The following is a 115,343-nucleotide window of genomic DNA, read 5'->3' as shown; positions in this document are numbered from 1 at the left end:
CAGAAGGAGTAGCTACAGAATTAGTTCTGTTAGTTGAGTTATTGGAAAAATCCTCAGATTACTCAGCTGTTTTGCCTAAAATAAATAGTTTTACAGCGAATTATAATGGGTTGACAACAGAGCAAAAGAAAGTAATTGAAGCGTACAATCCAAATGATGATAAGGTTACACCTTTTAAAAAGTATAAGGATGCATTAGCAGGTTTGTCTGCTCTAGAAAAAGTGACTTCTAGTATTGCCGAGCTAAAAGGCAAACAGCCAGCAGATTTCACTTCAGCATCAAGCTTAATTAATGCGGTAGCAGCAATTGATAAAGCCTACAATAATCTGGATGCAGCGTCTAAAAATTTAGTAGAAACAGAATATAAGAGCATCGAACAATATCGTCAGGCGGCCAATATTTCGAAAAGCATTTCTACATTACGTGTATCCAAAGATGACGCTTATCGTATTGCAGTTAATGAGCTAAAAACAAAATACAACGGCCTAACAATTAATAAAGAATTTGTTAAAAATGCGAGTGAATTACAATCATCAATTGACAATATTACTGTGGCTGAAAGTATCGAAGCCCTTATAAAATTGATTGAGCCTAAAGCAGACAGTGAAAAAGTAGCTGCCATTAAAGCAGCACGTGCAGCTTATGATAATCCACCTGCTCCAACTGGAATAACAATCAATCCAAGCAATGTAAAAAAAATCGTCAATAATCTAGCAGATCTCACAGCGTGGGAGAAAAATTTAGGTGCTGCGTTAAAGGTAGATAAGTTAATTGATAGCTTAAATCCAGCTGAAAAAACTTTTGAAAGTAAGACACTCTCTGCCTGGACTGCCTTTAACAAGTTAAATGAAAATGATAAAGCGTTAGTGCAAGGAGCTGCAAAACTAACACTGTTTCAAAAATACGCTGATCTATCAAAAACAATCCATACATTAAAACCTTCAGCAGATTACAGCGCACAGCTTGCCGCAATAAGAAACCAAGTAGATAAATTAGATGCACAAGGTAGTGGCTATGAAGAAGCTCTTAATAATTTAAAAACACAGCTGATTGTAAAAATAGATGCTTTAATTGATGAAGAAAAAGCGGTAAAAGAAGTTATAGTGGAAATTGATCTGCTAGATAAAAATATAGCTATTGAAAAAATATTAACCGCACGAGCAAACTATAATGCGTTATCACCAACAGCTAAAAAGCGCGTAACGAATATTAAAGAGCTAACAGATTTAGAGAAATCCTATAAATCAGTTGTTAATGTCATCTCTCAATTTGAAAAATTGGATCCTTCCTCTAAAAGCTATATTTCTAAAGTAAAATCAGCTTATACGGCTTACTCCAAACTAGATAATGCTAATCAGGAGTTTGTTTTAAATTATAAGGGCTTGAGTAAAAAAGTACCTGTTATAGATGTTATTGTTCAAATTGATGCTTTAAATACTTCAAAAAAGACCTATAAAGATGATGTGCAAAAGGCAACGGGTGCTTATGACGCATTGAATAATATAGAGCCAAAACTTCAAGACGAGGTCATCAATTATGTACACCTAACAAACGCACAAGGCTATATCAATACGGCCAAAGCATTTGATGACCGTATTATAGCCTTAGCAAATGAAGGCCCTGACACATTTGTCAAAAAGGTAGCCGAACTTACATTAGAATATAAAGCAATGGATAAGAACGCACAGAAGCTAGTGGAGCAAGCCAAAATGTTAAGCTCCTATGAAAAGGATAACAAGGCAGTAATCAAGGTGATTCAAATGATTGATGCCTTAAATCCAACAAATAAGGATTATACAAAAAGGGTTCTTGATGCACGTAAAGCCTATAATGCACTTGATCAAGTTTCCCAAAAGCGTGTAACAAACTATGCTAATCTCACTGCTGTAGAGGATGTTGCTTCCTTGATTGGTCTTATTGCGTCGTTAAAACCAACGAGTAAAACTTTCTATCAAGATATGAAAACAGCGCGCGAGCTTTATGATTCCTTGCCAGCAGAGAAGCAGCAAGCGATCGTAAACTATGATGCACTGGTAGCAGCAGAGAATGAACAGGGGTTAGCACAGAGTGTAGTCGAGCTAATTAACTTAACCGAAGTGCAAGATGCAGACTACTTAACGAAGCTGATGAATGCTCGTGTAGCATATGATAAGCTATCATCTAACCAAAAGAAATTAGTGACGAATATTAAAGATTTAACAACTCGTGAAAAAGCAGTTAAACCAATTTTAAGTGTGATGGTTCAAATTAATGAATTAGACCCAGAATCAACAAGCTTTGTTAGTAAGGTAAACTCAGCACGTAAAGCGTATGATAAACTATCGAAGGAGCAAAAAAAATACATCGATAATATTGATATTCTCTTAAAATTTGAGCCTGTCTCTAGTGTGATGGAATTAATTAGTAAACTAAAATCTTCAAGTAACACATTCCTTCAAGATACATCACGAGCACGCTCACTTTACGATGCACTACCTGACGATATGAAGCAATACGTGACCAACTACTACTTATTGCAAGCAGCTGAGTCTAGTATTTTAGGTGCTGGAAATGTTATGCAAATGATTAATGACTTACCGTCCATTGATCCAAAGCAGTATGTGAAACGTATTCAAGAAATCCGTGCTGCATACAATGCTTTACCAAAGGATCAGCAACGGGCTGTTCAAAATTATAAAGTGCTACAAGATCAGGAAAAGCTAATAAAGCCTGTAATGAGTATTGTAGAAGATATCGATCGATTACTAACGGCAAAAGATATGAATAGCCAATACCAAAAGATTTTAAAAGCCTATGATAAGCTTAATGCGGATCAACGTCGCTATGTTTATAACGACCAGCTATTGCTTTCGCTAGATAATGTTATCAAGGTTTATAATAATATTGCTAAATTGAATCCAAAGGATAAATATTACTTTGGCATGGTGGAAGCGGCGCGTAAAGAATATGATAGTTTGAATACGACAGATAAACAACGTATCTCCAATTATTCTCTTTTACTCGAAGCAGAGAAAAGTTTAGCTGATGTGAAGAAGGTTGTGGAGATCATAGCGGGACTGTCTCCAAGCTCGTCGACGTATATTGAAGATGTGGCGAATGCCGTTGCTGCCTATAAGGCATTGGACTCTAAAATTAAAGGACAGGTCATTAATGAGGATGTCTTAAAGCAGGCTGAAAAAGATGTGGCTGCCGTTCTCAAAGTTGTTCAAGCGATCGGCAATATTGATCCAGATAGCTCATCATTCGAGAAAAAAGTGCTAGCAGCTCAAAAAGATTATAGTAATTTGTCCATTGAGCAACAGGGCTTAGTATATAATTACCGCATTCTAGAAGACTATCTTAAAATGATTCAATAGTATGATAAAAAAGGAGTTTTCCCAATGAATATAACGGGAAAACTCCTTTTATAAGTAAGAAAAAATGAATCCTAATATTAATTTCCAAAAAAGTGAAACTATATCATCTGAAATTCGTATCTTATAGTATAAATGGTCGCTTTGATGGGGAGGTACCATTCATACATTTTTATTTTGCCAACGTGAGGAGGTCGCCCTGTTGAAAAAATTATTGAGTATAATGGTACTTTCAATAGCTGCAACCGTAGGAAGTTTAACTAGTTTTAGTCAAGTAGAAGCAGCGTCTGCTAAGGCAGTAGATGTGACAAATTCATACTGGGCAAATGCTTCGATTCAACATATGCTCACAAAACAATATATGACTACATATAACGACAACACTTTTAAGCCAGAGCAAGCTATTACAAGGGCAGAGGCTGCTGCTGCCATTGCTCGATCCCTTCAAACAAACATTGACATTGAGAACCCTGTAAAATTCAAGGACGTTCCTACAACGCATCCATATTACAAGGAAATTTGCCAGCTTGTTAAACTGGGAGTTATTCAAAAAAGTGATGCCTTTCATCCAGAAGAGCCTTTAAAGCGTATGCAGGTGGCAAAAATGCTAGCCCTTGCGTATCAACTTAGGGTAGATAGCAAAAATAACAGTCAATTTGCGGATATTACACGTACGCATTGGGCAAAAGATTATATCGAATCCTTAGCAGATATCGGCATTATTAGTGGGGTAGATGCTAAGCATTTTGCTCCTGACCAATTGGTAACACGTGCGCAGTTTGCTGTATTTGTTGAGCGTAGCATGGCTTTTCAACAAAAAATTAAGGCGTTGGAAGTAGCCTATGACTATCTAGCAAAGGATTATATCCCAACTGTAAACCTTTCTTCTGAGTGGTCAAAAAAGGTGATTGAATTAATAAATGTTGAAAGACAGAAGAATAAGCTAGAACCTGTTGCTTATGATTCGGAACTGACACAAATTGCCATTATCAAAGCACAGGACATGGTAAATCGCCATTATTTTGAACACGTTTCTCCATTTTATGGAGCACCTTGGGATTTAGCGACATTATTTGATTACAACTATACAAGTTTTGGAGAGAATATTGCTAGAAATATTAAAACTCCTGAAATTGCTGTTAAGGCATGGATGGCTTCACCTAGCCATCGAGATAATATTTTAAAAGAGCACTATACGAACACGGGTGTTGCAATAGCACAGGATAGCAAAGGAAATTACTATTGGGTCCAAATGTTCTCTAGTCAATAAGTTGTTGTGTAACAAAGAATCGCTAATATTACAGAAATGTTACGAAAGTTCCAAATTACGATAAAAAAATCCCCTTTTTAACGCTGGAAATACCGCCAAACGTTGGTATTACAGCGTTTTTTTGCTGTCTAAAACCGTTACACAATTGAAAAATAACATTCGCCTCTTTTGTGATAGTCTATGTATAGGCAAAAAAGTTTTGAGAGGGGTATAACAAAAGTATGAATAAGAAATGGTTATTACCGATTTTTGCATCATTTATGTTATTTTCAACTACTAATATTAATACTGCTGAAGCAGCGTCTAAAGCAGATTTAACTGATACAGCTTCTAAATATTTAGGTGTTCCATATAAATATGGCGGTACTACAACTAGCGGTTTTGATTGCTCTGGCTTTACTTCTAAAGTATTTTCAGACTTAGGCATTCAATTAAACCGTACGTCAGGATCTCAATATCAACAAGGTACTGCAGTTGCCAAAAGTGATCTTCAAGTTGGCGATTTAGTATTTTTCAATACAAGTGGTAGTGGTATTTCACATGTGGGGATATACATAGGTGATGGTAAAATGATCCACTCTCAAACTGGTCAAGGTGTAAGCTACTCAAATGTTAATGACCCATATTATTGGGGCGATCGTTATGTAGGTGCTAAACGTGTGGCAACATTTGATGCTCAACAACAAGCTGAAGTAAAACAAGCAGCTATTGACTTTTCCGTATATGCTTCTCGTGCAGAGGTAGCAGTACAAATTGCAAAAGCTTTAAACTTAGATACATCTGATACTACTACTAGTTTCGTAGATGTAAAACCTACATATGCGCATGCAGGTGCTATTGCAGCTGTAGCAAAATTAGGTATCTTTGAAGGCGATGCAAATGGTAAATTCAACCCGTCTTCACCAATTACGCGTGCCCAAATTGCTAAAGTATTAGTGTTAGCGTTTGGTCTTGAAAATAATGGTGGAAGTGTAGCATTTAGTGATGTGCCTCAAAAGAGCTGGGCTAATGAATATGTTTCTACTCTAGCGTCAAATGGCATTACAAATGGTGACGGAGACGGTAGCTTCGGTTCCGATGAATTACTAAAAATCGAACAATTAAAAGTTTTTATTGAAAGAATCCAACAATAAGTTCATAAAGTTAACACTTTAATTGTGTCATAGATTGCAAGAAATGATCTTTTGAATAGCGTATAATGGAAGAAGGGTTTGCAATAGCAGACTCTTCTATTTTTATGATAATTTTGTAGGAAAGGATGTGAATTGGAAAATTAAATTTTAACAGTTCTATTGTATGATGCTTTATTTAGCTAATTTTGTTAAAATGGACACGTTAAGAGAACAAGAAGGGAGGAAATAAGACATTGAACATCAAAAAAATTAGTCTTATCTTGTGCGTCTTATTCATTTCGGCTTCTATGTTTACGATACATAGTGCAAGTGTCAGTGCAGCTAACAATTCGAATATAACATTTGAAGATGTTACTAAAAATCACCCAGCCTATGAAGAAATCAATTATTTAGTAAATTTGGGGGTAATTCAAGGTTACTTTGTGAATGGTAAGAGAGTCTTTGGCCCAAATAATAGTGTAACAAGAGGACAAGCAGCCAAAATGGTTGTTGTTGCCTCTGGTAATAAACCATTAGTGGTAAATAAATCTAGCTTTTCAGATGTGACAGTCGGCACTGAAATGTCAGGTTATATAGAACGTGCTGTACAGCTAGGATTTTTCGACAAAAATATAAAAGGTCAATTCTTACCAAATAAGCCTCTAACTCGTGGAGAAATGAGTTATGTATTAACAAAGGCTTTTAATTTAGATACTAGTGAGTATGAGGGGATCGACTCACCTTTTACTGATGTAGGAATCACACATGAATATGTGAAATACATCAATACAATCTATTATAATGGCATTACCAACGGAACAGGTAATACGTATTTACCGAATGGCACTGTAACACGTTCCCAATTCTCACTATTCGTTGCACGTGCAAACAGTGAAAAATATCGCTTAGAGCTTCCTGTAAAAGGTGTACAAGTTCCAGATACATCACAAGTCATTGGCTTAGTGAAGGTCACTACAGATGGGTTAAACATCCGTAAGACAAAAGATTCTACTTCAAGCACGAACATTGTGGGCAAAGTCAATACAGGCGGTAAATTATCAGTCTACGCTGTTGAAAGTAATTGGCTAAAGGTTACTTATAAAGGCGCATATGCCTATATCTATAAGCAATATGCAGAATTTGTAGATGCAGATGGCAATGCGTTAGGAACAGTCGAAAAAGAAGTAACGACAAAAAATGCTGTCAATTTATATGTGAAGCCTACATCTTCAGCAAAAGTCATTTCATCGATTAAAGCGAACGAAAAGCTTCCTGTTTACAAAACAATTGGTGGCTACTATTTAACACAAGTAAATGGTTTACCAGGTTATATTGTAGCGAATAGCACTACGGATATTGTGGAAGAAGAAAAGCCAAATCCAAATCCAGATCCAACGCCACCAGCTTCTGGTGATGTGCTAGGTAGAGTCACAGTGGCTAATTTAAATGTTCGCAGTCAAAGTAACTCTACATCAGCCGTGTTATTTAAGCTGAATAAAGGGGAGTATGTCCAAGTTAATAACATCAATGGTTACTGGGCAGAAATCACTTATAATGGCCAAACAGGCTATGCTCACAAGTCTTATTTGAAACTATTAAATCAAACAGCTAAACCTTTACAAAATCGTATTATCATCCTAGACCCAGGTCATGGAGGTAAAGATCCAGGTACAGTAAAGGGCTCTGCTTCTGAAAAGAACATTACATTAAAAGTCAGCACACAAGTGAAACAATTACTAGAGAATGCTGGTGCAAAAGTTTATATGACACGTACTGGTGATACGTATCCATCCTTACAAGATCGTGTAGACTTTACTCAAGCAAACTATGGTGAAATTTTTGTAAGTGTTCATGTCAACTCTGCTGCTAATACGTCAGCGTCTGGTACTGAAACATATTATGCAATATCTACAGGAGATATGTATCAGGAAGACATTGATTTAGCGACATATGTTAATAATCAAATTGTCAACAATTTAAATATGAAAAATCGTGGTGTCAAGCAAGAGCAATACTACGTAATTCGTAATATGGTGATCCCGTCTATTCTAGTAGAACTTGGTTTCTTAACGAATACAGAGGATAACAGTAAAATGACAAATGATCAATACGTTAAATTATTTGCAGAATCTATTTATAATGGTATTTTGCAATACTATAAAAAACAATAATTGATTAAAGAGACGATTCCAAAGGTGTACGAGCCTTTGGGATCGTTTTTCTTATTCTCTATATACCCACATAAGAGAAAGACAAACTAATTGATAAAATTAGCTATAAAATTTTTCTAATCATACAAATAATGGGCTAAATTGATCGCTACGGCAAAGATAAGGAAAAGGAAAAGACACATTTGCACATATGATTGGAGTGGAGCCAGCGTCACTAGCGTCACAGATGAGAACCTGGCGGAACGGAAATCAACCTCCTGCCTTATGAAACGGCCTTTTTCCGCTAGTGACTTTATCAAAAAAAGTAAATGACTGCCTCCTTTATAAGAGGCAGCCATTTACGCTATTTCACGGTATTGATGAATTTAATATAATCCTTACTTATATATCCAGGTTCAGTGTTTAGTTTATCGGAAACAACTTGATACCAACCATTTGAGCTTGTATCTGTAACGATGACAGGCATATTACTTTTACTAAATGTGAAAAGTGGACTTTGACTTGTTGATGCATCTGCACGAACATTTAGTCCAGCTGTTGTTGTGAGAGCAATTTTATAAGGATTATTCGCATCTTTAAAGCCTAAAGCTTTTTCTGCACGATAGTAATGTCCTGCAATTTTTGCGCCCCAGAATGGATCTGAAGCGTATTTTACGTTAAAGCCGATAGCCTTAGAACCAACAACTGCACCATTCGTATAGCGTCCACCTGGCGTAATATAATTTGGCTGAAGGAATTTTTCAACTAGCTCATTAATATTGGCTTCCACACTATCAAACTTCTTGTTTAATGGATTTGTATCATAGACATATAATCCAAATAGATTGTTTAGATTTTGAGCGTGATCACTCATACCATAGGCACTCTCATGCTGTGCTAAGGATAAAATAAGCATAGCATTGATATGAGAATTGGCTTCCACTTCTTTTAATACAGAACCTAAACCAAGTAGTTTACTTTTAGTTGTGGCATTTTTATAAATCGTAGCACCTGAGCTTTCAACCTCTGCTAATTTTCCCACAATATATTGATCTAGCTCTTCTACAGTATATTGAGTTGTTGCACGAGCTGGTAAGAATTGATAGTAGTTATAGGCTTCTCCCTTTGAAGAACCATCAGCATTGGTAAAGTTGATGCCATCCCAGCTAAAGTATTTCTCACCCTGCTTCATAAAGCTAGGTGCCTTTCCATACACGTAACTAGCAGAATATTTATTAGTTTTATAATCATACAAGGTATGTTTTATTTCACCGTACTCATTTGTGTAATAAGAACGGCCTTTCACTAAAGCAGAAGGAATTAAGGTAACGTCAGCCTGCTTTAAATAGCCAGTATGACCAGCTAAGCGTACTTTTACTTGTGTGGCATCGCTACCTAGATATTCCATTTCTGTATTACCAGCAACTGCGATTTGATCCTTAATCGTTTCAGAATTTAGAGCAACATAATTATTCGTTACAACATAACCTGAAGTCATTTTAATAATTTTATCATTTTGAGTAATCACTAAGGAACTAGTCGTCATCGCCTTTTCTGCTGCTTCAAAGCTAGTAAAGGTTTGTTTGTCTACCAAGTTACCATTGGAAACTTCTTTGACGATATAGGCGGTAGTATGACCGTTATTACCAGTATTATTGTTGTTCCCATTATTATTGGTATTACCGTTATTTTCGGAGTTACCATTGTTTTCATTTTTACCAGCGTCAACCTGATCAGCAAGAAGAATTAACCGTAGAATAAATGTCGATGCCTCACCAATTGTGGCATTGTCTCTAGGTAAAAACATGCCGTTGGAGCTTCCTTTAATAAGTCCTAATTGCGCACCGATTGCAACATCCTGTCGGAAATCTTTAAAAATAGTTGCATTGTCTTTGAAGGTAATAGAAGAAGTACCTTTTGGTATTTTTAAATAATCAACTGCTCTAATTAGCATAACTGCCATATGCTCTCTTGAAATACGGTCATCTGGTTTAAATGAGCCATCCGTATAGCCAGTAATAATTCCAGCAGTAGCAGCAAGCTTAATTTCATTTGCAAATAAATATGTGTCTGACACATCTGTAAACGTTATCTCGTTCTTTGTGTCCAAATTTAATGCTTTTGCTATGTATGTGGCGAATTCACCGCGTGTAACCGTAGCATTTGGACGATAGCTTCCATTTGCATCCTTCAGTAATGCATTTTTCTGAATTAAATAGCGTAGACCACTTTCATGCATATGTCCTGATAGCTCGTCTGCATAGGCAGATTGAGGCTGCCAAATGACTAGACTAACAAGCATCATGAGTAACATAAAAATTGATAGTTTTTTCATAGTTTTACCCTCCTAAACTGATATCATTTTAACAAAGTTACACAATCAAGATAAGGGTCAAATGTTAGAAATGCCATAAAATATACCAGCGTTTTATAGGCAATAAGTATGCTTTTATAATTTGATGTGACGGTTAGTTTTAAAGAGGGGAAGAAAAGTGAACCGAAATTCACATGAGTTTCTTCTATTATATATGTCGTTTGTGTTACCCCCAAAAAAATAATGCCGTACATTGCTTACTAAGAAACAATGTACGGCATTTTATTGAAATAATTATTAAAGCATTTCTGAAGTTGTTTTTGCTTGCATATGCAGTTGTAGGTAGTCTGGGCCACCTGCTTTTGAATCTGTACCTGACATGTTGAAGCCACCAAATGGTTGGTAACCAACGATTGCACCTGTACAGCCACGGTTGATTGATGATTATATTCATTTTTATAATTACTATCGTTATCAGAAACGATTAAGCGGTTTAAGTCCGTTAGAATTCAGGACTCAAGCCGCTTAATACATTTTTTATTATTTCAACTGTCTACTTGACGGGGTGCAGTTCACTTATAGGAATCTGGTCTCCCTATTATTTTAAAAGTGCGTATATATAAGTATCATGGGACACATTATGTTGATGTATATATTTTTTTAATAAGCCTTCTTGTTCGAAGCCTATTTTTTGCAATAGTAGATTGGAAGCTTCATTTTCTTTAAATACAATGGCTCCAATACGTACTAAATCCATTTCTTCAAAACCATAGGAAATAGCTCGTTTTACAGCTTCCTGAGCATAGCCTTTTCCCCAATTTTCAGGAAAAAGGGCGTAGCTGATTTCCGCTCTTCGATGCTCTATTGACCACTCTTGAAAGCCAATTGTACCAATAATTCCTTCTTGATCCTTTAATGCAATGCCCCATTTAATGCCACGTTTTTCGGCAAAATTGTTGGCGAAATTTTGAATGATTTGCTGCACTTGAACTAAGCTCGTTAAAGGTTGTTGACCATAATGGCGCAAAACTTCAGGATTCGAAAAGCACGCAAGAAGAGCTTGTCCATCAGAACTTGTCAATTCCCTTAACACTAATCGTTCAGTATGTAAAATTGGAAACATCATATACCTCTTTTATTGTAGATTTATTAATCAAATTTTACATTTGTCAACTAGCTATTGCAATCTCTATTTCCATTTGATGCCACTTTGTTAAAAGGACAAGGCTAGTTGCCCTGCCCTTTTTGTGCGTGTTAGTTTGCTTGTGCATCCCGACATAGTAAGTCTACCAGAGCTATCTATACATTCTCTCTACAAATCCCCAATGATTGCACACTACACTAATGTATAAAATTTCCCTATATGTCCACAATAAGTTCAAAATAGTCAATGAGAGGTGAGCAGAATGGAACACTTTCCACTCATACATACAAATTTTTGGGATGCCGTCGTTGCAGTCCCTGTAGTTATGATGATTACCCAACTCATTAAGAAAATGTGTCATATAAAGCCTTTTTGGGTTCCAACCATTGCACTAGTTGTCGGCTTATTCATTTCTATTTTCATCAGCCACCGACATAATCTTCTTGCAGGACTATTCATGGGCTGGTTTTATGGCTATGCAGCAATTGGAAGTTATGCCTCCTTAAAAACTTCTTATCTTACCTATAAGCAAAAGAAGCGAAGAAAACAGAAGTATACTGCTCCTTAATGGTAACTATTGCACCTACATGCACAAAAGTTTATACTAAATTTTAACAAAAATACTTTATAAATTTCATACTTGTTACATTACCTTTTGACAAACAATGAAGAATTGGAGAGGAGGAAAAAATATTTCTGAACGAGATCTTACACCTAAAGAAAACAATGCTATTTGAGCTAGACAGAAAAAATTCAAGCGCCCTGCAAGCCAAGATATACTAAATATGACGGCAGCAATCACTCTTGAACTAGCAAAAGAAACAAAAGCTGAAACACCGAATGAACAAATAATCTAACCGTTAAAACAATTGCTAGAAAATTATGCTACTTACACTGTCTATATTCATGATAATTCAGCCGACAGCATTTTCTATTCTTTTTACCCAAAGATAAAAAGTTTATTTACAAATATCATCGACATTCAATTTCTAATAATTCGCTCATGAATGTACACACTAGAAAACGGAGGAAAATCAACGTGTCTAAACTCATTACGTTTACCTTTAATACGAAATATACCGATCAAATTCAGGAAACATTTTCGTTTGAACAATTAGGGATGAATGAGCAATTACCTAGCGATGAAATAAAAAATCAAATTGATCATCTATTTAAAAATTGGGTATGTGATCGTCTCAACATATCCTATAGCATCGTTGTAGAAGAGAATGAATGACCGTTGTATCACCTTTTACTTTAAAATTTCTTTACTTGTTCTCGCAAAGTGGTAATGAACACTCGGATTTGTTCCATCGTCACAATAATACATAATGCAGGTCCACATTCTCTTGCACCATGATGATTCTTCTCATAAGCATCTAGTACAAATATTAATTTATAACGAGGCTCTGCTTCCTCCCTCTCCTCTTCAGGAATTTGAAAGATACCGTATCCAGGAGAAAAATATTCTCCATAATGAGGGATATGATAGATGCATAGACCAGGATCATGCGGCTCCAGCATACTCAAATAAGCAGGCTCCAATTGTGTTATGTCTTCTAATAATTGAAGGAAATCTCTTTTTAAACAATAAATCTCCGTATTTATTGCTGGGAAAGCTGGCCCAAAGCGAAATTCAATACGAAACTTTACACTCTCCCTGTTCACCATTAAAATATCTAGCTCTACCTCACAGCTCGGATCACTTGAATCATCTTTTAAAATTGCCACTATACCGCCCCTTACACTTGCTAAATCGTCGTTCCCTCTAGAATATACTACGAAACTATAATTTTACCAAATAAATGAAATTATAAATATTTATGTATGTTATAATAGATTTTATTCATTTTTTGGGAGGTGAAGGTGTTGAAAAGATATTTGGTGACAAGCATTGTAGTAGGAGCCATCTTCCTGACAGGCTGTGAAAAGGATGACAAAGCAGCCTCACCACTATCTACATCAGTAGATAAACAAATAATAGCAACGGAATCTGTCATGGCACCTGTTCCATTAGTTTTAACGCTACCACAGAAAGAATACTACTATAAAGAATATTCGACTATTGTCAATAAACTAAATGAAGAGTATGGTACAGGCTTTAAGCTAGATCCCATTACAACATTTTCAGCAAATTATTGGCTTGAATTAAAAGATTTTGAAGACATGTTAAAAGGCAGAATAGACACTTCTTATGTCGTGGTCGATAATAAGGAAGTTTTTTCTCCCGTTAAAGTACCAAAATTCGTTGAATTACATATGGGGGCACATCGAACAATCATTCGTGTGGATGGTTCATTTGACACCCAACTAAGCATGAACATTCCTGGTGGAAGACAGTTATTTTCGGTTATGTATTCCTTGTCTTCTAAAATTGAACAGGGTAAAGGCTACTGGACGCAAACGGGGTATGACCCTTCCATTAAAGATCAAGGCAGTGCTTACAATATTGCAATCGGTGGCTATTATTCATATAATGGTGTATCCTCACCTCATATTATTGAGATCGAGTATTATTGTAATATCCATGGTGGCATTACTTAATAACTAGCAATAGGCTTGCCTGTAATCTTTTTCACAGACAAGCCTTATTCTATTATAGGATAGCCTCTATTCCTTTCATCATATCAAGAGCGCCCTTAGATTTATTGGAACATACGACAACTTTGATGGAAGAAGCAGGATAATAGGCTGAATGGAAGCACACGCCAGGATCATACCCCATCACATGGTATTTCAGTATTGCTTGTTCACTATTCTTCTTAATCCATACACCATAGCCATAACAATCATTTTCATTCAGTTCGACATGAGGCATTAACAGTTGATTCGTTAACTCTTCATTTAAAAGTTCGAAATTCATAAGTGCACTCCAGAACTTTGCCATATCCTTCCCTGTTACGAATGCTCCCCCATCAGAACCCCCTTTTACAGGTAAAGAATAGATATTTGTTTTCCAAGTTCCATCTGGGTTGTCTATGTACCCTAATGCTGTATTAGCTGGCAAAGAATCTAACGAAAAATAGCCTGATTCCGTCATATTCACCCGATCGAAAAGATGTTGTTGAATGTAAGCGGAAAAATCCATACCAGTTGCATGCTCTACAATTAACCCTAATACAATATATCCTGCATTATTATAGTGAAATCGCTCACCAACTTTATACTTCATTGGACGATTCTGAAATAATGGTAAGAAATCTCGCAATGTTCGAAGCTGGTACATCGGATTTTCAACCCATAACACTTCAAAATTCTCCATTTCTTCCTCATCAAAATAATCGGGTATTCCTGACGTATGTGTTAGCAGATGAGCGATGGTTACTTGCTCATCGAAGTGCTTAAATAGTTGAGGCAGACAATCGCATAATTTCGTGTCAAATGCTAGCTTCTCTTTTTCAATAAGCTGACAAATAGCGACTGCAGTAAAAATTTTACAGCCAGAGGCAATGCCAAAACGAGTTTTGGTATGATTGTCGATTTGTTCTGAGCGATTCGCATAGCCAAAACTTTGGCTGACTAAGGCAATCTTTTCCTGATTTTCTACTAGCACCGTTCCTGAAAAATTAACCTTCTCTTGTATGTCGATAAGAATATTTTGTAATTTTGATTGCATAGATATTCTCCTAATTTTCTTAAAATTACTAAATAATAGTTTTTTTATTTTAACAATATCGTTTTGAATATATTTTTACAAGTCTATTTCGTTTCAATCCTGACGATCCGCATAATCATGTAATGGAAGGAAACAATAAGAAAAAAGGAGATGTGTCGCTATGGCATTTTTTCATAGTCAAGAATCACTTACTGCAATTCAATGGATTCTCCGAGCTGTTGTCGCATTTTTCTTTCTATTTTTCGCAACAAAAATTATGGGACAGCGCTCTATTTCTCAGTTAAGAATGCTTGATTTTGCAATGGCTATCACACTTGGGAATATTATCGCACATCCCTTATCTGACGAAGGGTTAGGAATGAAGGGTTCCATGATTACCATGACCGTTTTAGTTGTGCTCTACCTCATTTGTGTTTTTTTGAGCCTAAAATGGATTGCCATTCGTCATTTAATAGACTCTACGCCGATTCCCTTGATTAAAAATGGGCAAATTATTAGTGCCAACTTACAAAAGGCTAGAATATCTGTGGATTTACTTTTATCAGAGTTAAGAAAGGAAAAAATTGAAGAAATTCAAAATGTAGCACTCGCGTTATGGGAACCAGACGGATCGATCTCTAGTTTTTTGCATACACCCTACCAAACACCAACACGAGCAGATATAAATGTACAAGCTAATCCTTTTTTTCTTCCCACCGTTCTTATTAAAGAGGGAAAAATTGATTACCATGAGTTGAATAAAACAACGCTAACCGAGAGTTGGTTAAAAGACCAACTTTCAACTTATAACATTGATGTAAAGGATGTCCTATTAGCAACAATCAACCAGAATAATAAATTGCATATCTTTCCTTATTAACTTTCCCTCAAAAAACTCACAAATTAAAACGCGTAATTAAACTGTATTAAAAAGTATCGTTGCTGAAACACCGTTTGAAAATGCTCCTCCCGTTGTACTTACTTGTACAGAGAGAAGTGTACAACTATTAACTGGGTAATTTGCAATCACTTTTGCACAACAATTGGGTGTTGTAGATGAATTTGGTCCTGATACGCTCGCAATGATACCTGTAGCAACGCTAGTAAATCCGCAATTTGTGCTGATAAATATTTGTGCTGAAGCGGTTTGACCTGCGATGAGAGCATGGTCGCGAATATTCAATGTTAAGCTTCTAATTGTAGCATTTTCAGGAATCACAATTGAACTTCTCACGAATGAAGCTGACGAATTACCAGTACCAAGAAAATCATTATTACCAACTGATTGATCTGTAGAGAGGAAAACTTCCATCAAACCTGAACCACTTGGACCTGTTGTTCCAGTAACACCAGTAGTCCCTCTTGCGCCAGTCGCTCCTGTGCTTCCTGTTACGCCTTGGACTCCTGTCGCCCCTGTTATTCCCTGTGAACCAGTTGCTCCTGTACTTCCTGCTACGCCTTGGGCTCCTGTTGCCCCTGTTATCCCCTGTGAACCAGTTGCTCCTGTGCTTCCCGTTACGCCTTGGGCTCCTGTTGCCCCTGTTATTCCCTGTGAACCAGTTGCTCCTGTACTTCCTGTTACGCCTTGGGCTCCTGTTGCCCCTGTTATTCCCTGTGAACCAGTTGCTCCTGTATTTCCTGCTACGCCTTGGGCTCCTGTTGCCCCTGTGATTCCTGCTAGTCCCCGTTCTCCTGTTGCTCCTGTTATTCCCGCAAGTCCTCGAAGTCCAGTGGCCCCTATTATTCCCTGTGGACCCGTTACTCCTGCTACTCCTTGGGGACCCATTTCTCCCTGTGGACCTGTTGCTCCAGTTACTCCTGCTACTCCTGCTACTCCTTGGAGACCCATTTCTCCCTGTGGACCTGTTGCTCCAGTTACTCCTGCTACTCCTTGGAGACCCATTTCTCCCTGTGGACCCGTTGCTCCCGTTACTCCTGCTACTCCTTGGAGACCCATTTCTCCCTGTGGACATGCCTCTGATGTATTTCAGAATCGAACTAATTAAGGTTTAGATTGCATTCTGAAAGCGCATCAACGGTCATGGCTGCTATGTTGATCATCACTTTTTCGCGTTTTTTATCTTTGCGCAAACGGTGACGGATAAGGCGTCCGTCAGCCAACATGTCATTGATAGTATCGATGGATAGCCCTGTCAGCTCGCTATAACGTTCAATAGTCACATGAGGCGTGGTAAGAGTGATTGAAATGTTATGTTTCATGATGCAACATTCCTCGTTTAATGTTGATTAATCAGGACGAATACGGATCGTTTGTATTTTGTGAACATCATAAACATACGATCGCATAATGAAATCGTCAAGACAAAAGTTCACTTGGAGTGACCATGAATTTGGAGAAAGGCGGACGAGGCGCTATAGAGCGCATGGTAGAAGCATATGGCTTCAAGACTCGACAGGCGTTGTGCGATCACTTAGGAATCTCTAAAAGTACTCTCGCCACACGCTATATGCGTGACTCATTCCCTGCTGAATGGGTAATCCAGTGCGCACTTGAAACGGGCGCCTCGCTTAACTGGCTCACGACCGGACATGGTTCAAAGCAAACTTCAGGTAATACAAATACTATGGAAGTCGTTAAATATGTATTATCTGATGGAACCTTGCAGGAAGATGGTTTTTATATTTTCGATAAAGAATTTCTACCATCTACGCTCAAAAATCCGTTTGTAATCACCGATAACAATTCCGTTTTTATTTGCGATAAAGAGTTTAACGATATTCGTGACGGCAAATGGGTAATAAGTATTGATGCCGAAGTAACAATCCGCGATATCACTCGTTTACCTGGTGGAAGAATCTTAGTTGAAGGTGGAAATAGGGCTTTCGAATGTAAAAAAGAAGAAATCGAAATTATTGGAAAAATTATAACCATAACAGTTAAGTACTTTGAGTAACATAGGAATGTTTTTATGCTTGGTAAAGCATTTGTTGTGGTGTAAAAAATATGTCAACTCAAAAATTAAAATTTAGCCATATCAAAAACGATCTGAAAGCAATAGTTATGCAGAATCGTGGAGGGCAAAAAGTTATTGAGCGTATACTCCTAGCCTATGGCTTCAAGTCACGACAGGCATTATGTAATCATCTAGGTATTTCCCAAAGTACTATGGCCAACAGATATGCACGTAATACCTTTCCTGCAGATTGGGTTGTTATATGTTCCATAGAAACAGGAGCATCAATTGAATGGTTAGTTCTTGGTTCAGATACTGCTCCTTCATCAGAGCAATATTCTGAAAAACATGCCGTTAATGGCCTTTGCAATGAAGTATACATTCCCACTATAAAGTTCGATAATGAAAAACTCATGAATTTTAACCGAGGGGGTAAGGCAACAATAGAACGAATTGTCGAGGCTTACGGTTACAAAACGCGCCAAGCATTAGCTGATCACCTAGGTATTTCAAAAAGCACATTAGCCACACGATACATGCGTGACATTTTTCCTGCAGACTGGGTTTTGCAGTGTGCAATAGAAACGGGCCATTCTATTGAATGGATTTCATTTGGTACAGGAGAAATGAAAAACGCAAAAAATAAAGATACTTTAACATTAGTGAAAAAAGTATTAATCAATGGCAAGTTAATAAATGATGGCTCATATTTATTTGACCCATGTTTTCTACCTTCCAATTTAAAAAATGCATTCGTAGTATCTACCGAAGACTCTGAATTAATATGTGAAATGGGTTTTAAAGATGTACATGATGGTAAGTGGCTAGTAAATATTGATGGAGAGAATTCATTTAGAATGATAACTCGACTACCTAAAGGACGAGTTTATATTTCATCCAAAAATCACTCTTTTGAATGTTCGCTTACAGACATTGAGTTTATTGCAAAAGTTATTATAAGTTGTTTACATTAAGTAAATTTTTCATGGAGACTTCATAGTGAAATGTGGTGATTGTAATTGGAACTGGGATGAAGAAACTACCTTTATATTAGACGACGAAGAGGAAATTCTTTCCAAAGACAAACTTAATCGGAGACACTATGCAGAATATCTATATTTTTATCTTAAGGAAAAGGGGCAAAAGAACAACACGGTAATCAACCTTAATGCAGAATGGGGAGCTGGTAAAAGTTTTTTCATAAAGAGATTTTATAACTCAATAAAAGATGCACACCCATGCGTTTACATTGATGCCTGGAAGCAAGACTTTTCTGATGATGCATTTTTAACCCTTTTTTCTTCTTTGTCACAACAATTGCAAACATATGCAGGAAAACTTGATGCTCGATTGATACAAAGCGGCCATGCTATCGGACGCTTTACAAAAGGTGTTCTACCTGAAATCATATCTGGCCTAATCAAGACTTATGCAGGAGTAGATAACGTAGGTGATATAGCCAAAGAAGCCTCATTAATAATGCTGAAGGAACACCAGGAAAAACTGAAGAGCATTAAGGTATTAAAAAAAGAACTTACGTTATGGTCTAGGTTGGCATATGAAAATAGTTTTTCATGTCCTATATTTATCTTTATAGATGAATTAGACAGATGCAGGCCAGATTATGCAATTTCTCTTTTAGAGATTGTTAAACATATATTCGACATTAAAAATTTTGTCTTTATTATTGCTACTGACACAGATCAATTACAACATTCAATCAAGAATGTTTACGGTAATGATTTTTCCGCAAATGACTATTTAGGCCGTTTTTTTCATAGAAGATTTACTTTAAAACAACCTGAACTTAAAGATTTAATTAATGGTGTTGTTGGTGATTATATTGGTACCGAGTTTGAAAATATCACATCAAAAACATACCCACTAACCGCAACATTAGAAGACTTTTCAATAAATATTTCCAACGTATTTGAAGCATTTGGGTTAAATCTAAGAGACTCAATCCGAAATACTGAAAGGTTAATAGACATTCTTAAATCTGATTTAGTCAAAAAGAAAGTAGATTATATTTTTATAATTTCGCTAATGATTATATATGATAAGGATCGTCAAATTATAGATGGACTAATTGGTCGAAGAAATGCAGCACAACGTTTCACTGATTCGATAAAGCAAAGCTCCAATTTAAAAGGTGTTTCTCAAGCCATCCTTGAATTAAATCTTGATACAAATCAGCAAAGAATAGGTGTCAATTATATCTATACAACGGCGAGCAGTAGATTATTCATCTCACAGATCGAGCCCAAAATAAATTTAACATTAATAAATTACTTAGATGTTGCATTGTATTTTATCAATAATATAAACATACTTAAATCAAGTATAAAAAACAATGGGCAAAATTCACTAATGATTAAATCTCAACAAGGCCCTATTGATGGTGATACAGCTATAAAGTATTTGCAAGGAGCCCTTATAGAGAATGGACTGAATACATCTTTTTATGCCTTACATAATTACATTGAATTAATTGAACTGGCCACATCATTTGATTAAAAGCATTGTTTGAATAAACTAAACCATACATTGACCACTGGTCAAACATACAGTTAAATTTAGCCCTCTGATATGAGGGCTTTATTATGGCAGTACGAAAACTCACCACAGGAAAATGGCTTTGCGAATGTTACCCCGCCGGACGTAGTGGGCGTCGGGTGCGTAAACAATTCGCCACCAAAGGCGAAGCTCTGGCTTTTGAGCGCCACACGATGGAAGAAACCGAAGCAAAGCCCTGGCTGGGTGAATCAGTGGATCGTCGAACACTGAAAGACGTGGTTGAGCTATGGTTCAAACTACATGGTAAATCTCTGACAGCTGGGCAGCATGTCTATGACAAATTGCTGTTGATGGTTGACGCTCTGGGCAATCCTCTTGCAACCGATCTCACCTCTAAAATGTTTGCCCACTATCGAGATAAACGCCTGACAGGCGAGATCTACTTCAGCGAGAAATGGAAGAAAGGAGCAAGCCCGGTCACCATTAACCTGGAGCAAAGCTATCTAAGTAGTGTTTTTAGCGAACTATCCCGTCTGGGCGAATGGTCGTATCCGAACCCACTGGAGAACATGCGAAAATTCACCATCGCAGAAAAAGAGATGGCATGGCTTACCCATGAGCAGATTGTTGAATTGCTGGCTGATTGCAAACGTCAGGACCCAATTCTGGCACTGGTAGTTAAGATATGCTTAAGCACAGGCGCACGCTGGCGTGAAGCCGTAAATCTTACCCGCTCACAGGTGACCAAATACCGAATTACCTTTGTCAGAACGAAGGGGAAGAAAAACAGAAGCATCCCTATAAGTAAAGAGCTTTACGAAGAGATCATGGCGCTTGATGGGTTCAATTTCTTTACAGACTGCTATTTTCAATTTTTATCCGTGATGGAAAAAACGTCTATCGTGCTCCCTCGCGGTCAACTCACACACGTTCTGCGCCATACGTTTGCGGCGCACTTCATGATGTCGGGTGGAAACATTCTAGCCTTACAAAAAATTCTCGGACACCACGATATAAAAATGACTATGCGTTACGCACATCTGGCACCGGATCATCTGGAAACGGCGCTCCGTTTCAACCCTCTGGCAACGCTGCCAAGTGGCGACAAAGTGGCGGCAGCGGTTGGCATTACCCCGTAATAACCACCACTGACCACCAACATAACTTATTGTTTTTAATCTAACTTATTGTTTTCATTAACCCGTTTACATAAATGGGTTTTTTGTTATCTAAAACTTATCTACTACCCTGCAACCCTCTCAACCATCCTCAAAATCTCCTCGCGCGATAGCGGCTTACGGTAGATAGTAGCCCACGGCTACAATAATCACATCCTGCTGAAATTGCTTTCCTTTAAAATGATTCATCGTCATTCCTCCTGCTATCTTTTTCTATTATTCTACCTTATTTGATAGTAGATTTAAAACTTTGCAACAGAACCATATTTAGTATAGTAAAAACTAGAAACAATAAAATTTGTGAATGTTGTATACCCCCAAACAATACACATATTTTGAAGGATTAGGATTAATCTTTTGATCGTCTATTATATATAATCCGTTCCTCGTCGTTTAAAGTATCAACATAGGCGTCCATTGCAAGTTTGACTATTTCATACATAGGAATATCTTTTGCATAACTAAGATCCCGAATGGTTTTTAGTACGGGAGGATCTACTTGAACTGGTTTTCTTTCTTTCGCAGTGTACTTTCGTTCCCCTAACTCGACATTAATATCATCTTTAATTGAAATATCTTCAGCACCAATTTTCTTCTTATCTTTGTTCGTTGGTAATAATGCCATTTAGTTTAATCTCCTTTCCAAGAGGTAGGATATGATTGGCCATTGAGTCAGCATATTTAGGTGTATAATCAAATCCTTCAATATCACCATGTTGTTCATAGTATTCAATTCTTTCTTCTAATTCTGTAAAGATGTCTGCAAAAATAGCCCACCATCTTCGATCTACATAATCATTTAATTGGATACCATTCTCACCATACATTTCTAACCGATCCGAGCCTTTAACAATGCTTTTAAAAATGTTTGATTCACCATACTTATCAATTGTTTTTTGATAGTTTGCGTGTTGAGAGGAACGTCGCACTGAGAAAAGAACAGGCAAAATTCCAATGATTTGAAGATGAGACTCTTCAAAATTCGTGACAATCGGAACTAAAACTTTATTAATAAAATCTTCTGTTCCTTCCATTGCGTACCGTTTTAATTCTTGCATTGCAATAATATAATCTGCAGCAGTTAAGAATGCACGAACCACATTATCTGTTGATGGTGGGCAGTCGATAAAGATATAATCGAAATTTTTTCTCAATTCTTCTAAAGGTTTAATGAAGGCCAATGATCTCTTACGACGATCAGGATATTTTTCGGACAAGTATTCATTAAGTTCTTCAGATCCAGGAGAGCCAGCCATAATATATAAATGTGGACTTACTTGAGTAATACCTGAAACCCAGTCCCCTTTTTTGATTGCTGCAGACATGGATCGATCAAAGCTAGTAATTTGATACGTTGATCCAATGTTGGAAGTAGTATTTCTTTGTTGGTCATAATCAATTAGCAACACGTCTTTTTCAAAAAGTTGACTAGAAACAATCGCTAATAAATCATTGTCTGTAGTCTTACCAATGCCGCCTTTTCTACCTGTAAGCATTACAACTTTTCCTAGTTTATCTGATGTTTTAAATGCAGTCCGTAAGTTTTCCATAGTTCCCTCCAATTTCCTATACTAAATATATTTAGTATACTTCATATACTAAATATATTTAGTATACTTCATATACTTAATATATTCGATATATCTAATATACTCCAAATTGATAAGAATTCAGACTTTATAAGGAATATAGTGGATATACTAAATATATTTGCTATATTCAGTATATCAGATATATTCAAAATGTCAAAATATATTTGTGCGTTTTGCGTTGACAATTTAGAGTGAAAAGAGGTAAACTTAATTCTATAGAAACCACAGATAATTCACTATTTACAAAGTAGCAAAAGCAGTGGTACTCTTTAAACAGAAAAATTACATAAAAAAAAAGAGACGGAAATAATTGATTTTAGCAGAATCAATTATTTCTGAATCACATGGTTAGGACATGTGTTCACGCTCGTCTCAAGAATATGTAAGTAGCTACCAACTACTTATATTAAAAGTTGATCGGATACCTTTTCCGATTGCCTTTATTCTACCAAAAAAAGGCGAGCAACTCAACAGAAGAAAGTTTATTTAGTGTACTTAAATTAAATATTCTTAAACACTGAAGAGAGAACACATACTATGGCTGAGATTAAAGCTAAACTGTGTTCTCTTTTTGTTTGAGAAAGGACGTTACAATCGATGTTGAGCGAAATTTATTCAGCTATTCTTAAAAACGGCTTACGTACATACAAATATCGAAACAGCACCATGAAACCTGCAGGTCATATTGATTCCAGTAGGAGTGGTGCTATCTTTGCGTACCGTAGCAAGCAATTAATGAATGTTGGGCGTGGTATGGTCATTACTTCGGAAGAAGCTATTTTAGAGAACGAAAAGAAACTAACGCATTGGACACCTAATACCTATCGCTTTGGTACTTATGCGGATGATTATCGAACAGTGGTTAAAGGTCATTCTGAGAAAAACTTAAGTCAAATCAACACATTTGTAGTTGATATCGATTCAAAAGAGAACCATCAAGGCGAAATTATTTTAGCCTGTTTAGATCAAGTGGGCTACATGCCAACGCTAATTTTAGAATCAGATCATGGTTATCAAGTTTATTTTGTACTAAAGACACCAGGCTATGTCACAAAGAAAAGCAATTTCAAGGTGATCGATGTAGCAAAAAAAATTTCAAAAACAATTCGTCTACAGTTGGCTGAAAAATTGTCCGGAGTGGATCTAGGATGTAACCACTTCGGAATTGCTCGATTCCCACAAGAAAATAATATTGTTTTTAAAGAAATGAACTATCAGTATTCTTTTGCTGACTGGATTCAATGGTCGATGAAGCTTGAATCAGATCAAAAAACAAAAGAAGATCGAGAACGAAAACTAATTGTCTTTCCTGAGAAAAAAGAAATTCGTCAAGTAGATGAACCGTGGTTCGATATGTTACTTCATAAAGCAAACATCGTCGGCGGAGAAGGACGTCTTGGTCGAAATAATGTGATTTTCACGCTTTCTTTAGCTTATTACTCTTCAGGTTATGCATTGGATACTTGCGAATACAATATGTTCACATTCAACGAACGGTTACAGGAACCGCTATCTGAAGCAGAATTAGTAAAGATTGTACGTAGTGCTTATTCTGGTAATTATCAAGCAGCAAGCAGAGAATTCATTATTGAATTGTGCCAGCAATGGGTTTCACCAACCTTAAAAAATAATGATCTGTTCATTCAACGACGTGGCTGGTGGAAATTTAAAAAGCCACGAGATCAAAGAAAATATAGTCATAAAAATGAATGGAAAGAAGATCTATTGGCTTATCTAAGCGAAAAAAGTCTTGCTAGTGAGCCTTATTTGAACCTGTCAAAAAAAGAATTGGCTTCACAACTAACGATGCCCAAGCGAACACTTGATAAGATCTTAAATGAGTTACGAGAGGAGAATAAAGTCTTCTACAAGGTAACACGAGGAAGAAATGGCGGAATGATCATTGCTTCAGTCAAAACGTTGTTCGCGAGGGTTATTCAACTAAGTAAAGAAAAGAGACTAGATTATTCAACAAGGATCACAGAGGTATTTGGACTCAACGAGAGCTTAGTAGAAGAGACATTTAGACAATTATCAACCCCCTTGAACCCTCTTAAAGAAGTGAATCTTTTTGAAGTAGATACAGGTTGAAAAATAAAAGGTGCAAATTGCCCTATACAATATATCTATGATACTTCTGTAGGTGTTGCTCCCTTTGCCTAGCTACGTGTAGGTGGTATACTTATAACTGCGTATGCAGTCTTATGTATCATGGAGGAAGTTGTATGTCGTTAAAAAATTATGTCTATTCACATCCTGTTAATGTGTTTATCATTGGTCGTTTGGGATTATCTGTGGAAGTGTTCTGTGAGCTTTATGGTTTTAAGCAGGGGACTTTGTCTTCTTGGGTTACCAGGGAAAAAACAGTTGCTTCTTTGCCGATTGAGTTTCTTCATGGGTTGTCCTTAGCTTCTGGGGAGACTATGGATCAGGTATATGATTGTTTGTGTGTGTTAGAGCAGGAGTATATTGAGTATAAAATAGCTAACGAGTTAAGAAAAAGGAAGAAGTATATCCAGTAGTAGTTTTTATTTACTTAAAAAATTGGTTCATTGAGCAACCTATCGCTGCTAAAGTAGCAAAGGAAAACGTTAAAGGAAAGAATTTAGGGAAGAAATCGAAATGAAATCGGACGACTGGATTGAACACACCTGGCTTCCTCTGAAAAGAAATAGCAAACGAAAGAAATTTTGGGTATTGCAATTATGGCCATTAGGAAAACTTTGTAGTTACGGGGCACGACTTATTCTTGATTTAACCGTTTACTCGATTGGAGTATTTGGAACGGCTTATTACTTGATAAATGATCCCAATAGGATTGCAGCATCAGACATTTTTACAGTGCTAATGACGTTGATTTTTGTCATGCTATTGTCTATTTTTACTCAATTAGTCATGCAATTTACCAGGCAAAAATTAACAGCAGGAAAACTTTTCAAAAGCCTATTCGATTTAATTGTTGTAAATGCAATTCTAGCGACTTTAATAAAACAAATTGAACAATCTGGAAGAACAACAAAAGGAGTGAAGGATTTTTTATTGACGTTTATTCACTTTGTAAATGGACACATGTATTTGTTTGAAGTGGGTATTATTCTCTTTTTTGTCGGGTATGTATCCACGAAACTTATTAAACGTTCAATTGAAAAAGAAATTGAAATTGACCTGATTCCGACACTTCTTGGTTATGAGTACAATGTTGATTTTGGAAGATATGACGAATTGATCAATACGGATATCGTTCACACGAGTATCCATGAATCTACTGTTAAGGGCATCAGATCTATTTTAAAAAATGGCCAGGAAATGAAAGCAATAGATCGAAGAAAAGAGATCTACAATTTTTATGAAGTCGAAGCAAGCCTACGATATGGCATCGGAAAATTGTGGTTAGATGGAAGTAATATTCGTCAAAACAAACCATACATTTTTTGGAACAGTAGTGATTTAGAACTTCCAATGAAAGATAAATAATTATGGAGAATCGTTTGAAAATGATTCCTCTATACAGGATTGTGCTTATAGTTGGCATGGAGTTAAAAACCTTAAAGAAGGAGCAGTTATTCAAAGTGAAAGAACGTCATAATCAGTTACTATGTAGTAAAACGGGTACGATGAACATTGAATACCGAACAGAATATTTAGAATTAACGAATCAAACTGATTTTTTGTTGATTCGAAAGCAACAAGAGCAAGAAAAAAATTAATGGCTACTTATAGCCAATTGATTGATGAATGGGAACAATTCAAGGAATCTAAAATTCCAGAACGTCTCTAAAAGCCTTTATTTGTAAAGAGCATAAGGAAACGTGGGAACACTTTTTAAAAAAAGTGTTCCAATAGGCTGTGCCTATTACGTTTCTCAAAAATAAATGTGGGAACAAAATATTTAAAAATAGGATAGTGAAAGGATAGTGAAGGATAGTAAAAGGAGGGTAGTAGGATAGCAAAAAGGATAGGCTCCTTTTCGCTATCCTTTTTAAATTGGAGGAATTAATATGGAAGTAAGAATAAGAAATGTGGATGAGAAAATCGTAAGAGAAATTGATCGAAGATGTGACGAACGGTTCTGTTGCAAAGTTTTAAATCTACTATCAAATAAGGTAGAATAATAGAAAAAGATAGCAGGAGGAATGACGATGAATCATTTTAAAGGAAAGCAATTTCAGCAGGATGTGATTATTGTAGCCGTGGGCTACTATCTTCGTTATAACCTTAGCTATCGTGAAGTTCAAGAAATCTTATATGATCGTGGCATTAACGTTTCTCATACGACGATTTATCGTTGGGTGCAAGAATATGGCAAACTACTCTATCAAATTTGGAAAAAGAAAAATAAAAAATCCTTTTATTCATGGAAAATGGATGAAACGTACATCAAAATTAAAGGAAAATGGCATTATTTGTATCGAGCCATCGATGCAGATGGTTTAACCTTGGATATTTGGTTACGTAAAAAACGGGACACACAAGCAGCCTATGCTTTTCTTAAGCGGTTAGTGAAGCAGTTTGATGAACCGAAGGTTGTAGTCACAGATAAAGCCCCCTCTATTACAAGTGCCTTTAAGAAACTAAAAGAATACGGCTTTTATCAAGGGACAGAACATCGTACCATTAAATACCTGAATAATTTGATTGAACAAGACCATCGTCCAGTAAAGAGACGCAATAAATTCTATCGAAGTTTACGCACTGCCTCTACCACGATTAAAGGCATGGAAGCCATTCGAGGATTATATAAGAAAACCCGAAAAGAAGGCACTCTCTTCGGGTTTTCGGTCTGTACTGAAATCAAGAAAGCTATGCAAGGACTGTATGAAGCAAAATTATTGAGTTATCCAAGAACAGATACACCATTTATTACAGAGAACGAATTTGCTTATTTAAAAGCGAATTTTGGCAAATATAGCGGTTTTTTAGGACTTGATCTTGAAATGGTTCAAACAGAGCCTAGAAAGCGTTATGTGGACGGTAGTAAGGTACAGGAACACCACGCCATTATCCCAACAAAACAAGTACCTACCGAATCTGCATTAGCGAAAATGGACGATTTACAACGAAAAATTTATGCTTTAGTCGTTAAAACGACCGTTGCCATGTTTTTACCTGATTACTTGTATGAAGAAACCAAGATACAAACGAAAGTAGCTGATTTGCTGTTTCAATCGATCGGAAAGACACCAAAGCAAGAAGGGTGGAAAATTCTTTTCAAACAACAAACCAAAGAAGAAAAAGAGGACGTTCAAACGTTACCACTCGTTATCATTGGCGAACGTGCCGAAGTTGGTGTTAAGAGTGTTGAAAAAGAAACGCAACCGCCAAAAGCTTTTACAGAGGGTACATTATTAACTGCTATGAAAACGGCGAATAAAACGGTTGATGATGAAGAAGCAATCAAGATTTTACAAGAAGTTGAGGGGATTGGAACAGAAGCGACAAGAGCAAGTATTATTGAAGCGTTAAAACAAAAAGAATATATCCAAGTGATTAAGAATAAGCTTGTTGTAACTGAAAAAGGAAAATTATTGTGCCAGGCAGTTGAAAGTCAGCACCTTTTAACGAGTGCTGAAATGACGGCTAAATGGGAAACGTATTTAAAAAAAATCGGTAAAAGAGAAGGCAATCAAGAGAACTTTATTACGAATATCAAAAAATTCATTGTTCATTTACTGGAAGCTGTACCTAACGATATAGAAAAACTAAATTTTTCTGATTACCAGGAACAGAAAGAAAAAGAAGCAGAAAAAAGTATTGTAGGAAAATGTCCTAAGTGTGGCAACAATATTGTATTAAAAAAATCGTTTTATGGTTGTTCAAATTATCCTGAATGTAAGTTTACTTTAGCTGAACATTTTAGAAAGAAAAAACTAACCAAAACGAATGTAAAAGAATTACTGGAGGGAAAAGAAACCCTGGTAAAAGGAATCAAAAACAAAGAGAAAAAGCCCTACAATGCCGTTGTAAAAATTGGGGAAAAGGGATATATTGATTTTATCTCTTTTTCAAAATAAACATAAAAGCCCTTTAAAGAGGGCTTTTATATATTAATCACAAATCACTTATCACAAATCACAAGTGATTAATCACAAATCACTTGTGATTTGTGATTCTTAATGATACAATATTACTATACAAAAAAAGAATGGGGCGTAGTTATGGAGAAGGAAAAACTAAAAATACTTGAAGAATTAAGACGTATTTTAAACAATAAAAATGAAGCAATTATTATCTTGAATAATTACTTTAAAGGTGGTGTTGGAAAGTCCAAATTATCGACTATGTTTGCTTACTTGACAGACAAATTGAATTTAAAAGTTTTAATGATCGATAAGGACTTACAGGCAACATTGACAAAAGACTTAGCAAAAACTTTTGAGGTAGAATTGCCACGTGTCAATTTTTATGAAGGCTTGAAAAATGGAAACTTGGCTTCTTCTATTGTTCATTTGACTGATAATTTAGACTTGATCCCTGGCACGTTTGATTTGATGTTACTGCCAAAATTAACTCGCTCATGGACTTTTGAAAATGAAAGTAGATTGCTTGCTACTCTTTTAGCACCTTTAAAAAGTGACTATGATCTCATTATTATTGATACTGTACCAACGCCAAGCGTTTATACAAATAATGCAATCGTGGCGAGTGATTACGTTATGATCCCTTTACAAGCAGAAGAAGAAAGTACAAACAACATTCAAAACTATATTTCCTATTTGATTGATTTACAAGAACAATTTAACCCTGGACTAGATATGATCGGTTTTGTTCCTTATTTAGTTGATACGGACAGCGCAACGATAAAATCAAACCTGGAAGAACTGTACAAGCAACATAAAGAAGATAACTTGGTTTTCCAAAATATTATCAAGCGAAGTAATAAAGTAAGTACCTGGTCTAAAAATGGAATTACAGAACACAAAGGCTATGACAAAAAAGTTTTATCCATGTATGAGAACGTATTTTTTGAAATGCTTGAGCGAATTATTCAATTAGAAAACGAAAAAGAATAGAATCACAAATCACAAGTGATTAATCACAAATCACTTGTGATTTGTGATTGTTGATGATAAAATAAGAATAAGAAGAAATAGAAAGAAGTGAGTGATTGTGGGAAATTTAGGCGCACAAAAAGCAAAACGAAATGATACACCAATCAGTGCAAAAAAAGATATAATGGGAGATAAGACGGTTCGTGTTCGTGCTGACTTACACCATATTATAAAAATTGAAACAGCAAAAAATGGCGGAAACGTAAAAGAAGTTATGGATCAAGCCTTAGAAGAATATATACGGAAATATTTACCTGATAAACTTTAAAAAGGAGTGAAAATGAAATGGCAGTTACGTATGAAAAAACATTTGAAATAGAGATCATTAACGAATTATCGGCAAGCGTTTATAATCGAGTATTAAACTATGTTTTGAACCATGAACTAGATACTAAAAATACTCGTTTACTAGAAGTGAATCTTTTAAATCAATTAGAAGTGGCACAAGAAGTTGATTTATTTCAACAACCATTTGAAGAATTACAAGCTATTCATGAGTATTGGCGGTCAATGAATCAATATTCAAAACAAATTTTGACAAAAGAGAAAGTGGCTTAACATGGCGAATATTACTGACTTCACCGAAAAGCAATTTGAAGATCGTTTAGAAAAGAATGTTGAACGACTAACTAAAAATGGTTCTGTTGCAAAGTCTCAAAAAGGTCATTAGTTTTTCAAGATGATTCTTATTTAAGCAGGGATTCCTAATAGTCCTTTGATTTCTGTACAGACGGAAAAGCCAAAAAGAGACCCTTCTTTTCGGCTTTTTTTATAAATTGGATATCGATAACCTAGTTCCACAAAATAGCCAAATTAACCGTTCTGGTGGTGAATGGTTCAATATGGAGACTGAGTGGGCAAATGCATTGAAAGAAACACCTCCGAAAAAAGTTACTGTACAAATTAATCCGACGTATTCGGGGAATTCAATGCGACCAGATTCATTTATAGTTGAATACGAAATTGAAGGGGACTTTCCAGTAATTCGTGAAATCGCAAATAAAAAAGGTGGATGAAATAGATGAGTTTTGAAATAGAATTGAATAAAATATATAAAGAAATAGCACAGCAGGTTAACGATATCATACCTGTTGAATGGAGTAACTTCTATTTTAATGGTGAAGTTAAGGATAAGGACGGAGGAGTTTTTTTCTTTTTTAGACCTAAAGATAATGAAGAGAACTACTTATTTTCACATTTTATTCCAAGAATATATGGTGTAGATAAAAGGGTTTATAATAAAGAGCTGCATAAGTTATTTGAACTAATTGTTAAACTTCAAGATGTGTTTATTAATAACGACCAAGAACTTTGGTTTTCAGTGACATTATTACTTAATGATAAAGGTAAATTAAATGTCCATTTTGATTATATAAATTGGCAAAAAAGTGAATTTGGCCCAGCAGCAAGAATTAAGTATTTTGAGTATAAATATGTAAGCAATAACAAAGATAAACTAGATATAGATTTAATAGAGAGAATGAAGAGATTTGAAGTTAAAGAGAGTAGTATATAGTTCTCCTTTTCTTTTGATTTTAGATTCGAAGAGTATGAGTACCTTAGAAAGTATATTTATAATAATCCATAATTTTGCAGGAATTCTAGATAAAGAGTAGTATTTAAGTTGATTTGTTAAATTAACGCTTTTATACTCCTAGTTTAGACAAAATAAATATTTAAAGAATTATAAGTTTAATAGCTTCTTTTAAAAAGCTCATACATCCATTTTAATAGTGGATATGAGCTTTTTATTTTTGCATTGTTGTCAACTTCAATAATAGAAGCTCAGAGAATTACCTTCTTGTACGGCGCAGCGATAAAGAGCGGAGGGGCGAAAGGAAAGAGCGCTAAGAAATCCTCTAAAAAGAAAAGCGCCACGAAGAAAAAACAACGGAAGTCCAATAAAAGGAAGAAAAAGAAAAAACGCAAGAAGAAAAAGAAGAAGTGGGGTAAATTCTTTACCAAGGCACGGAAGCTCTATAATAAACTAAGCAAAAGTAAAATAGCGAAGCAATTTAAGAAAGTAGTAAAAAGAGCTGTCCTAGCGGGTAAGAAAACCTATAAACAAGCAGTAAACAAAACGAAAGCCGTTTATAACCAGACAAAGCAAGCGGTAAAGGAAGTAAAACAAACAACGAAGGAACTAGCCATCAAAACGAATTCAGCTGCAAAAGCGGTGATAAAGGACATCAAAAAACCAGTTGTCAAGTCACTTAATAGCTGCAAAGAAATCGGCAAAGATTTCAAAAGTGGTCTGGACAAAAGAGCAGATAAAGCACTCGATTCTCCATATGATTTTGTAAATTATCTAACTCTAGGTGCAGTAGATGGTATTTGGTCTGGAGCCAAAGGTAGAGCAGATAAGATGCTCGATTCACCTTCTGATTTTTTCAATTATGCAACATTTGGTTTCACGGGGATGGTCCAAGGTGCGGTGAATCCGAAAGACCCGTTATCGAAAGAACATTGGTTAGATAGTTTTGGCGTAGCCACGTCAATGTTAGGGGTTAAAGGTGCGTCAAGTACAAAAACAACTAGTGGATTTTCATACAGTCCTTCTATTAGTATCCCTAAGAATAATTTGAAAAATAATACAAATAATATGGATAGATTTCCGACTAAGCAAATCGATCCTGTTATAGACAAACATATTATTGAAAAAGTTGCAACAGCGAGAGGGCAATTATCTAAGAAATATAAAGAACAGGGTAATTTTGCATACGCAGAAGTAGATGTTTCCGGAATTGATAAAAAAGATTTCTATGCCCACAGTGGAATTCATGATGCCTCAAAAAAAATTCCTGGAACAGAAAAATTTTCTTTTAAACCACAAAATCCAATATTTCAGGCTACTGAAGCACCTAATAAAGCAGGACAAAGCTTTTTAAGAGATGGAGATACTGAATATAAAATTTTAAACGATTTAGCAGAGAAAATTGGAAATAATAATGAGGTTAAAGGGACAATAAGGTTATTTACAGAAAAAGATACATGTGATAGTTGTAATCTTATAATTCAACAATTTGATGAGAAGTATCCAAATATTAAAATTGAAGTAATTCATAATAATGATAATAGTATATTACCAAAATAATCAGGAGGGTTCTTATGGTTTATAGTTATGAAGAATATGAAGAATATATTTTAGAAGATTATAATGATTTAGTTGGGGAAAAAATGAGTAAAGGAGAGGCGATTGCAAGAACATTTAATGAATATGACATGTTAGCCAAAAAAAGTGAAACAGATAAAGCAATGTTTTGTATAATATTTTCAGAAATAGCGTTAACTCATGAAAAGATTTCACATTCTTTCATGAATTATATTGAACAATCACTAAAGGAACTTGATTTCAAAGCAATTAAACAAGAAAATAGTTTAACAATTGAACAGTTAAACAGTTTAAAAAATCGAAGAGATTATGTTTTACAAGAGTTGAAAAAAAAGCCATTAAATTATTACCCAATAGTTTGTTGGTATTATAATGAACTAAGCGAAGAAGTTCAGAAATTCATTGACGATTTTATAAAAGAAAGCGAAAGGTTAGAAGCAATTATTTCAAATGTATTACAACGATTTGATAGAGATTGTAAAAATACTAATAGTGAAAAATTTATTATTTACACAACACTAGCGGAAAGTATATATAATCATCAAATAAAGGATGTACTTGGTATTAACGAGCTAAAACTTGAATTGGAATCGTTTAGGATTGCTGATATAACTGATGAACAACTTACAGAAGAAGAACAAGAAAAGTTATCGGAACGAATTAAAAGTGTCTTATCTAAGTTAAATTTCTAAAAGCATTGATTAGTAAAGGTTAGTTCTAGCCCTAAACCCACAAGGGTTTAGGGCTATTCTTATATTAATTGAAAAGGGTATAAGAAAAGTTTAAATTCTTTACCAAGGCACGGAAGCTAAAAAATAGTTTATCCAAGAGTAAATTGGTTAAACGGGCGAAAAAGGCAATTAAAAAAGCTGTTCTGACCACGAAAAAGGTTGTGAAAAAAACAAAGGCCGCTGTTTCGAAGGCCAAGCAACAGGTAAAGGCCGCTGTCCAACAGACGAAGCAGGTCGTCAAAAAACAAGTACTACCAGCGATGAAAAAAGCTGCACAAGCAACGACCAAAGCTGTGTAAAATGCTGTAAAACCTAAAATTCTGTTAAATACGCTCCAAACGGGCTTAGATATAGTCGGGATGGTCCCCGTTGTAGGAGAAGTAGCGGATGGCGTAAATGGTATTATTTATGCGGCAAGAGGTGACAAGGTCAATGCGGCCCTCTCCTTTGGCGCTATGATTCCAGTAGTGGGTAATGCGGCAACAGCTGGTAAATGGGTCAATAAAGGTGCGAAGGCAGCGAAGGGTATCAGTGAAAGTGCTCAAAAGGCGAATAAAGGTCTTTTAGGCAATGTAAAAGAAAAAGTCAACAAGCAAGTCTCAAATGTAAAAACCCAGATCCAAGCCAGAGTAGACGAAGTCAAACAACAGCTGCGTCAGCTAGGAGCCCCGCAGATGGAGTTGGCAGGTGCGAACGTTGGACGGATTTCGGATACAGGATCGGTTGGAAAAAATACGTCCTCCTCGAGTCCGAAGCCATCTAATTCCCAACCACCACAAAATGGCTCGAATAAAAAGCCTGCTGAAGCAACTAAGGGAAAAGTTGGACCGTCTCACGAAAAAGTGGATTATGGTGATCATTTTACGAAGAGTGGTAGAAAAAAAGTTTTAAAACCAAATGTAGAATACAAATCTCCAGATGGTTATACTTACCGTACGGATAACAATGGACGTATTACTGAATGTGAAGGAACGCTTATTCTAGGCACTGCAGAACGAAACGCATACGCACAGAGAACTGTGGGAGGAAAAGATAGATTACCTGATGACGACGGTGGACACTTAATAGGAGCACAGTTTAAAGGGCCAAAGGATATCGATAACCTAGTTCCACAAAATAGCCAAATTAACCGTTCTGGTGGTGAATGGTTCAATATGGAGACTGAGTGGGCAAATGCATTGAAAGAAACACCTCCGAAAAAAGTTACTGTACAAATTAATCCGACGTATTCATCAGCATCAGAATCTAATGTTAAAGCTTCTTCGGCATCTATACTGTCAATTGATACTGTTGTAGTTCCCCCTTGAATATTGCATCCTGTAATCATGAATAAAGCTAATGCGATCAAACCATAGAATAATTTTTTTATTTTCAATTTACCCACCTCTTTTATATAGACACCCACCATCTACTAAAAGTTACATATTCAACTAAATTTCTTCGTTAGTTGAATAACCCCGCTTACTTGAGGTGGGCGTTAAAATTAGCAAACTCTGGCGCTCTTATTATTGCAGATAATGTTGTACGTAATGGTGAGGTAATTAATGAAAATAGTGAGGTTGAACGTGTTACAGGCGTACAAGAATTTATGGATTTAATAAAAGCAAACCCGAGAATTGAAGCAACAGCTATACAAACAGTTGGTGTCAAAGGGTATGACGGCTTTGTACTAGCCATAGTAAATTAGCATAGAAAAACCGCGTAACTAAAAAAACAGTTACGCGGATGTACTATATAAAAGATGCCTTACTGCTCCCCATCTAAGCTAGTAAGACATCTTTATCCCTTAAAATCTCTTAACTTTTATTTATAGACCCCTTTTAAATCAATCGTGCTCATCTCTTTAAACGGGGGAACAGACCCCGTCACGTTATGTTAGTGGAATAGGCTGGATTGTACCCGAGGGCAACCCATTTATAGTTATTGGGAAAGTTTGATATGTTGGATAGTAGACTTATATTTTATGCTAATTTTTCATACCCTGGAAGTGTCAAGAATTCCGCAAATTCATCTTGTTCAATTAAGGATTTAAACAGTTCAGCAGCTTCTTCATAGCGACCACTGTTATAAGCTTGTTCCCCAACAGCCTCTTTAATTTTCACAAGTTCTTCTTCCAATATTTCTAAAACAAATGCTAATGTAATACCACGTCCATCATCTAAGATTCCTTTCGGATGACGGATCCATTGCCATACTTGTGTACGAGAGATTTCTGCTGTTGCAGCATCCTCCATCAAGTTATTAATTGGTGCCGCTCCGTTACCTCGAAGCCATGAAGCAATATATTGTACACCAACACTACAGTTAATGCGTAGTCCTTCAATTGTAATTGTTCCTTCTGGTACAGCTACTAAATCTTCGGCAGATACTTGTACATCCTCACGCTTTTTATGAATTTGGTTAGGCGTTATCATAATAGCATCAAATTGCTCCATCGCTGTTGCAACCATACCAGGATGTGCTACCCATGTACCGTCATGCCCCTCTGTTGCCTCACGACGTTTATCTTCTGCCACCTTTGCAAATGCGACTGCATTCGCCTCATCATCATTTTTAACTGGAATTTGAGCTGCCATTCCGCCCATTGCTGGTGCATTTCGCTTGTGACATGTTTGAATACATAAAGATGTATAGGCTTTCATGAAAGGTACCGTCATCGTTACTTGCCCACGGTCTGGCAAAATAACATCCGCTTGATTGCGTAGACGCTTAATGTAGCTGAAAATATAATCCCAACGGCCACAATTCAAACCAGCTGAATGTTCACGTAGCTCATATAAAATTTCATCCATCTCAAAAGCAGCTAAAATTGTTTCGATTAATACAGTAGCTTTTATTGTCCCCTGTGGAATACCAATATAATCTTGAGCAAACACAAAGACATCATTCCATAGTCGAGCCTCTAAATGACTTTCAAGCTTTGGTAGATAGAAATATGGCCCTGTACCTTGTGCAAGTGCGTTTTTGGCATTGTGGAATAGATATAAACCGAAGTCAAAGAAACTGCCTGAAATCGGCTCTCCATCCACCAGGACATGCTTCTCAAGCAAGTGTAGACCTCGTGGACGAACTAACAGCACTGCTGTCTCATCATTTAATTTATATGTTTTACCATTGGATGCTTGTGTAAATTCAATCGTCTTATTAATAGCATCACGCATATTAATTTGACCGCCAATCATATTTTCCCATGTCGGAGAAGATGCATCCTCAAAGCATGCCATGAACATTTTTGCTCCAGAATTTAACGCATTAATAACCATTTTCCGATCAACTGGCCCTGTAATTTCAACACGGCGATCTTGCAGGTCGTTTGGAAGTGGTGCGATTACCCAATCACCTTCACGAATATGCTTTGTCTCTGGTAGGAAATCCAGCTTCTCTCCCGCATCAAGTCGTTTTTGGCGTTCTTGTCGAGCCTCCAACAGCTCCTTGCGGCGAGCATCAAATTTTTCGTGCAGGGCAAGAACAAATTCAAGAGCTTCAGGTGTCAAAATTTCATTAGTTTGCTCGTTTTGTTCTCCAACAATTTTAAGCTTACCTGTCGTTGCTTGTTCCATTAGCTGTTTACCCACCTTTGCCATTTTAGTTTCGTCATCCTCCGCTTTAGGAGGAGCGGAGGAGACTATTCTATGATTATGAATTTAGGAAAACACGTATTTAAACTACGACTTATACAAACTGTTCTGTTTCAGTAGAACCTGCCATTGCTGTTGTAGAAGAAGTACCACCAGAGATAACTTGAGAGATTTCATCAAAGTATCCAGTACCTACTTCGCGTTGGTGACGTGTAGCTGTATAGCCTTTAGACTCAGAAGCAAATTCTGCTTGCTGTAGCTTAGAATATGCAGCCATACCATTATCTTTATAGTCATGAGCAAGCTCAAACATAGAGTGGTTAAGCGCATGGAAACCTGCTAAAGTAACGAATTGGAATTTATAGCCTAATTTACCAAGTTCGCGTTGATACTCTGCAATTTCTTCTTCTGAAAGATTTGCCTTCCAGTTGAATGAAGGTGAGCAGTTGTATGCAAGCATTTTACCTGGGAACTCAGCATGAATAGCTTCAGCAAATTCTCTAGCTTCTTCAAGTGATGGTTTAGAAGTTTCACACCAAATTAAATCTGCATATGGAGCATAAGCTAAACCACGAGCAATTGCTTGTTTGATTCCAGCTTTTGTACGGAAGAAGCCTTCAGGTGTGCGTTCACCTGTGATGAACTCTGCATCACGTGGATCAATATCTGATGTAACCATATCAGCAGCATCAGCATCTGTACGTGCAATTAAAATTGTATCTACACCCATAACATCTGTTGCTAAACGTGCAGCTACTAAGTTACGAACAGCATTTTGTGTTGGAAGTAATACTTTACCTCCAAGGTGTCCACATTTCTTTTCAGATGCTAATTGATCTTCTAAGTGAACACCCGCTGCTCCTGCTTCAATCATACCTTTTACAAGCTCGAATACGTTTAGAGGCCCACCAAAACCTGCTTCTGCGTCTGCTACGATTGGCGCGAACCAATCAAATTGATCAACACGTCCTTCAGCATGATCAATTTGATCTGCACGTTGAAGCGCTTGATTAATTCGTTTTACTACTGCTGGTACAGAGTTAGCTGGATATAATGATTGGTCAGGATACATTTGACCAGACAGGTTTGCATCAGCAGCTACTTGCCAGCCTGATAGATAGATAGCCTTTAATCCAGCTTTTACTTGTTGTACTGCCTGATTCCCCGTTAATGCCCCCAATGCATTGATAAAAGGTTCCTCATGTAATGAATTCCAAAGTCGAGTAGCACCTTTTTGTGCTAGTGTTTGTTCAATTACTACTGTCCCCTGTAATTTAACAACCTCTTCAGCTGAATATGTGCGTTCAATACCAGCCCAACGTGGGTTTTCAGCCCAATGTTTTTCTAAAGCTTCGATTCTTTCTTGACGAGTTGACATATTGAAATTCCACCTTCCCCTTTGTGTACAATATACTCTGTTAAAAAACTTTTAATTATCTGTTCCATAACAGGTTTATTTGTTGTAAATTAATATATAACAGACTATTTGAATTTTCATTATTTTTCGATAAAAGATCAAATTTTAAGGATAAAACTACCTTTTTTGACGATGAAATTTGGAAGACTGTTTACAAACAAGGGGGATATTCACAATGAATAATGAGTTAAATTCTTTCGTAAAAGATATTTCACAACAATATATTTTTATGTTGAAAGACTGGATACCTGCTGATTCATCCATTGCGATTGCTGTTGAAAATGCTTATATTTATTTTCACTCTGGTCACCACAGTATTCATTTAGAGGTAGGTCAACAAGTATTACCTGGGAGTATTGCGGACCAAGTGTTACAGACTCATAAAAAAACAGATGCTATTTTAGATAATTCCCTATTCGATACGCCTTATTACGGCATTGGTTATCCCATATACATTCAAAATAAGCCTGCTGCTCTTGTCATTGTCCTACCGTCATCATTTACAACAAAAAGAGCAGAACCATTTCAATTTTTAACCGGAAAGCAAGAGGAGGAATGGAATCCTGTAGCAATTAATAAAATATCTCATATTGAAAGCCTACAGAAAAAAACATGGTTTTATGTAGAGGGTGATCAGTATAAAACGAGTATTACACTGAAAGAACTTCAATTACGATTACCATCATATTTTATTCGTATCCATAGATCTTACATTGTAAATATACATTTCATAAAAAAAATGGCACGTGATTTAACGTCAAATTTTATTGTCACTTTAATTGATGGAAGTGAGTTACCAGTGAGTCAATCTTACCTAAATGATCTTCGGAGTGCTCTTGAGTTTTAAGTATATAGGACTGTCCTTTTCGGGGGATAGCCTACTTTAGACTGAGCACAACAAAAAAGACCAGAGAATAAATTCTCTGGTCTTTTTTTGCCTAGCGACGTCCTACTCTCACAGGGGGAAGCCCCCAACTACCATAGGCGCTAAAGAGCTTAACTTCCGTGTTCGGTATGGGAACGGGTGTGACCTCTTTGCCATCATCACTAGACTATGATCGACCTTCCATACACGGATTATTGGTGTATCTAGAAGCTCTCTTTTTAGAAAGATTTGCTCTTTCAAAACTGGATAAACGGCACATTGAATGTTTCAAACGTTTTTGGTTAAGTCCTCGATCGATTAGTATTCGTCAGCTCCATGTGTCACCACACTTCCACCTCGAACCTATCTACCTCATCGTCTTTGAGGGATCTTACTTACTTGCGTAATGGGAAATCTCGCTTTTATTAAATTACCTGTATTACCCAGTATTATGATAGGGTCCTGATGTTTATACTCCTTTGAATCTGTTGGTACTATCCCCCCATCAGCCCCGTTACTGTCATACGTAACCGTTGCAACAGGATCAGGTGTTGATGATCCTCCATCTCCTGGTACATTGTTTTTAGACCACAAAGCATACAAGATCAAATTCCCTTTCCCCATTTGAATCGTTTGCCCAATTTTATAAGTAGCACCTTTTCCATCAGCCTTCGTATTCCATCCGACAAATGTATAGCCTGCTTTTATTAAATTACCTGTATTACCCAGTATTGTGATAGGGTCCTGATGTTTATACTGCTTTGAATCTATTGGTACTATCCCCCCATCAGCCCCGTTACTGTCATACGTAACCGTATATATTTGCAGTGCACTAGTCGTAAAATTCCAGGAAGTATTATTAGTAATACCTTTATACGCATTACCTGCTACATCCGTAAATGCACCTGCGTCAATTTGAATGCTGTAAGTGGTGTTATGGGATAAATCCAATGTAGGATTTACTGTCACAGTTTCATTAGTAACAGAAACATTTGCTTGTGTAACAGCAATTGTTTCGACAATTTGGTTGTCTGTAGCATTTCTTATGACAATATTTTTACTAGTTACAGGTAAGACCCTTTCATCAAATGTTAATACAAGATTATCTGCAGGCTGTACAGCAATTGCCTGATGCGCTGGGAAATAGGTTGTTATTTCAGGAGAAATTTTATCAAATATCACAATTGTCCCTGATGAAATCTCGGTTACCTGTAAGCCCTCATTCCCTGCAATATCTTGAAAATCAATTGTAAAACTGATAGGTCCCTCTAAGTCTATGGACTTTAACGTATAGCTTGCTTGCCATGTTTTAGCATCCCCATCACCTTTATCATTTACATTTGCTGTTTGTCCTAGGATTGATACATTCGGTGATTGAATGTCCTCACTTGTCTCAAAGTCGATTGTGATTACATCGTCTACCTTAGCAACTGTTGGATTAGCATTATTTGAAGCCATTGTCACCTTTTTTACTGTTGGCTTTACGCTATCGACAATGACATAGCTTCCATCAGTTACGTCCGTTACCTCTATTGCCGAATTACCTAACAGATCTTTAAAGTTAATTGTAATAGGTGCTGTTCCCTCTAAATCACCATTGACTATAACATATGTTGCCTGCCAGTTTGTGGATGCTCCTGTTACAATAGCAGCTTTCCCCAAAATGGTAATTATAGGTGCTTGTATATCTTTATTTGTTTTCATTGTTAAGGTGATCGTATCTCCTACTTTAGCCTTTGTAGGATCCAGATTATTCGATTTGATCTTTACCTCTACAGCTTTTGGCAGAGCTTTATCAATCACAAATGAAATGGTTGTGGTATTCCTTGCACTATCTGTTACTACCAAAGTATAATTTCCAGATGTACTTACAGTGGCTCCACTTGAAAAGGTTGCTCCATTCAGGGTAGCAGTTCCTTCACTAAAACTAATCGTTACATCCGTGTTATAAACACCGTTATTTGTAACCCCTATTATGACTGGTGGTGTTGTATCTAGAACAATTGTATCTGAAAATGTATTTGATATATTGCCAGCAGTATCCCTTAGTTGCATATAAACTGTTTTACTACCTTCTCCATAGGATAAAGTCCAACTTTTCGTAGATATTTTTGACTCCCAACTGGACCAAGTAGTACCATCATTCGAAAAGCGCATTTCTATCGCTTCTCCTTCTAAATCAGTTGCCGTCATTGTTAAGTTAACATTAGTAGAATTTGTATATGCTTCCCCATTATTAATCATAATAGAGCCTGTTGGTGCATTATTTTTAGTAATCTGGATTGTAAACTTCTTGTCAAACGTATTGCCAGCCTCATCTGTTACTCTTATCGTAATCTTATAACTATTTTTCGTATCATATTCAAACGACATATTTGTCTTTAATACATTTCCATCAATCGTAAAGAAGCTTGTATCCCCAGACTGTAATGAATACGTGAATGTTTGCGAGCTTCCTGAATCTGTTGCTGTCAATGTCCCAACAGTTGTACCAATAGGCTTCATTTCTTGTACAGTAGTATTACTAAGACCTATTTCGGTAGGTGGTGTACCATCATAAATTATTTGTAATTCATTTGATGCTTTATTCAATGCACCTCCACTATTTGCAACTATCTTTTCAGGAATTTTGATTTTCACAGCTCCATCAGCAATAGGTGATATAAGAGCTGTATATGTGGTACCACTCCCTGACAGAATTGCCACATTTCCATTTGTAACTTCGATATCCCCAATCATAAAGCCTGTCACTGACTCACTGAATACCAAAGTTATAAGAATTGAATTGCTATTTGTTGGACTAGAATCATTTGGTATAATTATCACTGCTGGACGTGCATTGACGACTAGCTCCATTGTATAGTCAGTACTAAAATCGATACCATCACTTACCTTAAATGTAAAAGATGAAGATGTGCCATTTTCCGTAATATATCTTAAATTACCTGCATCTAAATTAGCCTTACTAATTGTCATACCATTTGTAATAGCTTCCCCACCATCAAATTGCTGATTATTGTTGTTATCAAGAAAGAGCTGTCCGCTATTTGGGATAGTAGAGATTTGAATCTGTTGCAAAGTATCTCCAGCATCTTCATCTGAAAAAGCAAAAGAAGTACTAGTAAATGTATACACTTGACCCTCGTTTACATTTTCGGTTCCATTACTGGATGTCGGTGGTTTATTTAATGCAGTGATTGTTACCTCCTGCATCATATAGGCACTCTTATTGCCATCAATATCTTTGACAATGACATTAAAATAATAGGTTGTATTAGCTACAAGACCTGTAACATTAAAGGAGTTACTATCTTTGGTATAACCGCCTAACGGTGTCCCATTCAATTCTATGGTACTAACCGTATCAATATTGTTACTACTAGATTGATAGACTTGATATTCTAAATCCTCTTGAGCTGTTATATCATCAGATGCTTTAGCCCAGTCCAACTGTACGCCTGAGGTAGTAATATTTGAAGAAGTTATAGCACCATTTGTAATTGTTGGTGGACTATTATTTGGGATATCAATCGTAAATTGGGTAAACGTTAAATCCCATAGTCCCGCCTGTACAGTAGGTATAAAATTTACACTCGCAGTAATGACAAATGAGTTGATTCCTTCTATATTAATAGGAATATCATAAATAGGCTCATGATTTGCAATTGTCTTAAAAATTACAGGATTTCCTTTTGGGTTTCCTGCCCCATCATACCCTTGAATTGTTATGGACAATGCATCGTTTTCAGGATGTTTATTAATCGTATTAATTTTTAATGATTTTAAATCGAAGATCCCACCTGCAAAGCTTTCCCCAGCAGAAATTCTAATTGATTTTGGTGGTGAATATTCATCTGCATCAAAATAATAACCAGCTGGAAATTGTGATCCATTGCTATATGTGAATAAATTAATACCATTATCACCAGGAATACCGCTTACTACAAAGCCATTATTTGTGTCATCTTTCCACGAAGCTTGAGTTAAATCCTGTATACAACTTGGAAAATCTGGCGAATCGCAAGCAGCCGCCTCCACTTTTAAAGGTGAAACGAACCCTAATCCCATCAATTGACTATAAGCGACCAACACCAAACACAGGGTTATGGTTAATATCTTTTTTCCCATTCTATATTCTCCTTCTTGGTTTCACACCCTTCATTTAATGAATCGTTAACTCTTAGGAGGCCATTCCCCATATAAACAAATAATAAAGTTCAGTCCTAAATATGGCTGCATATTGTTATGTGGTTGACTTCCTCCAACAGCATTAACCGTCATTAGATTCATTTGTTTATTTACTTGTGACGTATAAACTGGGACAGTTCCTTTCCCTTGCTGATCTGTCCATATTGCACCCGTTGGATCATTATTAGTGGTTTGAAGATTGTTACAATTTGCTAGATGATTATGACTAGGCATCTCATTTTCCAACAGCGTTACAGAGGGGGCACCACCACTACTCCCTATAATTCTAGGCGTTAAACCTACACCTGTTCCTTGATGAATAGCTGCTCTACCATTTAAATTTGGTAATGCAAAGGTTGTTTTACCATCTCCTCCATATCTGTTACCCAAAATAGCATATAATGCACTATTCGAGGCAATGTTTATTATCTGACCATCACACAAAGCCCAGTCTTTTGGTGCAAAATTACCGCCAAATATTCTAATTTCTCCAATATATGCTTCTGACACTTTGCCCACCTCCTTTTTTCTAATTTCTTGATGGATAAATTCCTACTAAAGCTATGCAGTAATTAGCGACACTGTATGGCTGCATATTTTGATGTGACTGCGAATTTCCTGATGTTGACAATGCTTGCATGTTCATAATAGTATTTGGTTGATTGACAGAATAAATATTATTAGCAGATGTACCCCATACATTTCCAGCAGCCACTTTCAACGTAGCACTTTCTGAACTACCATTAACAATATGTGTATGAGTCGGCATCTCATTAGTTGTTAATACATGTGCTTCTTCTCCTGCTTTTTGTCCACGTGTGATGCTACTGCTTACATGAACTGGGACTCTTCCCCTTAAATCAGGTAATGCAAATGTCGTAGAGCCATTTCCACCATAAGTTGCTCCTAAAATTGAATACAGCGCTTGGTTTGTATTAATTTGCAATATTTGCCCATCGCATCTTGCCCATCCGCTTGGAACTGTCCCAAAGCTAAATAATCGTATTTCACCTACATATTGTTCACTCATCCTTCATACCTCCTATTCTGTTGGATACATACCGTAAAGGGCAATAATGTAACTAATTGTTAAAAACGGCATTACATTGTTATGAGGAGCGTTTCCTCCCACACTTGAAACAATGGCGGCATTCATTGTGCCATTTGGTGGTTGTGTCGAATATTGTATATTTTTTGCCCAAACTGCATTTTCTGGACTAGGTGTTGTGCCATCAAGAGAAGAAGCTTTTACCTGATGTGTATGTGCGGGAAGCTGTGAAGAGATTAAAGTGACGGTTTCCGCCCCTCCCATTTGACCATTGACAAAGGTAGTACCAGTAGTTGGATTCTGTCCTTGATGTACTATAACCCTGCCTTGAAAATTTGGTAATGCAAAGGTTGATTGACCATCTCCCCCGTAGGTTGTACCAATCAAAGAAAAAAGTATTTCATTTTCGGAAATAGATAATAGTTGACCATTACAAAGAGCCCAGCCATCTGGGGCATAATCACCAGCAAATAATCGAATTTCTCCGACATATTGTTCCATCCTTAAAACCTCCTTACAAAATATTGCTTTACCTAGCACATTACAATAACAAGGTTAAAATTAGGTTAAAAAATGTATTTTTTCCCAAACAGACTAACTCACCTACCATTTAATCCAATATCAATACAATGTTTTTGCTTATAAGAAAGATTTAAGAAAAGTGGGTAATGGCATTACATCTAGCTATCTACCTCCAAACCAGAATTCGTTTTATTTCCGGGAAAGAAAAATATCAAAAGCTATCGAGAGAAAACTTCTCGATAGCTTTTGTCTACAGTCTAAACATACAAACTTTAATATGTTTTTATTTTATTTTTTCTTTTAGCCACTTTTTTATGCAACCTCTGAATAACTGAACGTGTTTCATCTAAATGATCCACTGTTTGCTCATAGGCACTCGTCACTACCCCCATAAATAAAATATCAACGACAAGTAACTGCGCTAGACGTGAGGAAGTGGCACCACTTCTAAAAGTTGCTTCAACATTTGGAGAGACATATAAACAAATGTCTGCTAGGCTAGACACTAGTGAACTACCGTAGCGCGTTAAACTGATTGTAGTGGCTGGTGTTTGGCTAGCTATTTCAAGGATTTTAGCCACTTCGTGCGTTTCTCCGGAGAAGGAGATACCTACTACTACATCCCCCTTCTGTGTATTAACAACGGCTGTAGCGCCTAAATGCAAATCCACAAATGCCCTACTATTTTTATTGATTCGTAAAAATTTTTGGTCTGCATCCATTGCTGCTATACCTGATGCACCCACTCCAAAAAATATAATTTTATCAGCTTGTGATAAGGCCGTTATGGCACGCTCTAATTCAGCAATATTTATTAAATTAGCTGTTTGTGTCAAAATTTCACTACTTTGCGTCGTTACCTTCTCTACAATCGATGGCAACGCTTCATTCGCCTCAATATCTCGATCTTCAATTTTAGCATGTTGTAAATCACCAGCAATGCGCAATTTCAGCTCTTGAACACCACTAATATTTAACGATTTACATAGACGAATAACTGCGGCACTACTTGTTTGACTTGCCTCTCCTAGTTCAACCGCTGTCATTTTTATAGCCTGTGTTGGGTGTGCTAATATATAGCTTGCCACCTTTTTTTCGGAGAGTGGAAGCTTTTCGCACATTTCAGCAAGCATAATTAAACCCGCATTTATTTTTTCCATTTTTCCAGCTCCATCTCTAGATAAAAGGAAGTTATCCATGTACCTCCTTCATCAATATTTCTTTAGTGCCACCGCTCTCCGCACATGCCCTTCTGATTGAGCAAGTAATTCCGTCGCCTCTTCAATCGTTGTATTCGTCAGTAGCACCACAATCGCGAGCTTTACTTGATAATTGTTTTGCTCCAGAACACTTTCAGCCTGACTATAAGAAACTCCCGTTACCTCACAGACGATTTGTTTGGCTCTCTCTCGCAATTTAAAATTACTAGCATGAACGTCCACCATTAAATTTTTATAGACCTTTCCAAGTTTAATCATGGTTGTCGTTGTAATCATATTTAATATTTGTTTATGAGCTGTTGCAGCCTTTAGTCTTGTAGAACCTGTTAAAATTTCTGGTCCTGTAATCACCTCTATTGCAATATCTGCATGCTTACTAATAATAGAATGAGCGTTGCTCACTAAGCTGATTGTTTTTGCCCCTAGTTGTTGAGCATAGTTTAATGCTCCTTTGACAAAAGGCGTTCGACCGCTTGCTGCAATCCCTATCACTACATCTCGGTTTGTTAGCTGTTGTTTCTGTAGTTCAAGCTCTCCTAATGAAAGATCATCTTCTGCACCTTCTATGGCAATCATTACTGCATCTGCTCCTCCAGCCAATATTGCCTGTACAAGCTTTGGTGATGTACTAAATGTAGGTGGACACTCTACGGCATCTAGCAAACCAATTCGCCCACTTGTCCCTGCACCAACATAAAATAATCTACCGCCATTCTTTAGTGCATCCACAACAGCTGTGACAGCCTGCTCGATTTCAGGTAAAACCTTTGCTATGGCTAATGGTACTTTTTTATCCTCTTCATTCATCAGCTTTACAATTTCAATAGTGGACATTAAATCTAGATTTGTCGTATCTGGATGATAGCCTTCAGTCGTCAGTTTTGTCATTCGTTCCATTGAAATCAAATCCCTCCACACTAGTTTTCATGGATACTCATCCAAGTTCCTTTTACCTTTCGTTGTAAAGCCTCTGTGATTGGAATTCCTTCACTGAGAAGTCCATTAACGAAAGCTCCTATAACAGGTGGCACCTCTGGTTGTATTAGTTGATTAGGTATTTTAGCAAGCTGTAATTTTTCTCGAAAGCATTGAACAAAATAAAAATTTTCGAATAAACCTCCACATAGGACAATAGAGTCACCTTTTAGCTGAGGCTCTTTTTTCAACATTATTTGGATGAAATGAGTTAAATGATGAGCAGCGTGTTCAATAATTTTTTGTGCCCTATCATTATTTTGCTCTGCTAAACGCAACACCACACGAGCTACGGAGGCTATGAGTACACGTGGCTGTGGATGCTCATAAACATGCGTAATAATTTCAGTAGGATTCTTTAATGCTAGCTGCTCCATAATAGTCGCTGTAAACAGATCCTCATTCACGCCAATAGCATCGTAATGTCGCGTAATCAATCGCAATGCCTCTTGCCCTATATAGTAGCCACTGCCCTCATCTCCTAATAAATAACCCCATCCTCCAACACGACTAACTTGATGATTTTTTCCAACTGCATATACGATGGAACCCGTCCCTGCTATCACAACGATCCCTTGCTGTGTAAATGTGCCGCTAGTAAGTGCCGCTACCGCATCATTGGTGATGGTTATCTTACAGGAGCTAGCAGGGAAAAGGAAGCTAATCCATTGCTCCCAGCGTTCTTTATCTAACAGGCGATCGCCCCCTGCCACACATAAGAACACCGCAGCAATATCATTATTTGTTGCATCTATCTTTTGTAGTAACGTGGCAAGGAGCTTGATAATATGTAGCCTTACCTCGTCAGGTGGCGTTGATTTTATATTCGTTCCAGCTCCTTCAACAAAAGCCAGCACTTCCCCTTTTCTTGTCCCAATCACTGCACGAGTTCTCGTCCCACCACCATCGACCCCAATAATGTATTCCCTATTTAATGGCACCAGCCGTCAGCCCCTCCATAAATTGCTTTGAGGCAATAAAGAATAATAGGATCATTGGTAATGAAGCTAATGTTAAACCTGCAAAAAGAGAGCCCCAATCTGCCGAATGCTCCCCAAAAAGTGACATCATTCCAACAGGTATCGTCCGTTTCATTTTTTCTGTAATAAAAATAAGTGGGAAAAAGAAATCATTCCATGAAGCAATAAAATTTATAATCACCACTGTTCCAAGGGCAGGTCTCATTAACGGTAACATTACATGCCAAAGAACTCTTAAGTTCCCCGCCCCATCTATACGGGCTGCTTCCTCTAATTCATAAGGCATTGTTTTAAAAAAGCCAGTTAAGATCAGCATGGATAATGGAATACCTGTCGCCATGTTCATCAAAATTAAAGACCATAAGGAATTGATCAGTCCTAAATCACGCATTAATATAAAGAGCGGGACAATCCCCAATTTTATAGGAATCATCATGCCTAATAAAAAAATAAAGAACAATGCATGATTCCAAGAAAATTTAAAGCGAGCAATATAAAATGCAGCCAGTGAACAAACAACCACTATTAGTATCACAGATACAATACTGACAAATAGACTGTTTAGAAAGTATGTGGTAAATGGAATTTTTGCTAATAATGTACGGTACGTATCTAAGCTAAAGCTAGTCGGTAAACCCAATGGATTTTTATAGATATCCACGCTCTGTTTAAATGAAGATAAAATCATTAACAAAATTGGATATAAACTAATGGTCGCTACCGTAAACACCACGAGATAATAAAATGGTCGAACCCAAATAGCGCCTTGCTTCACTATACTCACCCCTTACATTTGAACATTCTTTTTATTGGCAAAGCGTAAAAATAGCGTCGTACAAACTAATATAAATAAGAATAGTACTGTAGCCAACGCCGAACCCAACCCAATAGCTGTTGTGCCAGAAGCCGTAGAGCTACCAAATGCTAAGCGATAGAAAAACACGGCTAACGTATCTGTAGAATAGTACGGCTCTCCCATGGAGCCCTGCATTGCATATACTAATTCAAATGCTTCAAACGATTGGATAAATGTTAAAATGCCCATGATCATAATTGATGGCACCATTAAAGGCAAGTAAATCGTACGCAATAAAGTAAAGCCCTTAGCGCCATCTAACTTTGCAGCTTCGACTAACTCGCTTGGGATCCCTTGAAAGCCAGCAAGAAAAATTAAGACACCAAAACCTAATCCAAACCAACAATTGACTAAAATAATGGCGATTAACGCCGTTTTGGGATCACCCAGCCAAGCCTTTTGCAAGGTTTCAAGACCTAATTTCTCCAAAATGACATTTAAAGTACCGAAATTTGGATTTAGAATGAGCTTCCATAAGAAACCTACAACAATCACTGATAATAATCGCGGTAGAAAGAAAGCAGCCTTAAAAAACTCTGCACCTTTAATTTTTTGATAAATAATAAAGGCAAGAAAGAAGGCAAATCCATTCATCACAATCATTTGCACAACAAAATAGAGGACATTATGTTTAAAGGCATTCCAAAACATGGAGCCATAGGGTTCTGTCGTAAAAAGCGTCACAAAATTTTGGAAACCGATAAAATCACCACGAGCCATCCCTTTCCATTCAAAAAAACTATAGGATAATGCCGCTAATATCGGATAAAGCACAAACAACCCATAGATTATCAGTGCTGGAATAGGGAAAAGATGGATAGTCCACCTTACTCTCGATTTCCTCCTTCTTACTGATGGAGCTGTATATTCTCTTATCATGAGTAGCCTCCTTTTACTAATCATGAAACAACGAGACCCCTAAACTCCTTATAGCACTTCAGGGGTCTGCTGACTTGATGCTTTCATTATTTTTGAAATGGCGTAAACCAAGTTTTAGCGTTTTCCTGTATTTTTTTGGCAACCTCTTCAGGCGTAACTTGACCTAAATACATGCCTTGTAGCTCACTTTCAAGCAAGCTCTTTGTTGTTGGGTCCCCACCAGTAAAATTAGTTACCCACATATATGGCGTTGCTTCATTTGCAGTCGAATGACTAATAGCATTTAACAATGCATCATCAGAGGTAATACCTGGAATAGCACTGATCATCGAAAACTCTTTTACAAACAACTCACCAAACTCCTTAGTTGTTAAAAATTCTAAAAATACTTTAGCCGCTTCTTTATTTTTCGAATTAGCATTGATCGCAAATGAGCCGTCTACCCAAGTCGTCACCGTTGTATTACCCTCTTTAGATGGAATAGGGAAATAACCTAAATCTAAATCTGGGTTCATTTCTAATACAACAGGAATTTCCCAGCTACCTAACGGGAACATAGCCGCGTCTTCTAGTGCAAACAAAGTACGGATATCATCCATTCCTAAGCCTTCTGAATTGACAGGAAAATACTTTTTCAAGTCATTCATTACTTGAATTGATTCAATAAACTTCGGATCTGTAAAATCCTTTTCTCCTGCGAGCACTGCTGTGTAAAAGTCATTGCCCTCATAAACAGCAGGACCGACAATACCGTGTAGCAACGATAATAGCCAGCCTTCTTTTGTACCCATTGCAATTGGTGTAATACCCTTTTCTAATAATTGGTCATTTAATGCCATGAATTCATCCCATGTAGTAGGAATTTCAAGATTATTATCTTTAAAAATCTTCTTATTATAAAAAAATTGTGTAGAGCTTAAGTTAATTGGTACACCGTACTGATTCCCTTGGTCATCGCGAGAAGCCTTTAATGCTTCTTCAGGAAATACATTCAATCCATTTAAGTCGTTTATTTTCTCAACATAACCTGCCTCCGCAAGCTTCAATCCAGCTGCATAGGGACGTAAGTGGAAAATATCTGGACCCTCTCCAGCCTGTAATGACGTATTGAGGACTGTATTATATTCAGTATTTTTAGTTGGATTAAATGAAACATGTATCTCAGGATGTTGTTCATTGAATAAAGCAATCACTTTTTCATACTTGGCAACATCTTCTGTGCGCCAACTCCCTATTGTTAGGGAGACCTCTTCCGTTTTCGGTTTCTCTTCATTATCAGGTGTTGTTGAGGTCGTTATTTTCTCATTCTTGTTACAGCCTACTAAACCCACAATGAGTAATAAAAGAAGCAGCAATAACCATTTACTCTTTTGTCTCATACCAGCAGATCCACCCTTCATATCAGTAATTTTTCATAAATCATCGTATGAAGCTTCTCTCTAATCCTTCCCATGTTTGTATTTCTCCCATAATGCACAGCATTCGTTAGTAAAATGACAAATGCCTTTTTTACAGGGTCCATCCAAATACTCGTGCCTGTAAATCCTGTATGACCAAATGAGCCCTTGCTCCACCTCCTACCAAAACAAAATGATGCTTCATCTCCTCCCCATACTTCAAAGCCAAGTCCCCTCGTTTTAAAAGTTTTCGTATAGGCAAGCTCTAACCATTCATATGGAATTACACTTTGTTGCTTGATCCCCAACCAAATTTCCGCATACTTTGCTAAATCCTCTACACATGAAAATAAACCTGCGCTACCAGCAATACCATCTAGTAAAAAAGCTTTCTCATCATGGACTATTCCCTGCACAAATTGACCTGCCACCATTTCTGTAGATGCTGCAAGCGTCCTTCTATGCACAGGCAGTTGAAAACATGTATGATGCATGCCCCATGGCTTAAAAATCTCTTGCTCTACAAAACTTTTTAATGAAATGCCAGTAACTTTCTCAATCACCTTTCCTAGAATAATCATACCTAAATCACTATATTGCACTTGTTCATTTGGCTGCCAAACTACATCACTTGTCAGTACCTCCTGCAGGATGTCACGCTTATGCTGCTGTCTCTTGACTACAGGTGTTAAATCTGCTGGCAATCCTGAGCAATGCTGCAATAAATGCTGGATTGTAATAAGAGGATATTTAAAATCAGGCAAATAGGTTTGAACTGGATCTGTTATATAAACTTGATTTCGACTCATCAGGAGTAAAATAGCTGGGATTGTTGCGACAACTTTTGTTAAGGAGGCTAAATCAAACAACGTATTACTTAAAATAACTTGCTCGCTGCCATCCTCAGCTGTATAGGCTCCATAATTGCCTGAAAATAGCCTTCTTTCTTGCTGTTGAACAATTAATACAGCACCTGGAATTTTTCGTTCTTTCACTAAGCCAGTCATATATGCATCTACCAAGCAAGCACCCCACTATTAAATGTCTAAATTTTCTGTAAATTAGTATTATCATATAAAATAAAATGATGAAAAATAACACCAATCCTAAAATTTTTTTTCATATGTCCTCAATAAAAAATCCCTAGCTAGTAACTATTTACTGGCTAGGGATACTCTTGATTATTTAGTTGGTTTTTTTAAATCCATTGACGCTGCTGCGCTTTCAACTTTTACGCGTTTCAAGAAGAAGGCAAGTACCACTGCAATCACTGTTATACCAGCTGCAATTAAGAAGGAATGCGTAATACCATCTAATAAGGCAGTTTGCATAATTTGATCTTGCATTTGTTGCATTTGCTCTGCTGTAGGCGCTGCTCCTGATTGTGCAGCATTTGCTTTCGCTTCTGCAATTAATTCTTCCGCTTTAACTTTTGTACGATTATTCATAAATGTTACAAGGATCGCACTACCGATTGCTCCTGATACCTGCTGTAATGTATTATTAATGGCTGTACCATGTGGATTCATCATTTGTGGTAGTTGATTTAAACCGTTTGTCATAATAGGCATCATGACCATCGACATACCGAACATACGAATTGTATACATCGATACGATATATGTGTAGCTTGAATCAATTTCTAACTTTGTTAAACCGAAAGTTGCGATTGTTGTAATCGTTAATCCAACAATAGCCAACACACGTGGACCAAATTTATCGAAAAGCTTACCAGTGATTGGTGACATAATCCCCATGACAAGAGCTCCTGGAAGCATCATCAAGCCAGCTTCAAATGGTTCGATACCGCGGATAGACTGTACATATGCTGGTGTTAAAATCATCCCTGAGAACATTGCCATAGAGATAATAACTGAGATTACAGACCCTAAAGCAAACATTGGATATTTATAAATACGTAATTCCAGTAATGGCTCATCCATTTTCAGCTGTTTAACAACGAAAATAATTAAAGCAATGAAGCCAATCGTAATTGTGCCATATACCCATGGACTTGACCAACCTTTATCTCCTGCTGTACTAAAGCCGTATAAAATACCACCAAATGCAACTGTTGATAAAAGTACTGAAGGGAAATCTAAGTGAACTTCACGTGTCTCCATCACGTTTCTTAGTTTCCAAACACCAAATAATAAACTAATTAAAGCAAATGGAATAATCATTTGGAAAAGCATACGCCAATCATGATGTTCCACAATATACCCTGATAATGTAGGACCAATTGCTGGCGCCATAATCATAACTAAACCAAAGATCCCCATTGCTGCCCCACGCTTTTCTTTCGGGAAGCTTGTTAGCATAACGTTCATTAAAAGTGGTGACATACTAGAAGCTCCGGCTGCTTGCACCATTCGACCTGCTAGCAGCATGCCAAAATTAGGAGCGAAACCTGCCATAATTGTACCAATTGTAAAGATAGACATCGCTGTAATAAATAAATGTCTGTTTTTAAAGCGTGTCACAAAGAATGCTGAAGCAGGCACTAAAATACCGCTCACAAGCATATACCCTGTTGCTAACCATTGTACTTTTGAATAGGTGATCCCAAAATCTTTCATAATTGTTGGTAATGCCACATTCAACAATGTGTTATTTAGAAAAGCAACAAAAGCACCCACAAATAGAATAGCTATCATGCCATAAGGGGGCTTTTTCATTGTTTGCTCACTATTCATTTATATCCCTCAATTCTTTCTTGTGTTTTACGATAAAACTTATTTTATACTCGTAGTCTACTTTTTTCAACATATAAGTTTATATTTTTTATAAACGTTGATATAAAAGCGTTTCAAGTGTAGAATAAGAGTATAATATTATAAAAAAGGTGAGGTTATGAACAAAAGAAAAAGACAAATTATAACAGCAGCACGTGAACTTTTTATTGAAAAAGGCTTTCTAGATACATCGATTAATGACATCATCAATGCGGCTAAAATCTCTAAAGGTACATTTTATAATCATTTTACTTCGAAAAATGAATGCTTAATCGCCATCTTAGATGAAGGTCGCGAAGAAGCTAGTAATCGTCGCCATGAACTCATTTATGGCAAGGACCCTACAGATTTAGAGGTATTGACGCAGCAAGTCGCTGTTCTCATGTATGTCAATCGTGAACATAATTTAGTACAGATATTCGAATCCATCTTCCAATCAAGAGATAAAGAACTAAAAAAAATTATTATTAATTACCATTTACAAGAATTAGAATGGCTCGCCAATCGTCTAGTACAAGTCTTTGGAGAAGAGATTAGCCCTATTAGCTATGAATGTGCTGTTCAAACACTCGGAATGATTAACCTCACTCTACGCGCTGTCTTTATTGCCGATTATAAATATATCAATCGAGAAGCTATTGTACGTGTAGCATTGCGCAATATTAGCGTAATTATACCCACTATGCTTGAGTCGAAAGAGATTATCGTAAGTGTTGAAATGGTCAATACCATTCAAAATGTCGTGAACTATAAAACCGTTACAAAAGAAATGGTTATTGAACAACTAGAAGGATTTACAAAGGGATTATCGAATAATGAAACAATGGAAGGTTCGGAGTATGCACAATTCTTATTAGAAGAATTGCAGAAAGAAAAACCGAAGCTTTTTATCATCGAATCACTTCTTACACCTTTCCGTAAGGCCTTCGTCGGCACAGAACATATCGCAGAAGCCCGTGACATCGCCAATAACTTATGGCGTTACGTAAAAATTGAACAGCCCGCTGAACGATGTACGAAAAATAAATAAAAAAAGAGGTATCAAATGAACACTTTGATACCTCTTTACTCTGTTGAATGAAATTAAGTTCTATGACAGACCTTTGTACAGTCTTAAGAAAGCTCAGAGATTCACCTTAATGACATTGAAATTTTAGCACAAAGATTGTCCCATCCTGACCTGAACGGACACTAATTGTGCCATTGTGTAAATCAATGAGCTGCTTCGTTATGGCTAGTCCTAGCCCTGTTCCTGTTATATCGTCTGTTGTATTCGTACCTCGATAATAGCGTTCGAATAGATTATCGAGCTCCTCCTGTGGAATACCAGGTCCTTGATCAGCAATGGTAAGCATTACTTCTTTACCAGTATGTTGTGCTTCCACAATTACCTTCGTGCCTTCAGGGGTATATTTTTTCGCATTGGTAATTAAATTATCCATTATTCGCTTGAGTAAAAGCTCATCCGCTTGTAACAACACATCACCATACACCTTCACACACACCTGTTCGTCTGCAAATTGTGGTAGCCATGTTGCTAGCGGCAGTACCACTTTATCTAGCTGTATGGCTTTATTTTTTAATTGATACGTATACGTCAAATCCTGAATAAGTGCATCCATATAGGTTGCCTTTTCCTGCATGGTCTGTGCAAAAATACGCATCTCTTCCTTTGTCCACTCATAATCCTCCGATGCCAGCATCGTTGAATAACCGTAAATTGAGCTTAACGGGGTCTTTAAATCATGCGATAAACCGGTTATCCACTCCTCCCGTAATTGCTCTGCATGCTTAATTTGCCTTTCATTTGAATCAAGTCGCTCCGATAAGTGATTGAGTGACTCTTCTACAGGTTGGAACAGTTTAAATTTTCTTTTCAACTTCCCTGTCTTTTTATGATGAATTTTTTTGTCACTAATCTCACTGTAATCGAATTGGGTAAGTCGCTCAATGCGCGATATCACATAGACAAGTGGTCGCACGAATTGACGTGAAATACTAATAGATAAGAAAATAACGCCCAACAGCAAAATAATATGTCCCCCAAAGAAGATAGAAACAAACAGTACCATTGCCTTATTAAAAGGCTCTTCAAATGGCTTATACGATGGATTAGGCATTCTTACAACAAATGTCCTATCATTGGCTAAGGTTGTACTTTGCTTCAGCTCCGCATGCTCGAAAATATCGTATTTTTCCTCTAGTAATTGTGGCTTATTTAGCTTCTCATAACGTTCGCCTATGACCTCAATTCGATTCCATTGCTCGTCATAAATTTCAACACTAGCTTTATTTTCTTTTAGACGTTGCTGTGTTACAGCTGAAATGTCCCCTGTCGCTGTCCAGTTTTCAAGCGCATCCTCAAAAAGTGGTTGCACAGGAGTAGTTGGAAGAAATAATAAGTAGTAATTCGGCAATTCCCATGTATGCATGCCTGGTTGCTGCAATGCCAATATTTCACTATCTGACTTTCCACATAGACCACATGTATCTCCAGTATAATCAACAATCGTCATGGTTGGATCAAATAAATAAAGCTGTCCAACATTTTCTTCAGCTCTCTTCACTAAATAATCAGCAATTTTAACTGTCTTCCCTTGCTCTACAACTGCATCATCTTCGATTTCAAAGGAGCTCATCACATGAATGTTGTCACCAACACGGTCATTGATAAAAATAGCAAAAAACACCAAACTCATAATAAAACCTGAAATGATCAATAGATAGAATATGATGAAATACGAAACAAAGCGGAGTGTTAATTTTCCAGCAGGCTTCATGAAGAAATGTCCCCAACAAGCTTATAGCCAATGCCTCTGACAGTGATAATGCATGTCGGTTTTCCAGGATTTTTTTCTATTTTTTCTCGTAGCTTTCTAATATGTACCATCACTGTATTATCATCAAATAAACAATCACCCCATACACGTTCGTATATTTGCTCTTTTGATAACACTTGCCCTGCATTGTCACATAAATATTTTAATAAATGAAACAAGCGACCACTGATTATTTCCTTTACACCGTCTACCTCAATTTCTGCTGCATCAATGTCAAATGTAAAACGGCTGCAAGTAAATATGTGATTTTCTGATACGCCTTTTTTCTTCATATAACGGACTAGCTGCACCTTTACTCGTGCTACAAGCTCTAAGGGGTTAAATGGTTTTGTAATATAATCATCTGCACCATTCATAAAACCACGAAGCTTATCTGCATCACTACTTTTTGCGGTTAAATAAAAAATAGGAGCGTCCGTTTTTTCTCGAATACTATTCGCAATATCCAGCCCACTTCCATCTGGTAGCATGATATCTAATAGATAAAAGTCAAATGTTTTAGTATTCATTTCATCTTTCGCTTCTTCAATTGTATTACATAAGGTAATATTGTTAATTCCTTCTTTTCTTAAAATGATTTCAATCATTTCAGCAATGGCACGTTCATCCTCTAACACTAAAATTGATGCTTCCTGCATTTCCTCACCTACTTTTAAGATTACTTTAAGGTAGTCATTATTTCACCATAAGCTTCCCTATTTATTATATGTATAAGATAACCAATTAAGGAGATAAAACGCAATGACAACTAATCGTGTTACTTTCATTGATACAATGCGTGGATTTAGTTTATTTGGCATCTTAATGGCAAATTTGCTAATCTTCCAATTCGGGATGTACGGCAAAGATGAATTAAAAAATCTTTCTACCTTAGATAACGGGGCTTTATATTTTGTAAAAGTTGTGATTGAAGGCTCGTTTATGCCCATCTTCACTATTTTATTCGGCTTCTCACTTATTAAATTAATTGAATCCATCCGCAGAAAAAAGAATAAAAGCCGTTGGTCTATTTTGCGTCGTGTAACAGGATTAATTGCCCTTGGCTTATTACATTCTATTTTATTGTGGGAAGGCGATATTCTATTTTCTTATGGCTGTATGATGTTATTTTTAATCCCATTTATTAATCGTAAACCAAAAACTTTATTTATTTGGGCTGGTATCCTATTTGTACTAACTACAGCGTTAACATACGGCTCTATGGAAACGTCTAAAAAAGAACAAAAAGAAATAGACACATACATCGAGCAAGCGGATGATGTTTACGCTAACGGCAGCTACTTAGAAATTTTTGATTTTAGAGCTAATGCCGAAGTACCAGGAATAGAGGATTCTTCATTTATTTTCATTATATTAATTTTTGCACCTATGTTCTACGCACCACTATTCCTGTTTGGGATGGCGCTTGCTAAGAAGCAGGCCTTCGTGGAGATGAACAAGGAAATGAAATGGTATAAGCTAGGTGCTCTCCTTGTACCCATAGGGCTCGTATGTAAAAGTGTAAGTTTTATAGAAAGTAAAAGTGCATTTTCTTCTATCTTATTAATGGGTGGCTCCCAGTTATTAGCGATTGGCTATGTTTGCCTCGCAGCATACATTTATAACACCCGTCCAGTTCAACTACTAGCTCCTGCATTTGAGAGCGTTGGCAAACTATCACTAACCAATTATTTACTACAAACCATCATTTGTACAACTGTTTTTTATGGCTATGGCCTTGGCTTATATGGCAAATTAGGGGTCTTTGGCGGAATCCTTTTCGGAATCGTTGTTTATAGCCTGCAATGTGTTTTCAGCCTTGCCTATTTAAAGAAATTTAAACGTGGTCCGTTTGAAACAATCTTACGAATATGGACAAATTGGTCTTGGACTGGTCAAGTAAAGTAAACCCCTCAAACAAGCAAATTAGAAAGGAATATTTTTTATGAATAGTGACACAAAAGAAGACTTTACAGACTCATGGTGGTTTTTAGGCATTTGTGCAGCTGTAGCAGTAATTTTAACACTATTTGCCTTTTCATAGACAATATCGATTTCATTTGCCTCCTTGCTGTATACTAGGATTACAACTATACAGCCTAGGGGGTATTTCGTTGTTACATCGGATTATGATTACTGGCTATAAACCACATGAGCTTGGTATCTTTAATGATAAACATCCCGGTATTGTCATCATAAAAAAAGCATTGGAAGCTCAACTACGTACACTGCTTGATGAAGGTCTCGAATGGGTGATTATCAGCGGCCAGCAGGGCGTAGAAACTTGGAGTGCTGAAGTTGTTTTAATGTTAAAAAAAGAATTTCCATTTTTAAAATACGCTGTGATTACACCTTTTTTAGAGCAAGAGAAAAATTGGCAAGATCATAAAAAAGAAAAGTATCAAGCTTTAATTGCCCAAGCTGATTTTGTCACAAGCGTGACCAAAAAACCATATGAAGCTCCTTGGCAATTTATTGAGAAGGACAAATTTATTATCCAAAATACAGATGGACTTTTATTAATTTATGATGAAGAAAATGAGGGTTCACCCAAATATATCAAACGGCTTGCAGAAAAATATATGGAGTCCCATGATTATAATCTTTTATCAGTAACTGCCTATGACTTACAATTAATAGCTGAAGAAATTCAACAGCAAAACTGGTAGAAAAATATTGATATAATTTTCTGACAATTATATACTAGAAGTAATAAAAGCTGATTGTTCTTATGGTTTTTACCTATAATTTGAAAGGAGCTGTCATCATTTGAATAAACATATTGAAATGATTCTTGAAGCTTCTCCCGTAAATGTGTCACATGATACGTATCGTAGAGAATGTCGGTATACACGGGGAATTCATATTGAAGAACAAGAATTTCTTGCTATTTTAAATACAATGAATCATGATTCACGCTTATATTTTGATTTCCATAATCCACGTAAAGAGATTAAAAAGGGAACCTATTTGAATGGACACTCCGGTTTAGCCTACAATATTTATGATTACTATAAACAAAATTATAAGATTGAGATATCTGAATTAATCAACGGTAAAGATTTTTATGTAAAAATCGTATAAAGCTGAAGCCCCGTTAAAGTTTTACCTTTAACGGGGCTTCTTTGACCTTATAGGTCTGCTACTTGAGCACCTAATTCTTTATTATTATACATTTCTGTATCTAATTCTTTAGTAATACGCGCTGTTGTAACACCAGCAGTCATTGAACCACTTACATTTAACGCTGTACGACCCATATCAATTAAAGGCTCAACAGAGATTAATACACCTGCTAAAGCAATTGGTAAATCAAGTGCTGATAATACAAGGATAGCTGCAAATGTTGCACCACCACCAACACCTGCTACACCAAATGAGCTAACTGCTACTACTGCAATAACTGTAATAATGAACACAGGGTCAAGTGGATTAATGCCGACTGTCGGTGCAATCATAATGGCTAACATCGCAGGATATACACCTGCACAACCATTTTGACCGATTGATAATCCAAATGAGCCTGAGAAGTTTGCAATCCCCTCAGATACCCCAAGACGACCTGTTTGCGTTTTAATATTCATCGGTAAAGTACCAGCACTAGAACGAGATGTAAAGGCGAATAATAATGTTTCTGCCGATTTTTTCAAATACGTAAATGGATTTAAACCACTTAATGTAATGATTAATAAGTGTACGATTAGAACAATAAATAGAGCTGCATAAGAAGCAATAACAAACTTACCTAAATTATAGATAGCTCCAAAATCAGATGTTGCTACCGTACGAGCCATAATCGCTAGAATTCCATATGGCGTTAAGCGTAATACAATTGTTACAACACCCATAACAAGGGCATAGATGGCATCCAATCCTTTTTTAATTGTAGCTGCTGTTCCCTCATCCTTACGTGCCACACGTAAATAAGCAAAACCAAGGAATGCTGAGAAAATTACAACCGCAATCGTTGAAGTAGAACGAGCACCCGTTAAATCAAGGAACGGATTTGCTGGGAATAACTCAATAATTTGTGTTGGTAAATCAGGAGCTGCTAAGCCCGTTGTTTTTTCTTCAAGGTATTGACCACGTGCAGTTTCTGCGTCACCTTGTAAAATTTGTGTTGCATCTAAATCAAAGACTGTTGCAGAAAGAATACCTACAGCTGCGGAAACGGCTGTTGTACCGATTAAAATGGCTAAAATAAGTGCTGCCATTTTTCCGAAATTTTTACCAATCTTCATTTTAGTAAATGCAATTAAAATGGAGATAAATACTAATGGCATTGCTACCATTTGGAGCAGTTTCACATACCCAGTACCGATAATATTGTACCAAGATGTTGTTTTGGCTAATACTTCAGAATCGAGACCATAAATAAAATGAAGTCCAAGACCAAGTACAATCCCTAAGCCTAAACCGGCAAAAACACGATTAGAAAACTTAACGTGCTTTTTATTCATAACATATAAAATTCCAACGAACACAAGTAACACTGCTACGTTAAGAATGATTTGTAAATTCGACAATGGAATGCCTCCTAAGATGTTTTATAATAATGTAATCGAATTATATACCCATAATCCCTATAATTCAAGTATGTTTTATTAAGATTAATAAATTCCTATAACAAAAAGCTTTCTTGCTAAGAATTATACCCCGAAAAATTGAGTAACAATCATCCTTTGGCAAAGGATTAATCATGGAAAAGTCATAAAGAATGTTTGTAAATGTATAGCTAGTTTAATCAATGCCACTACATTTGGTGACAAATGAGTAACTGCCCCTATACTGTTAGTTTTTAACAGTGCAGGGGCAGCCTTTTAAGCATTATTTCTAATTACAAATCTTGGTTCGTAGTCACTAATGATGTCAAACACACCGTCATTATAGCAGTAGATATGATGTTCTACGGTAGGAATTTCTTTGCTTCCAATCCACGGGAGTTGATCAAACCATTCTATATAATCTGAATTGCTCATTTTATAAAACCATTCTGCTGAAGAATTTTTAGATTGTTCTTGGGTCATGGCTTCAGTGACCATGTCTACTAAATCAGATCGTGGGATTTCTCCAGTATAGCGAAAAGACCAAACATAATCTTGAATAGGAGACATCTTATCATAGATAATATCAACTTCTGTATTGTTTCGATCTATTAATGTTAAGCAGAGCCCTCGATCTGTATAATTCAATGTGGCATTAATGATTTGGGCTCTTTCTAAGCAAGTGACGGGTTGCCAAATGTGCAGTCTTCTTGAATCCATCTAAACCTCCTGTAACCAAAATATATATCAATTTTATTTAAATTTTCATATATTTTACATATCAATTCCATAATTCTAGCATAGTTTGCTAATGAACAAAATATTTTTGTTGTTTATTAATGAGGTAACAACTACCCGCTATTTTTTTACACTGCTTTTTTACATGTGTTACCGCATTGGATAATTGTTCGACAGAGTCAAAATACTGATATTCATTCGTAATTATGGCAATGGATAAGGATGTACATGTTAAAGGCTCCAGTTCTCCAGATCTATTAGCCACCTGAACATATGCTAGATCCTCTAACTCGTAAAAACTAAGTATGTTGGCATCAAAGTCATCAATAATTTTTTGACACATCTTTTCTACCTCGTAATAAGGTAGAATGGCTACAAAATCATCTCCACCAATATGTCCTAAAAAATCCTCTACGCCGCAGATATGTCTTTTTAGTATTTCTGTTAAATACCGTAAAATTTTATCGCCTTTATTAAAGCCATAAGTGTCATTGTAGGTTTTAAAGTGATCTAAATCAAAATAGATTAAACTATATTGCGATAGCTGAAGTGCTTCCTCTAACTTTTCATCGATTAATTTATTGCCTGGAAGACTACTTAATGGATTCAGGAAGCTTGCAATGGCTACTTGTGTATCAACAAGCTTTAACAATAACTCTCGAATACTAACCATGCCATAATAAAGATTGTTTTTCGTGACGATGACATCATCATATAAATCCTCAGGAGGTCTAGCCATGGCTAATGTACTGACCTCTGTGATCGGTGTATTACGATCAACGATTAAAGGGTTTTTCTTTATCATCAGCTGATTTTGACGTTCCATTAATAAATGATAGCCATACCGAGTACCGATTTTTTGATAGAAATGTGTGCGTGTAATATGTCCAATTGGTTTTTCATCACGCACAACAACAACGCTACGCAACGATGGATTACTTGTAAAAAGTACATCTACTTCTTTATTTTTCACAAATTCATCAATACATGGAACTTTCTCAATGACTTCCCCTATCTTCATGGTCACCCACCCTTATTTTCCCCATATATATTTCCTTTGCAGGCTTTCCTATCGCATAGCCCTGTGCATAATGAATGCCAATACGATGGAGATAATCAAGCTCCTCTTGTCGTTCAATCCCTTCAGCGATGATTTTAGTATTGGCTTGTTCAGCATATTTCATTAACAATGTGACGAGTTGCTGTTGTTCACTATTTTGGTCTATGAATTGAATTAACGAACGGTCTAGCTTAATAAATTCTGGCTTTAAATAGATGAGCGTTTTTAAACTATTATAGCCTGATCCTACATCATCTACGGCAATACGATAGCCCTGTGATCGATAATGTGATAATACACGTTCAAACTCCACAAAATCTATTACTGCACTCCGCTCAGTTAATTCAAAAACCACTTGCTGAGGTTTAATTCCAAGCTCCTTCAATAATTGTAGCGTTTCACCACTGTGATATTTTTTATCTAATAAAACATTGGGATGTATATTAAGGAACACTAAAAAGTTTTTATTCACCAAGTCTTTGTGTAAACGTTCCTTAAAACGTTGCAAGGAAAGATTTCTACAAAAACATTCAAATAAAAAAACACAATCTGTTTGCCCTACAAACTCATAAAACTGATCCACACTGTTAAATAATGTGGAGGGTAATGGTCGATTTAAGGCTTCAAATCCTATTGTTTGCTGTGACTGTAAATCTACAATAGGTTGAAAGTATGTATGTAAATCGTTATGTTGAATAATTTGTTTCAATGCCTTTAAACGTTTCATATATAACGAACTACTTTGATGCTGACCATATAAATATTTAAAAAAAGAAACTATATTACTTGTTTTTATACTTTGTCCCACTACAGACTCCATCCCTGCACCTCTTCAATTGGTTATTATGGTTCATTGTACGCTTTGATTGTAAACAGACTGTGAATCGAATGTAAAAAGAGCAAGTTCCAGCAATAGGTTTTAACAAAACTCTTTTCTAGTTAATATTTCACAATATTAAAACTATTACAAATAATTTATTTGATATAAAATGATATTAGTGTATGATTGTAATAATAGGTTTATATTACCTATTATATTTTTTTGTGTTTTTACTGTATTGGTCTTAATAGGGAAACCTATTTAGATAAAAATTATTCAAGGGAGGATCCTGTTAATGAGCTTGTCTATTCAACAATTATTGGAGAACAAAGGAATTACACCGAAACCTGAACACCTTGAACTATTAAAAACACGCTGGGAAGGTATGCAGTCACTTCGCAGCAATTTAGAAGGTATTGCGATTGATGATGCAGACATCGCTGTACGTAGTATTCCTGGAGGTGATCACATTGACAACTGATTTACATTTAAAATCTGTTGAAGAGTTGGCACCTTTACTTGCATCAAAGTCGCTATCTCCCGTGGAATTAACGAAAGCTATTTTAGATTTTGCTGAGGAAAGTCAGCCTAAAATTAATTCCTATATGGCTTTTTATCGGGAAGAAGCCTTAGCAAGGGCAAAAGAAGTTGAACAGGAGATTCTCCAAGGTCATTATAAGGGTATGTATCATGGGATACCTATGGCCTTAAAGGACAACTTGTATTTTAAAGATAAAATAACAACGATGTCCTCAAAAATTCATAAGGACTTCGTTTCTGATTATGATGCGACAGTGGTTGAAAAGCTACGTGATGCTGGTGTTATTTTCACTGGGAAATTAAGTATGCATGAATATGCATGGGGAATTACCAATAACAACCCCCATTACGGCCCTGTTCGTAACCCATGGGAATTAGATAAAATTCCTGGTGGTTCAAGTGGAGGCTCTGGTGCGGCTGTTGCAGCTGGAGCAAGTGTTGCTTCACTAGGGACAGATACAGCAGGCTCTATTCGAATTCCATCTTCTGCTTGCGGCATTGTAGGTTTAAAACCTACACACGGTCGTGTAAGTAAATACGGCTGCTACCCGCTAGCATGGAGCTTAGACCATATTGGTCCGATGACAAAGACAGTTAAGGATGCAGCGGGCTTGCTCGAAGTCATTGCTGGTTTTGATCATCGAGACCCTACTTGCGTGAATGTTCCAGTAGACAACTATGAGAAGCAGCTTACTGGCAATATCAAAGATCTAGTGATTGGTATCAATGAAGAATATTTCTTTAATAATGTTGATGCTGATGTAGAGAAGGCTGTTAGAGCAAGTATTCAAAGCTTAGTGGATTCAGGCGCTAAAGTAGAAGTGGTGCGTATTCCTTCCCTACATTATGCAGAATGGGCAGAGCTTGTGACGTCTCTTTCAGAGGCAGCAGCTATACACCATTCAGATTTACAAAAGAGACCACAAGATTTTGGTGACGATATTCGTCTGCTATTTGAGCTTGGTGAGTTACCTTCTGCAGTCGATTACTTGCAGGCTCAGCAGGTACGTCGTCAAATCAAGCAGGAGTTTACAGAGATTTTTAATAAGGTAGATGTGCTCATTTCCCCTACCCTACCTGTTGTAGCCAGTACAATTGGGGATGATTTTGCAGAGTTAAACGGTCAAAAAGTAGATTTAATTGATAATATTATCCGCTTTACAGGCCCTAGTAACTTAACAGGCTTACCTGCCCTCTCGGTTCCTTGTGGCTTTAAAGGAAACTTACCAATAGGTCTACAAATTATTGGCCCAGCCTTTAAAGAAGGACGCATTTTAAATGTAGGCTACGCTGTTGAGCAAGCAAATCCACAGAGAAATAGAAAACCAAATATTTTTGCTAATATCTAAACGATAAGCACTAGAAATCTGCTCACTTCACGGTATACCACTGAATGAGCAGATTTTTTTATGGGGGAAACCTGTTAGCATTCATACTAATGGTTTTTTATGAACAAGTAATTTTATAATAGAAGCTAGAAGCTTACTACAGGAAAGGCAATGATCCACTCATGAATGTAGAGAAATTTTTACAATTACCTATTACCAAAGACTTCACTGTTATAGCGGGTCACAACGGCTTAAATAAAGCTGTTCAAAATGTAGAAATATTAGACTTTGAATTTTCACCTGACATCCACCATGTCAGAGATACTATCTTTACACCCAACAGTGTTGTGTTAAGTAGTTTATTATTTGCTAAGCAAAAGCCTGAGTATTTATTCAATGCTGTTAAAAATCTAATTGAGCTTGGGGCTAGTGCTTTAGCTTATAAGCCTGTTATTTTTAAGGAATTACCTGAAGAAGTTTTGTCGTATGCAGAGCAGCATAATTTCCCTATATTGCGCTTTGGTGGGGATGAGTTTTTTGAAAAAATCATTTTAGAAACGATGGCTTATGCTAAGACACAGGATTATTCCTATTTTATAGAAACGATTTTACGAAGGTTAGTGGAGGAAGATGTAACACAGGAGCAAATCAAATCCATTTTACAACAGCTCAATAAGCCCTTTGAAAAATATGTATTTATAGCAAATCTACGAGCTGGTGACACAATCCATCCGAACTGGATGCAGCCCTTTTACTCGTTGGAGCCACTATTAAAATCGGGTATGATTTGTTCTTATAAAAAAAGTCTATTTATCATCATGACACATCCATCTCAGCAATTCCAATTTGAAAGGGTTTTACATGAATGGCTAACATTATACGCCATACCCACTGATACAATCACTTTCGGCTATAGCAGTTGTAATGATGCCCAGACAGGATTCCCATTGGCATTACGCGAAGCCTTTTTTGCCAGTATTTTCGCTGAAATCGATATTCTCCCTAGCTGTCATTATAAGAATCTCGCGTCTGATTGTTTATTAATCGAGTTATACCGTAAAGATGCAGCATTCGCTATGGACTATGTTAGCTCCTTTTTAGCCCCTCTATTTGATGATAAGGCTGATCCAGATTTAATGGAGACTGCCATAACTTATATCATTAAAAAAGGAAATATTAAGGAAGTTGCTGTAGCACAATTCTGTCATCCAAATACAATTCGCTATCGTATGGCTAAAATACGTCAGCTAGTAGCCCCCATAGATAATGATTATGTTTTTTATGAACGCCTAGCTGCAGCCGTTAAATTGTACTTATTACATAGCAAAATGACCAGTGACTAATCGCTTTGGAATAAGTACAAAAAAACGCCTGAATATTTAGAAATAAAATCAAATTCTTTTCTTCTCTCTTATGCTATTCTATTGAAGTTAGGAGGAAGAACACATGAAAACTTACATAGCTGATGGCATGTTATTAGTTACTGCAATCGTGTGGGGTAGTGGATTTGTTGTAACGGCCATTGCTCTAGAATATTTAACAGCATATCAAGTAATGGCTGGCAGATTTTTATTAGCTTCAATCATATTAAGCGTTTTATTTGGCGCCCGCTTAAAAAAGGCTTCGAGATCAGTAATTTGGAAGGGAGCTTTATTAGGTACGATTTTGTATATAGCGTTTGCCCTTCAAACAGTCGGACTGCAATATACAACACCATCTAAAAATGCCTTTTTAACCGCAGTTAATGTCATTATTGTTCCTTTAATAGCATATGCCGTTTATAAACGGCGTATCGATGGCTACGAAATCATTGGTTCGATAATGGCAATTGTAGGCATTGGCTTTTTATCATTACAAGGCTCATTGACAATGAATATAGGTGATGCCCTATCATTAGCTTGTGCTGTTGCTTTTGCCTTTGATATCTTTTGTACAAACCTTTTTGTTCAAAAAGAAGATGCCATTGCTCTAACTATTATTCAGTTTCTCACAGCATCCTTCATAGGTGTTCTAGTTGTCATTAGTCAGGGTGAAATTCCTACGTCACTTGAAAAAGAGGCAATTTACTCTCTTGTTTACTTAGGGATTTTTTCTACAACAATAGCTTATCTTTTCCAAAATGTGGCCAATCAATATACAACTGCCACAAAGGCTGCGATTATACTATCAACGGAATCTTTTTTCGGCATGGTTTTATCCGTTATCTTCTTGCATGAAATGCTAACAAGCCGTATGGTCGTTGGTGCTGTCCTTATTTTACTAGCTATACTAATTGCCGAAGTGAAACCCGCACATCCAAAAAAGAAGCTAATGAAAGCACTCGATAATCAGACCCCAAAATAGTTTCAGTTTATACTGGAACTTTTTTTATGTTTATTAAACTCGACTAGTAATAATGCTTGTCGTAATCCCCACAACTAGCACTGTAATTATAGATAATAGCAAGGTCGAGGTGGATAGGAGAAAGCCACCTATAACAATCACGATGGAATCAATAAAAAATATTAATATCCCAACATTGATACCCGTTTTATCACAGATAAATTGTGCTATCAAGTCAGTCCCCCCTGTGCTTGTCTGAAATCGCAGCATTAGACCAATACCAAAGCCTACAAGTATTCCTCCAAGAATGGCACTATAGAGCGCATCAATTTGCACAAGATTGCGGACAGGCTTTAAAAAATCGATAATGAAGGAAGACGTTAGTAAGCCATGTATACTATTGTAAAAATAGGTTTTATATTTAAACCACGCAATAATAAAAATTGGAATACTAATGATAATAATCATTAAACCAATTTGGAGCTTATATAAATAATGTAATATTAGCGCTAACCCTACTACTCCCCCATCTAAAATTTCATAGGGCGTTAAAAATAAGTTTATTCCTAACGACAATGAAATACTTCCTATTATAATAACTAGACTTTTTGTAAAGAAATACATACAACCCCCCTCCGTGTCTATGCATGTCTTATAGTATGAAAATAGGTTATTGAACATGTTATGAAATAACCTTAGATGATTAGCCATTTTTATCGAGTGCATTTGCTAAATTTCTTCGAAACTTATTCAATTTATTTCCGTATATACAGATAAATTTTAAATTAACAAAGGGGATTATGATATGGAGCATGCATTATTGGAACAAGTTAAACATACTAGAACTTTTTTAAGACAAGAACAATTGGAAACAATCTTTGAAGAGTTTGATGGTCAACGAATGCGCTTAACAGAGGTACAGCGCTTGGAGAAATACCGTAAAATGCTTGAAAGTCCTTTTCGCTTTTTCCGTGGGAGTGCCTATCTCTTTTATTTTGATATGACAAAATCCGCTTCAATCTTCCATACTCCTGATAGAAAACCGACTTGGATTCAAGGTGACATGCATATGGATAACTTCGGTGCTTTTCAAAATGAAGCAGGCTCCATTGTTTTTGATGTCAATGATTTCGATGAGGGCTATGTCGGTTCTTATTTATACGATATTATTCGTATGAGTATTAGTATTGCACTTTATTTAGAAGAACAAGACTTACATAAAACAACTCAAGAAAAGGCTATTCAACATTTTCTTAATAGTTATATCAATCAACTAAAACGATTTGAGCGTAAACAGGATGATCCTCTAACACTCATTTTCACAAAAGATAATACAAAGGGACCCGCAAAGAGGTTATTGAAAAAGCTTGAAAAACGCCAAAGATCTTACTTTTTACAAGATATTACGTATCTCAATGAAGATGGCGAACGTGCTTTCTTATGGAGTGAAGAAATTCAACCAGTCACTGTTGAGGAATACAGTGCCATTTCAAACGCACTTTCTACTTATAAAATTAGGGACATAGCTTATAAGTATGGCTCTGGGACAGCTTCTATCGGTTTAAAACGTTACTATATTTTAGTGGAAGATGAAAAGGGTGCATCAGGGGTTGAAAATTTAGTGTTAGAAATGAAAGAAGTACGCACAGCCATTCCTGCCTACTTTCTTCCCTATCAGGATCTGTTTTGGGCTCATTATGAGCACCAAGGAGCACGAGTAGTTGGAACTCAAAAAGCCATGCACCACTTAGAGGATCCACATTTAGCCTTTATTACAATGAATGGTCAGGAATTTTATATTCGAGAACGTTCTCCTTATAAAAAGAAGATTAAGCCTAAAAACTATAAGGATGTAGAGGATTACTTTACAACAACATCACTTATGGGGAAAATCGCCGCTAAAATACATGCACGAGCTGACATCGATTATTCTTATGTTTTTACCTATCACAGCGAGGAGGAGATTTTAAAAGCGATCGGTAAAGAACGAAATGTATTTATAGAACATACAATTTTACAAGCAATGAGTTACAAAGAAACCGTCTATACAGATTATGACTTATTCAAAAACTGGGTTGAAACAAAAATGTAAAAAGGGACCTTCGCTTTTAGCGAAGGTCCTCTCATATTGACTATTATTTTTGCTTGGCCTTCATACGAGCAAGTAAAAAGCCGCCCTTAAATGATTTAGGCTCATACGAGATAATAAACGCATTCGGCTCAAATTGCTCTACTATTTGAAAGAGCTCTCCTTCACGATTCCTCTTCGTTAAGATCTCATATTTATAGCGGTTACTATCTCGCCCTTCTCCTATATAAATCGTGACTGCAAACCCTTCGTGGCGAAGAAATTTCACAAGCTCTTCATTTTTATTTTGCGTATTAATGGTTGTATAAACATAGCCTATCGCTAGCTTTCGTTCTATTTTTGCTCCTAAAAATATACCTAATCCAAACCCAACTGCATAGACAACCATAGATAACATACTTTGCTTCCCACTAAAAACGAGTGAAAGGCCAAATACATACACCAACATCTCCAGCATCCCAAATATCGCAGCAAGGAACGTGATATTCTTTACTAAAAATATAGTTCGTAATGTTAAAAAAGGTACATATACTAATTGTAGAATTAAAATTAAAACAATACTTTGCATTTATGCTAGACCTTTCTGAGAGTAGTTTTTATATAAGTATATGTTGAAAGAGAGAGTTACATGCGATTTCAACAACTCTATTTTACATTCCCTTTTAGTCTAATGTTAAACATTCAAGATGACTGTCTAAAGTTATTTTAACGGAACAAATTTTAATCTAAAATCATAATCAATAGTTTAATCTATTACGACAAAAAAATGCCACCTCCTTAAATCTATATCAATAGATAAAAGTAGATGACACTATTCTTTTCATCAAAATATGTAAAATATTTAGATGAATGTTATTTAATTATCTTTTTAAACTTCCCCATGCATCGGGTCTTTTTTATGCTTCGGCCCAATCATGTTGAATAAAATATTTAGGATAATCGCTGTGACTGAACCACAAACAATACCATTTGACGTTAAGATTGAAACGCTTGTTGGCAGTGCATCAAAAATGCCAGGAACAACGGATACACCGACACCTAAACTTACTGCAATCGCTGCAATCATTGCGTTTTCTGCTGATTCATTCATAACAGGTACAAGCATGCCCATACCTTGTGTAATCACCATACCGAACATCGCAAGCATTGCCGCACCTAGTACAGATGTTGGAATAATCGTTGTTAATGCTGCGATTTTTGGTAGGAAGCCTAATGCTACAAGTAGACCACCTGTGATGTAAATGACTTTACGGTCCTTAACGCCTGACATACGAGTTAGTCCCACGTTTTGTGAGAATGTTGTGTATGGGAAGGCATTGAAAATACCACCGATTACTGAAGCTAGACCTTCTGAACGGTAGCCACGAGCCAAATCTTTTGAATCTAATTTTTTATTACAAATATCACTTAGCGCAAAATAGACACCAGATGATTCTACTAAAGATACCATTGCTACAAGTGTCATGGTAATAATCGCCGTTACATCAAATGTTGGCATGCCAAAGTAGAAAGGTTGTACCATGTGAAATACATTAGCATCTGCAACTGGGGTGAAATCCACCTTGTCCATGAAGGCACCTAAAACAGTACCTACTACTAATCCGATCAGAATAGAAATAGCGCGAACAAAGCCTGTAGAAAAGCGATAAACGACTAAAATGATAACCAATGTAATAAAGGCTAAGGCTACATTAGAAGCAGAGGCAAAATCCTCAGCACCTTGTCCACCTGCCATATTGTTTAATGCTACTGGTAATAAGGAAATACCGATAATTGAAACAACTGACCCTGTTACGACTGGTGGGAAGAATTTCACAAGCTTGCCGAAGAAGCCCGCAATTATCATTACAATTACACCAGAGGCAATAATAGAACCATAAATGTCCGTAATACCCTGCTCTGGGTTTGTACCAATCGCAATAATTGGACTTACCGCTGTGAATGTACAGCCAAGTACTACAGGTAAGCCAATACCAATGAATTTACCTGAATAAACCTGTAAAAGTGTAGCGATCCCGCACATCATAATATCAATCGCTACTAAATACGTCATTTGTGTTGAATCGAAGCCAATTGCCCCACCGATAATCAGTGGCACTAAGATGGCTCCAGCATACATTGCAAGTAAATGTTGAATCGCTAGCGCAGTCGATTTAAAGGTATTCATTACGCGCGAGCCTCCGTAGCAAATGTTACTTTGCCATCTTCAAGAGAATCTACTATTGCTAATGACTCAACGCGAACACCTTGCTCACGCAATAGTTTTCCGCCATCTTGGAAGCCCTTTTCAATAACAATTCCAACTCCTACAACATTCGCACCCGCTTGTGCAGCAATATCAAGTAAGCCTTTGACAGCCTCACCATTAGCTAAGAAATCATCTACGATTAAAATATTGTCATCTTCGCTTAAGAAATTACGTGAGACAGAGATCTCATTTGTTTCATTTTTTGTGAATGAATGTACCTTTGAAGAATAAAGGTTATCTGAAAGAGTTAATGATTTACGTTTACGAGCAAACACGACAGGCGCGCCAATTTCTAAGCCTAACATCACGGATGGGGCAATACCTGAAGATTCTATTGTTAAAATCTTTGTAATCACTTGATCAGAGAAACGATTTGCAAATTCATGACCAATTTCCTTCATTAGCATCGGATCAATTTGATGGTTTAAAAATGAATCAACCTTTAATACGGATGAAGATAATACTTTACCCTCTTGCATAATTTTGTCTTGTAATAACTTCATTTCTTTCATATCCTTCTTTCGTAAAAAATTATAAAAAAACGCTGAATACTTTGATTCCATTCTGCTACGAGTGGAGCAAAGCATTCAGCGCAAAAACGTCGAAATGAATAGAAAACATCATTAAATTGAAGTTCTCTAAAAGCATTGCTACCCATAGTCGATTCATTTACGGTAAATCGGTAGAAACTTGCGAGCCCTATTCTCGCTATTATATGAGTGGATTTGTATGAAACTATCAGAATAACCAATTTATCACTTTATTCGGTAAGGGCTACTATCTCTCACCAAAAAAAGTTTGATTTTTCGGAATTTAATGGCATTCTGGAACTTTTTAATTGTAAACGTTCGTGTTTTCAATCAACGTACTGATTATAACAGACTATTTTCTAGCTTGCTAGCATTATTTTGATAAATGGAACGGTACTGTCATAATGACGACATTTCTGTGAAATAACAGTGATGTACGAATGAGAAGACTCGATTGGTTGTGTAGCATATGATGCCACCCTTTTTTCGGTAAGAATTGAGGGATAACAACTGTAACTTTATGACCTGTCTTCGTACATTGATGTTCTACTTTATCAATAAATTTAATTAATGGCTGTGTAATGCTGCGATATGGTGAATAGTAGGTAACTAATCGTACATCAGGTTGCCAGGCGTTCCACTTCTCTTCAAAAGCTTTTGCATCTGCTTGATCGAAAGCTACGTAAAAGGCTATCACTTTATCAACCTTAAGTGATTTGGCATAATGTAGGGAGTTTTCAACCACCTTTGTTATACCAGCTACTGGCACAATGAAAACATTCCCCTCAATAGTAGCCAGTTCCTCATGATTTAATCTTAACTGTTCTCCAACAGCTTGATAATGTTGCTTAATGCGATGGAATACAAAAATAATAATTGGTAAAAAGATAAACACTGGCCATACTTGAGGCATTTTTGTCACAAAAAACATCATTGCCACGATGAAAGAGATAGCAGCCCCAATTGTATTGATTGTAAATCTTGCTACCCAGCCTTTAGGTTTTTCGTGCCACCATTTTCTCATCATTCCCGTTTGCGCTAATGTAAAGGGAATAAATACGCCTACTGCATAGAGCGGAATTAAATGCTCTGTGGCCCCGTCAAAAAGGATAATTAAAAAAATGGCTGCAATACCTAGCATTAAAATACCATTTGAATAGCCAAGACGGTCCCCACGAATTTGGAAAATTCGTGGGATAAAACCATCCTTCGATAAATTCACAGCAAGCAAGGGAAAAGCTGAGTATCCTGTGTTTGCGGCAAGTACTAAAATCATTGCCGTAGTCCCCTGTACAATATAATAAAGGAAATTCCGACCAACACTAGCTTCTGCTAGTTGGGAAACGACTGTTGCTTCTGCTGTTGGTGCAACGCCATAAAAATAAGCTAGACTAACAATCCCGATGAATAAAACGGCTAAAATGGCACCCATTGCTAAAAGCGTTTTAGCAGCATTATTTGGAGCAGGATTTCTAAAATTAGGTATGGCGTTAGAAATAGCCTCTACTCCAGTTAACGCTGAGCTTCCTGAAGCAAATGCCTTTAATAAAATAAATAGGCTAATCCCTGCCACTGGTGTGCCAATCTTTGGATGTAGCTCTGCAGGCACCTGTCCAGTTGCCACATTATAGAGCCCAATCCCGATTAGCAACAGCATAACGCCTACAAATAGATAAACTGGGTACGCCAAGATAGAAGCTGACTCTGTTACACCTCGCAAGTTTAAAATCGTTAAGAAAATCACAAATATAATAGCAATGGGTACATTATAAGCATGAAGACTTGGAAATGCAGATGTAATGGCATCTGTCCCGGCCGACACACTTACTGCTACCGTTAAAATATAATCAACAAGCAAAGAACCCCCTGCAACAAGACCTGCATTCACGCCTAAATTTTCTCGTGATACGACATAGGCGCCTCCCCCATGTGGATAGGCGAAGATAACTTGACGATAGGATAAAATCAGTGCCACGAGTAGAATAACCACTCCAGCGGCAATAGGTAAAGAATACCAAAACGCCATTGCACCTACCGTCATTAGGACAATTAAAATTTGTTCTGGTCCATAGGCTACTGATGACAATGCATCTGACGATAATATGGCCAGTGCCTTTGTTTTACTGAGCTTTTGTTCCCCTAACGCATCGGATCTTAATGGTTTGCCGATTACATAACGTTTGAATGAGGATTTCATTGATAAACACCTTCTAGTTTCATAGAATGTGTTTCGCCTTTCTAAATTACATCAAAAAACGCCTACAAGTCATCACTAAATAAGACTTGTAGACGCTCATCCGTCTGCCAAGCTCCACTTTTCTGCTCTTAACGCTTACGAGGTTAGCTGTCGGATTCGGGCCTGAGTAGCCCTACTCCTCCACAAGGAAGAGATTCACCCCAAGAATGGCTATGCCATCCATCAAAATTGGTTCCCCCGCGTTTAGTTGCTTCAGCGATTTAGAAATTTGAAACTTTTATAATGATGTCATATTACGCCTGCTAATTAAAAAAGTAAAGAAGAAAATTTTTCTCTTTTTTGAGTAAAAGCATAGGCTTTTTTTGAACATATAAATAATCGCTTCTTAAAGAAAATTTCCTGAATACCTAGTCAAAACCCACAATATAAACAATAAAAACTGCCTTAAAGGTATATTCTACCTTCAAGACAGCTCATTATATTAGTCATCAAAGCCTTGTTCAAAGTCGATAATGTTCCCAGAGACTGCATCCACATCTACTTCGTATTCATATTGACCGTCTTTCAGTTCAATTTCATATACACCATCATCAAGCTTAATTTTTGTCACTTTACCCTTTGCTTTTGTTTGGGCTGTCTTGATAGCCTGCTCTTTTGTAATTATTTTTGTTGTAGCAGTCGTAGCAGGAATATGATCATCCCAATCATCGTCATCTAGACGTTCCTTTTTCTGCTTGAGCAATTTTCCACTATAAGCATCAAATTTTAAATCATATTCTTCTGTATCTTTATACACCTCTACTTCATAAATAGAGCTAAACTGATTTTGGTCAAATTCGATATTGGCAACTGTACCATCCACTACCGCTAGAGCTTTCTTCTCAATTTCCTGCATGGATAAGACCTTTTTTTCTTGGGCATTTCCTGATAATAAAGTCGTCGAGCCAATCGCTGCACCCACTCCCAGTGTCATTACTAGTGCTGGAATCATGATCATTTTTTTCATGTTCATCTCTCCTTTGTTTTATCTAAACTTAGCTTACCAAGTGAAGATGATAGAACTATAAGAGAAACATTAGAATTTCATGAGAATGATTTAATGATCGTCATCCCATGTTACAGACAGTACTTTTCCTGAAACAGCATGAATTTGAAATGTAGCTTCGTCCTCCTGCGTTTCAATCTCAACTAAATAATAACCACCCTCTGAGGTTTCTTCAAAATCAACTGAATCCACTTCACCCTTTAATTGCTTAAGAGCTATTTGAATGGCCTGTTGCTCAGTTATAATAGGCTCTTCGATAGGTTGTTCTTGTGGCTCAACCTTTTTCTCAGCCAGTAGTTCGCCAGTATAACCATCAAACGTTAAATCCTTTTGAATTTCCTCATTTTCAACACGTACAGTGTAAATGGAGTCTGTAAGCATAACGCTTTCTACATCTCCATATTCCTTTTTAACCATTTGTCTGATCTGCTTTTCTGTTAATAGTAATTTACTATGTCCTTCTTTCAGGATAAGATCAGTCACCTGTTGTGTCGTAACATCGAGTATAGCTGCATACTTGACATCGTCACGCGTAAAAAGCATTTCAAAGGTATTTCCTTGTTTTTCAACCTGTGTAACATGACCATTGTAGATAGTCTCAATATGCCGAATAGCCTGCGCTTCACTAAGAGGTTGAACGTAAAAATAACGATGTTGAACAAACCAAATTACTCCACTACAAAAAAGGATAATAACAACAATTACTAACATCCACTTTTTCATTGCTGTTCCTCCTTTGGTATACATAAAGTAAAGCTTGAGCCTTCCCCAAGCTTACTTTTCACATCTATCGTTATACCTAATTGTTGTGCCAGTTCATGCGCTATTGCTAGCCCTAGCCCTGAACCTCCTGTTTTACGATTACGATCCTCTGTTACACGATAAAAACGCTCAAACAAATGAGGAATATGCTCGACTGGAATACCCATACCAAAATCTTGGATGGTAATACGTACTTGATTGGTTGTTTCGGTGACTTGAATACGTACTTCATCCTTACTATATTTCCTAGCATTATCCAGCAAAATAAAAAGTAGTTGCTTCAATATTTTTTCATCACTATAAATAAATTTTGGAATCTGCGCATCAATTCTAAATGTTCGATGATAAGCCTGTTCCATTTGTGAAGCTACTTTATTTAAGAAAGGGGCAAGCTCTAGTTGTTCGAAATGAACGTCCAATTGCTCTTTGTTTTTAGCTAGTTCTAGCAATTGCAACACCATTTCATGCATACGAGATGATTCATTGGCAATGGCTTGTAAGGATTCCTGAGCAACCTCCCGATTATCAAAACCCCTTCTTAGGAGGAGTTTTGCATAACTTTCAATGACAGTTATAGGGGTTTTTAACTCATGGGAGGCATTTGATACGAATTCTTGTTGCTTTTGATAATGTTGTTCAAGCTTCTCCATCATCATATTAAAAGTACGGTTAATGTTTGTTAACTCGTCGCCACCTTTTTCTGTAGTATCTATTTTTTCATATTTCCCAGTAGATGCACTTTTGCGCATGGTCTCATTTAAACGTTCTAGCGGTAATAAAATAAGTCGCCCAAGTACCAAGCTCGCTAGGAAAATTGGAATCGTTGCCACGACAGATACAACAACTAAGATGACCTTTAACAAATCTAATGTCCGTTCTACTTCTTCCATAGATTGCTGTAATGTTATATCCACTACCGTTCCGTCGATCCAAATAGCAGGCATAGTGTAGGTAATGGCAGGGACTTCTTGCATTTCAAGGGTAGCTTGAACCTTTGTTTTCAAGCGTTCACCATCATAAATATAAACAGCACCCTCTGTGGGCATATAAGCTCTTAATACTTGCTGTAGGTTGGTTTGTGCATTTAACTGACTCAGTGTAGAGCTTAAATCATTTGCCCGTGACTGGAGCTGATTATATTCCGTATCATAGGCAAATTTCTCATACAACAAATAAATTCCACTATTTGTTGCCACTACAATAACTAGCATAAGCAATGTTGTTAGTAGATGAATTTTTGTTTTAAGTCTCATAACGATGTTCCTTTAGCACATATCCAACACCTCGAATTGTCTGAATAAGAGGTGTTGGATTAGCAGCCTCAAGCTTTTGTCGGACATAACGTATATAAACATCCACAACATTTGTATCCCCATAATAATCATAGCCCCACACAGCCTCTAATATTTGCTCCCTTGTCAGTACCTGTTTAGGATGCTTTAGTAAATAGAACAACAAATCATACTCACGAGGTGTCAGCTGAATTTCCTTATCAAAATATACAACTTCCCTTGTTTGCTCGTTTATCGATAAATGGCCAAATGTAAGTGCAACTTGCTTTGGACTCACCTTCTGCGAAAACCGTAATGCATTGCGAATTCGTGCCAGTAGCTCCTCAATTTCAAAAGGCTTTGTCACGTAATCATTGGCTCCTAAATCCAAGCCCTTTACCTTATCCTCTACTTCACTTTTGGCAGTTAGCATGATAACAGGTGTTTGGGATTCTGTTGCACGAATACGCTTTAGCACATCAATACCACTCATCTCAGGTAGCATGATATCAAGTAAAATTAAATCCCATTGCTGCTCACGGTATTGTAGTAAGCCTTCTGCTCCTGTATGGGCCATCGCTGCCTCATATCCTTCAAATTGAAGCTCCAGTTGTAGCACTCTCGCAATATTTTCTTCATCTTCTATAATTAAAATTCGATGTGTCATGTCGAATCCGTCCTTCGCCTTTTCTTTTCATCGTATACGATACAAGTGGTGAAAGTCTAATTAGAAAATGATGAGAAAGACAATACATTTCTTTTTTTGACACAGAGTATGTCTTTAACTAATAAACTTTTGGTAAAAAGCTGTATATATCCCTTTTCTGAAAAATCCCTGAGCTTACTTTAGCAACTTTTTTGCCATTTAAACGGCTTGGAAAGGGAAATTCCATATGTGGACCATTGTAATGAATAATGGTCACTGTACCATCAGAGTTATTACGCCAATCATAATTCCTTTCATCTGTTTTGATTGAAAGTTTAATCGATACAAAAGCTAAACTTAAGAATAATATGAAGAAGATAAGACGAGCAATTTTCAATAGAAACACTTCCTTTTCTATTAGCATAATAATTTACATCCTTACGCACTATTGAGTAATGTTAATAATTTGAACAAAAAAATCTCACCAAAAGCTTTATGGATAGCGATTGGTGAGGTTTTTAATTATTGATGCAAAGCTCTATACAAAAATGCTACAAACTCCGCACGTGTTACAGGATCATTTGGTCTAAAGTTGCCATTATTTCCAATTGTGATCCCATTTCCTGCGAGTATAGCTATAAAGTTATGTGCCCAGTGTGTTTTTGGCACATCCTTGAAAGTATCTTTATTCGATGAAGTTAAATTAAAGGCAAGGACTAATACTTTTGCCATTTGGGCACGTGTCATATTAGTAGTTGGCTGGAAATCCCCATCTATGCCTTCAAACAGACCTGCTTGTTGCACCTGATCGATTACCCCAAAATAGAGATGGTTTTTAGGTATATCGTCAAATTCTCGTGCGTCTTTTTTCGGTTCTAGCGCTAACGCTCTTGTTAATATCAGGGCAGCATGCTGGCGCTGAATTGGTGCATTTGGCTTGAAGGTGCCATCTTGATAGCCTGTAATAATGCCCTGCTTTGCCATCTCCTGAATCATCGCCCAGCCCCAATGTCCTTTAGAAATATCTGAGAAGATGATATCTGGCTCTGGTTGGGGTGTTGTCTCTGTTGGTTGTGGATCAATTGGTTCTTCAGGTCTAGGTTCTTGTTTTTCAGGTATGGCTGGCTCTGGTATCGGGGTTGGATTCGGAGATATACTTCCTCCACCACCCGATGAATCGTCTGTTACCCAATGAGCATATAATGTGATACTGGACTTCACTACATCTTTAGAAAAATTCCATGGTATCGTCAGTTCAATATCCTTATACCAGCCTGTAAATAAATAACCTGCCTTTGTTGGATCTACTGGCTTTGTTGCTAAGGTATCTTTAATCACCTTCTGTGATGTTACTGCACTTCCTCCATTTGTTTCGAAAACCACCGTATATTGTGTGATGACCTTTTCCCATTTTGCATATAAAGTTGTATCCTCCGTCACCCTATCTATCTCAAAATTCCATAGACTATGGAGTTCTGCGTCTTTATACCAATCTACAAATAGATGCCCCGTTTTTGTTGGATTAATTGGTTTAGTAGCCTTCATAGGAGAAGTAAAAGTTTGACTTGGAACTGAACTTCCACCATTTGACTCAAATTTAAGCTCATATTGCTGTACTAAATCCCATTTCGCATATAAGGTTATATTTTCTGTCACTTTATCTATTTCAAATTCCCATAGGGTTGTGAATTTTTTATCCTTATACCAGCCTGCAAATGTATATCCAACTTTTACGGGATTTTCTGGTTTAGTAGCCGTCATATAAGAATTTATAGTTTGGCTAGGTAACGGACTTCCACCATTTGACTCAAATTGAACCACATACTGTTGTTGCACTATATCCCATTTTGCATATAAAGTTGTGTGCTCTGTGACCACATCTGTTGCGAAGTCCCATAGTTTAGTTAAAGCAGGGTTTTTATACCAGCCCGCAAATATTTGTCCTGCTAAGATTGGCGGTTCTGGCTCTTCCAACTTATCTCCATATTCTGCGACAATTATTATAGGGGTAGTACTATTTCCTGCTTCAAATCTGACACCATATACATTTTTCAACCACACAGCATATAAATCTATATCAAACGTTACCCTAAATGTGTCGAAGTTCCATTCTGTAGTACGTTCTTCATTAAACCAGCCAATAAATTTATGTCCTTCTTTTATTGGAATACTCGGTTTGCTGAGTAGCGCTCCTTCTGGTACTTCGACAGTTGTAATGTCTGTATCAGAGTGAAATGTGACAGTATGCGAATTCTTTAACCATTTTGCATACAAGATTTTATTTTCTGTTATCACATCTGTATTAAAATTCCAGGGTTTATTCAATTCTTCATCCTTATACCAACCATCAAATGTAAAACCTGCTTTCACTGGAACATCGGGTTCTACCACCTTTTCCCCAGACAATACTTTCTGTTCTTCTATGGTAGTACCATCACTATTTGTTTCAAATGTAACTGTGTACTGTTGGACATTCCCCTTGGCATAAATTCTCAAGGGTTGTGTTACATTTACATCCCATTTTGTTACCCATGATAAATCTTGGTACCAACCGTCAAAAGTACTACCTTGGCTGTTAAATGCATTTACTCCCAACATTAATGGGCTATTAAATTGAACCCATTGTAACCGATTATATTCAAATGCCCTATCCCCAATGCTCGTTAAACTGTTTGGGAACGATACAGTCGATAATTGATTATCATAAAATGCCAGATTTCCTATACTAAGAAGACTATTAGGAAGTTGTATAGATGTTAGTTGATTTTGACCAAATCCCCAATCACCTATACTTATAACATTATTAGGAACGACTATAGTTTTTAACTTATTACCAAAAAACGCGAGATTCCCTATACTAAGAAGACTAGTTGAAAGTTCTACATTCGTTAAGTAATTAGCTTGGAATGCTCCTATCCCTATACTAGTAACACTATTGGGAATATTTACAGTTGTTAACCTATTACTATCAAATACATAATTTCCTATACTTGTTATACTGTTTGGAAGTTCGACATTAATTAACTGATTATAGCCAAAAGCCTCATCTCCTATGCTTGTTACACTATTTGGAATCTTTATATTTGTTATCCGATTGTTTGTAAAAGCTTGGGCTCCTATTATTGTTACACTATCAGGAATATTTACAGTTGTTAATCGATTTCCAAAGAAAGCCTGATAATCTATAGCCGTAACACCATCAGGGATGTCCACATGTACTAACTGATTACCATAAAATGCTTGAGCTCCTATGGTGGTGAGGTTTTTTGAAATGGTTACGCTTGTTAATTTACTATTTTGGAATGTCCAACGTCCTATATCCTCCACACTATCGGGAATCACAATCGTGCTTAGTTGAGTTTTGGCAAAAGCCCAATCGCCTATCGTTATTACACTTTCAGGAATCACTATTTCTGTTAGGTTAGATTCATAAAACGCGAGATTTCCTATTATTGTTACGGGTTTCCCTTCAATGGTTTCAGGAACAACCACTGATCCCCCCGCACCTAAATATTTTACAATCGTTACACCTGCGCTATTTGGTTGTATCTCAAATTCGCTTGTATTGAAATTGGTTAAATCACGATCGTTATCTATTTGCTCATGAACATCAACCTCACTCTTATTATCTACTTCATTTCCCCCTGCTTCTTTAGCTTTTTCTTCTATGTCATTTTGTTCATTCGCATAGGTCAGGGATTGTCCCCATTGGAAAAAGAGCAGTAATACAATAAGCATAATGGTAATGTTTTTCTTCATTCATCCTCTCTCCTTCTGTAAATTTTCAGCTTCAAATAGCCCCTTTCCTTTGTTTCCATACATTTATCCTTATAAAGAAAAACACTCTTCTTTATCTTAAAAAAATCAATTTACTTCTACTATTGAGGAATGTTAATTTTTCACTAACTAAAAATAAACCGCTATCAATAAATTGATAGCGGTTTGTTTTATTTGGATTGTTTTAATAACAATGCTTGGGCTCTATTTTTTACTCCTAGCTTATTGTAAATTCCTGAAAGATACACGCGTATGGTCCCTTCAGATAAAAATAGTTGCTCTGCTATTTCCTTATTTGAAGCACCTTCTGAAAGTAGTGAAAATATTTCTTGTTCACGAGGAGAAAGAACTTCTAATACAGGTATTAGTTCTTGAACATAATTCAGTAATCGATAGACATAGCTAATGATTACTTCATCCCAGTCTTCTTTAGCATGCTTCTGGCAAACATCAATATAGTCCCTCATAAGGGGAATAATTTTATTCTCATCTAAAAAAGTTCTTATATAGTTATAAGGTTCAGCTAATTTCAATGCTTGGTGTAACGTTTCTAACGCCTCATCTGCTTGTCCTTGCTCACCCAAACATATGGCTAATAATATTGTGGCTTCTATACGAGTGGATAGCTGTTCTTGTTGTTGTGCCTGCGATTGTACCTGTCTAATCAATTGCTGTGCTGCTAGTGGATGTCCTTTCATGAGTAAATAACGTGCTTTTACTAGCAAATAAAATGGCGTATCCTTATCTACTTTTTCTTTGACCTTAGCTAACTCCTGTTCTGCTTGGACAATATTGTCTTCACGTAAAAATAAAAGTGCCTTCATCACTCTTATACTATTAATCCAATGGCGTTCATTGACAGCTTCAATTGCATGATCCAAAACGCCTTGAGCAACTATATATTGCTCTTCTAACACAGCCATTTTACTTTTAAGAATATACATCGGTACTAACAATCCTGCATCTTGAAATTGATGTCCAGAACGTATAGCTTCCTCTAATTCTATTGATAGCTCAGCAAATTGGTTCCACTCATATAATTTTTCTGCACGCACGCCATAGCTATAGCCCGTCATACTTAAGTTTTTAAATTTCCCTGTTCTAAACTTAGCAAAAAAAGACATAGCCTGTTCATCTGAAAGCAACTTTCCTCGAGATCCAATATTTGTTCTAAACAACATTGGCTCTGTTTGATTATATTGGATAAATATTGCGTCCCATTTGGACCCGACTGGATTTCTCTCCAGTCTTTGTCGAATGTATTCCCCAGCTTGAGAAAGGTCTCCATTTTTCATCACAAAAACATAGGCTTTCACACCTAGAAAATCATCGACAGCGGATGCATACTCACTTTTATTCATCCATTGATTGGACCTATGCTTTTGTTCTAGTTCTAGTATCGTCTGATAAGCATCTTCTAAATTGTGTAATGCTGCAAGTGTATAAGCATACATTACCATCAACTCTGGGTGTACCTCATAGCCATTAGACAAAAATGTATCAATCCATTTTACATAGGATGTGGAATGACCACAGGAAAGGAATGTTACAAGATGCTCCTGAATCCATTGTTCAGCATATATAAATACGTTGCCGCTTAAAGCAAGCTCTATAGCAGATAAAAAATTCCCATTATTATATAAAGCTACAGCTGCCTTTTCATATAAAAAAATAATATCCTGCTGAGTAAAACGATTGCTCAACTCTTGGCGCAATGCTTCTCTAAATAAATTGTGATATCGAAAAACCTGTTCTTTTGCTTCTACTCTGCTAATAAATAAACCTTGTTGATCAAGCTCTAATAAGACTAGGTGAGCATCGGTACGGTTTGTTAGGACATTACACGTATCAGCGGTTAATTGTTCTAAAAGTGAAGTATAAAGAAGAAAGATTTGTAGGGGTGGTGCTAGTTTGGAAAAAACCTCACTCATTAAATATTGGAACACATATAAATTACTTTCTCTAAACTCTTTGTCTACATTGTGGAAACCTGCTAAATTAGTCAATTGCAACCCTGTTGGCCAGCCCTCTGTTATCTCAAAAACCTTTTGAAGTACCTTTACATCCAGCTTTTTATTTAAATTTTTATAAAATTCTTTTGTCTCTTCATACGTAAAAAGTAGATGCTCTAAACCAATTTCAAGCAAGCAATGGTTTAATCTCCACCTTGCAATCGGTAATGAAATAGATGATCTACTAGTCAAATAAATAAAGCAATGTTCAGGTAAGAAATCAATTAGTCGAATCATCGCTTGATGGATAGTAACATTATGAATATGATGATAATCATCAATCATTATATGAATCTTTTTAGTAGATAGCGATAATTCATTTAAAAGAGAGTCCACTAAAAATTCTAATGGTAACTGTGGTTGAGCATGGAGTATAGAATTAATCCGAGAGGCAGCTTCTGGCTGTAAGGAGTGACCAATAGCATGAATTAAATACTTCCAATAGCGGTTTAGATCATTGTCTGTTTGGTCCACCGTATACCATGCAACTGCCGTCTCAAGTTGCTGAAACCAACTACTTAGAAAAGTGGTTTTACCATACCCTGCTGGTGCTTGTACTACTATAAGTTTTGCTGTTGACTGATGTAGAATAGCATTTAATCGTTCTCTTTCTATAATTTGCTTGCCCGTTTGAGGGACTGTTGTTTTTGAGGCTACTAAAATATTTGGCATCATGTAAACCTCCTTTCTCTTTAACAACTTTAAAAGCCTAGCCATTCTTTTGCCCATAATATGGCCTTCGTGCGAGATTTCACACCTAGTTTACTGTAAATTCCTGTTAAATATATACGAATAGTTCCCTCTGTCAACTGCAATTGTTGTGCAATCTCCTTATTAGAAGCACCTTCTGCAAGTAATTGTAGAACATCTTTTTCTCTTGCAGTAAAGTTAGCGAAAAACTCATCTTCTTTGCTGTCATTCTGTAATAGTTTATTTACATAGGCTAACGGCACTGACATAAATGTATCTCCCTTACTATGCTGACGTAGACGCCAGTATTTATTAAGTAATGGCCAGATAGAATCCTCTTCTATAAATGTACGGTAATACCCATATGACAGTCCATGTTCAAGAGCATCGTGTAATACTATTAAAGCCCAATCCTCTTTACCAAGTGAAAAATGACAAATGGCTTCTAGCAGACCCGCTTCAATAAGCGTAACGATTTGCTTTTCCTGAATTGCTCCTTCTTTTAAACGAATAGCAATTTGCAATGCTTCCTCCAGTTGGTTTTTAGCATACAGAATTTTACCCTCAACTAATAAATAAAAGGGATTTTTTGATGCAATTCTATAATTGATAAAATCCGTCACTCTAAAAAATTCCTGTTGCGCATATGAAATATTTCCTTCCAATAAATAAGATTGTGCTTTCATAATATAGAGCATTCCGATCCAATAAGGTTTATCGGTTTCCTTCATAGCTTCAATCAATAACAGATGTGCTTCTTCGAATTGTTTTTTAGTCATATAAATACGTGCCTTTAATAAGTACATTGGTATAAATAATCCTGGATCTTGAAAATGCAAACCATATTGTAAACCGATTTCTAACTCTTTACTTGCCCTATCTAAATCATTTATTTCATACAAAATTTCAGCTAGTAATCCATAGGTAACGCCTGTAATATTTCGCTCCCTTATTTCACTTTCATTCAACACGCTAATCAGTTCATCCATTTTTTCTACTGGTAAGAATTTTCCTTTTGCACCTATAAAAGTACGTAAAATTCTAGGTTCAAATTGATTATATTTTAATGAAATATCATATAAAGATGACTTATTCTTTCTTACATTTACACGTGTTTGTAAGCCTACTTTTGCCCTTTCAATATCCCCATCTTCCATATAACCAATATAAGCATTCAAAATTTCAAAGATTTTTGAGACAGCAATAAATTGAAAACCATCCATCCATTTCAATTTATTTTGTTTTAAAAGTAGTTCCTCTATGATTTTATTCGCCTGATCAATTTCATGGGTTGAAAACAGAGTAGTAATATATAAGACAAGCATATTAATATCTACTGGAAACTGCGCATTCCTTAATTTCTGTATCCACTGCCCGAATAATAGAGTATGTCCCTCGGCAAATATTTCGACTAAATATTTTTGAATCCATTCATGTGCAAGCTTGTATAATTCGCCATTTAAAGCAAGCTCAATTGCCGCTACATAGTCTTCTCCTTGGCATAAATTAGTGGCTGCTTCGTAATAAATAGAGGTAATCATTTCATAGGAATATTGCCTTTGAAATTCTACCTGTAGGGCATGCCTAAATAAAGTTTGGTAACGATAAACGGGTGGATGAGCTTGTACTTGTTCGATAAACAAACAATTTTTCTCCAGCTCTGAGAATGTAGTTAAACTATCTAATCCGTTCGTGATGGATGCACAAACACTCGGATCTAAGTAGTTTAAAATGGAAGTTCTTAGTAGAAAATCTTGCAATTCTTGAGGTAATATTAAAAGAATTTCTTGCATGAAGTACTCATGTATATATGAACTAGCTTTGCCTAAAATTTCTTCACTACTAAGATTACCTATCATTCCACCTGTTGATAGCTTTATCAGTTGGATACCTGCTATCCAGCCCCCTGTAGTCTTTAATAAAGGCTTCAGCGCATCCTTCTGTTCATCATTAGTAACAGAATTAAAGAAAGATTGTAGCTCTTCTAAATCAAAACATAATTGACCCGTCCCGACTTCTAGTATCCAACCTTTTACACGCCATTTTGCTAGTGAAAGTTCTAAATTAGTTCGTGTGGTTATATAGATTCGTGCATTGGCTGGTAAATATTCAATAAGTCGATTGATAATTTGATGAATTTGAGGGTTGTGGATTTCTTGAAAATTATCAAAAACAATATGAATATTTTCTTTATATGTATTCAAATCGTTTAACAGTGTATCTATAATTATTTCAAAAGGTGGTGTTTCATCTAGTATATTGTTTAACTTTTGTTCTACATTCAATATGCTAAAAGATAATGTATGTATTAAGTACTTTAAAAATTTCACAGGATCATTGTCATTCTGATCGATAGTAAACCATGCTACCGATTCATCAATATGCTTCAACCACAGACTTAAAAGAGTCGTCTTTCCGTATCCTGCGGCTGACCGTATAATGGTTAGTTTCTTCATTCGATTGTTAGATAAAATAGAAAATAATTTCTTCCTCTCTAATACATTTGGCACTGTACGTGGAATTGTTACTTTTGATTTTACCCATACCATATCCATCACCCTGTCTCCCTTCTTCATTTCATTAGTTCTATAAATTTCGAATTTTTCCTGCAATTTAATTTTTCTACTCATTCACTTCATCCAAAAGAGCATACTTATTTTAGAAGGATAAAGCAAACTACTTCACTTTTTTTATTCCTAGCGTTAGAATACTAATATCTTATTTTCCTATAGGAAACTTTATTTCACTAATGATACTTTTTGAAACGAGGGAACAATATGGTTTACAAACGAGTCACAAAATCGTCTGCAGAGGCGGTTTTAGATGGAGATATAAAAGGTTGGCGAAGATTTTTGCCATTTTTAGGACCTGCTTTCATTGCAGCAGTCGCCTATATTGATCCTGGCAATTTTGCTACAAATATTACAGCAGGCTCTCAATACGGCTACCTGCTACTTTGGGTTATAGCCTTTTCTAATTTAATGGCCGTGTTAATTCAGTCCCTGTCTGCCAAACTTGGGATTGCCACAGGAAAAAATTTACCTGAAGTCGCACGCGAGCATTTTTCTAAAAAAACATCTATCTTTTTATGGATACAGGCGGAATTGGTCATCATTGCCACAGACCTCGCGGAATTTATCGGAGCAGCACTAGGGCTTTATTTACTTTTTAATATCCCAATGCTTCCCGCCGCATTGATTACAGCAGTGGGTTCATTCGCTATTTTAGAGTTGCAAAGAAGAGGATTTAGAGCCTTTGAAGCAGGTATTTCTGGCATGGTTTTAATTGTTGTATTGGCGTTTGCCTTCCAAACATTTTTAGCGCAGCCAGCATGGGGTGATGTAGCGATTGGCATGTTCACGCCACACTTTGAAGGTGTAGATTCACTATTATTAGCAACAGGTATTTTAGGTGCAACCGTTATGCCTCATGCTATTTACTTACATTCCTCTTTAACACAAAGCCGTATTATTGGTCGTAATGAAGAAGAAAAAAGACGCATTTTTCGATTTGAATTTATCGATATTATCATCGCTATGATTATTGCTGGTGCCATCAATATGAGCATGCTCATAATTGCCGCAGCAGTATTCCATACCCAAGGCGTTGTAGTTGAAGATTTAGATGTTGCCTACAATGGCTTAAAAGAGGCGCTCGGCCCAATGGCTGCCATTTCCTTTGGTCTTGGTTTACTTATTGCAGGGCTTGCTAGCTCCTCTGTAGGGACTTTAGCAGGTGATGTTGTCATGCAGGGCTTCATTCAAAGAAAAATACCTCTTTATTTACGTAGAGCGATTACCATGGTGCCACCACTTGCAATCATTGCCTCTGGTGTGAATGCTACCTATGCTCTCGTTCTTAGTCAGGTTGTTTTATCATTTGGTATTGCCTTTGCACTTGTCCCTCTGGTTATGTTTACAAGTAAACGAGACATCATGGGAAGCTTAGTTAATCACCGTATTACAACTGTTTTAGGTTGGTTTGTCGTAGTCATTGTTGTTACGTTAAATATTTACTTACTGTGGGAAACAATTTTTGGATAACAAAAAGCCAGGTACTCTATAGTAATGAGCACCTGGTATCTTTTTGATTAAACGTCCACCTTTTCGATATTTCTAATGGCTAAATAAGCAATACCAAGACCCACGATTGCTAAAGTAATTGGAATAATAATAATATCGTTTAAAGTAAAGTTACCTGAATTTGATGAAGTTACAGACACAATTATAATAGATGAAATGATAGTTGTCGGTATAGAGTATTTTCTCATCCCGAAATACAATGGGATTAAAGCTATACCTGAGGCAGCAATCGCATTCATCAATACAGAAGGTATTTGCTGGATAATTAAAGAACTTGATAGTACATCAGGAATTAATTCATATCGATCGCTTATAATACAAAAAATGGTTGTAATAAGAGCATTGGAGATAATGATCATACTGAAAGTAAATAGCATGACAATAGCAAGCTTTGCGACCATTAATTTCTTTCTACTTATAGGATACATAAAGGCTAATGTAATGGTTTTAAATTTATATTCTCCGATGATTAACTTAGCTATTAACGTAGAAGCAAAAATCATAAAAACTGCTCTTACAAATGAATCAATAACACTGAATGCAACCTCATAATTTTCAAGCCCTGGGTCTCCTTCAACTTTAGAAATAAATAAAATCATAAACAAGAAACCAAGAATAACAAAATTAGCGATAATGGCTCCTTTAACATATGAACCTAAATGAAATTTTTTCATTTCTAAACGCATTAAATTAAGCATGGACAACACCTCCATTGATTAGCTTTAAGAAATAATCCTCTAATGAACTTGTTTTTTTACTAATCTCTTCAATCTCAACGTTATGTTCAATTAATGCTCTAGATAGGCTTTTTTGGGATAGAGTTGAGTCGTATATACGTATCGTTTTATCATCCATTAGCTTAAAATTAGTAATGTTCAATTCGCTTTCAATAATAAACGCTGCCTTTTTCCCATCACTTACAATCACTTCGGTATAATTGACCTGATCACGATTAATAGTATCCATTGCTACCTCCGTGATGAGCCTTCCATTCTTAATAACACCTATTGTATCGACCAATTGTTCTATTTCAGCCAGAATATGACTAGAGATAATAATGGTTATACCGTACTCTTTACAAAGCATCTTGAAAAGCTCTCTTAACTCCTTTATCCCTACTGGGTCTAATCCATTAATTGGTTCGTCTAATATAAGTAACTCTGGCTTTGTAATAATGGCCCTTGCGATACCTAATCTCTGCTTCATTCCCAGAGAAAAATCTTTAACCTGCTTATTCTCTGTATTCGATAACTTTACTAAATTAAGAACATGTGCAATTTCTTTCTTATCATAATAACCCATGTATTCACAATGTAATTCCAGGGTCTCACTAGCCGTTAATTTTTCATAAAAAATAGGATATTCAATAATTGTCCCCATTCTTTTTAGTATTTCATAGGATTTATCCGTCAATTTCGTCCCCAAAATTTCTACATCCCCACTTGTAGGCTTCGTAAGATTAGTCAGCATCTTCATAACAGTCGTTTTACCCGCACCATTTGGACCTAAAAATCCATAAATTTCTCCCTTCTTAACGTTCATATTGACAGCAGAAACAACTTCCTTTCCATCGTACACTTTCGTAAGCTGATTTGTTTTTACAATGTATGTCATGTAATTCTCTCCCTCAATTGTGACTAGCTTCATTATAAAAAATGAAACTCTCTATTTTATTACTGCATTCTTACATATTTCTTAAGTAAAAAAGCCTGCAAAGCATTAAAGCTCTACAAGCATAATCGATTTAATACATCATTCGCTTTAACGAAATCGTAAAAATAGTTCTTTCATAGGGAATACTCGATAAACGGATGGAGCCATTCATTATTTCTACTAGTCTCTTTGTAATCGTTAGTCCCAAACCGCTACCTTGGAAAGATTTATTTCGAGAATCCTCAAGTGTATACATTCTTTCAAAAACGCGATCGATATGATATTCATCAATGCCCCTGCCACAATCCCACACATCAATATCAATATTGACTTCGTCATTTCTTATGGTAATTCCAATTACATTGCCATCTGCTCCATATGCAATAGCATTAGACAGTAGATTGTTTAACACTCTATTTAATGCTTCTTCATTACCAAGCGCATATATGGAGCTTTCTGGGATATCAATTTTAATATCTAATCCCAGTGAAGTAACCAAATCGTAAAAAGACAAAACATTTTTTCGGCATATTTCACTGACATTGATTTTAGTGATTGGATAATCTGTGTCCCCAGCCTCTAATTTTGCCAAGTCAAAAAATGTATGAATAATTTTTAATACTTCTAATGTTTTAGCATGTACACCCTTAAGTAAACGTTGCTGTTCCTCGCCACTAATCCCATTTTGAAGTTGAAGCATTTCAATATAGCCAAGTACAACGGTTAAAGGCGTTTTAAGATCATGTGAAATATTGGCCAACATCTTTTTCATGGAATTTTCCATTTTACGATGCGTAGCCTGAATTTTTTGATGTTGATCTAGCAAAGTATTCAGTGTAATAAGTAACTGTTGAATTTCTGAATTTGTAGTTGTTACTAGAATCTTTTCATACGTCTGTTCATTCACAATTACGTGTAGTTTTCGATGAATATATTGGATAGCACGTTCTTGTTCTTTCTTGATTTTCCATTGAAAAATAAGAATGCCGATTAGCAATACAATGATTAATAATAATAGAAATATCATATAGTTTTACCCTTCAAATTTATAGCCGATTCCCCATAGGGTTTTAATATATTGAGGATGTGACGGATCATCTTCTATTTTTTCACGTAGTCTTCTGATATGTACATTTATAATATTTTCATCTCCGTAATAGGCATCTTTCCATATCGTCTGATAAATTTGCTCTTTGGTAAAAACTCTGTGGCGATTTGTCACAAACAATTTTAAAATGGAAAATTCCTTTGATGTCAGCTTTATCTCTTGTCCGCTCTTTGTTATTGAAAAATTAACGATATCTATCTTTAAATTATCAATTTCTAGGACTTCTTGCTTTTGTTCAGCTTGACTAGAGTATTTCGTAGCTCTTCTGATAACAGCCTTTACACGTGCTGAAAATTCCAGCATAGAAAAGGGTTTAGCAATATAATCATCTGCCCCTAATCCTAAGCCCAATGCTTTATCAACATCACTGTCTTTTGCAGACATAATAATGATAGGAAGTGCTGCCTGCTCTCTAATAATCTTTAATACTTCCAATCCATTTAATTTAGGAATCATAATATCTAAGATGACTAAGTCAAAGGTTTTTTGCAAACAATTTTGTAATGCCTCTTCGCCATTAGTCACTGTTGTGACATGGAAACCTTCCATCGTTAAGTAATTAGAAACCATTTCACGAATGGCTTCATCGTCTTCTACAAGTAAAATATGCTTTTGCACTATGATGCACCTCTCCTATCAAAACCCAATTTCCATATGTATATTACATTACCATATTTATGATGTTTGATTAGTGATTTGTTTATGAGTGTTGAAAAAAGAGCTGCTCCATAAACCATCACTCTTTGGTTTATAGAACAGCTCTATTATCTAATCTTCAACTTTTAAATCACAATCTTTAAGTGGAAGCATTTTTGTTTTGTGCTTTATTTTATAGCCAAACCATAATGCTAAAAATAATGGAATCCCAATATACGAAACAAGGATACCGTACCAATCAATCTTATCGCCTGTAAAGGCTGTGTAATTTTGTCCAATGACTACAATCATACAAACTGTAAAAGCAAATAATGGTCCAAACGGAAATAATTTGGCTTTATAAGGTAATAACTTTGGATCTAAGCCCTGTGCATCAAACGCTCGGCGGAAACGATAATGACTAAACGCAATACCTAGCCATGCAATAAACCCAGACATTCCAGAAGCATTTAATAACCAGATATAAACCACTCCATCGCCAAAGAAGGATGCCAAAAATGCTAAACAGCCTACAGCTAATGTTGCCATAAGTGCATAAATCGGAATACCTCTACGACTTAGCTTTGCAAAAAATTTAGGTGCATGTCCATCCACAGCTAATTGCCATAACATACGAGAAGATGCATATAGTCCTGAATTTCCTGCTGAAAGCATAGCCGTTAAAATAATGGCATTCATTAATGAAGCAGCAAAGGCGATACCTAGGCGGTCAAACACTAGTGTAAACGGTGATACTGCGATATCTTCTGATAATAAACGTTCGTCTGTAAATGGAATTAACATCCCAATTGCACCAATCGCTAAAATATAAAACAAAAGAATACGCCAAAATACAGATTTAACAGCCTTCGGAATATTTTTACCAGGATCATCTGTTTCACCAGCTGTAATTCCTAGTAATTCTGTCCCTTGGAATGAAAATCCTGCAGCTAGGAAAATACCAAATGTAGCAAGGAAGCCACCATGGAATGGCCCATCACTAACAAAGAAATTAGTGAAACCTACAGGAGCCTGCCCACCTAAAATACCAAAAATCATTAGTAAGCTAATGATAATAAAAACAATAACCGTTGCTACTTTAATCATGGCAAACCAATATTCACTTTCACCATAACTTTTTACGGATAGTAAATTAAACGTCAGTACAACAGCAATAAATAATACTGTCCAAAGTGCTGATGAACTATCTGGGAACCAATATTTCATAATTAATGACACAGCAGCAATTTCGGCAGCAATGGTGATTGCCCAGTTATACCAATAGTTCCAGCCTAATGCAAAGCCCAAAGCAGGATCTACAAATTTCGTTGCATACGTACTAAATGAACCTGATGATGGCATATAGGCAGCCATTTCCCCTAAGCTTGTCATTAAAAAATACACCATAATACCAATTAAAGCATAGGCAAGCAATGCTCCTCCAGGTCCTGCCTGAGCAATTGCTCCTCCACTGGCTAAAAATAGCCCCGTACCAATTGTACCGCCTAAAGAAATCATTGTAATATGACGGCTTTTTAATTCTTTTTTCAGCTTCGGTGCTTTATGTCCGAGCTGATTTACTTTTATTTCACTCACGATATAGCTTCCTTCCTATTTATGAGGCAAAAAAATGCCATCACATATACACTGTGATGGCTACATTAATCCTCAGTTTTTCCTACATGATAGCTCAACACGTTGTGCAAACGTGACAGTTCTGTTCCTTTCGGAGACAGCCCCAGCATGAGGTTTTCAAGTCCCCTCACACTTCGGCAATATTTCCTTTCAACTAATTTCATCAATGCTTGTCATTTCAATTAGCATACTTATAAATATCGCGACCTCTACCTCAATACAAACATGAGGCATATAATTATTAAATTTATGATGTTTATTATACTAACATAAGACCATAGACATTTCAATACAACCATAAATGTTCTGTATTTTATGAATCTTCTACTATTTTTAATAGTGTGATAAAGTGTTATAGTAGTTCAATTAGAATGATTATTATTAGGGGGGATTTTATTTTGACTACAAATGATCATTCCACTAGTTTTCCAAGTAAAAAAATTAGCTGGAAAGGAACAACCTTACTTTTAGTCTTTGGAGTTATCTTTATAGCCTCTACATTACGAATGCCACTAACTGTTGTTGGCCCAATTATATCCTTTATCCGTGAAGATCTTGGAATATCTAATGTATTGGCAGGCTTTCTAACAACGATACCATTGCTGGCTTTTGCTGTTATATCTCCATTTGCACCAGTTGTAGCACGCAAACTAGGGCTTGAGCTAACATTATTTTTATCAACTTTTCTCTTGGCCTTAGGAATTGTCCTACGTTCACTTGGTACTACAGAATTACTTCTATTGGGTACTGTGTTAATTGGCGTAGCCATTTCTTTTGGAAATGTACTAATTCCAGGATTATTGAAATTGAAATTTCCCTATCATGTGGGTTTATTAATGGCCTTTTTCACCATGTCCATGAATTTTACTGCAGGCCTTGGTGCTGGTATTAGCTATCCGATAGCTAATTCATGGTTAGGCTGGCAAGGTGCACTTTCCATTGCACTCATACTCGTTCTCATTACAATCTTAATTTGGATACCTCAACTAAAGTCAAATAAACCGGAACCAGTTACTACATCTAAAAAGACCAGTACACCTTTATGGAAATCACCTGTTACTTGGGCTGTCACAGGGGCAATGGGTTTACAATCTTTATTATTCTACACAACAGCAGCTTGGATACCTGAGATCTATATTGCTCAAGGTTTAGCCCCTGATAAAGCTGGCTGGATGTTTTCAATCATGCAATTCTCACAAGTACCAATGGCCTTAGCAGTGCCTATTATTGCCGGTAAAATGACTTCTCAACGCCCACTTGTATTGATGTTTACATCCTTCTATTTAGTAGGCTTTGTTGGGGTTGTCATGGAATGGACAAGTCTTGGGGTACTGTGGATGGTTCTTCTAGGGTTAGCAGGTGGTTCTTCATTTGCCCTAGCAATGATGTTCTTCACTCTCCGTACTCGTACTGCATTTGAAGCAGCAGATTTATCAGGCTTTGCACAATCTTTGGGTTATTTATTTGCCGCAATTGGTCCTATTCTTTTTGGCTACTTGCATGATTTATTTGGCGGCTGGAATATTGCGGGATGGCTCTTTGTCGTTGTAGCAATGTTACTCTTCTTTTGCTCAATGAGAGCCTCTAAGGATGAATATGTGCATTAAAATTAAATAAAGCAGGTGGATTAGATTCCTCCATCTGCTCTATTTCTATATAGTGTTTACACATTACTTAATTGTCGGGTTGCTGGAGTAATGTTAGCAATTCAGCAAGGCATTCTGATGCTTCATTATTACGAGCTGTTATAGTAGAAAAAATAGGAACAGCCTCTTGTAAAAGCCTATAACTATAATAGTAATAGCCTACAAAAGCTTGCTCCTCATAGCCCTTTGGCGTTTCTTTCTCCCACTCCTGTTCATCATTATCCTCATTTTCTATCCACAAATAGTTGACGTCTAATAGCTCCTGCATATTTTTAACAGTATTGACTGGCTCGAGATAATCCTTGGTAATAGCATGTGCCACAGCTAAATATAACTGTACCTCTTGTAAGGAGACAACCTCTAATTTTTTACTAGTAAGCTTTTTTAGCAGGACAAGCAAAACCCATGGTGTCACCTGCCACAGTGTACCTTGATGTTCAATTAATTCAGCTAGTTGTGTGTATTGCTCCTGTTCTATCAGCTTAGGAATGGCTGTACCTCTACCATAAGGTGTCGTCAATTGTCTCCATGGGATATTGGGAATTTGCTGATTTAACATAGTAAGCGCCCTCTCTCATCAAAAGTATTGAAAGTAAACAATTCCTTTACACTAATAGCATGGTTTTTGATAAAAATAATTTGGTGTATGATAAATATTTACATAGGGTTTATGGAATATATGAGTTGTGGCAGGGGAAAGAGGTGGGATTAACCATGTCCAGTTGCCTGTCACTTCTCTTCCTGTTGATTTTTCTGCCTCCTCAAACAATTTAAACTGCTGAGCTGCTGTATGATGATCAACAATGCTCACACCTTCTTCTTTAAATGAATGAAGAACAGCAATATTAAGTTCTACTAAAGCACGATCACGCCAAAGAGACGCTTGCTTGGTTGTATCAAGATTAAAAATGTCTGCAATGGCAGGTAACATATTATAACGATCATGATCTGCTAAATTTCGTGCACCAATCTCTGTTCCCATATACCAGCCGTTAAATGGAGCTGCTTGAAAATCAATTCCAGCCATTTGAAAACGCATACTCGAAATAATGGGTACAGCATACCACTTCATTCCTAATTTCTCCACATCGATTGACTCTGGATGGCGGATTGAGACCTCTACTATATTTTCTTCAGGAATTACAAACATTTGAGGAGCACGATTATCCACCTGTATAACGAGTGGTAGTACATCAAAATCAGTTCCTTTACCTCTCCATCCTAACGACTCACACACTTTTGTAAATTTAATGGACTGTGAATCTCCAATAATGCCTGCATCTGTTTCATAGCCTGCATAACGAATTAGTTGATGATTCCAAATCCGTACTCTATCGGAAGCAAACACTGTTATAGTTGGACGGATTTTCCCATGATTTGTCGCATAATCAATATGTTCTAGTAATTTATGAAAAATAGCCTTTTCATCTAAAACATCACGTGCATCTACCACATGCAGTGACTGCCAAAACAGACGTCCAATACACTTATTGCTATTTCGCCATGCCACCCGTGCACCAAAAACTAGCTCCTCTGTTGTTGGGTGATATTCACCTGCATCCTTAACTGCCTGTAATCTATTCTTTAACCAAAGTTCTGATTCATTTTGTTCTGTCTGATATAGATTTAAAAATTGCTGTATCTCCTGTATATTCATATCGATTCCTCCACTTATCCTCATATTAGAGGAACAAAACAACAAGCACCATGAAAATAGTAATCGAAAAAACATACATATTTTATATATGAAATAGTTTGTTCAAATTTACTCTATAGACTCTTTTTCGTAAGAGAATGTAAGGGAGAAAGATTTTAATTATTATAAAAAGGCTACAGTAGTCATGTAGCCTTTTTCAGGGGATTGCAGAACAAAGAAATCAACAGAATTTTTATAAATGATGGAAAGACTAATCGCTCTGAGCTACTTACTTGCTGCTAGTACTTCGCTTTCGCATAGAGCAGAACCAGTTTCACTAATTCTCTGGGCAGGATTGCGCCTGTATCGCTATACTAGAGAAGTCAAGCGCCTTCACAAAAATGTTGACCATGAAGTGTACGTGGTAAGTAAAGCGGTTTATTGGAAGCCCATAGAAAGATGCTAGGGGAATGAAATTTAGTCCCTCACCTTGCCAATAGGTCTTTTTCTGCTATTGCATTATCTTTTATCGATTAACAAAAAGGAGAATAGAAAAAAGCATGTAACACACATCTGTGCTACATGCTTGATGACCCGTACGGGATTCGAACCCGTGTTACCGCCGTGAAAGGGCGGTGTCTTAACCACTTGACCAACGGGCCGTGGCTCCGAAGGCAGGACTCGAACCTGCGACAACCTGATTAACAGTCAGGTGCTACTACCAACTGAGCTACTTCGGAATAATGATGGGCCTAAATGGACTCGAACCATCGACCTCACGCTTATCAGGCGTGCGCTCTAACCAGCTGAGCTATAGGCCCATTTTGGAGCGGGTGATGAGAATCGAACTCACGACATCAGCTTGGAAGGCTGAGGTTTTACCATTAAACTACACCCGCAATAATGGTGGGTCAGGACGGAATCGAACCGCCGACACTTAGAGCTTCAATCTAATGCTCTACCAACTGAGCTACTGACCCGAAAAATGGAGGAGGTAGAGGGATTCGAACCCCCGCGCGGTGTTACCCGCCTGTCGGTTTTCAAGACCGATCCCTTCAGCCAGACTTGGGTATACCTCCAAAAATATTACAATGGTGGAGCCTAGCGGGATCGAACCGCTGACCTCCTGCGTGCAAGGCAGGCGCTCTCCCAGCTGAGCTAAGGCCCCATTTAACATGAAAGATGGTCGGAATGACAGGATTCGAACCTACGACCCCTTGGTCCCAAACCAAGTGCTCTACCAAGCTGAGCTACATTCCGTAAACATGATTTTATTGGCGCGCCCGACAGGAGTCGAACCCATAACCTTCTGATCCGTAGTCAGACGCTCTATCCAATTGAGCTACGGGCGCATGTTAATTAAAAAATGATGAGCCATGAAGGACTCGAACCTTCGACCCTCTGATTAAAAGTCAGATGCTCTACCAACTGAGCTAATGGCTCGTGAAATTAAAAATGGCTGGGGTACTAGGATTCGAACCTAGGCATGACGGAATCAAAATCCGTTGCCTTACCGCTTGGCTATACCCCAATTTTAAAATGGGGCGACTGATGGGAATCGAACCCACGAATGTCGGAACCACAATCCGATGCGTTAACCACTTCGCCACAATCGCCACTATATAGATTATATTAGCTGTATTATGAACGAGTACCTCAATACCTGGCAGGGGCAGTAGGAATCGAACCCACACCAAAGGTTTTGGAGACCTCTATTCTACCGTTGAACTATGCCCCTAAAATGGTGGAGGGGGACGGATTCGAACCGCCGAACCCTAAGGAGCGGATTTACAGTCCGCCGCGTTTAGCCACTTCGCTACCCCTCCAAGGGAATGGTGCCGGCGATAGGAGTCGAACCCACGACCTACTGATTACAAGTCAGTTGCTCTACCAACTGAGCTACACCGGCAATAATAATGGCGGTCCCGACCGGGATCGAACCGGCGATCTCCTGCGTGACAGGCAGGCATGTTAACCGCTACACCACGGGACCAAAATGGTGGAGGATGACGGGCTCGAACCGCCGACCCCCTGCTTGTAAGGCAGGTGCTCTCCCAGCTGAGCTAATCCTCCACAAAAAATAAGCGAAGCGACGTCCTACTCTCACAGGGGGAAGCCCCCAACTACCATCGGCGCTAAAGAGCTTAACTTCCGTGTTCGGTATGGGAACGGGTGTGACCTCTTTGCCATCATCACTTCACTTATTCAGCTGAAAGACTTGTTCTTTCAAAACTAGATAAACGATACATTGAATGCTTCAAACGTTTTTGGTTAAGTCCTCGATCGATTAGTATTCGTCAGCTCCATGTGTCACCACACTTCCACCTCGAACCTATCTACCTCATCGTCTTTGAGGGATCTTACTTACTTGCGTAATGGGAAATCTCATCTTGAGGGCGCTGAAAGACACAGCTGCGGCTGTTACCGCATGGGCGTCAACGTGGCGCATTCCGCAATTTAAAACGGTTGGTCTGCCGACAATGGGGGCTTACCGTGAATTACGCAAATTGCCTCGCGGCGTCAGCATTGCTGATGAGTTTGACGAGCGCGTCGAGGCTGCACGCGCCGCCGCAGACAGTGGTGATTTTGCGTTGTATATCAGCGCGCAGGGTGGGGCAAATGTTCCGCGCGATTGTCAGACTGTCAGAGTCGCCCGTAGCCCGTCGGATGACGTTAACGAGTACGAGGAAGAAGTCGAGAGAGTGGTCGGCATTTACGCACCGCATCTCGGCGCGCGTCATATTCATATCACCAGAACCACGGATTGGCGCATTGTGCCGAAAGTTCCGGTCGTTGAGCCTTTGACTTTAAAAAGCGGCATCGCCGCGCCTCGGAGTCCTGTCAATAACTGTGGAAAGCTCACCGGTGGTGATACTTCGTTACCGGCTCCCACACCTTCTGAACACGCCGCAGCAGTGCTTAATCTGGTTGATGACGGTGTTATCGAATGGAACGACACGGAGGTCGTGAGGGCGCTCAGGGGGGCATTAAAACACGACCTGAGAACACCAAATCGTCAGCAAAGAAACGGAAGCCCGTTAAAACCACATGAAATTGCACCATCGGCCAGACTGACCCGGTCGGAAAGAATGCAAATTACCCGTATCCGCGTTGACCTTGCTCAGAACGGTATCAGGCCGCAGCGATGGGAGCTTGAGGCGCTGGCGCGTGGCGCGACCGTAAATTATTACGGGAAATCTTTCAATTATCAGGTCGCTGATGAGTGGCCTGGATTTTTGTTACCCATTTGAGTAAAAATGCAGCGTGATTTTATATGCCTTTGAATGGATTATGCGAAGCGCCTCTAAGGCAGATGAGGAGCAATAGCATGCTGAAGTAGAAGGCTAAATTGTATTGAATCGCTAGCATGTAATTTAAGGCAGCTATTTGATTCGAGTCATAAAAGAGCATCTATTTCGGCTAATAAAACCATTGCGAGTGACCTTTTGTCGAAGCATAATTCATCTCGAGCGAAGTCTTGCTAGTCTTTCATCGGAATGATGACAGGCGCAAAAAAACCACCCTGGCAGGTGGTTTTTTTGTTTGAAGCATACTAAAGAATAATACTTACATGGATATTACTGACGTTTACTGACAAACCACTTGGACTACCATATGGATAGCCAAAGAGGGCCAGAACGAGAATGCAGTAATAGCACTTCTTCATATTTCCTCCTGTAAGCAGAGGGCAATTTCCGCCGATATATGCGCTTCTGAGGCGGAGTTACTATTTAGCGAAGTCTTGCCCTGAAATAATGCTCTGTTTAAACGCAAAGTGATCTGGCATATCACCGAACAGAGAGCCTGAACAACACAACATATAGTATGTCGTTGTTTCTGGTTGCATTTTATGTTGTGTAATACTGGTTTTGCATCAAGGATGTTTGAGCTTTTTTTGATATAGCTCAAAGTAAAAAGCAGGGACTACGGATGATAAGGTATTGAAAGCAATGTAAATTTTTTAAAGTTATTGGTGGCTAAAAAATGCACGGTTTCAATATGGCGGACTTAAATAAGCAATTAAAAAAGTCATAAATATCACTAAAATCATGGTGTTACGTTTTTTTTGTGGGAGCTGCGGTGACGCTTAAGTTGATTTGTCATTAAATAAGCCGTGCATGCAACAAGTGAATGTTTTTGCATGCGTCGGGGATGCCCGTTCCAGCTGCTCGCGGTCAGAGCTGGTGCGGATCCATAGTATCTATGCAACTGCATTAAAACCGCCACATGAAGCGGGCGGGCGAGGCGGGGAAAGCACCGCGCGTAAGATAAACAGAAGAGCGAAGGATTATGGTTGAGTATTTGTGTTTTTGTACATATGATAAAAAGGTGTTTACGCTTAAAAACACATCAAAGGAGATGATATGGAAAATATAAAGATTGATAAGTTTCTCACTATTCAAAAAGTTGATATTCCTCTTAAGAAAGTGAATATATTTATTGGGCCTCAGGCACAGGGGAAAAGTGTCATTGCAAAGCTAATAAAATATTTTAAAGATTATCCTATGGATATACTACGAGCTTCAACAGAGGGTAAAACTAAAAGAGATATATTGAAGGAGCAAAAGAATAAGTTTAGTAAAATTTTCCCTCAGCAGTATTGGGCTGATGATGAGTTTTTTATTGAGTATAGTAATAAGCACTATTGGGTGCGGATTACTAATCGAAAAAATAGCAAAGGGTCATTGAAAATAGACCTTTCTGAGAATTTAACGAAGACGATTGCTAAACTTCGTTTGATTGTACGAAAGGATTTAGATGAAAATATTGAGAATTCACTTGCAGAAAGCGTTACGAGAAGACGTAAACGCGGAATTGAACATGAATTGCGAGTATGTCTTTCTCTAGGATTGTTTTCAGAACCAGAAACAAAGCTTGAAAGTGTTTTTTATATCCCCGCAGGGCGCTCTTTTTTTGCTAATTTGCAAAAAAATGTGTTTTCATTTTTATCCAGTAGTATAGAAATTGACTACTTTTTGACAGAGTTTGGTTCTCTGTATGAACAAACAAAAAAATTATTTAACCAAGATTACATGATTAGGATGCTTAGGGGGGCTGTGCCTCAACATGTTAATAAACTTGTGGAGGAGTTGATTTGCGGAAAATATATAACAGAAAAGGGTGAGGATTTTATTCGTCATGCTGCTAAGAACACGAATCTTAACAACTCGAGCTCAGGGCAGCAAGAAGCGTTACCAATGGCTTTAATGTTATCCTCATGGCCGTATTTACAGTCTGTGACTAGTAAGAGTTTTATTATTGAGGAGCCGGAGGCTCATCTGTTTCCTTCTGCCCAAGCAAAAGTTGTATCTTTAATAGCCTCAGCGTATAACCAAGCAGAAAGCTATTGTAGCTATACAATAACAACACATAGTCCATATATTCTAAGTGCCTTCAATAATTTGATTCAAGCAGGTAATGCATTAAAGTGTATTAAGGGCAAGAATAATACCGATATCGAACGCTTATATAAGCTTGTTCCAGAGTCTCAAATTATTGATTTTGATGATGTGACAGCTTATATGGTTAATGCTGGGAAAGTGACGGAAATACTGGATTCCGAACTAAATATATTAGATGCGAATGAAATAGATAGGATTTCCTCTATTTTTTCAGAGACTTTTGATGCATTGATTGATATCGAATATTCGGCTACTGTGAATTAGGTGATTGAATGTGTAAAAATTGCAAAGGAAAAACAAAAAATAAAATCATTGTGCTATCTGATAAAGGAACGTCAACGCAATTGTCAGTCACAAATGATAATGAGTTGGAAGTTGAGCATAAGTTAATAGATGGTTGCGCTATTGTTGTTGGAGAGCGGTGTGATCATTATTTGAAGATTTATAACAATCAGGATGTTTCACATCTTTTTGTTGAACTTAAAGGAAGTGATGTTGAAAAAGCTGTTAAACAGATAGTGACAACTTTAAAGTCAGGTGTGATTAATGTAGGTGCTAAAGAAAAAAAACATGGTGCTATTGTTAGCACTAGGAATCCGCTAAACTCAACAGAAACCAATAGGTTAAAGAAGAAAATTCTTTTGAGTGACGGAGTGAATTTGCATTTCTATAAAATGAAGGCGCAGCAAAAAATAACTTCTTTTACATGAAGTGTTCTCTTGTACAGGCATGCATTTGCATGCCTGTCGTGTAATCTTTTACACTATATTTGTGTTGGTTCTAATCTTGTTATGTGTTTGTTTCGGTGATGGGTCATAATGAATAAGTTCGAAAGCGAAATACATCTTCGCCAACCCAACAGTTAATTTCTTTACATCGCTCTTGGAGGAACGTTAGCTCGTTGCGTACAAAGACTTGTGCTGCTTTTGTTACATCTCCAAATCCTCCTGTGTTGTTGGGCATCATTCCTATCATTTGGGGAGGCACGCGATGAGCACTCATTAGATCTTCAGCACTTGCTTTTTTGATATTAAAAAAATCGTCCTTCGTTGCCACTTCACTGAGCGGGATAATTTTAATGCCGTCGGCTTTCCCCTGTGGGGCATAGAGAAACAGATTTTTAAAGTTATTGCGGCCTTTCGACTTAACCATATTTTCGCGAAGCATTTCGATATCGTTGCGATCCTGCACGGCATCGGTGACGTACATGATGTATCCGGCATGAGCGCCGTTTTCGTAATACTTGCGGCGGAACAGCGTGGCCGACTCATTCAGCCAGGCAGAGTTAAGGGCGCTGAGATATTCCGGCAGGCCGTACAGCTCCTGATTGATATCCGGCTCCAGCAGGTGAAACACGGAGCCGGGCGCGAAGGCTGTCGGCTCGTTGAAGGACGGCACCCACCAGTAAACATCCTCCTCCACGCCACGGCGGGTATATTTTGCCGGTGAGGTTTCCAGTCTGATGACCTTACCGGTGGTGCTGTAACGCTTTTCCAGAAACGCATTACCGAACACCAGAAAATCCAGCACAAAGCGGCTGAAATCCTGCTGGGACAGCCACGGGTGCGGGATAAACGTTGAAGCCAGAATATTACGTTTGACGTAAATCGGTGAACTGTGATGCACGGCAGCACGCAGGCTTTTTGCCAGACCGGTAAAGCTGACCGGCGGCTCATACCATCTGCCGTTACTGATGCACTCGACATAATCCAGAATGTCACGGCGGTCGAGTACCGGCACCGGCTCACCAAAGGTGAATGCCTCCATTTTCGGGGCGCTGGCGGTGATTGTTTTTGCCGCAGGTTGCGGTGTTTTCCCTTTTTTCTTGCTCATCAGTAAAACTCCAGAATGGTGGATGTCAGCGGGGTGCTGATACCGGCGGTGAGTGGCTCATTTAACAGGGCGTGCATGGTCGCCCAGGCGAGGTCGGCTATCAGCACCGGTGGTCGCGTGCTGGCGGTGAACAGCCAGACCCGGACGCTGACGCTCGACCGTGAAATCACGCTGCCATCCTCCGGTACCACGCTGATAAGCCTGGTTGACGGAAGTGGTAATCCGGTCAGCGTGGAGGTTCAGTCCGTCACCGACGGACTTAAGGTGAAAGTGAACCGGGTTCCTGACGGCGTTGCAGAATACAGTGTGTGGGGGCTGAAGTTGCCGACGTTGCGTCAGCGCCTGTTCCGCTGTGTGAGTATCCGTGAGAACGATGACGGCACGTATGCCATCACTGCCGTGCAGCATGTACCGGAAAAAGAGGCCATCGTGGATAACGGGGCGCACTTTGACGGCGACCAGAGCGGCACGGTGAATGGTGTCACGCCGCCAGCAGTGCAGCATCTGACCGCCGAAGTCACTGCAGACAGCGGGGAATATCAGGTGCTGGCGCGATGGGACACGCCGAAGGTGGTGAAGGGCGTGAGCTTCCTGCTTCGCCTGACCGTGGCAGCGGATGACGGCAGTGAGCGGCTGGTCAGCACGGCCCGGACGGCGGAAACCACATACCGCTTCACGCAACTGGCGCTGGGACGGTACACGCTGACAGTCCGGGCGGTAAATGCGTGGGGACAGCAGGGCGATCCGGCGTCGGTATCGTTCAGGATTGCCGCACCGGTAGCACCGTCGCGGATTGAGCTGACGCCGGGCTATTTTCAGATAACTGCCACGCCGCATCTTGCGGTTTATGATCCGACGGTACAGTTTGAGTTCTGGTTCTCGGAAACGCGGATTACCGATATCAGGCAGGTTGAAACCACAGCCCGCTACCTTGGCGCGGGGCTGTACTGGATAGCCGCCAGTATCAATATCAAACCGGGCCATGATTATTATTTTTACGTTCGCAGTGTGAACACCGTTGGCAAATCGGCATTCGTGGAGGCTGTCGGTCGGGCGAGCGATGATGCGGAAGGTTACCTGGATTTTTTCAAAGGCCAGATAACCGAATCCCATCTTGGCAAGGAGCTGCTGGAAAAAGTCGAGCTGACGGAGGATAACGCCAGCAAACTGGAGGAGTTTTCGAAAGAGTGGAAAGACGCCAACGATAAATGGAATGCCATGTGGGGCGTCAAAATTGAGCAGACCGAAGACGGCAGGCATTATGTCGCGGGGCTTGGCCTCAGCATGGAGGATACAGAGGAAGGCAAACTGAGCCAGTTCCTGGTTGCCGCTAACCGTATCGCGTTTATTGATCCGTCTAATGGCAACACAAGACCAATGTTTGTTGGTCAGGGCGATCAGATATTCATGAACGACGTGTTCCTGAAACGCCTGACGGCTCCGACCATTACCAGCGGCGGTAATCCTCCGGCATTTTCCCTGACACCGGATGGGCGGCTGACGGCGAAAAATGCCGATATCAGCGGTAACGTGAATGCGAACTCCGGGACGCTCAACAACGTCACGATTAACGAGAACTGTCGGGTTCTGGGAAAACTGTCCGCCAACCAGATTGAAGGCGATCTCGTTAAAACAGTGGGCAAAGCTTTCCCCCGGGACTCCCGTGCACCGGAACGGTGGCCATCAGGGACCATTACCGTCAGGGTTTATGACGATCAGCCGTTTGACCGGCAGATTGTTATTCCGGCGGTGGCATTCAGCGGCGCTAAACATGAGAGAGAGCATACTGATATTTACTCCTCATGCCGTCTGATAGTGCGGAAAAACGGTGCTGAAATTTATAACCGTACCGCGCTGGATAATACGCTGATTTACAGTGGCGTTATTGATATGCCTGCCGGTCACGGTCACATGACGCTGGAGTTTTCGGTGTCAGCATGGCTGGTAAATGACTGGTATCCCACAGCAAGTATCAGCGATTTGCTGGTTCTGGTAATGAAGAAATCCACTGCGGGTATCACGATTAGCTGAATTTTATAATCCATGTATGGGGGTCAGAAATGGCACCTTTTTTATTAGTGGAGTGAATATGGCAGTAAAGATTTCAGGTGTACTGAAAGACGGCACAGGAAAACCGGTACAGAACTGCACAATCCAGCTGAAAGCAAAACGTAACAGCACCACGGTGGTGGTGAACACGCTGGCCTCAGAAAATCCGGATGAATTTGTGTGCATGGCAGCCCAGGAAGTGATTGAACAAAGGGAAAGCAATTCTGACAGCGCCCCCTATACGTTATTAAAAAACTATGCTGACAGATTTAAAAAATATTCAGCAGAAGAGCAGTACGAAATTGATTTTCAACATAGACTGGTAAACAGAAATTGTTATTTAGATAAATATGGCGATGCACGAATCAATGCTTCTTATACACAATTAGAAATAAAACACTCACAACCCAAAAATAGAGCATCCGGCAAAAGAGTGAGTTAACATCATTGTTAATTAATTCGACCAGTCAGCAAATATGCTGACTGGTCGAACATAGTTTGCTAAACAGTCATCACTGACTGATGTCAGTCACACCATCCGCCAGTTCAATCAGGCGAATAAATTCCGCCCTGTAACCCTGTGGATCTTCCCCTTTTGCCTGCTGAGCCCACTGTTTGATCTGCTGCCAGGAGGTATTGTTCAGGTATTCAGAACCGCGTAATTTTTGCCCATATGCAGCTACTGCTGCGCGAAAACGCATATCTTCAGAGGGCGCGTTTATTGTTGGCCCCAGCGGGAATTCAACTAATTGACTTCCTTTTCCCTGCGGGTATTTCCAGCGAATCTTTAACCAGGCCAGTTCTTTCGTTTTGTCCGATTTCGCTGATTTGTTATCCGGGGCATAGCGTAACTTATCAATTGATGCTTTTTGCCCGTTCAGCGTTAATTCGAATAACAACGTTATATGTTTGCCTGCGCCAATATCCCCCGCATCAACGTTGTCGTTATTAAAATCTTCCGCCCGAAGTTGGCGCTTTTCATAACCAATCTGACGGTATTCCGTTACCCACGCGGGGTTAAACTCAATTTGCGCTTTGACATCTTTTGCTACGGTAATCAACGTCTGCCGCATTTCATTATTCAATACTTTCTGCGCTTCAGAGAGGGTATCAATGTAGCTGTAGTTGCCGTTACCAACATCGGCAATTCGCACCATCATTGCCTCGTTGTAATTGCTATTCCCCACGCCAAACGTCGACAGAGTAACACCAGACTCCCGCTGTTTTTTGACCATTGATTCAATCGATTTTGGATCGTCAATGCCAACGTTAAAGTCACCGTCAGTGGCTAATAAAATGCGATTGATGCCGCCCTTAATAAACCCCTTCGCCGCCTGCTGATAAGCCAGTTCCAGCCCGGCACCGCCATTGGTACTGCCTTCGGCATCCAGCGAATCAATTGCGGCATTAATTTCCGCCTTGTGACTACCGGAGATAGAAGGCAACGCAATACGGGAGTCGCCAGCGTAGGTCACGATGGCAATGTTATCCTGCTCACGAAGTTCTTTGACCAATAATTTCAACGAAGACTGGATAAGTGGCAAACGTTCATCAGAAATCATTGAACCAGAAGTGTCGATAAGAAAGACCAGATTAGAAGCTGGTAACTCTTCACTTTTATGATCTTTCGCCAGGATATCAATTTTCAGCAATGTTAGCTGTTCATTCCACGGCGCAGGTGCCAGTTCGTAGCGCATAGCGAAAGGTATTGGCTTAGTGGCCGGAATAGATTGTTTGTCTTTGATACCCCAGTCATACGGGAAATAATTGACTATCTCCTCCACCCGCACAGCGTCTGGCGGAGGTAACAGCCCATGATTGAGAAAACGGCGTACATTCGCATAACTGCCGGTGTCGACGTCAAGGCTAAATGTCGCGAGTGGATCTTGCGTGACTTGTTTCACCGAATTGTCATCGAACTTCTGGTAGCGAGCGGTTCCAGTAGCTGAAATTCGAGGAGCCGCGCTTGCTGTGGCCGTACTTATATGTGCTGGAGCCGCTTGTAAGCGCCCCTGCAAAGCCTGTTTATCTGAATATTGTTGCGCTTCTTGCTGGGCTAAGGTTTTTGCTTTCGCGTCTGCAGTGGCTTTAGCGGCGACGGATCTTTGCTCGGCCTCTTTTATTGCAGCTTGTTGCGCGGCAAGCACTTGCTGGTCTGTGGAAGTACTGGGTTGTTGTTGCTGACTTTCCTTATTCTCAGATACCGGCCCACATCCTGACAAAATCAAACTACTCATAAGCAACATGATTATATGTTTATTTCGCATATAAAATCCTTTTAAATAAACTCAGGCACCAGACATAAAATATACTCTTTGTATAATCCTGCTAGTCTTAATAAAATACAACATCGAAACCCATAACAAATAATGATTCAATAACGCGACTCATTAATAATTTGCATATGAAAAAAATAAATTTTGCTTTTGTTATATTATTTCTGTTTTCACTCCCTCTGATTATTTTTTACCAACCCTGGGTCAATGCCTTACCGCCAACGCCCAGACACGCAAGTCCTGAGCAATTAGAAAAAACAGTTCGTTATCTTACACAAACTGTGCATCCACGTAGTGCCGACAATATTGATAATCTGAATAGGTCCGCAGAGTATATAAAAGAGGTCTTCGTCAGTAGCGGTGCCAGAGTTACCTCGCAGGACGTCCCCATTACGGGTGGCCCCTACAAAAACATTGTTGCTGATTATGGTCCTGCCGATGGACCGCTGATTATTATTGGTGCGCACTATGACTCTGCCAACAGTTATGAAAACGATCAATTGACCTATACACCTGGCGCGGATGATAACGCCAGCGGCGTGGCAGGATTACTCGAACTGGCACGTTTGTTACATCAGCAAGTACCTAAAACAGGCGTGCAGCTGGTCGCCTATGCGTCGGAAGAACCGCCCTTCTTTCGTAGCGATGAAATGGGGAGCGCGGTACATGCAGCTTCGCTTGAGCGTCCAGTAAAATTAATGATAGCACTGGAGATGATTGGCTATTACGACTCTGCGCCTGGTAGCCAGGATTACCCTTACCCGGCAATGTCCTGGCTTTATCCCGATCGGGGAGACTTTATTGCCGTGGTCGGCAGAATGCAGGATATCAACGCCGTTCGTCAGGTAAAAACGGCATTGTTATCATCCCGGGATTTATCTGTTTATTCTATGAATGCCCCATGGTTTATTCCCGGTATTGATTTCTCTGACCACCTGAATTATTGGCAACACGATATTCCCTTAGTGAAACAGTCGATTGAATTAATGAAGCAAACAGCTCAAACATTTGATATTGAGGTGGAGCAGATCCACTACTTTAACGGAATTTGTGATTTAAGCTATGTCAACTATTCAGATGCATCCAATGAGTGGCTAGCATTTGAGCGGAACACACCTGTATGGGGCGATACGTACCATATTCCATTCAAAGAGATGGCAGCATTACAAGGTCCTGTCTTAAATGTCGGTCCATTTGGTAAGGATGCCCATCAAAAAACAGAGCGATTGCATGTGGATAGTGCGTTTAAAGAGATGCCTGTTATGATTGACACGCTTATTAAAAGCCTATTTTAGCCATATAAATTTTTTTAGATTTAATTGAATACAATGTAAAAAGTTGATGCTATAAAGGTATCAACTTTTTTATTTATCAGAAAAATTTAGATTGACTTGTATTTTTTGTTATGATGACGATACATATAGGACATTATAATTATTTGAAAGCGGGCATGAGGAGAGAGCATGATGGAAAATCAAGAAAAATTAGCTTTTTCTATTCGCGAAGAAATGGTTCAGTCGAATTTAAAAGGGATGAGAATAGTTGCTTGGACACTCATGTATGTATCAGCCATTATTTCGTTAATACATTACGGAGAGGTATTTTTTGTGAAGGCGGAAAGAGCCATGGTTCCCGTCTATATTGCCATTCATAACGCCATGTTTTATATAGATGTTGCAGTATTATTGTTTATCCGACAAAAGCGAATTCATATTACTCCTGTTACTATACAGAAGTATGAACGGTTGGTTGTTGTTTATATCTACACAATAATGCTATTGATTACTGCGATATCGATATTGGATGTTTACTTCTTCCGTCATGCAGCACTGTATGAGGTTATTTTAATCATTATTTGTACAGTATTCGCATTACCTTTACGAAAAATTATCTGGATTATTTTGCTTTCTGCATCAGCCATTATTGTGAGTGCATATATGAGTGCTGGAATATCGAGTGAAAATATAAAAATTATATTACCCATGTCCTTATTAATACCTATTGGTGTAATGATTCAATATCAAACCTATAAGGTTCGTAAACAAATCCATACCCAGCATATTTTATTGAATGAGGAAATGACCAAAACGAAGCGACTATCAGAATTGTTGGCTATTAAAAATAATGAATTAGCAGAGCAAGCATTAAAAGATTCTTTAACGAATCTACCTAATCGACGTGCATTTAACCAAAAATTGAATAAGATAGGACAGCAACTTTATCAAACACAACCTTTAACAGTCATAATGATTGATATTGATTGCTTTAAAAAATTTAATGATTATTATGGTCATTTGCAGGGAGATGCAGCAATTGTCAAAGTCGCATCTCTATTGGAGGAAATTGCAGGGAAGTATAATGCATTTGTTGCCCGTTGGGGTGGCGAGGAATTTGTTATGATAAGCCAGCATACTCATAAGGTTGCTGAACCTGTATGTGAAGAAATCTTAGAAGAAATTCGACAACTTAATATACCGCATTTACAATCTACTATTGCCCAACAAGTTACTGTTAGTATTGGAATGTGTCAAGCTAAAATCGCAAAATATGAGCATTTACAAACATGTTGTGAATTAGCTGACCAAGCGCTATATTTGGCAAAGCAAAACGGACGAAATAACTATTTCTGCAAAATGGCAATTTTCGATGAAGAAGCAAATGCGTCTATTTGAAGTCAGAAAACGTTGCTACGAAGCCCTTCAATACCCCCTTAGGTTGCTTAAATTATAACGAAAGTGTTACAATATAGTTTAGTCAAAAAGAGCCAAGGGGGCATTTCTATGTCAATTGAATTAAACAATGAATTCGGCCAAATTGATATTTCAACAGATGTACTTGCACAAATTGCTGGTGGAGCTGCTGTAGAATGCTACGGTATTGTTGGCATGGCATCTAAACATCAAATTCGTGATGGTCTAACTGATATTTTACGTAAAGAAAACTTCGCAAAAGGTGTTGTAATTCGACAACAGGACGACGATTTACATATAGATATGTACATTATTGTTAGTTACGGGACAAAAATTTCGGAAGTGGCTTATCAAGTACAATCGAAAGTGAAATATACAGTAGATAAAACATTAGGTATGAGCGTAAAATCTGTCAATATCTTTGTACAGGGCGTTCGTGTAGCGAATTAAGAGGAGGAACTAAATCGAATGCAGTCTTTAGACGGTATAAAGTTTGCTGAAATGGTACAAATGGGGGCGCATCACCTATACCAAAATGCAAATTATGTAGATTCATTAAATGTTTTCCCCGTTCCAGATGGTGATACAGGTACAAATATGAACTTATCGATGACATCTGGTGCAAAGGAAACAGAGCATGCTGCCTCAGAGCATATTGGTAAAACAGCACAGGCATTATCAAAAGGCTTGTTAATGGGAGCGCGTGGGAATTCAGGCGTTATTCTATCTCAATTATTCCGTGGTTTTGGGAAGTTTATTGAGAAGGAGTCAACAATTGATGCAAAGGGCTTTGCTGGAGCATTCCAGGCGGGGGTTGATACGGCATATAAAGCTGTTATGAAGCCAGTAGAAGGAACGATATTAACGGTGGCACGTGAAGCTGCGAAAAAAGGTGTAGAAGTAGCAGAAACTGAAAACGATATCATTGCCGTAATGGAAGCTTTTACAGCAGAGGCAAAGGCATCGCTGGATCGTACACCTGACCTACTGCCTGTTTTAAAAGAAGTAGGTGTGGTAGATAGTGGTGGTCAAGGCTTACTATTTGTGTATGAAGGATTTTTAGCTTCCTTGAAGGGGGAGGCTCTTCCAGAGAAAAATGACGCGACGCTAGATGATTTAATCAATGCAGAACATCATAGAGCCCAAGATTTCATGAACACTGCTGATATTGAATTTGGTTACTGTACAGAAATAATGGTACGCTTAGAAGAAGGAAAAGAACCTTTTAATGAAGAACAATTCCGTAATGAATTAAATCCTTTAGGTGATTCTTTACTTGTTATTTCAGATGAGGAAATTGCGAAGGTTCATATCCATTCCGAGCAACCAGGTTCTGTTCTATCAATTGGCCAAAAATACGGTAGTCTTATAAAAATTAAAGTTGATAATATGCGTGAGCAGCATTCAGCAATCGTTGGCGAGGAACATAAAGCCCCTACGCCTGCTAAAAAAGTAGAAAAACATCCATATGCTATTGTAACGATTGCTATGGGTGAGGGTGTGGCTGAATTATTGCGCTCTATCGGTGCTTCCTATGTCATTGAAGGCGGTCAAACAATGAATCCTTCAACTGAAGATATCGTGAAGGCTGTACAAGAAATCGGTGCAGAGAAAGTATTAATCTTACCGAATAATAAAAATATAGTGATGGCAGCGGAGCAAGCGGTTGAACTATTAGAAATTGATGCAGCAGTAGTTCCTACAAAGACGATTCCTCAAGGAATGGCAGCGATTTTAGCGTTTAACCCAGAGGCGGCTGTTGATGTAAATAAAAAAACAATGTCAGAAGCATTTACAAATGTGAAGACAGGTCAAGTTACCTATGCAGTCCGTGATACATCTATTGATGGTGTTGAAATTCACAAAGATGATTTTATGGCGTTGGCAGAAGGGAAAATTGTCCTTTCTACACCAGCACTAAAGGATGCAGCTGAAAAAGTAATTAAGGATTTAGTCGATGAAGATGCTGAGATTGTTACAGTCATTTATGGTGAAGATACAACTGAACAAGCTGCCTCTGAGTTGGTAGCTTTCATTGAAGAGAACTATCCGGATGTGGAAGTTGAATTATTTGATGGTAAACAAGGGTTATATCCATATATTATTTCAGTAGAATAATTACATGCTACTTTGCTATTCCGTAAAGAAAGCAGTGCACAAAACGTGTACTGCTTTTGTTTATGCTACAAAGAGAATATTGGATTAAATTTATTAAAAACGTACTAAATATGAATCATTCAATGTACGTACCCACAGGATATAAAATTTGGAAATATTGGAATGTCAACGCTTTCGTAGTTGTGTATATATGGTACGGACAATAAATAAGCATAAATATTTACTATAAATTATAGTAGTGGTAATTTTCTGAAAGTTGATAAATTAAATGCTTTACTTTTATAGTAACTATCAAGCATGATATAAATAAAAATAAATATTATTATACGGATAGAATAGAGGGGTGTTTGTATGAAGTTTACTTCAGTATTTGATATTATTGGACCAGTCATGATTGGGCCCTCCTCCTCTCATACGGCAGGAGCAGCTCGCATCGGGCGTGTTGCAAG

The 115,343-nt window shown here is 37.6% G+C and carries 97 protein-coding genes, 17 tRNA genes, 2 rRNA genes, 7 pseudogenes, 3 riboswitches and 1 other annotated feature (2 of these 127 cut by a window edge); of the genes and pseudogenes, 53 read left to right on the top strand and 70 right to left on the bottom strand.

The genetic code is table 11. From position 1 onward, the window contains the following. From QH639_RS24715 to QH639_RS24700, 4 genes are all read left to right on the top strand, one after another. Positions 1–3,356, top strand: the 3' portion of a protein-coding gene (locus QH639_RS24715) for a cell wall-binding protein (RefSeq protein ID WP_281115387.1). Its footprint begins 655 nt before the window's first position; only the last 3,356 of its 4,011 coding nucleotides appear in the window; its start codon lies off the left edge, out of view; the stop codon is at positions 3,354–3,356. Between the two features lie 199 nt (positions 3,357–3,555). After that, a complete protein-coding gene (locus QH639_RS24710) occupies positions 3,556–4,623 on the top strand; it encodes a CAP and S-layer homology domain-containing protein (RefSeq protein ID WP_131520821.1) in 1,068 nt (355 codons plus the stop codon). A 221-nt stretch (positions 4,624–4,844) separates the two neighbouring features. After that, the gene (locus QH639_RS24705; RefSeq protein ID WP_009371892.1) at positions 4,845–5,756 is read left to right on the top strand and encodes a C40 family peptidase; all 912 of its coding nucleotides are present in this window, start codon (positions 4,845–4,847) and stop codon (positions 5,754–5,756) included. 233 nt (positions 5,757–5,989) lie between these two features. Further along, a complete protein-coding gene (locus tag QH639_RS24700; RefSeq protein WP_281115386.1) occupies positions 5,990–7,906 on the top strand; it encodes an N-acetylmuramoyl-L-alanine amidase in 1,917 nt (638 codons plus the stop codon). Between the two features lie 343 nt (positions 7,907–8,249). Here QH639_RS24700 and QH639_RS24695 read toward each other — a convergent pair whose 3' ends face one another. Beyond that, the gene (locus QH639_RS24695) at positions 8,250–10,220 is read right to left on the bottom strand and encodes an S-layer homology domain-containing protein (RefSeq protein WP_237899303.1); all 1,971 of its coding nucleotides are present in this window, start codon (positions 10,218–10,220) and stop codon (positions 8,250–8,252) included. Between the two features lie 412 nt (positions 10,221–10,632). Here QH639_RS24695 and QH639_RS24685 point away from each other — a divergent pair, with 412 nt between their 5' ends. After that, complete coding sequence (locus QH639_RS24685; protein ID WP_481817309.1) at positions 10,633–10,728, top strand: IS3 family transposase; 96 nt, start codon at positions 10,633–10,635, stop codon at positions 10,726–10,728. A gap of 69 nt (positions 10,729–10,797) precedes the next feature. Here the strand turns inward: QH639_RS24685 and QH639_RS24680 are convergent, their stop codons facing one another. Then, positions 10,798–11,322, bottom strand: a complete 525-nt coding sequence (locus QH639_RS24680) for a GNAT family N-acetyltransferase (RefSeq protein ID WP_131520284.1) — start codon at positions 11,320–11,322, stop codon at positions 10,798–10,800. Between the two features lie 283 nt (positions 11,323–11,605). Between QH639_RS24680 and QH639_RS24675 the strand changes: the two genes are divergently transcribed. Both QH639_RS24675 and QH639_RS24670 read left to right on the top strand, forming a co-directional pair. Beyond that, positions 11,606–11,911 (top strand): hypothetical protein, encoded by a 306-nt coding sequence (locus tag QH639_RS24675; protein ID WP_048392961.1) that lies wholly within the window; start codon positions 11,606–11,608, stop codon positions 11,909–11,911. A gap of 471 nt (positions 11,912–12,382) precedes the next feature. Continuing rightward, on the top strand, positions 12,383–12,580 hold the full coding sequence (locus tag QH639_RS24670) for a hypothetical protein (RefSeq protein WP_281115385.1): 198 nt from the start codon (positions 12,383–12,385) through the stop codon (positions 12,578–12,580). A 20-nt stretch (positions 12,581–12,600) separates the two neighbouring features. Here QH639_RS24670 and QH639_RS24665 read toward each other — a convergent pair whose 3' ends face one another. Beyond that, the gene (locus QH639_RS24665; RefSeq protein ID WP_281115384.1) at positions 12,601–13,074 is read right to left on the bottom strand and encodes a hypothetical protein; all 474 of its coding nucleotides are present in this window, start codon (positions 13,072–13,074) and stop codon (positions 12,601–12,603) included. A gap of 135 nt (positions 13,075–13,209) precedes the next feature. Here QH639_RS24665 and QH639_RS24660 point away from each other — a divergent pair, with 135 nt between their 5' ends. Further along, positions 13,210–13,887, top strand: coding sequence for a hypothetical protein (locus tag QH639_RS24660; RefSeq protein WP_281115383.1), 678 nt, complete (start codon positions 13,210–13,212; stop codon positions 13,885–13,887). A gap of 52 nt (positions 13,888–13,939) precedes the next feature. Here the strand turns inward: QH639_RS24660 and QH639_RS24655 are convergent, their stop codons facing one another. After that, positions 13,940–14,959, bottom strand: a complete 1,020-nt coding sequence (locus tag QH639_RS24655; protein ID WP_237900711.1) for a serine hydrolase domain-containing protein — start codon at positions 14,957–14,959, stop codon at positions 13,940–13,942. Positions 14,960–15,119: 160 nt separating this feature from the next. On the opposite strand from QH639_RS24655, the gene QH639_RS24650 reads away from it, so the two are divergent. Next, on the top strand, positions 15,120–15,818 hold the full coding sequence (locus QH639_RS24650) for a DUF421 domain-containing protein (protein WP_281115382.1): 699 nt from the start codon (positions 15,120–15,122) through the stop codon (positions 15,816–15,818). A gap of 36 nt (positions 15,819–15,854) precedes the next feature. On the opposite strand, the gene QH639_RS24645 is transcribed toward QH639_RS24650, so the two are convergent. Both QH639_RS24645 and QH639_RS24640 read right to left on the bottom strand, forming a co-directional pair. Further along, the gene (locus tag QH639_RS24645; RefSeq protein ID WP_281115381.1) at positions 15,855–16,895 is read right to left on the bottom strand and encodes a collagen-like domain-containing protein; all 1,041 of its coding nucleotides are present in this window, start codon (positions 16,893–16,895) and stop codon (positions 15,855–15,857) included. A gap of 41 nt (positions 16,896–16,936) precedes the next feature. Beyond that, positions 16,937–17,158, bottom strand: a complete 222-nt coding sequence (locus tag QH639_RS24640) for a hypothetical protein (protein WP_032209914.1) — start codon at positions 17,156–17,158, stop codon at positions 16,937–16,939. Positions 17,159–17,289: 131 nt separating this feature from the next. Between QH639_RS24640 and QH639_RS24635 the strand changes: the two genes are divergently transcribed. The 4 genes from QH639_RS24635 to QH639_RS24620 all read left to right on the top strand — a co-directional run bounded on the left by QH639_RS24635 (position 17,290) and on the right by QH639_RS24620 (position 21,509). Then, complete coding sequence (locus QH639_RS24635) at positions 17,290–17,853, top strand: phage repressor protein CI (RefSeq protein WP_281115380.1); 564 nt, start codon at positions 17,290–17,292, stop codon at positions 17,851–17,853. A 50-nt stretch (positions 17,854–17,903) separates the two neighbouring features. Beyond that, positions 17,904–18,827 (top strand): phage repressor protein CI, encoded by a 924-nt coding sequence (locus tag QH639_RS24630; protein WP_060588798.1) that lies wholly within the window; start codon positions 17,904–17,906, stop codon positions 18,825–18,827. A gap of 25 nt (positions 18,828–18,852) precedes the next feature. Then, the gene (locus QH639_RS24625; RefSeq protein ID WP_060588797.1) at positions 18,853–20,370 is read left to right on the top strand and encodes a KAP family P-loop NTPase fold protein; all 1,518 of its coding nucleotides are present in this window, start codon (positions 18,853–18,855) and stop codon (positions 20,368–20,370) included. An 86-nt stretch (positions 20,371–20,456) separates the two neighbouring features. Next, positions 20,457–21,509: a phage integrase gene (locus QH639_RS24620; protein ID WP_000290937.1), complete on the top strand. Its 1,053-nt coding sequence runs from the start codon at positions 20,457–20,459 to the stop codon at positions 21,507–21,509. A 388-nt stretch (positions 21,510–21,897) separates the two neighbouring features. On the opposite strand, the gene prgO is transcribed toward QH639_RS24620, so the two are convergent. Together prgO and QH639_RS24610 are read right to left on the bottom strand one after the other, a co-directional pair. Then, on the bottom strand, positions 21,898–22,173 hold the full coding sequence (prgO, locus tag QH639_RS24615) for a DNA segregation protein PrgO (RefSeq protein ID WP_001196543.1): 276 nt from the start codon (positions 22,171–22,173) through the stop codon (positions 21,898–21,900). Beyond that, a complete protein-coding gene (locus tag QH639_RS24610) occupies positions 22,145–23,098 on the bottom strand; it encodes a ParA family protein (RefSeq protein WP_000429439.1) in 954 nt (317 codons plus the stop codon). The genes prgO and QH639_RS24610 overlap by 29 nt, the downstream gene beginning before the upstream one ends. Positions 23,099–23,737: 639 nt before the next feature. On the opposite strand from QH639_RS24610, the gene QH639_RS24605 reads away from it, so the two are divergent. From QH639_RS24605 to QH639_RS24525, 16 genes and pseudogenes are all read left to right on the top strand, one after another. Beyond that, positions 23,738–25,231, top strand: a complete 1,494-nt coding sequence (locus QH639_RS24605) for a primase C-terminal domain-containing protein (RefSeq protein WP_000947691.1) — start codon at positions 23,738–23,740, stop codon at positions 25,229–25,231. Positions 25,232–25,365: 134 nt separating this feature from the next. Next, positions 25,366–25,662 (top strand): replication control protein PrgN, encoded by a 297-nt coding sequence (locus QH639_RS24600; protein WP_000053907.1) that lies wholly within the window; start codon positions 25,366–25,368, stop codon positions 25,660–25,662. Between the two features lie 100 nt (positions 25,663–25,762). Next, positions 25,763–26,614, top strand: a complete 852-nt coding sequence (locus QH639_RS24595) for a hypothetical protein (protein ID WP_002287227.1) — start codon at positions 25,763–25,765, stop codon at positions 26,612–26,614. Positions 26,615–26,616: 2 nt separating this feature from the next. Then, positions 26,617–26,847 (top strand): hypothetical protein, encoded by a 231-nt coding sequence (locus tag QH639_RS24590; protein ID WP_002322134.1) that lies wholly within the window; start codon positions 26,617–26,619, stop codon positions 26,845–26,847. Positions 26,848–27,279: 432 nt separating this feature from the next. Then, a pseudogene (locus QH639_RS24585) lies at positions 27,280–28,767 on the top strand (IS6 family transposase); the annotation flags it as partial. Then, positions 28,744–29,151, top strand: a complete 408-nt coding sequence (locus QH639_RS24580; RefSeq protein WP_281116227.1) for a topoisomerase C-terminal repeat-containing protein — start codon at positions 28,744–28,746, stop codon at positions 29,149–29,151. The pseudogene QH639_RS24585 and the gene QH639_RS24580, both read left to right, overlap by 24 nt. Before the next feature lie 144 nt (positions 29,152–29,295). Then, positions 29,296–30,150, top strand: a complete 855-nt coding sequence (locus QH639_RS24575; RefSeq protein WP_032458614.1) for a ParA family protein — start codon at positions 29,296–29,298, stop codon at positions 30,148–30,150. A 97-nt stretch (positions 30,151–30,247) separates the two neighbouring features. Next, on the top strand, positions 30,248–30,457 hold the full coding sequence (locus QH639_RS24570) for a peptide-binding protein (RefSeq protein ID WP_000527318.1): 210 nt from the start codon (positions 30,248–30,250) through the stop codon (positions 30,455–30,457). 17 nt (positions 30,458–30,474) lie between these two features. Beyond that, on the top strand, positions 30,475–30,747 hold the full coding sequence (locus tag QH639_RS24565; RefSeq protein ID WP_002326825.1) for an antitoxin: 273 nt from the start codon (positions 30,475–30,477) through the stop codon (positions 30,745–30,747). A 221-nt stretch (positions 30,748–30,968) separates the two neighbouring features. Next, positions 30,969–31,205 (top strand): annotated as a pseudogene (locus tag QH639_RS24555) (DNA/RNA non-specific endonuclease); the annotation flags it as partial. Positions 31,206–31,210: 5 nt separating this feature from the next. Continuing rightward, a complete protein-coding gene (locus QH639_RS24550) occupies positions 31,211–31,705 on the top strand; it encodes an antitoxin YezG family protein (RefSeq protein WP_259420533.1) in 495 nt (164 codons plus the stop codon). A 285-nt stretch (positions 31,706–31,990) separates the two neighbouring features. After that, complete coding sequence (locus QH639_RS24545; RefSeq protein WP_259420530.1) at positions 31,991–33,283, top strand: deaminase domain-containing protein; 1,293 nt, start codon at positions 31,991–31,993, stop codon at positions 33,281–33,283. 14 nt (positions 33,284–33,297) lie between these two features. Next, on the top strand, positions 33,298–33,993 hold the full coding sequence (locus QH639_RS24540; RefSeq protein ID WP_259420528.1) for an Imm3 family immunity protein: 696 nt from the start codon (positions 33,298–33,300) through the stop codon (positions 33,991–33,993). A 143-nt stretch (positions 33,994–34,136) separates the two neighbouring features. Continuing rightward, positions 34,137–34,331 (top strand): hypothetical protein, encoded by a 195-nt coding sequence (locus QH639_RS24535; protein WP_281115379.1) that lies wholly within the window; start codon positions 34,137–34,139, stop codon positions 34,329–34,331. A gap of 60 nt (positions 34,332–34,391) precedes the next feature. Then, positions 34,392–35,339, top strand: coding sequence for a DNA/RNA non-specific endonuclease (locus QH639_RS24530; RefSeq protein ID WP_281115378.1), 948 nt, complete (start codon positions 34,392–34,394; stop codon positions 35,337–35,339). A gap of 143 nt (positions 35,340–35,482) precedes the next feature. After that, positions 35,483–35,719, top strand: a pseudogene (locus tag QH639_RS24525) (O-methyltransferase); the annotation flags it as partial. Positions 35,720–35,993: 274 nt separating this feature from the next. Here QH639_RS24525 and aceB read toward each other — a convergent pair. Both aceB and aceA read right to left on the bottom strand, forming a co-directional pair. Continuing rightward, the gene (gene aceB / locus QH639_RS24520) at positions 35,994–37,592 is read right to left on the bottom strand and encodes a malate synthase A (protein WP_131522758.1); all 1,599 of its coding nucleotides are present in this window, start codon (positions 37,590–37,592) and stop codon (positions 35,994–35,996) included. Between the two features lie 112 nt (positions 37,593–37,704). Beyond that, the gene (gene aceA / locus QH639_RS24515) at positions 37,705–38,988 is read right to left on the bottom strand and encodes an isocitrate lyase (protein ID WP_131522757.1); all 1,284 of its coding nucleotides are present in this window, start codon (positions 38,986–38,988) and stop codon (positions 37,705–37,707) included. Positions 38,989–39,202: 214 nt separating this feature from the next. Between aceA and QH639_RS24510 the strand changes: the two genes are divergently transcribed. Further along, positions 39,203–39,874 (top strand): LytTR family DNA-binding domain-containing protein, encoded by a 672-nt coding sequence (locus QH639_RS24510; protein ID WP_281115377.1) that lies wholly within the window; start codon positions 39,203–39,205, stop codon positions 39,872–39,874. Between the two features lie 89 nt (positions 39,875–39,963). Here the strand turns inward: QH639_RS24510 and rrf (QH639_RS24505) are convergent. Both rrf (QH639_RS24505) and QH639_RS24500 read right to left on the bottom strand, forming a co-directional pair. Beyond that, positions 39,964–40,079, bottom strand: a 5S ribosomal RNA gene (gene rrf / locus QH639_RS24505). Positions 40,080–40,202: 123 nt separating this feature from the next. Further along, positions 40,203–40,328: a sequence feature (23S ribosomal RNA rRNA prediction is too short), on the bottom strand. A gap of 152 nt (positions 40,329–40,480) precedes the next feature. Further along, a pseudogene (locus QH639_RS24500) lies at positions 40,481–41,074 on the bottom strand (Ig-like domain-containing protein); the annotation flags it as partial. A gap of 196 nt (positions 41,075–41,270) precedes the next feature. Between QH639_RS24500 and QH639_RS24495 the strand changes: the two are divergent. Beyond that, positions 41,271–41,396: a hypothetical protein gene (locus QH639_RS24495; protein ID WP_281115376.1), complete on the top strand. Its 126-nt coding sequence runs from the start codon at positions 41,271–41,273 to the stop codon at positions 41,394–41,396. A gap of 782 nt (positions 41,397–42,178) precedes the next feature. Here QH639_RS24495 and QH639_RS24490 read toward each other — a convergent pair. From QH639_RS24490 to QH639_RS24435, 12 genes and pseudogenes are all read right to left on the bottom strand, one after another. Further along, positions 42,179–43,105: pseudogene (locus QH639_RS24490) on the bottom strand (Ig-like domain-containing protein); the annotation flags it as partial. A gap of 960 nt (positions 43,106–44,065) precedes the next feature. Further along, positions 44,066–44,590: a phage tail protein gene (locus tag QH639_RS24485; protein ID WP_066038390.1), complete on the bottom strand. Its 525-nt coding sequence runs from the start codon at positions 44,588–44,590 to the stop codon at positions 44,066–44,068. Positions 44,591–44,609: 19 nt separating this feature from the next. Next, positions 44,610–45,110 (bottom strand): phage tail protein, encoded by a 501-nt coding sequence (locus QH639_RS24480; RefSeq protein ID WP_131522416.1) that lies wholly within the window; start codon positions 45,108–45,110, stop codon positions 44,610–44,612. Positions 45,111–45,122: 12 nt separating this feature from the next. Then, positions 45,123–45,629 (bottom strand): phage tail protein, encoded by a 507-nt coding sequence (locus QH639_RS24475; RefSeq protein WP_259419704.1) that lies wholly within the window; start codon positions 45,627–45,629, stop codon positions 45,123–45,125. A gap of 293 nt (positions 45,630–45,922) precedes the next feature. Next, positions 45,923–46,810, bottom strand: coding sequence for a MurR/RpiR family transcriptional regulator (locus tag QH639_RS24470; protein ID WP_258859036.1), 888 nt, complete (start codon positions 46,808–46,810; stop codon positions 45,923–45,925). 51 nt (positions 46,811–46,861) lie between these two features. Continuing rightward, the gene (gene murQ / locus QH639_RS24465) at positions 46,862–47,767 is read right to left on the bottom strand and encodes an N-acetylmuramic acid 6-phosphate etherase (RefSeq protein WP_258859037.1); all 906 of its coding nucleotides are present in this window, start codon (positions 47,765–47,767) and stop codon (positions 46,862–46,864) included. Between the two features lie 20 nt (positions 47,768–47,787). Beyond that, on the bottom strand, positions 47,788–48,786 hold the full coding sequence (locus tag QH639_RS24460) for an N-acetylglucosamine kinase (RefSeq protein WP_258859038.1): 999 nt from the start codon (positions 48,784–48,786) through the stop codon (positions 47,788–47,790). Further along, entirely contained in the window at positions 48,773–49,600 is an 828-nt protein-coding gene (locus QH639_RS24455) for a carbohydrate ABC transporter permease (RefSeq protein WP_131522425.1), read from the bottom strand. Before QH639_RS24455 ends, QH639_RS24460 begins: the two co-directional genes overlap by 14 nt. Before the next feature lie 12 nt (positions 49,601–49,612). Continuing rightward, entirely contained in the window at positions 49,613–50,560 is a 948-nt protein-coding gene (locus QH639_RS24450; protein WP_258859039.1) for a carbohydrate ABC transporter permease, read from the bottom strand. A gap of 86 nt (positions 50,561–50,646) precedes the next feature. After that, positions 50,647–51,939: an ABC transporter substrate-binding protein gene (locus QH639_RS24445; RefSeq protein WP_131522410.1), complete on the bottom strand. Its 1,293-nt coding sequence runs from the start codon at positions 51,937–51,939 to the stop codon at positions 50,647–50,649. A 17-nt stretch (positions 51,940–51,956) separates the two neighbouring features. Further along, positions 51,957–52,979, bottom strand: a complete 1,023-nt coding sequence (locus QH639_RS24440; protein WP_258859041.1) for a serine hydrolase domain-containing protein — start codon at positions 52,977–52,979, stop codon at positions 51,957–51,959. Between the two features lie 159 nt (positions 52,980–53,138). Further along, complete coding sequence (locus tag QH639_RS24435) at positions 53,139–54,653, bottom strand: DHA2 family efflux MFS transporter permease subunit (RefSeq protein WP_131522408.1); 1,515 nt, start codon at positions 54,651–54,653, stop codon at positions 53,139–53,141. A 157-nt stretch (positions 54,654–54,810) separates the two neighbouring features. Between QH639_RS24435 and QH639_RS24430 the strand changes: the two genes are divergently transcribed. Further along, entirely contained in the window at positions 54,811–55,722 is a 912-nt protein-coding gene (locus tag QH639_RS24430) for a TetR/AcrR family transcriptional regulator (RefSeq protein WP_281115375.1), read from the top strand. Positions 55,723–55,828: 106 nt separating this feature from the next. Here QH639_RS24430 and QH639_RS24425 read toward each other — a convergent pair whose 3' ends face one another. Together QH639_RS24425 and QH639_RS24420 are read right to left on the bottom strand one after the other, a co-directional pair. After that, the gene (locus QH639_RS24425) at positions 55,829–57,472 is read right to left on the bottom strand and encodes a sensor histidine kinase (RefSeq protein ID WP_281115374.1); all 1,644 of its coding nucleotides are present in this window, start codon (positions 57,470–57,472) and stop codon (positions 55,829–55,831) included. Continuing rightward, a complete protein-coding gene (locus QH639_RS24420; protein ID WP_131522405.1) occupies positions 57,469–58,170 on the bottom strand; it encodes a response regulator transcription factor in 702 nt (233 codons plus the stop codon). The genes QH639_RS24425 and QH639_RS24420 overlap by 4 nt, the downstream gene beginning before the upstream one ends. Before the next feature lie 103 nt (positions 58,171–58,273). Between QH639_RS24420 and QH639_RS24415 the strand changes: the two genes are divergently transcribed. From QH639_RS24415 to QH639_RS24405, 3 genes are all read left to right on the top strand, one after another. Then, positions 58,274–59,419: a DUF418 domain-containing protein gene (locus tag QH639_RS24415; RefSeq protein WP_131522404.1), complete on the top strand. Its 1,146-nt coding sequence runs from the start codon at positions 58,274–58,276 to the stop codon at positions 59,417–59,419. 221 nt (positions 59,420–59,640) lie between these two features. Then, positions 59,641–60,180: an SLOG family protein gene (locus QH639_RS24410; protein ID WP_371824166.1), complete on the top strand. Its 540-nt coding sequence runs from the start codon at positions 59,641–59,643 to the stop codon at positions 60,178–60,180. Between the two features lie 100 nt (positions 60,181–60,280). Continuing rightward, complete coding sequence (locus tag QH639_RS24405; RefSeq protein WP_131522402.1) at positions 60,281–60,595, top strand: hypothetical protein; 315 nt, start codon at positions 60,281–60,283, stop codon at positions 60,593–60,595. 47 nt (positions 60,596–60,642) lie between these two features. Here the strand turns inward: QH639_RS24405 and QH639_RS24400 are convergent, their stop codons facing one another. From QH639_RS24400 to QH639_RS24385, 4 genes are all read right to left on the bottom strand, one after another. Continuing rightward, a complete protein-coding gene (locus QH639_RS24400) occupies positions 60,643–62,037 on the bottom strand; it encodes an L-cystine transporter (protein ID WP_131522401.1) in 1,395 nt (464 codons plus the stop codon). Positions 62,038–62,331: 294 nt separating this feature from the next. Then, complete coding sequence (locus QH639_RS24395; RefSeq protein WP_131522400.1) at positions 62,332–62,775, bottom strand: hypothetical protein; 444 nt, start codon at positions 62,773–62,775, stop codon at positions 62,332–62,334. An 88-nt stretch (positions 62,776–62,863) separates the two neighbouring features. Next, positions 62,864–63,814 (bottom strand): GGDEF domain-containing protein, encoded by a 951-nt coding sequence (locus tag QH639_RS24390; protein WP_131522399.1) that lies wholly within the window; start codon positions 63,812–63,814, stop codon positions 62,864–62,866. Continuing rightward, the gene (locus QH639_RS24385; protein ID WP_131522398.1) at positions 63,792–64,673 is read right to left on the bottom strand and encodes an EAL domain-containing protein; all 882 of its coding nucleotides are present in this window, start codon (positions 64,671–64,673) and stop codon (positions 63,792–63,794) included. Before QH639_RS24385 ends, QH639_RS24390 begins: the two co-directional genes overlap by 23 nt. Positions 64,674–64,968: 295 nt before the next feature. Here QH639_RS24385 and QH639_RS24380 point away from each other — a divergent pair, with 295 nt between their 5' ends. The 4 genes from QH639_RS24380 (at position 64,969) to QH639_RS24365 (ending at position 68,884) form a co-directional block, all read left to right on the top strand. Next, positions 64,969–65,154 (top strand): hypothetical protein, encoded by a 186-nt coding sequence (locus tag QH639_RS24380; protein WP_009373346.1) that lies wholly within the window; start codon positions 64,969–64,971, stop codon positions 65,152–65,154. After that, a complete protein-coding gene (locus tag QH639_RS24375; RefSeq protein WP_131522397.1) occupies positions 65,144–66,562 on the top strand; it encodes an amidase in 1,419 nt (472 codons plus the stop codon). The genes QH639_RS24380 and QH639_RS24375 overlap by 11 nt, the downstream gene beginning before the upstream one ends. A 161-nt stretch (positions 66,563–66,723) precedes the next feature. Next, positions 66,724–67,884, top strand: coding sequence for a PucR family transcriptional regulator (locus tag QH639_RS24370; RefSeq protein WP_131522396.1), 1,161 nt, complete (start codon positions 66,724–66,726; stop codon positions 67,882–67,884). Positions 67,885–67,987: 103 nt separating this feature from the next. Then, positions 67,988–68,884 carry a DMT family transporter gene (locus QH639_RS24365; RefSeq protein WP_131522395.1) on the top strand — a complete coding sequence of 299 codons (897 nt, stop codon included), beginning with the start codon at positions 67,988–67,990 and terminating at the stop codon, positions 68,882–68,884. A gap of 33 nt (positions 68,885–68,917) precedes the next feature. Here the strand turns inward: QH639_RS24365 and QH639_RS24360 are convergent, their stop codons facing one another. Next, a complete protein-coding gene (locus QH639_RS24360) occupies positions 68,918–69,487 on the bottom strand; it encodes a YitT family protein (RefSeq protein WP_048391911.1) in 570 nt (189 codons plus the stop codon). 181 nt (positions 69,488–69,668) lie between these two features. Here QH639_RS24360 and QH639_RS24355 point away from each other — a divergent pair, with 181 nt between their 5' ends. Then, positions 69,669–70,955, top strand: a complete 1,287-nt coding sequence (locus QH639_RS24355; RefSeq protein ID WP_237899128.1) for a DUF2252 domain-containing protein — start codon at positions 69,669–69,671, stop codon at positions 70,953–70,955. A 43-nt stretch (positions 70,956–70,998) separates the two neighbouring features. On the opposite strand, the gene QH639_RS24350 is transcribed toward QH639_RS24355, so the two are convergent. The 12 genes from QH639_RS24350 to QH639_RS24295 all read right to left on the bottom strand — a co-directional run bounded on the left by QH639_RS24350 (position 70,999) and on the right by QH639_RS24295 (position 88,685). Beyond that, a complete protein-coding gene (locus tag QH639_RS24350) occupies positions 70,999–71,520 on the bottom strand; it encodes a DUF2179 domain-containing protein (protein ID WP_048391915.1) in 522 nt (173 codons plus the stop codon). Between the two features lie 300 nt (positions 71,521–71,820). Continuing rightward, complete coding sequence (locus QH639_RS24345; RefSeq protein WP_036075370.1) at positions 71,821–73,119, bottom strand: nucleobase:cation symporter-2 family protein; 1,299 nt, start codon at positions 73,117–73,119, stop codon at positions 71,821–71,823. After that, on the bottom strand, positions 73,119–73,703 hold the full coding sequence (locus QH639_RS24340) for a xanthine phosphoribosyltransferase (protein WP_048391917.1): 585 nt from the start codon (positions 73,701–73,703) through the stop codon (positions 73,119–73,121). The genes QH639_RS24345 and QH639_RS24340 overlap by 1 nt, the downstream gene beginning before the upstream one ends. A gap of 134 nt (positions 73,704–73,837) precedes the next feature. After that, positions 73,838–73,939, bottom strand: a riboswitch (purine riboswitch). Between the two features lie 164 nt (positions 73,940–74,103). Continuing rightward, complete coding sequence (locus tag QH639_RS24335; RefSeq protein ID WP_281115373.1) at positions 74,104–75,927, bottom strand: APC family permease; 1,824 nt, start codon at positions 75,925–75,927, stop codon at positions 74,104–74,106. 118 nt (positions 75,928–76,045) lie between these two features. Beyond that, positions 76,046–76,195: riboswitch (cyclic di-AMP (ydaO/yuaA leader) on the bottom strand. A 213-nt stretch (positions 76,196–76,408) separates the two neighbouring features. Then, a complete protein-coding gene (locus QH639_RS24330; RefSeq protein ID WP_131522392.1) occupies positions 76,409–76,933 on the bottom strand; it encodes a PepSY domain-containing protein in 525 nt (174 codons plus the stop codon). A gap of 90 nt (positions 76,934–77,023) precedes the next feature. Then, positions 77,024–77,695, bottom strand: coding sequence for a PepSY domain-containing protein (locus tag QH639_RS24325; RefSeq protein ID WP_131522391.1), 672 nt, complete (start codon positions 77,693–77,695; stop codon positions 77,024–77,026). Further along, positions 77,692–78,987, bottom strand: coding sequence for a HAMP domain-containing sensor histidine kinase (locus tag QH639_RS24320; RefSeq protein ID WP_237899118.1), 1,296 nt, complete (start codon positions 78,985–78,987; stop codon positions 77,692–77,694). The genes QH639_RS24325 and QH639_RS24320 overlap by 4 nt, the downstream gene beginning before the upstream one ends. Then, positions 78,977–79,672, bottom strand: a complete 696-nt coding sequence (locus tag QH639_RS24315) for a response regulator transcription factor (protein WP_131522389.1) — start codon at positions 79,670–79,672, stop codon at positions 78,977–78,979. Before QH639_RS24315 ends, QH639_RS24320 begins: the two co-directional genes overlap by 11 nt. A 118-nt stretch (positions 79,673–79,790) precedes the next feature. Beyond that, a complete protein-coding gene (locus tag QH639_RS24310) occupies positions 79,791–80,075 on the bottom strand; it encodes a hypothetical protein (protein WP_131522388.1) in 285 nt (94 codons plus the stop codon). Positions 80,076–80,173: 98 nt separating this feature from the next. After that, positions 80,174–83,410 carry an InlB B-repeat-containing protein gene (locus QH639_RS24305; protein ID WP_281115372.1) on the bottom strand — a complete coding sequence of 1,079 codons (3,237 nt, stop codon included), beginning with the start codon at positions 83,408–83,410 and terminating at the stop codon, positions 80,174–80,176. A gap of 188 nt (positions 83,411–83,598) precedes the next feature. Next, the gene (locus QH639_RS24300) at positions 83,599–86,115 is read right to left on the bottom strand and encodes a winged helix-turn-helix domain-containing protein (RefSeq protein WP_281115371.1); all 2,517 of its coding nucleotides are present in this window, start codon (positions 86,113–86,115) and stop codon (positions 83,599–83,601) included. 26 nt (positions 86,116–86,141) lie between these two features. Beyond that, positions 86,142–88,685: a winged helix-turn-helix domain-containing protein gene (locus QH639_RS24295; protein ID WP_281115370.1), complete on the bottom strand. Its 2,544-nt coding sequence runs from the start codon at positions 88,683–88,685 to the stop codon at positions 86,142–86,144. Between the two features lie 222 nt (positions 88,686–88,907). On the opposite strand from QH639_RS24295, the gene QH639_RS24290 reads away from it, so the two are divergent. Continuing rightward, positions 88,908–90,173, top strand: a complete 1,266-nt coding sequence (locus tag QH639_RS24290) for an Nramp family divalent metal transporter (RefSeq protein ID WP_131522384.1) — start codon at positions 88,908–88,910, stop codon at positions 90,171–90,173. A gap of 47 nt (positions 90,174–90,220) precedes the next feature. Here QH639_RS24290 and QH639_RS24285 read toward each other — a convergent pair whose 3' ends face one another. The 5 genes from QH639_RS24285 to QH639_RS24265 all read right to left on the bottom strand — a co-directional run bounded on the left by QH639_RS24285 (position 90,221) and on the right by QH639_RS24265 (position 95,205). Next, positions 90,221–90,910, bottom strand: a complete 690-nt coding sequence (locus QH639_RS24285; RefSeq protein WP_048391929.1) for an ABC transporter permease — start codon at positions 90,908–90,910, stop codon at positions 90,221–90,223. Next, the gene (locus tag QH639_RS24280) at positions 90,903–91,826 is read right to left on the bottom strand and encodes an ABC transporter ATP-binding protein (protein WP_131522383.1); all 924 of its coding nucleotides are present in this window, start codon (positions 91,824–91,826) and stop codon (positions 90,903–90,905) included. The genes QH639_RS24285 and QH639_RS24280 overlap by 8 nt, the downstream gene beginning before the upstream one ends. 130 nt (positions 91,827–91,956) lie before the next feature. Then, positions 91,957–92,892 carry a sensor histidine kinase gene (locus tag QH639_RS24275; protein WP_281115369.1) on the bottom strand — a complete coding sequence of 312 codons (936 nt, stop codon included), beginning with the start codon at positions 92,890–92,892 and terminating at the stop codon, positions 91,957–91,959. A 6-nt stretch (positions 92,893–92,898) separates the two neighbouring features. Beyond that, on the bottom strand, positions 92,899–93,591 hold the full coding sequence (locus tag QH639_RS24270; protein ID WP_131522381.1) for a response regulator transcription factor: 693 nt from the start codon (positions 93,589–93,591) through the stop codon (positions 92,899–92,901). Between the two features lie 150 nt (positions 93,592–93,741). Then, positions 93,742–95,205, bottom strand: a complete 1,464-nt coding sequence (locus QH639_RS24265) for an amino acid permease (RefSeq protein WP_259951188.1) — start codon at positions 95,203–95,205, stop codon at positions 93,742–93,744. A gap of 82 nt (positions 95,206–95,287) precedes the next feature. Then, positions 95,288–95,464, bottom strand: a riboswitch (Lysine riboswitch). Between the two features lie 178 nt (positions 95,465–95,642). Between QH639_RS24265 and QH639_RS24260 the strand changes: the two genes are divergently transcribed. Next, a complete protein-coding gene (locus QH639_RS24260; protein ID WP_131522379.1) occupies positions 95,643–96,851 on the top strand; it encodes a CynX/NimT family MFS transporter in 1,209 nt (402 codons plus the stop codon). A gap of 67 nt (positions 96,852–96,918) precedes the next feature. Here QH639_RS24260 and QH639_RS24255 read toward each other — a convergent pair whose 3' ends face one another. The 20 genes from QH639_RS24255 to rrf (QH639_RS24160) all read right to left on the bottom strand — a co-directional run bounded on the left by QH639_RS24255 (position 96,919) and on the right by rrf (QH639_RS24160) (position 100,726). Beyond that, positions 96,919–97,449 carry a hypothetical protein gene (locus QH639_RS24255; protein WP_131522378.1) on the bottom strand — a complete coding sequence of 177 codons (531 nt, stop codon included), beginning with the start codon at positions 97,447–97,449 and terminating at the stop codon, positions 96,919–96,921. A 51-nt stretch (positions 97,450–97,500) separates the two neighbouring features. Beyond that, positions 97,501–98,547: a nitric oxide synthase oxygenase gene (locus QH639_RS24250; protein ID WP_281115367.1), complete on the bottom strand. Its 1,047-nt coding sequence runs from the start codon at positions 98,545–98,547 to the stop codon at positions 97,501–97,503. A 569-nt stretch (positions 98,548–99,116) separates the two neighbouring features. Beyond that, positions 99,117–99,188 (bottom strand) — tRNA-Glu (locus tag QH639_RS24245). A 1-nt stretch (position 99,189) separates the two neighbouring features. Beyond that, positions 99,190–99,266: transfer RNA gene (locus QH639_RS24240), tRNA-Asn, on the bottom strand. A gap of 7 nt (positions 99,267–99,273) precedes the next feature. Beyond that, positions 99,274–99,347: transfer RNA gene (locus QH639_RS24235), tRNA-Ile, on the bottom strand. Positions 99,348–99,351: 4 nt separating this feature from the next. Then, positions 99,352–99,425, bottom strand: a tRNA-Gly gene (locus tag QH639_RS24230). A 5-nt stretch (positions 99,426–99,430) separates the two neighbouring features. Continuing rightward, positions 99,431–99,506: transfer RNA gene (locus QH639_RS24225), tRNA-Phe, on the bottom strand. 6 nt (positions 99,507–99,512) lie between these two features. Further along, positions 99,513–99,605 (bottom strand) — tRNA-Ser (locus QH639_RS24220). A gap of 13 nt (positions 99,606–99,618) precedes the next feature. Beyond that, positions 99,619–99,694 (bottom strand) — tRNA-Ala (locus QH639_RS24215). A 15-nt stretch (positions 99,695–99,709) separates the two neighbouring features. Further along, positions 99,710–99,786: transfer RNA gene (locus tag QH639_RS24210), tRNA-Pro, on the bottom strand. Positions 99,787–99,801: 15 nt separating this feature from the next. Continuing rightward, positions 99,802–99,878, bottom strand: a tRNA-Arg gene (locus tag QH639_RS24205). Positions 99,879–99,896: 18 nt separating this feature from the next. Continuing rightward, positions 99,897–99,969, bottom strand: a tRNA-Lys gene (locus tag QH639_RS24200). Between the two features lie 13 nt (positions 99,970–99,982). Beyond that, a tRNA-Gln gene (locus QH639_RS24195) sits at positions 99,983–100,057 on the bottom strand. Between the two features lie 9 nt (positions 100,058–100,066). Then, positions 100,067–100,142: transfer RNA gene (locus tag QH639_RS24190), tRNA-His, on the bottom strand. Between the two features lie 48 nt (positions 100,143–100,190). Next, positions 100,191–100,264: transfer RNA gene (locus QH639_RS24185), tRNA-Trp, on the bottom strand. A gap of 4 nt (positions 100,265–100,268) precedes the next feature. Further along, positions 100,269–100,352 (bottom strand) — tRNA-Tyr (locus tag QH639_RS24180). A 7-nt stretch (positions 100,353–100,359) separates the two neighbouring features. After that, positions 100,360–100,435 (bottom strand) — tRNA-Thr (locus QH639_RS24175). An 8-nt stretch (positions 100,436–100,443) separates the two neighbouring features. Beyond that, positions 100,444–100,519: transfer RNA gene (locus QH639_RS24170), tRNA-Asp, on the bottom strand. A 4-nt stretch (positions 100,520–100,523) separates the two neighbouring features. Next, positions 100,524–100,599, bottom strand: a tRNA-Val gene (locus tag QH639_RS24165). Positions 100,600–100,610: 11 nt separating this feature from the next. Next, positions 100,611–100,726 (bottom strand): 5S ribosomal RNA (gene rrf / locus QH639_RS24160). A 190-nt stretch (positions 100,727–100,916) separates the two neighbouring features. Between rrf (QH639_RS24160) and QH639_RS24155 the strand changes: the two genes are divergently transcribed. From QH639_RS24155 to QH639_RS24145, 3 genes are all read left to right on the top strand, one after another. After that, positions 100,917–101,777, top strand: coding sequence for a hypothetical protein (locus tag QH639_RS24155; protein ID WP_281115366.1), 861 nt, complete (start codon positions 100,917–100,919; stop codon positions 101,775–101,777). Positions 101,778–102,890: 1,113 nt separating this feature from the next. Further along, complete coding sequence (locus QH639_RS24150) at positions 102,891–104,192, top strand: AAA family ATPase (RefSeq protein WP_040100833.1); 1,302 nt, start codon at positions 102,891–102,893, stop codon at positions 104,190–104,192. 8 nt (positions 104,193–104,200) lie between these two features. Then, the gene (locus tag QH639_RS24145) at positions 104,201–104,638 is read left to right on the top strand and encodes a hypothetical protein (RefSeq protein WP_000335230.1); all 438 of its coding nucleotides are present in this window, start codon (positions 104,201–104,203) and stop codon (positions 104,636–104,638) included. 103 nt (positions 104,639–104,741) lie between these two features. Here QH639_RS24145 and QH639_RS24140 read toward each other — a convergent pair whose 3' ends face one another. After that, positions 104,742–105,761, bottom strand: a complete 1,020-nt coding sequence (locus tag QH639_RS24140; RefSeq protein WP_281115365.1) for a phage portal protein — start codon at positions 105,759–105,761, stop codon at positions 104,742–104,744. Positions 105,762–105,776: 15 nt separating this feature from the next. Between QH639_RS24140 and QH639_RS24135 the strand changes: the two genes are divergently transcribed. From QH639_RS24135 to QH639_RS24125, 3 genes and pseudogenes are all read left to right on the top strand, one after another. Further along, a complete protein-coding gene (locus QH639_RS24135; protein ID WP_281115364.1) occupies positions 105,777–107,792 on the top strand; it encodes a phage tail tip domain-containing protein in 2,016 nt (671 codons plus the stop codon). 16 nt (positions 107,793–107,808) lie between these two features. Next, positions 107,809–107,973: pseudogene (locus QH639_RS24130) on the top strand (prophage tail fiber N-terminal domain-containing protein); the annotation flags it as partial. A gap of 9 nt (positions 107,974–107,982) precedes the next feature. After that, a pseudogene (locus tag QH639_RS24125) lies at positions 107,983–108,252 on the top strand (hypothetical protein); the annotation flags it as partial. A gap of 70 nt (positions 108,253–108,322) precedes the next feature. Here the strand turns inward: QH639_RS24125 and QH639_RS24120 are convergent. Beyond that, entirely contained in the window at positions 108,323–110,077 is a 1,755-nt protein-coding gene (locus QH639_RS24120) for a vWA domain-containing protein (RefSeq protein ID WP_001598006.1), read from the bottom strand. A gap of 137 nt (positions 110,078–110,214) precedes the next feature. Here QH639_RS24120 and QH639_RS24115 point away from each other — a divergent pair, with 137 nt between their 5' ends. The 5 genes from QH639_RS24115 to sdaAB form a co-directional block, all read left to right on the top strand. After that, positions 110,215–111,381, top strand: coding sequence for a M28 family peptidase (locus QH639_RS24115; RefSeq protein WP_281115363.1), 1,167 nt, complete (start codon positions 110,215–110,217; stop codon positions 111,379–111,381). A gap of 168 nt (positions 111,382–111,549) precedes the next feature. Continuing rightward, complete coding sequence (locus QH639_RS24110) at positions 111,550–112,758, top strand: GGDEF domain-containing protein (RefSeq protein ID WP_237899632.1); 1,209 nt, start codon at positions 111,550–111,552, stop codon at positions 112,756–112,758. 108 nt (positions 112,759–112,866) lie between these two features. Continuing rightward, complete coding sequence (locus QH639_RS24105; protein WP_004269431.1) at positions 112,867–113,226, top strand: Asp23/Gls24 family envelope stress response protein; 360 nt, start codon at positions 112,867–112,869, stop codon at positions 113,224–113,226. 18 nt (positions 113,227–113,244) lie between these two features. Further along, positions 113,245–114,894, top strand: a complete 1,650-nt coding sequence (locus QH639_RS24100) for a DAK2 domain-containing protein (protein WP_281115362.1) — start codon at positions 113,245–113,247, stop codon at positions 114,892–114,894. Between the two features lie 351 nt (positions 114,895–115,245). Continuing rightward, positions 115,246–115,343 carry the 5' portion of an L-serine ammonia-lyase, iron-sulfur-dependent subunit beta gene (gene sdaAB, locus QH639_RS24095; protein ID WP_004269429.1) on the top strand. The gene runs 565 nt beyond the window's last position, so only the first 98 of its 663 coding nucleotides appear in the window; the start codon lies at positions 115,246–115,248; its stop codon lies off the right edge, out of view.

The sequence above is a fragment of the Lysinibacillus sp. 1 U-2021 genome (assembly GCF_029916965.1).
Classification (GTDB): Bacteria; Bacillota; Bacilli; order Bacillales_A; family Planococcaceae; genus Lysinibacillus; species Lysinibacillus capsici.
This window is presented reverse-complemented; position numbering and strand designations above follow the sequence as displayed.

What these genes read in the sequence shown, in the direction of transcription:
- QH639_RS24705 (WP_009371892.1), top strand. Translation starts at nt 4,845, where the DNA reads ATGAATAAGAAATGGTTATTACCGATTTTTGCATCATTTATGTTATTT.
- QH639_RS24695 (WP_237899303.1), bottom strand. Translation starts at nt 10,220, where the DNA reads ATGAAAAAACTATCAATTTTTATGTTACTCATGATGCTTGTTAGTCTA.
- QH639_RS24680 (WP_131520284.1), bottom strand. Translation starts at nt 11,322, where the DNA reads ATGTTTCCAATTTTACATACTGAACGATTAGTGTTAAGGGAATTGACA.
- QH639_RS24675 (WP_048392961.1), top strand. Translation starts at nt 11,606, where the DNA reads ATGGAACACTTTCCACTCATACATACAAATTTTTGGGATGCCGTCGTT.
- QH639_RS24655 (WP_237900711.1), bottom strand. Translation starts at nt 14,959, where the DNA reads ATGCAATCAAAATTACAAAATATTCTTATCGACATACAAGAGAAGGTT.
- QH639_RS24650 (WP_281115382.1), top strand. Translation starts at nt 15,120, where the DNA reads ATGGCATTTTTTCATAGTCAAGAATCACTTACTGCAATTCAATGGATT.
- QH639_RS24645 (WP_281115381.1), bottom strand. Translation starts at nt 16,895, where the DNA reads ATGGGTCTCCAAGGAGTAGCAGGAGTAACGGGAGCAACGGGTCCACAG.
- QH639_RS24640 (WP_032209914.1), bottom strand. Translation starts at nt 17,158, where the DNA reads ATGAAACATAACATTTCAATCACTCTTACCACGCCTCATGTGACTATT.
- QH639_RS24630 (WP_060588798.1), top strand. Translation starts at nt 17,904, where the DNA reads ATGTCAACTCAAAAATTAAAATTTAGCCATATCAAAAACGATCTGAAA.
- QH639_RS24620 (WP_000290937.1), top strand. Translation starts at nt 20,457, where the DNA reads ATGGCAGTACGAAAACTCACCACAGGAAAATGGCTTTGCGAATGTTAC.
- prgO (WP_001196543.1), bottom strand. Translation starts at nt 22,173, where the DNA reads ATGGCATTATTACCAACGAACAAAGATAAGAAGAAAATTGGTGCTGAA.
- QH639_RS24610 (WP_000429439.1), bottom strand. Translation starts at nt 23,098, where the DNA reads ATGGAAAACTTACGGACTGCATTTAAAACATCAGATAAACTAGGAAAA.
- QH639_RS24605 (WP_000947691.1), top strand. Translation starts at nt 23,738, where the DNA reads ATGTTGAGCGAAATTTATTCAGCTATTCTTAAAAACGGCTTACGTACA.
- QH639_RS24600 (WP_000053907.1), top strand. Translation starts at nt 25,366, where the DNA reads ATGTCGTTAAAAAATTATGTCTATTCACATCCTGTTAATGTGTTTATC.
- QH639_RS24595 (WP_002287227.1), top strand. Translation starts at nt 25,763, where the DNA reads ATGAAATCGGACGACTGGATTGAACACACCTGGCTTCCTCTGAAAAGA.
- QH639_RS24590 (WP_002322134.1), top strand. Translation starts at nt 26,617, where the DNA reads ATGGAGAATCGTTTGAAAATGATTCCTCTATACAGGATTGTGCTTATA.
- QH639_RS24575 (WP_032458614.1), top strand. Translation starts at nt 29,296, where the DNA reads ATGGAGAAGGAAAAACTAAAAATACTTGAAGAATTAAGACGTATTTTA.
- QH639_RS24565 (WP_002326825.1), top strand. Translation starts at nt 30,475, where the DNA reads ATGGCAGTTACGTATGAAAAAACATTTGAAATAGAGATCATTAACGAA.
- QH639_RS24550 (WP_259420533.1), top strand. Translation starts at nt 31,211, where the DNA reads ATGAGTTTTGAAATAGAATTGAATAAAATATATAAAGAAATAGCACAG.
- QH639_RS24540 (WP_259420528.1), top strand. Translation starts at nt 33,298, where the DNA reads ATGGTTTATAGTTATGAAGAATATGAAGAATATATTTTAGAAGATTAT.
- QH639_RS24530 (WP_281115378.1), top strand. Translation starts at nt 34,392, where the DNA reads ATGGTCCCCGTTGTAGGAGAAGTAGCGGATGGCGTAAATGGTATTATT.
- aceB (WP_131522758.1), bottom strand. Translation starts at nt 37,592, where the DNA reads ATGGAACAAGCAACGACAGGTAAGCTTAAAATTGTTGGAGAACAAAAC.
- aceA (WP_131522757.1), bottom strand. Translation starts at nt 38,988, where the DNA reads ATGTCAACTCGTCAAGAAAGAATCGAAGCTTTAGAAAAACATTGGGCT.
- QH639_RS24510 (WP_281115377.1), top strand. Translation starts at nt 39,203, where the DNA reads ATGAATAATGAGTTAAATTCTTTCGTAAAAGATATTTCACAACAATAT.
- QH639_RS24495 (WP_281115376.1), top strand. Translation starts at nt 41,271, where the DNA reads ATGTCCTCACTTGTCTCAAAGTCGATTGTGATTACATCGTCTACCTTA.
- QH639_RS24480 (WP_131522416.1), bottom strand. Translation starts at nt 45,110, where the DNA reads ATGAGTGAACAATATGTAGGTGAAATACGATTATTTAGCTTTGGGACA.
- QH639_RS24475 (WP_259419704.1), bottom strand. Translation starts at nt 45,629, where the DNA reads ATGGAACAATATGTCGGAGAAATTCGATTATTTGCTGGTGATTATGCC.
- QH639_RS24470 (WP_258859036.1), bottom strand. Translation starts at nt 46,810, where the DNA reads ATGGAAAAAATAAATGCGGGTTTAATTATGCTTGCTGAAATGTGCGAA.
- murQ (WP_258859037.1), bottom strand. Translation starts at nt 47,767, where the DNA reads ATGGAACGAATGACAAAACTGACGACTGAAGGCTATCATCCAGATACG.
- QH639_RS24450 (WP_258859039.1), bottom strand. Translation starts at nt 50,560, where the DNA reads ATGATAAGAGAATATACAGCTCCATCAGTAAGAAGGAGGAAATCGAGA.
- QH639_RS24445 (WP_131522410.1), bottom strand. Translation starts at nt 51,939, where the DNA reads ATGAGACAAAAGAGTAAATGGTTATTGCTGCTTCTTTTATTACTCATT.
- QH639_RS24435 (WP_131522408.1), bottom strand. Translation starts at nt 54,653, where the DNA reads ATGAATAGTGAGCAAACAATGAAAAAGCCCCCTTATGGCATGATAGCT.
- QH639_RS24430 (WP_281115375.1), top strand. Translation starts at nt 54,811, where the DNA reads ATGAACAAAAGAAAAAGACAAATTATAACAGCAGCACGTGAACTTTTT.
- QH639_RS24425 (WP_281115374.1), bottom strand. Translation starts at nt 57,472, where the DNA reads ATGAAGCCTGCTGGAAAATTAACACTCCGCTTTGTTTCGTATTTCATC.
- QH639_RS24420 (WP_131522405.1), bottom strand. Translation starts at nt 58,170, where the DNA reads ATGCAGGAAGCATCAATTTTAGTGTTAGAGGATGAACGTGCCATTGCT.
- QH639_RS24415 (WP_131522404.1), top strand. Translation starts at nt 58,274, where the DNA reads ATGACAACTAATCGTGTTACTTTCATTGATACAATGCGTGGATTTAGT.
- QH639_RS24410 (WP_371824166.1), top strand. Translation starts at nt 59,641, where the DNA reads ATGATTACTGGCTATAAACCACATGAGCTTGGTATCTTTAATGATAAA.
- QH639_RS24395 (WP_131522400.1), bottom strand. Translation starts at nt 62,775, where the DNA reads ATGGATTCAAGAAGACTGCACATTTGGCAACCCGTCACTTGCTTAGAA.
- QH639_RS24390 (WP_131522399.1), bottom strand. Translation starts at nt 63,814, where the DNA reads ATGAAGATAGGGGAAGTCATTGAGAAAGTTCCATGTATTGATGAATTT.
- QH639_RS24385 (WP_131522398.1), bottom strand. Translation starts at nt 64,673, where the DNA reads ATGGAGTCTGTAGTGGGACAAAGTATAAAAACAAGTAATATAGTTTCT.
- QH639_RS24380 (WP_009373346.1), top strand. Translation starts at nt 64,969, where the DNA reads ATGAGCTTGTCTATTCAACAATTATTGGAGAACAAAGGAATTACACCG.
- QH639_RS24370 (WP_131522396.1), top strand. Translation starts at nt 66,724, where the DNA reads ATGAATGTAGAGAAATTTTTACAATTACCTATTACCAAAGACTTCACT.
- QH639_RS24365 (WP_131522395.1), top strand. Translation starts at nt 67,988, where the DNA reads ATGAAAACTTACATAGCTGATGGCATGTTATTAGTTACTGCAATCGTG.
- QH639_RS24360 (WP_048391911.1), bottom strand. Translation starts at nt 69,487, where the DNA reads ATGTATTTCTTTACAAAAAGTCTAGTTATTATAATAGGAAGTATTTCA.
- QH639_RS24355 (WP_237899128.1), top strand. Translation starts at nt 69,669, where the DNA reads ATGGAGCATGCATTATTGGAACAAGTTAAACATACTAGAACTTTTTTA.
- QH639_RS24350 (WP_048391915.1), bottom strand. Translation starts at nt 71,520, where the DNA reads ATGCAAAGTATTGTTTTAATTTTAATTCTACAATTAGTATATGTACCT.
- QH639_RS24345 (WP_036075370.1), bottom strand. Translation starts at nt 73,119, where the DNA reads ATGAATACCTTTAAATCGACTGCGCTAGCGATTCAACATTTACTTGCA.
- QH639_RS24340 (WP_048391917.1), bottom strand. Translation starts at nt 73,703, where the DNA reads ATGAAGTTATTACAAGACAAAATTATGCAAGAGGGTAAAGTATTATCT.
- QH639_RS24335 (WP_281115373.1), bottom strand. Translation starts at nt 75,927, where the DNA reads ATGAAATCCTCATTCAAACGTTATGTAATCGGCAAACCATTAAGATCC.
- QH639_RS24330 (WP_131522392.1), bottom strand. Translation starts at nt 76,933, where the DNA reads ATGAAAAAAATGATCATGATTCCAGCACTAGTAATGACACTGGGAGTG.
- QH639_RS24325 (WP_131522391.1), bottom strand. Translation starts at nt 77,695, where the DNA reads ATGAAAAAGTGGATGTTAGTAATTGTTGTTATTATCCTTTTTTGTAGT.
- QH639_RS24320 (WP_237899118.1), bottom strand. Translation starts at nt 78,987, where the DNA reads ATGAGACTTAAAACAAAAATTCATCTACTAACAACATTGCTTATGCTA.
- QH639_RS24315 (WP_131522389.1), bottom strand. Translation starts at nt 79,672, where the DNA reads ATGACACATCGAATTTTAATTATAGAAGATGAAGAAAATATTGCGAGA.
- QH639_RS24310 (WP_131522388.1), bottom strand. Translation starts at nt 80,075, where the DNA reads ATGCTAATAGAAAAGGAAGTGTTTCTATTGAAAATTGCTCGTCTTATC.
- QH639_RS24305 (WP_281115372.1), bottom strand. Translation starts at nt 83,410, where the DNA reads ATGAAGAAAAACATTACCATTATGCTTATTGTATTACTGCTCTTTTTC.
- QH639_RS24300 (WP_281115371.1), bottom strand. Translation starts at nt 86,115, where the DNA reads ATGATGCCAAATATTTTAGTAGCCTCAAAAACAACAGTCCCTCAAACG.
- QH639_RS24295 (WP_281115370.1), bottom strand. Translation starts at nt 88,685, where the DNA reads ATGGATATGGTATGGGTAAAATCAAAAGTAACAATTCCACGTACAGTG.
- QH639_RS24290 (WP_131522384.1), top strand. Translation starts at nt 88,908, where the DNA reads ATGGTTTACAAACGAGTCACAAAATCGTCTGCAGAGGCGGTTTTAGAT.
- QH639_RS24285 (WP_048391929.1), bottom strand. Translation starts at nt 90,910, where the DNA reads ATGCTTAATTTAATGCGTTTAGAAATGAAAAAATTTCATTTAGGTTCA.
- QH639_RS24280 (WP_131522383.1), bottom strand. Translation starts at nt 91,826, where the DNA reads ATGACATACATTGTAAAAACAAATCAGCTTACGAAAGTGTACGATGGA.
- QH639_RS24275 (WP_281115369.1), bottom strand. Translation starts at nt 92,892, where the DNA reads ATGATATTTCTATTATTATTAATCATTGTATTGCTAATCGGCATTCTT.
- QH639_RS24255 (WP_131522378.1), bottom strand. Translation starts at nt 97,449, where the DNA reads ATGTTAAATCAGCAAATTCCCAATATCCCATGGAGACAATTGACGACA.
- QH639_RS24250 (WP_281115367.1), bottom strand. Translation starts at nt 98,547, where the DNA reads ATGAATATACAGGAGATACAGCAATTTTTAAATCTATATCAGACAGAA.
- QH639_RS24150 (WP_040100833.1), top strand. Translation starts at nt 102,891, where the DNA reads ATGGAAAATATAAAGATTGATAAGTTTCTCACTATTCAAAAAGTTGAT.
- QH639_RS24145 (WP_000335230.1), top strand. Translation starts at nt 104,201, where the DNA reads ATGTGTAAAAATTGCAAAGGAAAAACAAAAAATAAAATCATTGTGCTA.
- QH639_RS24140 (WP_281115365.1), bottom strand. Translation starts at nt 105,761, where the DNA reads ATGAGCAAGAAAAAAGGGAAAACACCGCAACCTGCGGCAAAAACAATC.
- QH639_RS24135 (WP_281115364.1), top strand. Translation starts at nt 105,777, where the DNA reads ATGGTGGATGTCAGCGGGGTGCTGATACCGGCGGTGAGTGGCTCATTT.
- QH639_RS24120 (WP_001598006.1), bottom strand. Translation starts at nt 110,077, where the DNA reads ATGCGAAATAAACATATAATCATGTTGCTTATGAGTAGTTTGATTTTG.
- QH639_RS24115 (WP_281115363.1), top strand. Translation starts at nt 110,215, where the DNA reads ATGAAAAAAATAAATTTTGCTTTTGTTATATTATTTCTGTTTTCACTC.
- QH639_RS24110 (WP_237899632.1), top strand. Translation starts at nt 111,550, where the DNA reads ATGATGGAAAATCAAGAAAAATTAGCTTTTTCTATTCGCGAAGAAATG.
- QH639_RS24105 (WP_004269431.1), top strand. Translation starts at nt 112,867, where the DNA reads ATGTCAATTGAATTAAACAATGAATTCGGCCAAATTGATATTTCAACA.
- QH639_RS24100 (WP_281115362.1), top strand. Translation starts at nt 113,245, where the DNA reads ATGCAGTCTTTAGACGGTATAAAGTTTGCTGAAATGGTACAAATGGGG.